The organism is Nocardiopsis sp. LDBS0036 (assembly GCF_041228755.1).
GTDB lineage: Bacteria > Actinomycetota > Actinomycetes > Streptosporangiales > Streptosporangiaceae > Nocardiopsis > Nocardiopsis dassonvillei.
On sequence record NZ_CP141103.1, the window covers coordinates 114,622 to 229,964 of the forward strand.

Annotated in this window: 99 protein-coding genes and 2 CRISPR repeat arrays (2 of these 101 only partly in view); of the genes, 55 read left to right on the plus strand and 44 right to left on the minus strand. The window is 73.9% G+C overall.

Translation table 11 applies throughout. The features are described 5' to 3' along the window. The 3 genes from UIS43_RS00345 to UIS43_RS00355 all read left to right on the plus strand — a co-directional run. Positions 1–361: the 3' end of an alpha/beta fold hydrolase gene (locus UIS43_RS00345; protein ID WP_370012146.1), read on the plus strand. The gene continues 476 nt to the left of window position 1, outside the view; only the last 361 of its 837 coding nucleotides appear in the window; the start codon falls outside the window, past its left edge; its stop codon occupies positions 359–361. Positions 362–642: 281 nt separating this feature from the next. After that, positions 643–855: a CRISPR direct-repeat array (repeat unit 30 nt; unit sequence GTGCTCCCCGCGCACGCGGGGATGGTCCCG). Positions 856–945: 90 nt separating this feature from the next. Next, entirely contained in the window at positions 946–1,254 is a 309-nt protein-coding gene (locus UIS43_RS00350; RefSeq protein WP_232832994.1) for a type II toxin-antitoxin system prevent-host-death family antitoxin, read from the plus strand. Beyond that, positions 1,251–1,520, plus strand: coding sequence for a type II toxin-antitoxin system RelE/ParE family toxin (locus tag UIS43_RS00355; RefSeq protein WP_117198345.1), 270 nt, complete (start codon positions 1,251–1,253; stop codon positions 1,518–1,520). Before UIS43_RS00350 ends, UIS43_RS00355 begins: the two co-directional genes overlap by 4 nt. A gap of 244 nt (positions 1,521–1,764) precedes the next feature. Here the strand turns inward: UIS43_RS00355 and uppS are convergent, their stop codons facing one another. Beyond that, positions 1,765–3,459, minus strand: coding sequence for a polyprenyl diphosphate synthase (uppS, locus tag UIS43_RS00360; RefSeq protein WP_370012148.1), 1,695 nt, complete (start codon positions 3,457–3,459; stop codon positions 1,765–1,767). Between the two features lie 1,104 nt (positions 3,460–4,563). On the opposite strand from uppS, the gene UIS43_RS00365 reads away from it, so the two are divergent. From UIS43_RS00365 to UIS43_RS00380, 4 genes are all read left to right on the plus strand, one after another. Next, entirely contained in the window at positions 4,564–5,769 is a 1,206-nt protein-coding gene (locus UIS43_RS00365) for an NAD(P)/FAD-dependent oxidoreductase (RefSeq protein WP_117198342.1), read from the plus strand. Then, on the plus strand, positions 5,766–6,686 hold the full coding sequence (locus UIS43_RS00370) for an RNA polymerase sigma-70 factor (RefSeq protein WP_358455676.1): 921 nt from the start codon (positions 5,766–5,768) through the stop codon (positions 6,684–6,686). Before UIS43_RS00365 ends, UIS43_RS00370 begins: the two co-directional genes overlap by 4 nt. Before the next feature lie 399 nt (positions 6,687–7,085). Beyond that, a complete protein-coding gene (locus UIS43_RS00375) occupies positions 7,086–7,976 on the plus strand; it encodes a glycoside hydrolase family 19 protein (RefSeq protein ID WP_019611558.1) in 891 nt (296 codons plus the stop codon). Between the two features lie 210 nt (positions 7,977–8,186). Beyond that, positions 8,187–8,954, plus strand: a complete 768-nt coding sequence (locus UIS43_RS00380) for a class I SAM-dependent methyltransferase (RefSeq protein ID WP_370012149.1) — start codon at positions 8,187–8,189, stop codon at positions 8,952–8,954. Between the two features lie 32 nt (positions 8,955–8,986). On the opposite strand, the gene UIS43_RS00385 is transcribed toward UIS43_RS00380, so the two are convergent. Beyond that, positions 8,987–9,748, minus strand: a complete 762-nt coding sequence (locus UIS43_RS00385) for a phytanoyl-CoA dioxygenase family protein (protein ID WP_071621778.1) — start codon at positions 9,746–9,748, stop codon at positions 8,987–8,989. A gap of 535 nt (positions 9,749–10,283) precedes the next feature. On the opposite strand from UIS43_RS00385, the gene UIS43_RS00390 reads away from it, so the two are divergent. The 3 genes from UIS43_RS00390 to UIS43_RS00400 all read left to right on the plus strand — a co-directional run bounded on the left by UIS43_RS00390 (position 10,284) and on the right by UIS43_RS00400 (position 14,000). After that, positions 10,284–11,231, plus strand: a complete 948-nt coding sequence (locus UIS43_RS00390; protein ID WP_071621779.1) for an SDR family oxidoreductase — start codon at positions 10,284–10,286, stop codon at positions 11,229–11,231. 56 nt (positions 11,232–11,287) lie between these two features. Beyond that, complete coding sequence (locus UIS43_RS00395; protein ID WP_232238649.1) at positions 11,288–12,649, plus strand: MFS transporter; 1,362 nt, start codon at positions 11,288–11,290, stop codon at positions 12,647–12,649. Between the two features lie 169 nt (positions 12,650–12,818). Next, positions 12,819–14,000 (plus strand): oxygenase MpaB family protein, encoded by a 1,182-nt coding sequence (locus UIS43_RS00400; protein ID WP_071621781.1) that lies wholly within the window; start codon positions 12,819–12,821, stop codon positions 13,998–14,000. Positions 14,001–14,124: 124 nt separating this feature from the next. Here UIS43_RS00400 and UIS43_RS00405 read toward each other — a convergent pair whose 3' ends face one another. Both UIS43_RS00405 and UIS43_RS00410 read right to left on the minus strand, forming a co-directional pair. After that, on the minus strand, positions 14,125–14,703 hold the full coding sequence (locus tag UIS43_RS00405; protein WP_370012151.1) for a hypothetical protein: 579 nt from the start codon (positions 14,701–14,703) through the stop codon (positions 14,125–14,127). Between the two features lie 439 nt (positions 14,704–15,142). After that, positions 15,143–16,774, minus strand: a complete 1,632-nt coding sequence (locus UIS43_RS00410; RefSeq protein ID WP_117199448.1) for a BCCT family transporter — start codon at positions 16,772–16,774, stop codon at positions 15,143–15,145. 236 nt (positions 16,775–17,010) lie between these two features. On the opposite strand from UIS43_RS00410, the gene UIS43_RS00415 reads away from it, so the two are divergent. The 4 genes from UIS43_RS00415 (at position 17,011) to UIS43_RS00430 (ending at position 20,481) form a co-directional block, all read left to right on the plus strand. Beyond that, a complete protein-coding gene (locus UIS43_RS00415) occupies positions 17,011–17,949 on the plus strand; it encodes a TetR/AcrR family transcriptional regulator (protein WP_041552485.1) in 939 nt (312 codons plus the stop codon). A 153-nt stretch (positions 17,950–18,102) separates the two neighbouring features. Continuing rightward, positions 18,103–19,002, plus strand: a complete 900-nt coding sequence (locus UIS43_RS00420; protein WP_071621784.1) for a 3-keto-5-aminohexanoate cleavage protein — start codon at positions 18,103–18,105, stop codon at positions 19,000–19,002. A 40-nt stretch (positions 19,003–19,042) separates the two neighbouring features. Then, complete coding sequence (locus UIS43_RS00425) at positions 19,043–20,032, plus strand: 3-hydroxyacyl-CoA dehydrogenase NAD-binding domain-containing protein (RefSeq protein WP_013152380.1); 990 nt, start codon at positions 19,043–19,045, stop codon at positions 20,030–20,032. Further along, positions 20,029–20,481 (plus strand): thioesterase family protein, encoded by a 453-nt coding sequence (locus UIS43_RS00430; RefSeq protein ID WP_013152381.1) that lies wholly within the window; start codon positions 20,029–20,031, stop codon positions 20,479–20,481. Before UIS43_RS00425 ends, UIS43_RS00430 begins: the two co-directional genes overlap by 4 nt. Positions 20,482–20,709: 228 nt before the next feature. Here the strand turns inward: UIS43_RS00430 and UIS43_RS00435 are convergent, their stop codons facing one another. Together UIS43_RS00435 and UIS43_RS00440 are read right to left on the minus strand one after the other, a co-directional pair. Next, entirely contained in the window at positions 20,710–21,327 is a 618-nt protein-coding gene (locus UIS43_RS00435) for a hypothetical protein (protein ID WP_013152382.1), read from the minus strand. A 110-nt stretch (positions 21,328–21,437) separates the two neighbouring features. Beyond that, entirely contained in the window at positions 21,438–22,094 is a 657-nt protein-coding gene (locus UIS43_RS00440) for a hypothetical protein (RefSeq protein ID WP_013152383.1), read from the minus strand. 312 nt (positions 22,095–22,406) lie between these two features. Between UIS43_RS00440 and UIS43_RS00445 the strand changes: the two genes are divergently transcribed. After that, positions 22,407–23,147: a MerR family transcriptional regulator gene (locus UIS43_RS00445; RefSeq protein ID WP_370012152.1), complete on the plus strand. Its 741-nt coding sequence runs from the start codon at positions 22,407–22,409 to the stop codon at positions 23,145–23,147. A gap of 30 nt (positions 23,148–23,177) precedes the next feature. Here UIS43_RS00445 and UIS43_RS00450 read toward each other — a convergent pair whose 3' ends face one another. The 8 genes from UIS43_RS00450 to UIS43_RS00485 all read right to left on the minus strand — a co-directional run bounded on the left by UIS43_RS00450 (position 23,178) and on the right by UIS43_RS00485 (position 31,609). Further along, entirely contained in the window at positions 23,178–24,182 is a 1,005-nt protein-coding gene (locus UIS43_RS00450; RefSeq protein ID WP_013152385.1) for an arsenic resistance protein, read from the minus strand. A gap of 246 nt (positions 24,183–24,428) precedes the next feature. Further along, positions 24,429–25,334 (minus strand): cytochrome c biogenesis CcdA family protein, encoded by a 906-nt coding sequence (locus UIS43_RS00455; protein WP_013152386.1) that lies wholly within the window; start codon positions 25,332–25,334, stop codon positions 24,429–24,431. Continuing rightward, on the minus strand, positions 25,327–26,172 hold the full coding sequence (locus UIS43_RS00460; protein ID WP_071621788.1) for a DsbA family protein: 846 nt from the start codon (positions 26,170–26,172) through the stop codon (positions 25,327–25,329). Before UIS43_RS00460 ends, UIS43_RS00455 begins: the two co-directional genes overlap by 8 nt. A gap of 232 nt (positions 26,173–26,404) precedes the next feature. Beyond that, a complete protein-coding gene (locus tag UIS43_RS00465) occupies positions 26,405–27,364 on the minus strand; it encodes a M56 family metallopeptidase (protein ID WP_370012153.1) in 960 nt (319 codons plus the stop codon). Continuing rightward, complete coding sequence (locus UIS43_RS00470; RefSeq protein ID WP_013152389.1) at positions 27,361–27,729, minus strand: BlaI/MecI/CopY family transcriptional regulator; 369 nt, start codon at positions 27,727–27,729, stop codon at positions 27,361–27,363. The genes UIS43_RS00465 and UIS43_RS00470 overlap by 4 nt, the downstream gene beginning before the upstream one ends. Positions 27,730–27,786: 57 nt before the next feature. After that, on the minus strand, positions 27,787–29,094 hold the full coding sequence (locus UIS43_RS00475) for a PQQ-binding-like beta-propeller repeat protein (RefSeq protein WP_013152390.1): 1,308 nt from the start codon (positions 29,092–29,094) through the stop codon (positions 27,787–27,789). Between the two features lie 2 nt (positions 29,095–29,096). Beyond that, positions 29,097–29,822: a thioredoxin domain-containing protein gene (locus tag UIS43_RS00480; protein ID WP_013152391.1), complete on the minus strand. Its 726-nt coding sequence runs from the start codon at positions 29,820–29,822 to the stop codon at positions 29,097–29,099. A 272-nt stretch (positions 29,823–30,094) separates the two neighbouring features. Next, a complete protein-coding gene (locus UIS43_RS00485) occupies positions 30,095–31,609 on the minus strand; it encodes an FAD-dependent oxidoreductase (RefSeq protein ID WP_013152392.1) in 1,515 nt (504 codons plus the stop codon). A 364-nt stretch (positions 31,610–31,973) separates the two neighbouring features. Continuing rightward, a CRISPR array of direct repeats spans positions 31,974–32,429; the repeat unit is 29 nt; unit sequence GTGCTCCCCGCGCACGCGGGGATGGTCCC. Between the two features lie 80 nt (positions 32,430–32,509). On the opposite strand from UIS43_RS00485, the gene UIS43_RS00490 reads away from it, so the two are divergent. The 4 genes from UIS43_RS00490 (at position 32,510) to UIS43_RS00505 (ending at position 35,040) form a co-directional block, all read left to right on the plus strand. Beyond that, positions 32,510–33,463, plus strand: a complete 954-nt coding sequence (locus tag UIS43_RS00490) for a GNAT family N-acetyltransferase (protein WP_117198354.1) — start codon at positions 32,510–32,512, stop codon at positions 33,461–33,463. A 95-nt stretch (positions 33,464–33,558) separates the two neighbouring features. Continuing rightward, positions 33,559–33,729, plus strand: coding sequence for a hypothetical protein (locus UIS43_RS00495; protein ID WP_013152394.1), 171 nt, complete (start codon positions 33,559–33,561; stop codon positions 33,727–33,729). 83 nt (positions 33,730–33,812) lie between these two features. Continuing rightward, positions 33,813–34,463 carry a hypothetical protein gene (locus UIS43_RS00500; protein WP_370012156.1) on the plus strand — a complete coding sequence of 217 codons (651 nt, stop codon included), beginning with the start codon at positions 33,813–33,815 and terminating at the stop codon, positions 34,461–34,463. 115 nt (positions 34,464–34,578) lie between these two features. Further along, a complete protein-coding gene (locus tag UIS43_RS00505; protein WP_370012158.1) occupies positions 34,579–35,040 on the plus strand; it encodes a PPOX class F420-dependent oxidoreductase in 462 nt (153 codons plus the stop codon). A gap of 82 nt (positions 35,041–35,122) precedes the next feature. Here the strand turns inward: UIS43_RS00505 and UIS43_RS00510 are convergent, their stop codons facing one another. The 7 genes from UIS43_RS00510 to mgrA form a co-directional block, all read right to left on the minus strand. Further along, positions 35,123–35,467, minus strand: a complete 345-nt coding sequence (locus UIS43_RS00510) for a hypothetical protein (RefSeq protein WP_013152397.1) — start codon at positions 35,465–35,467, stop codon at positions 35,123–35,125. 31 nt (positions 35,468–35,498) lie between these two features. Beyond that, a complete protein-coding gene (locus UIS43_RS00515; protein ID WP_013152398.1) occupies positions 35,499–35,903 on the minus strand; it encodes a four-helix bundle copper-binding protein in 405 nt (134 codons plus the stop codon). Positions 35,904–35,958: 55 nt separating this feature from the next. Continuing rightward, entirely contained in the window at positions 35,959–37,269 is a 1,311-nt protein-coding gene (locus UIS43_RS00520) for a cytochrome P450 (RefSeq protein ID WP_370012161.1), read from the minus strand. 749 nt (positions 37,270–38,018) lie between these two features. Next, positions 38,019–40,043, minus strand: a complete 2,025-nt coding sequence (locus UIS43_RS00525; protein WP_370012163.1) for a CocE/NonD family hydrolase — start codon at positions 40,041–40,043, stop codon at positions 38,019–38,021. Between the two features lie 15 nt (positions 40,044–40,058). Beyond that, on the minus strand, positions 40,059–41,375 hold the full coding sequence (locus tag UIS43_RS00530; RefSeq protein ID WP_232238651.1) for an ATP-grasp domain-containing protein: 1,317 nt from the start codon (positions 41,373–41,375) through the stop codon (positions 40,059–40,061). 264 nt (positions 41,376–41,639) lie between these two features. Further along, a complete protein-coding gene (locus UIS43_RS00535) occupies positions 41,640–41,774 on the minus strand; it encodes a hypothetical protein (RefSeq protein ID WP_257786641.1) in 135 nt (44 codons plus the stop codon). Positions 41,775–41,813: 39 nt separating this feature from the next. Beyond that, entirely contained in the window at positions 41,814–42,812 is a 999-nt protein-coding gene (mgrA, locus tag UIS43_RS00540) for an L-glyceraldehyde 3-phosphate reductase (protein ID WP_370012164.1), read from the minus strand. A 302-nt stretch (positions 42,813–43,114) separates the two neighbouring features. On the opposite strand from mgrA, the gene UIS43_RS00545 reads away from it, so the two are divergent. The 4 genes from UIS43_RS00545 to UIS43_RS00560 all read left to right on the plus strand — a co-directional run bounded on the left by UIS43_RS00545 (position 43,115) and on the right by UIS43_RS00560 (position 47,790). Beyond that, positions 43,115–43,471: a hypothetical protein gene (locus tag UIS43_RS00545; RefSeq protein WP_013152403.1), complete on the plus strand. Its 357-nt coding sequence runs from the start codon at positions 43,115–43,117 to the stop codon at positions 43,469–43,471. A gap of 264 nt (positions 43,472–43,735) precedes the next feature. Further along, the gene (locus UIS43_RS00550; protein ID WP_049800292.1) at positions 43,736–44,950 is read left to right on the plus strand and encodes an SDR family oxidoreductase; all 1,215 of its coding nucleotides are present in this window, start codon (positions 43,736–43,738) and stop codon (positions 44,948–44,950) included. 55 nt (positions 44,951–45,005) lie between these two features. Then, entirely contained in the window at positions 45,006–45,971 is a 966-nt protein-coding gene (locus UIS43_RS00555) for a TIGR03557 family F420-dependent LLM class oxidoreductase (RefSeq protein ID WP_013152405.1), read from the plus strand. A gap of 538 nt (positions 45,972–46,509) precedes the next feature. Further along, positions 46,510–47,790, plus strand: coding sequence for a cellulase family glycosylhydrolase (locus UIS43_RS00560; protein WP_013152407.1), 1,281 nt, complete (start codon positions 46,510–46,512; stop codon positions 47,788–47,790). A gap of 288 nt (positions 47,791–48,078) precedes the next feature. On the opposite strand, the gene UIS43_RS00565 is transcribed toward UIS43_RS00560, so the two are convergent. The 3 genes from UIS43_RS00565 to UIS43_RS00575 all read right to left on the minus strand — a co-directional run bounded on the left by UIS43_RS00565 (position 48,079) and on the right by UIS43_RS00575 (position 53,201). Beyond that, positions 48,079–50,571 carry an ATP-dependent Clp protease ATP-binding subunit gene (locus tag UIS43_RS00565; protein WP_013152408.1) on the minus strand — a complete coding sequence of 831 codons (2,493 nt, stop codon included), beginning with the start codon at positions 50,569–50,571 and terminating at the stop codon, positions 48,079–48,081. Positions 50,572–50,950: 379 nt separating this feature from the next. Then, the gene (locus tag UIS43_RS00570; RefSeq protein WP_117198447.1) at positions 50,951–52,471 is read right to left on the minus strand and encodes an MFS transporter; all 1,521 of its coding nucleotides are present in this window, start codon (positions 52,469–52,471) and stop codon (positions 50,951–50,953) included. A 112-nt stretch (positions 52,472–52,583) separates the two neighbouring features. Further along, positions 52,584–53,201, minus strand: a complete 618-nt coding sequence (locus tag UIS43_RS00575) for an NADPH-dependent FMN reductase (RefSeq protein ID WP_198662429.1) — start codon at positions 53,199–53,201, stop codon at positions 52,584–52,586. A 251-nt stretch (positions 53,202–53,452) separates the two neighbouring features. On the opposite strand from UIS43_RS00575, the gene UIS43_RS00580 reads away from it, so the two are divergent. The 12 genes from UIS43_RS00580 to UIS43_RS00635 all read left to right on the plus strand — a co-directional run bounded on the left by UIS43_RS00580 (position 53,453) and on the right by UIS43_RS00635 (position 68,691). Further along, entirely contained in the window at positions 53,453–57,136 is a 3,684-nt protein-coding gene (locus tag UIS43_RS00580) for a BTAD domain-containing putative transcriptional regulator (protein WP_370012166.1), read from the plus strand. 399 nt (positions 57,137–57,535) lie between these two features. Further along, a complete protein-coding gene (locus UIS43_RS00585; RefSeq protein WP_013152412.1) occupies positions 57,536–58,534 on the plus strand; it encodes a substrate-binding domain-containing protein in 999 nt (332 codons plus the stop codon). A 50-nt stretch (positions 58,535–58,584) separates the two neighbouring features. Beyond that, complete coding sequence (locus tag UIS43_RS00590; protein WP_013152413.1) at positions 58,585–60,102, plus strand: sugar ABC transporter ATP-binding protein; 1,518 nt, start codon at positions 58,585–58,587, stop codon at positions 60,100–60,102. A gap of 16 nt (positions 60,103–60,118) precedes the next feature. Continuing rightward, positions 60,119–61,129 (plus strand): ABC transporter permease, encoded by a 1,011-nt coding sequence (locus UIS43_RS00595; RefSeq protein WP_013152414.1) that lies wholly within the window; start codon positions 60,119–60,121, stop codon positions 61,127–61,129. A 26-nt stretch (positions 61,130–61,155) separates the two neighbouring features. Further along, positions 61,156–62,247, plus strand: coding sequence for a zinc-binding dehydrogenase (locus UIS43_RS00600; RefSeq protein ID WP_013152415.1), 1,092 nt, complete (start codon positions 61,156–61,158; stop codon positions 62,245–62,247). Then, positions 62,244–63,524 carry a hypothetical protein gene (locus UIS43_RS00605; RefSeq protein WP_013152416.1) on the plus strand — a complete coding sequence of 427 codons (1,281 nt, stop codon included), beginning with the start codon at positions 62,244–62,246 and terminating at the stop codon, positions 63,522–63,524. The genes UIS43_RS00600 and UIS43_RS00605 overlap by 4 nt, the downstream gene beginning before the upstream one ends. A gap of 68 nt (positions 63,525–63,592) precedes the next feature. Then, the gene (locus UIS43_RS00610; protein ID WP_013152417.1) at positions 63,593–64,348 is read left to right on the plus strand and encodes an SDR family NAD(P)-dependent oxidoreductase; all 756 of its coding nucleotides are present in this window, start codon (positions 63,593–63,595) and stop codon (positions 64,346–64,348) included. Positions 64,349–64,373: 25 nt separating this feature from the next. Beyond that, positions 64,374–65,105: a FadR/GntR family transcriptional regulator gene (locus tag UIS43_RS00615; RefSeq protein ID WP_370012167.1), complete on the plus strand. Its 732-nt coding sequence runs from the start codon at positions 64,374–64,376 to the stop codon at positions 65,103–65,105. Then, a complete protein-coding gene (gene dgoD, locus UIS43_RS00620) occupies positions 65,102–66,247 on the plus strand; it encodes a galactonate dehydratase (protein ID WP_013152419.1) in 1,146 nt (381 codons plus the stop codon). The genes UIS43_RS00615 and dgoD overlap by 4 nt, the downstream gene beginning before the upstream one ends. A gap of 17 nt (positions 66,248–66,264) precedes the next feature. Beyond that, positions 66,265–67,125 (plus strand): SMP-30/gluconolactonase/LRE family protein, encoded by an 861-nt coding sequence (locus UIS43_RS00625; protein WP_013152420.1) that lies wholly within the window; start codon positions 66,265–66,267, stop codon positions 67,123–67,125. Further along, positions 67,122–68,102, plus strand: a complete 981-nt coding sequence (locus UIS43_RS00630) for a sugar kinase (RefSeq protein ID WP_071621797.1) — start codon at positions 67,122–67,124, stop codon at positions 68,100–68,102. Before UIS43_RS00625 ends, UIS43_RS00630 begins: the two co-directional genes overlap by 4 nt. Then, a complete protein-coding gene (locus UIS43_RS00635; protein ID WP_013152422.1) occupies positions 68,095–68,691 on the plus strand; it encodes a bifunctional 4-hydroxy-2-oxoglutarate aldolase/2-dehydro-3-deoxy-phosphogluconate aldolase in 597 nt (198 codons plus the stop codon). The genes UIS43_RS00630 and UIS43_RS00635 overlap by 8 nt, the downstream gene beginning before the upstream one ends. Before the next feature lie 196 nt (positions 68,692–68,887). Here UIS43_RS00635 and UIS43_RS00640 read toward each other — a convergent pair whose 3' ends face one another. Continuing rightward, entirely contained in the window at positions 68,888–69,859 is a 972-nt protein-coding gene (locus tag UIS43_RS00640) for an aldo/keto reductase (RefSeq protein ID WP_071621799.1), read from the minus strand. 205 nt (positions 69,860–70,064) lie between these two features. Here UIS43_RS00640 and UIS43_RS00645 point away from each other — a divergent pair, with 205 nt between their 5' ends. Further along, positions 70,065–72,545 carry a hypothetical protein gene (locus UIS43_RS00645; protein WP_370012169.1) on the plus strand — a complete coding sequence of 827 codons (2,481 nt, stop codon included), beginning with the start codon at positions 70,065–70,067 and terminating at the stop codon, positions 72,543–72,545. 212 nt (positions 72,546–72,757) lie between these two features. Here UIS43_RS00645 and xylB read toward each other — a convergent pair whose 3' ends face one another. Then, positions 72,758–74,143 (minus strand): xylulokinase, encoded by a 1,386-nt coding sequence (gene xylB, locus UIS43_RS00650; RefSeq protein ID WP_071621801.1) that lies wholly within the window; start codon positions 74,141–74,143, stop codon positions 72,758–72,760. 292 nt (positions 74,144–74,435) lie between these two features. On the opposite strand from xylB, the gene UIS43_RS00655 reads away from it, so the two are divergent. Both UIS43_RS00655 and UIS43_RS00660 read left to right on the plus strand, forming a co-directional pair. Further along, positions 74,436–74,972 (plus strand): cysteine dioxygenase family protein, encoded by a 537-nt coding sequence (locus UIS43_RS00655; protein WP_013152426.1) that lies wholly within the window; start codon positions 74,436–74,438, stop codon positions 74,970–74,972. Then, positions 74,969–75,361, plus strand: coding sequence for a rhodanese-like domain-containing protein (locus UIS43_RS00660; protein WP_013152427.1), 393 nt, complete (start codon positions 74,969–74,971; stop codon positions 75,359–75,361). The genes UIS43_RS00655 and UIS43_RS00660 overlap by 4 nt, the downstream gene beginning before the upstream one ends. A gap of 64 nt (positions 75,362–75,425) precedes the next feature. Here the strand turns inward: UIS43_RS00660 and UIS43_RS00665 are convergent, their stop codons facing one another. Further along, a complete protein-coding gene (locus UIS43_RS00665; protein ID WP_041552496.1) occupies positions 75,426–75,932 on the minus strand; it encodes a winged helix-turn-helix domain-containing protein in 507 nt (168 codons plus the stop codon). Between the two features lie 246 nt (positions 75,933–76,178). Between UIS43_RS00665 and UIS43_RS00670 the strand changes: the two genes are divergently transcribed. Then, entirely contained in the window at positions 76,179–77,117 is a 939-nt protein-coding gene (locus UIS43_RS00670; protein WP_013152429.1) for a MetQ/NlpA family ABC transporter substrate-binding protein, read from the plus strand. Between the two features lie 222 nt (positions 77,118–77,339). Here the strand turns inward: UIS43_RS00670 and UIS43_RS00675 are convergent, their stop codons facing one another. Together UIS43_RS00675 and UIS43_RS00680 are read right to left on the minus strand one after the other, a co-directional pair. Continuing rightward, positions 77,340–78,383, minus strand: a complete 1,044-nt coding sequence (locus tag UIS43_RS00675) for a pectinesterase family protein (RefSeq protein WP_013152430.1) — start codon at positions 78,381–78,383, stop codon at positions 77,340–77,342. A 159-nt stretch (positions 78,384–78,542) separates the two neighbouring features. Then, complete coding sequence (locus UIS43_RS00680; protein WP_013152431.1) at positions 78,543–79,136, minus strand: Dps family protein; 594 nt, start codon at positions 79,134–79,136, stop codon at positions 78,543–78,545. Between the two features lie 254 nt (positions 79,137–79,390). Between UIS43_RS00680 and UIS43_RS00685 the strand changes: the two genes are divergently transcribed. After that, positions 79,391–79,825 carry a hypothetical protein gene (locus UIS43_RS00685; protein ID WP_013152432.1) on the plus strand — a complete coding sequence of 145 codons (435 nt, stop codon included), beginning with the start codon at positions 79,391–79,393 and terminating at the stop codon, positions 79,823–79,825. A 16-nt stretch (positions 79,826–79,841) separates the two neighbouring features. Here UIS43_RS00685 and UIS43_RS00690 read toward each other — a convergent pair whose 3' ends face one another. Next, on the minus strand, positions 79,842–81,023 hold the full coding sequence (locus UIS43_RS00690) for a CdaR family transcriptional regulator (protein ID WP_013152433.1): 1,182 nt from the start codon (positions 81,021–81,023) through the stop codon (positions 79,842–79,844). 394 nt (positions 81,024–81,417) lie between these two features. On the opposite strand from UIS43_RS00690, the gene UIS43_RS00695 reads away from it, so the two are divergent. After that, positions 81,418–82,254 carry an aldo/keto reductase gene (locus tag UIS43_RS00695; RefSeq protein ID WP_041552498.1) on the plus strand — a complete coding sequence of 279 codons (837 nt, stop codon included), beginning with the start codon at positions 81,418–81,420 and terminating at the stop codon, positions 82,252–82,254. 37 nt (positions 82,255–82,291) lie between these two features. Here UIS43_RS00695 and UIS43_RS00700 read toward each other — a convergent pair whose 3' ends face one another. Further along, positions 82,292–82,453 carry a hypothetical protein gene (locus UIS43_RS00700; RefSeq protein ID WP_167539491.1) on the minus strand — a complete coding sequence of 54 codons (162 nt, stop codon included), beginning with the start codon at positions 82,451–82,453 and terminating at the stop codon, positions 82,292–82,294. Positions 82,454–82,541: 88 nt separating this feature from the next. Here UIS43_RS00700 and UIS43_RS00705 point away from each other — a divergent pair, with 88 nt between their 5' ends. Continuing rightward, entirely contained in the window at positions 82,542–83,072 is a 531-nt protein-coding gene (locus UIS43_RS00705; RefSeq protein ID WP_071621804.1) for a RidA family protein, read from the plus strand. On the opposite strand, the gene UIS43_RS00710 is transcribed toward UIS43_RS00705, so the two are convergent. Next, positions 83,020–84,126 (minus strand): DMT family transporter, encoded by a 1,107-nt coding sequence (locus UIS43_RS00710; RefSeq protein ID WP_071621805.1) that lies wholly within the window; start codon positions 84,124–84,126, stop codon positions 83,020–83,022. The two genes, UIS43_RS00705 and UIS43_RS00710, sit on opposite strands and share 53 nt — an antisense overlap. Positions 84,127–84,207: 81 nt before the next feature. Here UIS43_RS00710 and UIS43_RS00715 point away from each other — a divergent pair, with 81 nt between their 5' ends. Next, a complete protein-coding gene (locus UIS43_RS00715; RefSeq protein ID WP_370012173.1) occupies positions 84,208–84,801 on the plus strand; it encodes a TetR/AcrR family transcriptional regulator in 594 nt (197 codons plus the stop codon). A gap of 139 nt (positions 84,802–84,940) precedes the next feature. Here the strand turns inward: UIS43_RS00715 and UIS43_RS00720 are convergent, their stop codons facing one another. Next, on the minus strand, positions 84,941–85,825 hold the full coding sequence (locus UIS43_RS00720; protein WP_019609068.1) for a sulfotransferase: 885 nt from the start codon (positions 85,823–85,825) through the stop codon (positions 84,941–84,943). A gap of 219 nt (positions 85,826–86,044) precedes the next feature. On the opposite strand from UIS43_RS00720, the gene UIS43_RS00725 reads away from it, so the two are divergent. Beyond that, positions 86,045–86,845 carry a Sir2 family NAD-dependent protein deacetylase gene (locus UIS43_RS00725; protein ID WP_013152440.1) on the plus strand — a complete coding sequence of 267 codons (801 nt, stop codon included), beginning with the start codon at positions 86,045–86,047 and terminating at the stop codon, positions 86,843–86,845. 63 nt (positions 86,846–86,908) lie between these two features. On the opposite strand, the gene UIS43_RS00730 is transcribed toward UIS43_RS00725, so the two are convergent. The 3 genes from UIS43_RS00730 to UIS43_RS00740 form a co-directional block, all read right to left on the minus strand. Beyond that, a complete protein-coding gene (locus UIS43_RS00730) occupies positions 86,909–90,151 on the minus strand; it encodes an NACHT domain-containing NTPase (RefSeq protein ID WP_370012174.1) in 3,243 nt (1,080 codons plus the stop codon). A gap of 135 nt (positions 90,152–90,286) precedes the next feature. Then, positions 90,287–90,958, minus strand: coding sequence for a uracil-DNA glycosylase (locus tag UIS43_RS00735; RefSeq protein ID WP_071621807.1), 672 nt, complete (start codon positions 90,956–90,958; stop codon positions 90,287–90,289). A gap of 174 nt (positions 90,959–91,132) precedes the next feature. Further along, positions 91,133–92,179 carry a medium chain dehydrogenase/reductase family protein gene (locus tag UIS43_RS00740; protein ID WP_071621808.1) on the minus strand — a complete coding sequence of 349 codons (1,047 nt, stop codon included), beginning with the start codon at positions 92,177–92,179 and terminating at the stop codon, positions 91,133–91,135. A 102-nt stretch (positions 92,180–92,281) separates the two neighbouring features. Between UIS43_RS00740 and UIS43_RS00745 the strand changes: the two genes are divergently transcribed. After that, positions 92,282–92,920: a TetR/AcrR family transcriptional regulator gene (locus UIS43_RS00745; RefSeq protein ID WP_013152444.1), complete on the plus strand. Its 639-nt coding sequence runs from the start codon at positions 92,282–92,284 to the stop codon at positions 92,918–92,920. Positions 92,921–93,183: 263 nt separating this feature from the next. On the opposite strand, the gene UIS43_RS00750 is transcribed toward UIS43_RS00745, so the two are convergent. Next, on the minus strand, positions 93,184–94,989 hold the full coding sequence (locus UIS43_RS00750) for a glycoside hydrolase family 15 protein (protein WP_013152445.1): 1,806 nt from the start codon (positions 94,987–94,989) through the stop codon (positions 93,184–93,186). A gap of 622 nt (positions 94,990–95,611) precedes the next feature. After that, the gene (locus UIS43_RS00755; protein WP_013152446.1) at positions 95,612–96,346 is read right to left on the minus strand and encodes a YitT family protein; all 735 of its coding nucleotides are present in this window, start codon (positions 96,344–96,346) and stop codon (positions 95,612–95,614) included. Between the two features lie 265 nt (positions 96,347–96,611). On the opposite strand from UIS43_RS00755, the gene UIS43_RS00760 reads away from it, so the two are divergent. After that, positions 96,612–98,078: a PLP-dependent aminotransferase family protein gene (locus tag UIS43_RS00760; RefSeq protein WP_013152447.1), complete on the plus strand. Its 1,467-nt coding sequence runs from the start codon at positions 96,612–96,614 to the stop codon at positions 98,076–98,078. A 134-nt stretch (positions 98,079–98,212) separates the two neighbouring features. Here UIS43_RS00760 and UIS43_RS00765 read toward each other — a convergent pair whose 3' ends face one another. Then, entirely contained in the window at positions 98,213–99,049 is an 837-nt protein-coding gene (locus tag UIS43_RS00765; protein WP_013152448.1) for an alpha/beta hydrolase, read from the minus strand. Positions 99,050–99,369: 320 nt separating this feature from the next. On the opposite strand from UIS43_RS00765, the gene moaA reads away from it, so the two are divergent. The 5 genes from moaA (at position 99,370) to UIS43_RS00790 (ending at position 106,571) form a co-directional block, all read left to right on the plus strand. After that, entirely contained in the window at positions 99,370–100,377 is a 1,008-nt protein-coding gene (gene moaA, locus UIS43_RS00770; RefSeq protein ID WP_370013213.1) for a GTP 3',8-cyclase MoaA, read from the plus strand. A gap of 169 nt (positions 100,378–100,546) precedes the next feature. Next, positions 100,547–101,734 (plus strand): RtcB family protein, encoded by a 1,188-nt coding sequence (locus UIS43_RS00775; RefSeq protein ID WP_071621809.1) that lies wholly within the window; start codon positions 100,547–100,549, stop codon positions 101,732–101,734. A gap of 91 nt (positions 101,735–101,825) precedes the next feature. Further along, positions 101,826–102,263: a hypothetical protein gene (locus UIS43_RS00780; protein ID WP_013152451.1), complete on the plus strand. Its 438-nt coding sequence runs from the start codon at positions 101,826–101,828 to the stop codon at positions 102,261–102,263. Positions 102,264–102,297: 34 nt separating this feature from the next. Continuing rightward, the gene (locus tag UIS43_RS00785) at positions 102,298–102,897 is read left to right on the plus strand and encodes an NTP transferase domain-containing protein (RefSeq protein WP_358455635.1); all 600 of its coding nucleotides are present in this window, start codon (positions 102,298–102,300) and stop codon (positions 102,895–102,897) included. A gap of 137 nt (positions 102,898–103,034) precedes the next feature. Further along, a complete protein-coding gene (locus tag UIS43_RS00790) occupies positions 103,035–106,571 on the plus strand; it encodes a hypothetical protein (protein WP_370012176.1) in 3,537 nt (1,178 codons plus the stop codon). A 123-nt stretch (positions 106,572–106,694) separates the two neighbouring features. Here the strand turns inward: UIS43_RS00790 and UIS43_RS00795 are convergent, their stop codons facing one another. Then, on the minus strand, positions 106,695–106,904 hold the full coding sequence (locus UIS43_RS00795) for a hypothetical protein (protein WP_013152454.1): 210 nt from the start codon (positions 106,902–106,904) through the stop codon (positions 106,695–106,697). Between the two features lie 545 nt (positions 106,905–107,449). Between UIS43_RS00795 and UIS43_RS00800 the strand changes: the two genes are divergently transcribed. After that, positions 107,450–107,659, plus strand: a complete 210-nt coding sequence (locus UIS43_RS00800) for a dodecin (protein WP_013152455.1) — start codon at positions 107,450–107,452, stop codon at positions 107,657–107,659. A 247-nt stretch (positions 107,660–107,906) separates the two neighbouring features. Here UIS43_RS00800 and UIS43_RS00805 read toward each other — a convergent pair whose 3' ends face one another. From UIS43_RS00805 to UIS43_RS00815, 3 genes are all read right to left on the minus strand, one after another. Then, positions 107,907–108,695 carry a hypothetical protein gene (locus tag UIS43_RS00805; RefSeq protein WP_370012177.1) on the minus strand — a complete coding sequence of 263 codons (789 nt, stop codon included), beginning with the start codon at positions 108,693–108,695 and terminating at the stop codon, positions 107,907–107,909. A gap of 153 nt (positions 108,696–108,848) precedes the next feature. Beyond that, positions 108,849–109,637, minus strand: coding sequence for a hypothetical protein (locus tag UIS43_RS00810; protein WP_013152457.1), 789 nt, complete (start codon positions 109,635–109,637; stop codon positions 108,849–108,851). 127 nt (positions 109,638–109,764) lie between these two features. Then, positions 109,765–111,300: an LCP family protein gene (locus UIS43_RS00815; RefSeq protein WP_071621814.1), complete on the minus strand. Its 1,536-nt coding sequence runs from the start codon at positions 111,298–111,300 to the stop codon at positions 109,765–109,767. A gap of 494 nt (positions 111,301–111,794) precedes the next feature. On the opposite strand from UIS43_RS00815, the gene UIS43_RS00820 reads away from it, so the two are divergent. Both UIS43_RS00820 and UIS43_RS00825 read left to right on the plus strand, forming a co-directional pair. Then, the gene (locus tag UIS43_RS00820; protein WP_370012178.1) at positions 111,795–112,703 is read left to right on the plus strand and encodes an Lrp/AsnC family transcriptional regulator; all 909 of its coding nucleotides are present in this window, start codon (positions 111,795–111,797) and stop codon (positions 112,701–112,703) included. A gap of 263 nt (positions 112,704–112,966) precedes the next feature. Next, positions 112,967–113,719 (plus strand): RraA family protein, encoded by a 753-nt coding sequence (locus UIS43_RS00825; protein WP_041552506.1) that lies wholly within the window; start codon positions 112,967–112,969, stop codon positions 113,717–113,719. 211 nt (positions 113,720–113,930) lie between these two features. On the opposite strand, the gene UIS43_RS00830 is transcribed toward UIS43_RS00825, so the two are convergent. Next, entirely contained in the window at positions 113,931–114,632 is a 702-nt protein-coding gene (locus UIS43_RS00830) for a FadR/GntR family transcriptional regulator (protein ID WP_013152461.1), read from the minus strand. 169 nt (positions 114,633–114,801) lie between these two features. Here UIS43_RS00830 and UIS43_RS00835 point away from each other — a divergent pair, with 169 nt between their 5' ends. Continuing rightward, positions 114,802–115,343, plus strand: the 5' end (the start) of a protein-coding gene (locus UIS43_RS00835; protein ID WP_370012179.1) for a CynX/NimT family MFS transporter. 745 nt of this gene lie beyond the right edge of the window; only the first 542 of its 1,287 coding nucleotides appear in the window; the start codon lies at positions 114,802–114,804; the stop codon falls past the right edge of the window.

A 115,343-nucleotide genomic window follows, 5' to 3' on the forward strand; every position in this document is an offset into this window, starting at 1 on the left:
CTACTTCACCGACTTCTACAAGGACTTCTACAACCTGGACGAGAACCTGGGCACCCGCATCAGCGAGGAGGCCGTCCGCAACAGTTGGAACGTCGCGGCGGGCTCGGGTGCGGTGGCCTCGGCGGCGGCCCCGTTGACCTGGTTCACCGACTTCCGCGCGGACATCCCCAAGATCGACGTTCCCACGCTGATCCTGCATGGCACCGCGGACAACATCCTGCCGATCGACGCCACCGGCCGCGCGTTCTCGGCGCTGCTGCCCTCGGCGGACTACGTCGAGATCGAGGGTGCGCCGCACGGCCTGCTGTGGACCCATGCGGAGGAGGTCACCGAGGTCCTGCTGGCCTTCCTGGCCAAGTAGGGCCGGAGGCTGTCAGGGGGCATGCCGTGCCCCACGGTCCCGGGAACGCGTCAACGGGGGCGCTCCTGGGACCGTGGTTGTCTCAGAACTGATAAACCGCGTTATGTTGCTGTGGGCGAGGTGGCTCTGGGGTGTCGCGGCGACGCGGGTCGTTTCAGGCTGCGTAACCTGTTGACGTTTAAGGGTTTTCGCGTCCTATGGGATTTTGGTGGCTGGTGTCTGTTTTTCGGGAAGTTGGAAATTCGGCTGCTTGTCGCTGGTAAGTTCCCAGGTCGTTGACTGTGCTCCCCGCGCACGCGGGGATGGTCCCGAGTGACAGGGCGTTGGCGCCCTTCCACCCAAGTGCTCCCCGCGCACGCGGGGATGGTCCCGTCGACACGGGTCATGAAGTCGATGCCCCACCGTGCTCCCCGCGCACGCGGGGATGGTCCCACCGGCCTGTACTACGTCACCCACCACACCGAGTGCTCCCCGCGCACGCGGGGATGGTTCTGGGATCCAAGCTTTTGTCGTCTCTCGTCAGGAAGGCAAGGAACCACGCCAACCACGCCAGGTTGGCGTCTTTTTAGGGCATGATGGAGAACATGAACGCTGACACCAGCCATATGCACGAACTGTCTGTGACCGAGGCTCGCGATCACTTCTCCGAACGCGTCAACCGCGCCGTCTACGGCGGCGAGGTCACCTTCGTTACTCGCGGACGTCGTCACCAACGGGCTGCCGCGATCGTTCCGGCCGACATGGTCGATCATTACGAGGAGCTGTTGGACGAGCGTGACGCCCGTATCGCCGCCGAGCGCTTGGCCGACATCGAAGCGGGACGATCGACGGTCGTTCCCTTCGATGAAGCGATGCGCCAGCTCGGGCTGACCGAAGACGAGCTGGGCCGGTGAACGAGCCCTACGCTGTTTCATTTGCTGACCCAGCGCTTAAGCAGCTCGGCAAGCTCGACAAACCGATCCGACTTCGAATCGCGCGCAAGGTCCGAGAACTGGCAGTGGACCCACGCCCGGCCGGGAGTATCCCGCTCAAGGGAGACACCGAATCCTGGCGCATCCGGGTAGGCGACTACCGGATCGTGTACACGATTTACGACGGTCGGTTGGTGGTCCTTGTGCTGAGTGTCGCTCATCGCCGTGAGGTCTACCGGGACCTGTGACACCTCTCCCCCCGCACGCGGGGATGGTCCCGCCAGCTCCTGCCCAAGAATCGTCGCGCCACCGTGCTCCCCGCGCACGCGGGGATGGTCCCGACCCGACGGGCCCGCACCTGCGTCTTCGCCTGTGCTCCCCGCGCACGCGGGGATGGTCCCATGTTCGGCCGGGTGGAGATCTCCAAGCCGACGTGCTCCCCGCGCACGCGGGGATGGTCCGGGGCGGCCCTCAGGCCCACCGAGTGCAGCGTCAGGCGCTCTCCTCGCTCAGGGTGCCGCCGAAGCTCCTGCGCCGTTCCGCGTAGGTGTTGACGGCGCGCACCAGGTGGGGGCGGTCGAAGTCGGGCCAGAGGGCGTCCTCGAAGACGAGTTCGGCGTAGGCGGTGTGCCAGGGCAGGAAGTTGCTGGTGCGCTGCTCGCCAGCGGTTCTGATCAGGAGGTCCACGTCGGGCAGGGTGGGATCGTAGAGGTACCCGGCGAGGTCGGACTCCGCCATGCGCGTCGGGTCCAGCCGCCCCGAGAGCGCCTCGGCCGCCGCGTGTTTGACCGCGTCCACCATCTCCTGGCGGCCTCCGTAGTCCAGGCAGAACGTGAGCGTCACCCCGCTGTTGCCCGCCGTCAGCTCCTCGGCCCACTCCAGCCGTTCGCGGAGCGCCGCCTCGATCCTGGTGCGGCGGCCGTACCAGCGCATCCGGACGCCCCGGGCGTGCAGGCGCCCGGTGACCCCCGTGACGCGCCGGGCGAACACCTTGAACAAGGAGGACACTTCTTCGGGAGAGCGCGACCAGTTCTCGGTGGAGAAGGCGAAGGTGGTCACGTACTTGATGCCCAGGTCCCCGGCGGCGTCCACCAGACGGTACATCGCCTCCTCCCCGGCCATGTGCCCTTCCACCGCGGCCAGCCCGAGTGCCCCGGCCCAGCGCCGGTTACCGTCCATGATCACGGCCACGTGCTCGGGGACCGCGGCGGGAGGGCCCCCGGGCTCGGAGGAGGGGGTGGGCGACCGCCGTTGCCGCGTCCCGGAGGCGACCGGCAGGACCTCGACGGGTGTCCTCCGGGTCTGTGACAACCGGGCGGGAACGGCTGTCCGCGGTGGAGCGTCCGGCCGGACCGCCGGGAGGTACTCGCACTCGTCCAGGCCCGTCCGCAGCCCGACCAGCATGGAGGCGAGGAAGGGGCGGCTGGAGGGGTGCGCGGCATCGACCACCTCCTGACCCCGATCCAGAAGCCCGCGCGCCCGTCGCACCTGCAGGGCGATCAGTTCCCGACAGGCGTCCGTGCCGAGCGCGCCGATCAGGCCGTCCGCGTCCAGGCCGAATCGCTCCAGGTCCTGGCGGGGCAGGTAGCAGCGGCCCTGTCCGAGGTCTTCGGGCAGGTCGTTGAGGATGTCGATGTACTGGAAGACCTCGCCCAGCAGCGACATGAGCTCCGGGGTGTCCTCTCGGACCGGCTCCAACACGGTGCCGAACAGCTCCGCGACGGTGCCGCTCATACCGCGCAGGTAGCGGCGCAGGTCGGCGAAGCCGGGGAAGTCGGGCGGTCGGCGGCTGTCCTGTTCGAGTGTGGTGAGAAGCTCCTCCAGCACCGGCACGGGCATGTCCCACGCCCGCACCGTGTGGACCACGGCGCGCTGGACCGGCGGCAGGCGAACGGGCGCGCCGGGTCCGTCGGCCAGCGCGGTCAGGATCTCGGCGCGGAACCGGGCCAGGGCCGGACCGCGCTCGGAGACCTCCCCCTCGTCGGCCAGCCGATCGGCCCATATCCCGAAGGCGGCCAGTGCGTGCGCGTAGGGGCGCTTGTGGGCGGGCAGCAGATCGACCACCCGGGGGGAGACGTGGTCCGCACCCGTGTGGATCCTGCGGCAGACCTCGAAGGCACGCGCCAGGCCGGTGTCGGCGCCCCGCTCCGCGATCAGCGGGGGACCCGTCCTCGTGTAACCGCTCATCGCCGTTCCTCCTCGGTGGCCTGGGGAGGGAGCCCTCGCCTCCGTGAACCGTGTGCGGCGAAGGGGTCCGCCTGAGCCCGCACCCCCGCGAACACCGAGGGGATCTGAATAATCACGAGGAGTAGCATAGTGGTTTCCGTGATGACGAGTACCTGCCCGCCTCGATCACCGACGCCACCGGAGCGGTGTGGAAGACCGCCTGCGACGACGACCAGCTCTTCGGTCCGACGGTGCCCGACGGCACCGGGGAGGGGGCGCGACCTCCTGCGACCACGGTGAGCCCGGCGGCAGGAGGGAAAGGGTGTTTCCCGGGTGCGGGGACGGCCCACCATCCGACGGGCCACTCTGCCCGGTGGGCGCCTGAGTCCGTCCGGGGCAAGGGAAAAGCCCCCGCGCGACGAGGTGTCGCGCGGGGGCTCCCGCGTCTCGCCGGACCGTCGCGGATCCCCCGAACCGCCGGTCCGGCGCGGGTCGTGCGCGCTCACCCCCGAGAGGCGCCGACCCGGCACCCGCGCCGCGTCGTCCCGGGCCGTACGGCCGTGGAGGCCGTCCCCGCGGCCCGAGGAGCGCGCGGGTGCACACCAACCTGTCTACCCGTCCGGCGGCGGGTAAACATCGTCCCTCCCGGCCTCCGTCGGGAGCGCGGTACGGCCAAACCTCCTCAGGCGGGGACGGCGCCGCTGGAGGACACCGCGTCGTCCCCCTCGGGTCCGATCGCGATCAGCACCTGCTCGTGGTCGGGGTCCACGCTGAACCCGTAGCTGAGCGTCGCCTCCTCGCCGTGGGGAAGCGGTTCGTCGAGCGATGAGGCGCATGACGGCCGTGAGCTGCTCGCGGGAGAGCTGGAAGCCCTTGGTCTGCTGCCACACCTTCAAGGCGCGGGGGCCTCGGCCCGGCCAGCTCCGGGAAGCGGGACGGAGCCGAAGACCGTGCGGTCACGGGCGCGGTCCCGGAGCACGTCGCAGCCGAGGGGGACTCGCTGGTCGCGCGGGTCACGAGCGCCGCCAAGCCGACTGTGTCGCGCATCACACCCGCCGCGTGTCACGGATAGGCGGGCAGCTTCCATCTGGTGGTCGTCGGCAGCAAGTGGAGGAAGGCGGAACGATGAGCGCACAAGACGAGGCAGGCATGGCGGCCGCACACCGTGTTCTGATCCTGGGGGCGGGTTACGCGGGCATGTCCGCGGCGATCCAGCTCGCGGCCCGGTTCAAGCAGCACGAGGACGTGCGGGTGACCCTGGTGAACGCGCAGGAGCGGTTCACCGAACGGCTGCGGCTGCACATGACGGCGACCGGGCAGCAGCTCGCCGAGCTGAGCATCCCGGAGCTGCTGGAGGGGACGGGTGCGCAGTTCGTACGCGGCTGGGTGACGGCGGTGAACACGGACACGAGGAGCGTGCGGATCGACGACGACCGCATCCTGCACTACGACACGCTCGTGTACGGGTTGGGCGGCGTGGCCGACACGGCGGCGGTGCCGGGTGTCGAGGAGCACGCGTACACCCTGAACAGCGCGCAGGACGCCGAGGCGCTGGCCGACCGGCTGGCGCGGCTCGGCAGCGGCACGGTGGTGGTCGCCGGCAGCGGGCTCACCGGGGTCGAGTCGGCCGCGGAGATCGCCGAGCAGCACCCGGAGCTGAACGTCGTGCTGCTGGGCCGACGCGAACCCGGTGCGACCATGAACCCCAAGGCCAGAACGTATCTGCGGTCCGCGCTTCAGCGCCTGGGCGTCCGGGTGCGCAGCGGGGTCGAGGTGGCGAAGGTGCTGCCCGGTGCGGTCGAGCTGGTGGGCGGGGAGAGCATCACCGCCGACGCGGTCTTGTGGACGAGCGGTACGCGGGTGTCGCCGCTGGCGGCCTCCGCCGGGCTGACCGTCGACGAGCGCGACCGCATCGTCACCGACGCCGCGCTGCGGTCGGTGTCGCATCCGGAGGTGTACGCCATCGGCGACGCGGCCGCGATCCTCCAGGGCTACGGCGTGATGCACGGCACCTGCCAGGGCGGCATGCCGACCGGTGTCCACGCCGCGGTGTCGATCGTCCGTACGCTGAAGGGCAAGCAGCCCAAGCCGTTCCGCTTCGGCTACTACCACACGCCGGTGAGCCTGGGCCGGCGCGACGCGGTCGTGCAGTTCACCCGCCCCGACGACAGCCCTCGACGGGTGTGTCTGACCGGCCGCATGGCGGTCCGCTATAAGGAGACGGTGACTGCTTCGCCCTGGCCCACGTGGGGCCGTATGAAGAAGATGCCCGCCTCGGGCGCGTTCTGGCCCCGCGGCGGCCGTTTCACCCGGATCCGGGAGGCGCGGTGACCCACCCTTCCCCGGACCTCGACCAGCAGGTGTTCCACCGGCATCGCAACCTGCTGTTCTCGGTGGCCTACCGCGTCCTCGGCACCGCGGCCGATGCCGAGGACGCGGTCCAGGACACCTGGGTCAAATGGTCGGCCGCCGACCGCTCGCAGGTGGCCGACCCCAAGGCGTACCTGACGCGAATCGTGTCGAATCTGGCGCTGGAACAGCTGCGCTCCACGCGGCGCAAGCGTGAGACCTATGTCGGGCCGTGGCTTCCGGAGCCCATCCTCACCAGCGGGGACGCCGCTGAGGCCGTCACGGACGCCGAGTCGGTGTCGATGGCGATGCTGGTGGTGCTGGAGACGCTGAGCCCGCTCGAGCGCGCGGTGTTCGTGTTGAAGGAGGTTTTCGGCTTCAGCCATGCCGAGATCGCGGAGGCGGTGGAGCGGTCCGAAGCCGCGGTGCGGCAGGCTGCGCACCGCGCTCGTGAGCACGTGCGGGCCCGTCGGCCGCGCTTCACCGCGGACCGTTCAAGGCGGCGCGAGGTCACCGAGCGGTTCTTCGCCGCCGCGACCGGCGGTGACATCAGCGCCCTGATGGAGTTGCTGTCCCCGGACGTCACCCTGTGGACCGACGGCGGCGGCAAGGTCCGCCAGGCCATGCGTCCGGTCGTGGGCGCGTCCACGGTGGCCTCCTGGTTCGCGGCTATCGGCACCGTCACCTACCAGGGCGTCGAGCCTGCCGACATGAGGGCCGAACTCGTCGAGGTCAACGGCGGGCCGGGCGTGGTGTTCAGCGGCTCGGACCGCGTGATCGCCACGGTCACCTTCGATTTCGACGCCGACGGCCGCATCACCGCCGTCCACAACGTGGCCAATCCGGACAAACTCCAGGCCATCGCCGACGGCATCACTCACGATGTCGGGACGCGGTGAGCCCTGTTCGGGGCGGGGCCTGAGGAACAAGGGCTCCGCCCCTGGCCACGGACTGGAGGGCCGACCTCGTGCGGTAGGCCGGATTGCATGAGACGCGAGGATCTTCCACCCGATGCAACCGGTCGGCGGATCACCCGTCGGTGGGCGGGTGGGTGACGGCCGCGTCCGAGTCGGCTGCAGGGGTGTCCGAGGCGCCTGCCGTGCGTTCGCCGTGTGAGGACGGACTTTCGGCGGCCCGGAGACGAGCCCGACGCCGGTGCGCCGTCCTGGTCCTCCTGTCACCTTGTCCTCACGATCCGTGTTACTGGTCTTGACAGGTCTAGACCACCCTTGCTTTGGTGACGGCACCCCCAGCGGCGCGCGGTCGGACGTCGCGCCGCACCCTAGGAGTGTGAACACGTGATCCGTCGTCTCCTGAGCAAGCTGGCCGCGCTCGGCGCGCTCGCGGCTGTGCTCGTCGTCCTCCCCGTGACCGTCGCGCAGGCCGCCGCCACCTGCGCGCCGGCCTGGAACTCCTCCGCCGTCTACACCGGCGGCGGGCAGGTCTCCTACGACGGCCGCAACTACACCGCCAGGTGGTGGACGCAGAACGAGCGTCCCGGCACCTCCGAGGTCTGGACCGACCAGGGCCCCTGCGGCACCGACGGCGGCGGTGAGGAGCCCGGCCCCAGCGGGTTCGTCGTCACCGAGGCCCAGTTCAACCAGATGTTCCCGAACCGGAACCCCTTCTACACCTACAGCGGCCTCACCGCCGCCCTCAGCTCCTACCCGGCCTTCGCCAACACCGGCAGCACCGAGGTGAGGAAGCGCGAGGCGGCCGCCTTCCTGGCCAACGTCAGCCACGAGACCGGCGGGCTGGTGCACATCAGGGAGACCAACGAGGCCAACTACCCGCACTACTGCGACTGGAACCAGCCCTTCGGCTGCCCGGCCGGTCAGGCCGCCTACTACGGGCGCGGCCCGATCCAGCTCAGCTGGAACTACAACTACAAGGCCGCCGGCGACGCCCTCGGCATCGACCTGCTGAACAACCCCTACCTGGTCGAGCAGAACGCCTCGGTCGCCTGGCGGACCGGCCTCTGGTACTGGAACACCCAGTCCGGACCCGGCACGATCACGCCGCACAACGCCATCGTCAACGGACACGGCTTCGGTGAGACGATCCGTGCGATCAACGGCTCGATCGAGTGCAACGGGGGCAACCCGGCGCAGGTCCAGAGCCGCATCAACAAGTTCACGCAGTTCACCCAGATCCTCGGCACCACCACCGGATCGAACCTGAGCTGCTGATCCCCGGACGCGGCCGAGCGCCCGCCGGCCACGTCCGGGCGGGGGCGCTCCCGGCCATCACGGCCGGGAGCGCCTCCGCTCCGGTCTTCCGGGAGCGCGGGTCCGGACCACGACGACCTTGTCCCATCTCCTCCGGGCGGCGGCCTCTTCCGTCCCACCCGGACCGTGACGGGGCCGCCCGACGGACCGTGCGCACACTAGGCTCCAGCGATGGACCGAGTCACCGATGTACCCCACACCCCCGCCCGGGCCGCGCATCCGGCCCGGACGAACGACTACGACGGTTTCGCCGAGGCGTACGCGGCGGACAACGAGGACAACATCCAGAACGCCTACTACGAACGGCCCGCGATGCTGGCCCTGGCCGGGGACGTGACCGGCCGCCGCATCCTGGACGCGGGCTGCGGCGCGGGCCCCCTGTCCGCCGCCCTGCGCGACCGGGGCGCCGACGTCACCGGTGTCGACGCCAGCGCCGGAATGCTGGCGCTGGCCAGGCGCAGGCTCGGGGAGGACGCGGACCTGCGCGTGGCCGACCTGAGCGATCCCCTCCCGTTCGCCGACGGCGCGTTCGACGACGTGGTCGCGTCGCTGGTGCTGCACTACCTGGAGGACTGGGGCCCGACGCTGGCCGAGTTCCGGCGCGTGCTCAGGCCCAGCGGTCGGCTGATCGCGTCGGTGCAGCACCCGTTCACGGACTACGCGATCCAGGACCCCCGGCCCGACTACTTCGCGACCACCAGCTACAGTGCCGAGTTCGCGTTCGGAGGGCGGACCGTTCCGCTGAGGTTCTGGCGCAGGCCGCTGCACGCGATGACCGACGCCTTCACCGCCGCCGGGTTCCGCCTGTGCGCCATCAGCGAGCCGCAGCCCGATCCGGCCGCCCGTGAGCTGTTCCCCGACGAGTTCCACGCCCTGTCGACCAGGATCGGCTTCCTCTTCTTCGTCCTGGAGGCGCCGCCGTCGCCCGCCGGTGCGTGACGGCCGGGACCACCGCGCGGCCCCGGCGCGGGTCAGCACGCGCGTAGCGCCTCGATGACCGGACGTTCGACCGGGGTGGGCCGCCGCGCGTCGAGGTCGAGTTCCCCCAGGGGCAGCAGCGGCGGCTGGGCCATGAAGCGCGGGGCGGCGCCCCGGTGCGGCTGGGCGGCGTGCACGAGGAACGGGTGGCACAGGAAGACGTCCCCGGCCGCGCCGGTGGCCAGTGCCTCGGGGCGGCCCTCGCTGGCCGGGACGGCGGCGCCGCACAGGTCCATGAACTCGCGGCCTTCGTCACCGGCGTCGGCCAGCAGCGGCGGCACGTCGCGGTGCGAGCCCACCCGGATGCGGGTGGGGGCGTCGTCGGGGCCGACGTCGGAGAACAGGAAGAGCATCAGCAGGGCGCGGCCACGCGAGCGGAGGTTGACGCGGGGCTCCCCCCGGGCACCGGCGAACGACGCGTCGAGGTGCCAGCCGGCGTCCCCGGGGTCCTCGTCGCTGGGGAAGCGCACGGGGAAGGTGCCGAGCCCGCCCGGGCGCTGCCAACGGCCCTCGCCCACCAACCGGTCGAACGCCTCGTGCAGCGCGGGGGTGGTGGCGGCCTCCCGGAACGGCGGGTCGTGGTAGCCGCCGAGGCGGACGACCGGCCGGGTCCAGGTGGCGGGGTCGTCGGGCTCGCAGCCGAGGTCGGCCCACAGCCGCTCCCGGCCCCGGTCGGCGAGTTCGCGCGGAAACGCCCCGCGCAGGGCGACGAACCCGTCCTCGACGAAGGCCCTGATGTCGTGATCGGTCAGCATGAACCGGTTCCCCTCTCGTTCACCGGCCACGTTAGGGAGCACTCCGGGGGAGCGACCCGACAATCGCGGTTCGCCTCCGGTCGGGAACTCCGGCCCACGGCCGCTCGCGACACACGGAGTCCGCCCTTCCCCTTGGCCGACCCCCTCGCCGGTCAGGGCGGCGGAGACCCCGTGGCGTACGTCCGGGGCAGGAACGGGTGCTCCTCCGGCGCGTCGATCCTCCGGGAGGCGGCCCGGTGAGCCTGTGATCGGCAGGTCCTGGATAGGACCGCGCCGTCCGTCCAGGATCGGTACCAGGGCCCGAGCGGGACCCGGGAGGGCGTGCGGACGCGTGCTCGCCCACCGCCCCGACGTGCCTTCGCCCACCGCCCCGGAGCGGTCGCGGGCGAACGCCACCGACGCCTTCGCCGGTGGCGCGGCCGTCCGCTCCGGGAGCACCCGCACCGGGACCACCCGCGCGGACCGGGGCCGCCGGACCGACCCGGCGACGGGGACCCGGCGGCGAACCCCAGCCACGACATGAGGGAGAACGACCATGCCACGTCGAACCATCGACATCACCGTGCCCGACCTGACCGGGAGGCGCGCGCTCGTCACCGGCGCCAGCGACGGGATGGGCCTGGCCATGGCCAGGCGCCTGGCCGCCGCGGGCGCCGAGGTGATCATGCCCGTCCGCAACACACGCAAGGGAGAGGACGCGATCACCGCGATCCGGCGGACGGTGCCCCGCGCGAACGTCTCGCTGCGCAGCCTCGACCTGTCCTCCCTCGCCTCGGTCGCCGCCCTCGGCGACACCCTGCGCGGGGAGGGCCTGCCGATCCACATCCTCATCAACAACGCCGGCGTGATGAGACCCCCGAACCAGCAGACCACCACCGACGGCCACGAGCTCCAGTTCGGCACCAACCACCTCGGCCACTTCGCCCTCGTGGGCCACATCCTCCCGCTGCTGCGCGCGGGCCGGGCGCGGGTGACCTCGCAGATCAGCGTCGCCGCGCGCCGCGGCTCCATCAACTGGGACGACCTGAACTGGGAGCGCTCCTACAACGGGATGCGCGCCTACAGCCAGTCCAAGATCGCGTTCGGGCTCTTCGGCCTCGAACTGGACCGCCGCAGCACGGCCCACGGGTGGGGCATCACCAGCAACCTCTCCCACCCCGGGGTGGCCCCGACCAGCCTCCTGGCCGCCCGCCCCGAGATCGGCCGCGGCGAGGACACCCCCCACATCCGCCGGATCCGGGCCCTGTCTGCCCGCGGAATCCTGCTGGGCACCCTCGAAACGTCGAAGCTGCCCGCGCTCATGGCCGCGACCGACCCGGCCGCCAAGCCCGGCGCGCTCTACAGCCCCAGCGGCCTCGGGAGGCTGGGCGGCCCGCCGTCCGAGCAGCGGCTGTACCCGCCGCTGCGCAGCGCCCGGGAGGCCGCGCGCGTCTGGCAGGTCTCCGAGGAGCTGACCAGGGTCTCCTTCCCCGCCGCCGTCTGACCGCCCTGTCCGACCGCCACCGCCTGCCCGACCGCCCCACAACCCACGGAGACCGCATGAGTACCGCCGCCCCCCGCACGCCGAGACCCAGGAGCCCCTGGTGGGTGCTCGTCGGCAGCGGCACCGCCAACGCCGTCGGCCCCCAGATGTACCTGGCCACCATCGGCCTGTTCGTCCTGCCGATCGTGGAGGACACCGGCTTCAGCCGCACGACCGTCACCGGGGCCTTCTCGGTCGCGGCGGTCGGGATGGCGATCGGCCTGGTCATCGTCGCCCAGCTCGTGGACCGCTTCGCCGCGCGGTACATCCTCGTGCCGGGGTTCGTGCTGTTCGCGGCCTCGATGGCGCTGATCGGGCTGGTGCCGCCGGTCGAGTGGGTCTACCTCGTCCCGTGCTTCTTCGTGGGCTTCTTCGGGGCCGGGACGGCCGTGCCCGCCACCAGGGCGGTGGTGAGCTGGTTCGACAACAACCGCGCCCTCGCCGTCGGAGTGGTGACGGGCATCATCGGGCTGGGCTCGGCCCTGGCCCCGCTGCTGGCCGGAGCACTCATCGAAGGCGTCGGATGGCGGACGGCCTACGGCCTCATGGCGCTGATCTCGGTCCTGGTGTCGGTCACGATGGTCACCCTGTTCGTGCGCGCCCGCGCCGAACGGCACGTGCGCGGACGACTCGTCCGGGAGGCCCGGGTGGAGGGCCGCGAGGTCAGCCTCGAACTCCCCGGCCTGACGGTCGGCGAGGCGGTCCGCACCCGGCAGTTCTGGGGCATCGCGCTCGGGCTGGGCCTGGTCGGGGTCGTCGTCTACGGCCTCCAGGTCCACCTCGTGCCGATGATGACCGACCGCGGGCTGAGCGCCGACCAGGCCGCCACCCTGCTGGTCGTCTTCGGACTCGCCTCGCTGGTGGGCCGGGTGGCGGGCGGCCTCATCCTCGACCGGGTGCACGCGTGCGTCATCGGTCCGATCGTGATGATCGCCCCCATCGCCGGGATGTTCTTCCTGGAGCCGCCGTTCGGTGCCGCGGCCGTCGCGGTCGCCTTCATCGGCGTCGCCTTCGGCATCGAGGGCGACCTGCTCGCCCTGCTCATCACCCGCTACCTGGGCACGCGCTACTTCGGCCGCATCCTGGGCCTGGTCCAGGCCGCGTTCCTCCTGGGCAGCGCGCTGGGGCCGCTGCTCCTCGGGCTGGGGTACGACCTGCTGGGCTCCTACGACCCCGTCATCCCCGTCCTGATGGGCGTCCTCGTCGTCGGCGCGGTCCTCATCGCGACCCTGGGCCGCTACGTCTACCCCGCCGTCAACGGCTTCGACCGCCTCGCCGCCCGTGACGAACTCGCCGCCTCCGAGGTGCTGAGCGACATCGCCGGGAGCGGCGACGCCCACGGCTCCCCGGACAGGCCGCGGGCCCGGGCACACGGCTGAGCGGCCCGAGAACGGCACACCAACCGGGCCGCCGCGGGTCCGGGGACCGTGATCCCGTCCCGTCCCGTCCGCCCGGGCCGGAACCCGTGGGCACACCACCCGGCCCGGGCGGACGGCCGACACCCGACTGCCAACCCGACTGCCAACACCAGACCGCCAAGGAGAGAGCATGACCGAGCAGAGCCCGTGGCCGACGCGGAGGGCGGGGCGGCAGACCGTCCTGGCCCAGTTCGGCCAGGCCCGAGCCGACCTGATGCAGTGGGCGCTGACCACCGGTGACGTGCTCGCCGACGCGGTCGTCGCCGAGATGCACGAGATCGGGATGCCACAGGCCAGGCCCGTGGTGAACAAGGGCATCCGGGAGGGCCTGACCTCCCTCACCGACCCGCCCCCGGCACTGGAGGCGCTGCTGCGGCAGACCGAGAGCCCGCCCGGCTACGTGGACGACGCCCTGCTCGACCAGGGCCCCATGCCGTTCTACACCTCGCCGCCGCCGGTGCACATCATCGCGCTCAACGCGGGCTCCCTGATCCGGGTCTACGAGTCGCCGTCGATCTCCGAGGTGCTGACGACGACGGGTCGGCTGGTCGAGTCCGCGCAGCGGCGCATCCAGGAGACCGGGGCTTGGCTCACCCGGACCATGCTGCCCGGCAGCCTCCGCGTCGGACAGCCGGGTTACGTGGCGACCCTGGAGGTGCGGATACTGCACGCGCACATGCGAAGGCTCGCGCTGAACCGCGGCTACGACAGCTCGGCGGACGGCTGCCCGATCAACCAGGTCGACCTGGGGCGGACCTGGATGGACTTCACCCTGACCGCCTACACCGCCGAAGAACTTCTCGGGTTCGGGCTGAGCAGCCGCGAGCAGGCCGACCTGTACCGCTACTGGTGGTACGTCGCCCACCTGCTGGGGATCGACGCGCGCCTGGTCGAGGGGATCACGGGCAACGAGGCCGCCGCACGCCTGGACGCCGTGTTCCAGGCCGTGACCGGACCGGCAACGGAGGAGTCGGCCGTGCTGGCGGACGCGACGCTGGCCTCGGCGACCTCCGCCCTGCACGCGATGCTCAAGGTTCCCGGCGAGCTGGCCCGACCGGCGCTGAACGCGATCGCCCGCCGCATCCACGGCGACGGAGCGTGCCAGGACCTGCGGATACCTCCGGCCCCGATCGCCGACGCGTGGCTGGGCCCGGTGCTGTCCGGGTTCGCGCTGGCGCGCGAACACCGCCGCAGGGACCCGAGGCGATGGCAGGCCGCGATCGACCAGAACCTGGCGGCCGCCCGCGAGCTGGTGGCCAGGCCCGGCCAGCCGACCGCCTACCAGCGCGGCGCCACCGGCGCCGAGGACTGAGGGGTCGGCCGCGAGTACGGGCGTTAGGGGCCGGAGGGGTTCCAGCAGACCAAGGGGCCGGTGTTCGGCACCGACACTGTCGGCCCCGGTGGGTACCGCTGACGGAAGCGGGGCGGTCCGCGAACTACTGCTGGCGGGGGTCCTGGTTCCAGGAGCCGTGCTGCGGTGGCTGCTGCCCGTAGGGCTGCTGCGGGTACTGCTGGGGCGGGTAGTAGCCCTGGTTCACCTGATGGTGCGGATGGTGGGTGTACTGCTGGGCATGCCCCTGACCGGCGGCCTGGGCGTGGAACGCGAAGAACCACCGGGACACGGGCCGGTGCAGCAGGACCGCTCCGGTGATGGCCAGGGGGAACAGGAGCAGCGCCCAGAGGACGCTGTTTCCGCCGAGCAGCATCATGGACTGCAGCACGATCTGGATGATGAGGACGACCTTGGCCATGGTCCGGGCCCAGGAACGGCCGCGGGTGACGGGGAACGCCGCCACCGCCATGAGCACGCCGATGACGGTGTGGGGCAGCGAGGCGCCGAACGCGTACCCGGGATCGACGCCGAACATGGGCGCGGTGGTCATGTTGATGACGAGCACGGCCAACGAGATGGCGGCGGAGCTCCAGAGCACCGCGGCCAGGCCGCGTACCGGCCCGGGGACGGGGATCCGCTCCGGGAACGCGGTCGGGCCTTGCTGTGGGGGCTGGGGTCGCATGGGGGCCTTTGCTGGCGGGGGAGAGGCGGGCCGGAGAACGGCGGGGCAGGAGTCCGCCACGGTCGGCTCATACCGTGCCCCGTATGGCGGGTCTCCACGGCGGCGGAGCCGTCGAAGCGGAACCAGAACGTAGTTTAGTGTCCGTTCCGACACGCATCGTGGCGGATCTCCTGGCCACATGTGGCCGTGTGCGCTTCCGTCGCGCCCGGGGTGGCCCCGCCTGGTGTACGACGGCCCCGCCCGGCGCCCGTGGTCCCGAGCGGGGACGCGGGCGTCCGAGTGGGCCGGGCCCCGCTCCGGAACCGGGAGCGCTGCGCCGCCGGGGGCGGGAACCAGGAGGGGGCCGCCGAGGGCCGCCCGCGCGAGGTCCCCGGCGGTCCGGCGGGCGCGGGCCCGCCACCGGAGCCGGACCGCCCCGGGTGCCACCGCCTGGGAGGGGTCACCTCGCAGCCGGGGTCGGCGGTGACGGAGGCGTGTCCAGTCCCGGTTCCTTCCCCCGGTCCGGATCGAGACCGGGCTCGGCTCCAGTACCGGCCCCGGGGGCCGCAGCGCCGGAACGGTAGCGCTCGTCCTCGCGGAGCCAGCGCACCAGGGAGGCGGCGACCAGGCTCAGGATGAAGATCAGCGGGAAGGCGGTCACGACCGACAGGGTCTGCAACGCGTCGGTGCCTCCGGCCGACATCACCGAGACCGACACCGCGGCCAGGACGATCGCCCAGAGCACGCGGTTGGCCCGGGAGGGCTCGACCTCGTTGGGCAGGTCACGGGAGGTGGCAGAGCCCATGATGTAGGACGCGGAGTCCAGCGTGGTGGCCAGGAAGACCAGCAACAGCAGCAGGAACAGCGGGGTGATGATCCAGCTGAGCGGGAACGCCTCCAGCGTGGCGAAGATGGCCGGGACCGCGCCCTCGGCCTCCAGGGTGTCGACGATGGGCGCCTGTCCGCTCAGCTCGAAGGCCATGCTGGAGTTGCCGAGCAGCGCGAACGAGAGCCAGCAGCCCAGGCTGCCGAAGCCGCACATGCCGACGATGATCTGCCGGACGGTGCGCCCCTTGGAGATCTTGGCGCAGAACATGCCGACGAAGGGTCCGTAGGAGATCCACCAGCCCCAGTAGAAGACCGTCCAGATCTCCTCGAAGCCGGACCCGCCGACCGGATCGGTGTAGGTGCTCATCCGCACGATGTTCTGGGCGAGCATGCCGACGCTGTTGGTGAAGGTGTCGATGACGAAGACCGCCGGGCCCAGCACCAGGACCAGGACGCCCAGGGCGGCGGCCAGGTAGAGGTTGAGGTTGGCCAGGCGCTTGAGGCCGCGGTGCAGGCCCAGGGCGACGCTGCCCCCGAACAGCACGGTCCACAGGCCGATGACGATGGTGTTGAGGGTGGGGCCCGGCTCGAAGCCCAGCATGCGGGAGGCGCCCTCGGCGACGGTGGGCACGGCCAGGGCCAGCGAGGTCCCCGCCGCCCCGATCATCCCGAGGATGAAGAAGACGTCGATCAGGCGCCCCGGCCAGCGGTCGACGCGGTCGCCGAGCACCCCGCGGCAGGCCTCGCTCAGGCGCAGGCGGCGGATTCTACGCACGTGGTAGGCGTAGGCCAGGGCCAGGGTCGGTACGCAGAAGACCGCCCAGGCGGTGGGACCCCAGTGGAAGAGGGGGTAGGTGGCCGACCACTCGGCGGCCTCTGCGCTGTGCGGTTCGAGTTGGAACGGGGGATCCACGTGGTAGTGCGCCCACTCGATGATCCCCCAGTACATGAGGCCGCCGCCGATCGCGGCGGTGAAGATCATCGCGAGCCAGGTGGGGGTGGAGAACTCGGGGCGGTCGTCGGGGCCGCCCATCCTGATGCGGCCGTACCTGCTGAAGAGCAGCCAGACGAGCAGTACCGCGAGTGCGGCGACGAACCACATGTACACCCAGCCCAGGTCGGACTGGAGCCGGGACAGGACCTCGCCGAGCAGGCGTTCACCCGTCTGCGGCGCGATCACGAACGGCGCGCTGAAGCCGATCACCATGATCAGCGCGGGCCAGAAGACTGTTTTGTCGATGTTCCAGCGGATAGCTCGGGTCACCTCCGGGGTCGAGGGCGTGGGCTATCCAGTTACTACTGTGTTGCGCTTGACTAATCAACCAGTCAGAATCGCCTCACCGCTGTTCTCGGTCCACCGCTGTGCGCTGCCGTTATGAGGAAAAGCGTTTGGTGGCAAGGGTTTCCTGGGTAGTGGGGCGCTCGGGCCGATGCCTCTGTAACGAAGTGACAACCACATCCGCGTTGCGAAAATCGCCATCGTGCTGTTACGTTCCCACCGTGAGCGACAACGTGGCCGACGACGTGCGCGGCAGGGCCCGCGAGGCGATCCGCCGATCCGGCCTCTCCCAGCGCCAGTTCGCGACCAGACTCGGCATCGACCCCAGCAAACTCTCCAAGTCCCTGACCGGCACCCGGCGCTTCACCGCCCTGGAACTGGCCGGTATCGCCGACGAGACCGGGGTGACGGTCAACTGGCTGCTCAACGGCAAGGACGACGCGGAGACGGTCTCGGCGGTACCGCGCGACTCGTCGGCGGTACGGCCGACCTCCGCGAGCCTGGCGGGCCACCCCGCGGCCGCCCGGGAGCACAGCCGCAGGCTCCAGATCATCGAGGCCGCGTGGACCCTCATCGCCGAACGCGGCCTCCACTCGGTCCGCGTCGCCCAGATCGCCCAGGCCTGCGGGACGTCCAGCGCCACCGTCCACTACTACTTCCCGACCCTCAACGACCTGCTGGTGGAGGCGCTGCGCCACTCGGTGAAGCAGGCCTTCGACCGCCAGGTCGCGGGGCTGCACACCATCGAGGACCCCTACGAACGCCTCCTGCGGCTCATCGAACTCCAGCTCCCCGACTCCGAGCGCCTGCGGCTGGAGTGGTCGATCTGGCTCCAGGTGTGGACGGCGGCGGCGCTGGACCCGCGGATGCGCGGGCTGCACACCGACTCCTACCTGCGCTGGCACGAGACCATCGCCCGCACCCTGCGCGAGGGCAGGGAGAGCGGGGTCTTCGCCGACTTCGACGTCGAGGAGATGACCAGACGCCTCACCGCCCTCATCGACGGCATGGGCATCCAGGTCATGACCGGGATGCCCGGGCGGTCGGTCGCCCACATGCGTGACACCCTGCGCTCGGTCATCGACAGCGACGTCCTGGGCCGTCGCGGCGCCCCGGGGGACGGCGATATCCCGGGCGGCAGTGGCGCCCCGGGGGACTGAGCCAGCCCGCATTCGACCCGGCCCGTACCCGCCCCGGCCCCCTCCGGAGCCCTCACCTCGGTTCCGCGCGCCCGAAAACGCCCCCTCCGGCCCCGGGGGCCGCCCGTCCACAGCATCCGCAACACCGCACACACACGGAGACGGAGCACCGCCATGAGCGACACCATGAACCCCAAACCCATCCTGACCTGCGCCCTCACCGGCGCCGGGGACACCGTCGGCCGCAGCGAGCACGTGCCGGTGACGCCCGAGCAGATCGCCGCCGCCGCGGTCGAGGCCGCCGAGGCCGGTGCCAGCGTGGTGCACATCCACGTCCGCGACCCCGAGACGGGCGCCCCCTCCCGCGACAACGCCCTCTACCGGGAGGTCGTCGACCGCATCCGCCAGACCGGCGTGGACATCGTCATCAACCTCACCGCGGGCATGGGCGGCGACCTGGTGATCGGCCAGGAGGACCCGCTCGAGTTCGAGGAGGGCACCGACCTCGTCAACGGCCTGGACCGCCTGCCGCACGTGGAGGAACTGCTGCCCGACATCTGCACCCTGGACTGCGGCAGCCTGAACTTCGGTGACGGGAGCCAGGTGTACATCTCCACCCCGGACATGCTGCGCGCGGGCGCCAGGCGCATCCAGGAACTCGGGGTCCGCCCGGAGCTGGAGATCTTCGACACCGGCCAGCTGTGGTTCGCCAAGACCATGCACGCCGAGGGCCTCATCGACGACCCGTCGCTGTTCCAGCTGTGCACCGGCATCCCCTACGGGGCGCCCTCCGACCCGGGCGTCCTCCAGTCGATGGTGAACCTGCTCCCCGAGGGCGCGCAGTGGGCGAGCTTCTCCATCGGCCGCAAGCAGATGCCGTGGGTGGCGCAGTCGGTGCTGCTCGGCGGGCACGCCCGGGTGGGGCTGGAGGACAACCTCTACCTCAGCCGCGGGGTGAAGGCCACCAACGGCCAGCTCACCGAGAAGGCCGTCAACATCATCGAGCAGCTCGGCGCCCGGGTGGCCACACCGGACGAGACCCGCGCCATGCTCGGGCTCCGCCGCGCCGCCTGACCACCGCCCCACACGAACCGCCGACCACACGAGGAGCACGATGACGGAGAACGCGAGAACCACCCCCGAGGCCGTGCGCACGGTCGCCTGCGTCGGAGCGGGTGTCATCGGGGGCGGCTGGGTGGCCCACTTCCTGGGCCGCGGCTACCGGGTGGTCGCCTGGGACCCCGCCCCGGACGCCGAGAGCAGGCTGCGCGGGCTGGTCTCCTCGGCCTGGCCCGCCCTGGAGGAGCTGGGCCCGGCCGAGGGGGCCTCCATGGCGAACCTGCGGGTCGTGGACACGCTCGCTGAGGCCGTGGCCGACGCGGACTTCGTCCAGGAGAGCGCCCCGGAGCGCCTGGACCTGAAGATCGACCTGCTGGCCGAGATCGACGCCGCCACCCCCGAGGGCGTGGTCATCGCCTCGTCCACCTCCGGCTACAGCATGAGCGAGATGCAGGTGGGGGCCCGCACACCGGGGCGGCTCGTGGTCGGACACCCGTTCAACCCGCCCTACCTGGTGCCCCTGGTCGAGGTGGTCGGCGGCGAGCGCAGCGAGCGGTGGGCCGTCGACTGGGCCTCGGACTTCTACCGCGCCGCGGGCAAGTCGGTGATCACCATGGAGCGGGAGCTGCCGGGGTTCATCGGCAACCGGATCCAGGAGGCCGCCTGGCGCGAGGCCCTGCACATGGTCGCCGAGGGGGAGGCCACCGTCGAGCAGATCGACCTGGCGATGACCAGCGGCCCCGGGCTGCGCTGGGCCTTCTTCGGCCCCTGCCTGACCTTCCACCTGGCCGGGGGAGAGGGCGGCATGGCGCACATGCTCGACCACTTCGGCCCGTCCCTGAAGTCCCCGTGGACCCGCCTGGAGGCGCCCGAACTCACCGCCGGACTGCGCGACCGCATGGTCGCGGGCACGGACGAGGTCGTGGCCGGGCGCTCCACCGCCGAACTGATCGCCCAGCGCGACCGCCGCCTGATCGCGGTGGCCCGCGCGCTGGAGGAGGTCGAACGCGCCGAGGCCGCCGAGCGGGCGGGGGCGGACGCGTGAGCGCGACGCTCACCCAGCGGCTGCGGCCCGAGTGGATCGACTACAACGGCCACCTCAGCGAGGCCTACTACGTCCTGGTCTTCGGGTTCGCGACGGACGCGCTGATGGACCGGGTCGGCTTGGACGCCGCCTACCGCGAGCGGTCCGGCCGCTCGCTGTACACGGTGGAGGCGCACGTGCGCTACCTGCGCGAGGTCGCCGCGGACGACGAGGTCGAGGTCCGCACCCGGGTGGTCGGTCCGGGCCCGGACCGACCCGGCGCCAGGAAGGTGCGGATCTGCCACGAGATGCGGGTCGGCGACGCCTTGGTGGCGACCGAGGAGCTGATGGCGCTCCACGTCGACCAGGCGCTGGGCCGGGCGGTCCCCTTCCCGGAGGAGGCCGCCGCACGCCTGGCCGCCCTCGCCGAACCCGCGCCCGACTACGCGGGCCGCGCCGTCGGGGGGTAGCCCGCCGTCGGCCCGCGGGCGTCGAGTCCGACGACCATGCCGCGTCCGGCGAAGAACCCCCCGAAGGTCTGCGGCGCCAGGGCCGCGGACCGGGAGGCGGGGGTGTGGCCCGGGCGTCCCCCGCGTCGGCGGGGACCGGCTCGGCGTCAGCGCCGACGCGCGGGCACCCGGTCGTCGTGGGCGGCCGGGTGCTCCGCTGGCGGTCCCCCGTCCGCTGACGCTTCGGGATCAGCCCGTGAGCATGCGGGGGACGATGTAGACGAGTTCGAAGGCCTCGTAGGCCGCGCCGACGACGAACAGCGCCAGCGCGGGCAGACCCAACCAGCCGGCCTGCCGGAGGCCGTGGAGGTAGCCGCGGCGGCGGTCGGGGGCGCCGACCGCCGCGGGGCGCAGCCAGGCCCTCCCGAGGAGGTAGGCGCCGAGCATGAGCAGGGCGTAGGCCTGGAACTCGATGACGAGCGTGAGCGAGTGCGGGATCATCAGCGTGGCCGTGGTCGCGTCGAGGGGTGCGAGGATCACGCCGGTCTCGTACGCCTTGTAGGCGAAGAGGGGGATTCCGGCGAAGGGCACGATCATCGAGGGCAGCATGATCCTCAGCAGGGCGACGGTCAGCACGTTGACCCCGAAGATGGTCAGACCGAACAGCCAGGGGTTCGCGAACAGCTCCCCCACCAGGTCGGCCGTCCCGTCCTCCTGCTGGGAGCCGACCTGGGCGGCGTTCAGTTCGGGGAAGGCCAGGGCCGCCCCCACGCCGACGAGGAAGACGCCGTAGGCGATCGCGTTCATCACGAGGTAGGCGCCGAGGTTCGCGCGGATGATCCGGAAGGGCTCGCGAAGGCTTCGCATGTGTCTGGCTCCGTGTTCGATGGGGCTGTTTCGATGGGGTCGGGTGAGCCGCCGGGGCTCGCGGTACTCGGTGCCGCGCCGCGCGAACGCGCGCCCCGCGGCGTCGGCGTTCAGCCGCTGCCGTCCAGCAGCGCGTTCCAGCGCAGCCGGGTGGCCCGCTCCACGCTGGAGGCCGAGGCGCACAGCCCGAGCGCGACGTTGAGCCACAGCGGCAGGTCGACGGGTGAGGTGAAGGCGCCGAAGCGCTCGGCCACCGGCGGCACCCGCGAGACCGCCTCGACGACTTGGGGGACGACGAGAAGGATCGGCACGACCAGCAGGACCAGAGACACCGCCCTGACCAGGCGGCCCAACGCCGGGCGCTCGCGGTCGAGGCGGGCGCGGCGGCCCTCCGCCGAGCGTTCGTCCGGAACGAGCTGGCGCTCGTCGCCCCCGGCGGTCACGTGGTGGCAGCGTTTGAGCCCGAAGGCCGTCGACTCCACCTCGACCACCCCTCCCGGCACCGGGAAGACCGCCGGGAGCGTGGACTCCAGGTGGTGCCTGCCGTCCAGGTAGAGGTGGGCCCTGCCCTTGCCGTCCTCGGTCATGACCCGCTGCCAGTAGGGCACGTCGACGGAGTAGACCGCGCGCTGTCCGCCTCCGTCGGTCAGGGGCAGGTGGAACAGGGCGCGCGAGAGCGGCTGCCACCAGCGGAAGCGTTTGAGCGGACGGCCGTCGCCGTCCCTGATCCGCTTGGCCGCCTCGCGCCGTCTGCGTTCCTTGATCACTTCGGGCTCCCTGTCCGCTCGTGAGGGCCGGTGGCCGACCCGACGCGGTATCGCGACCGCCGCGTGCCCGTCGCCGCTGGGGCGCACCTGGCATGCCCGGTCGCGAACCGGTCACGATCGGCACTCGTGCCCATTCCAGAGGCTGCCCTCGGGGCAGGGTCAAGCCCGGGAGCCGTCCCGCGTCGAAGACGCGGGGCGAACGGGGGCGAACGAGGGGGCGCCGCTTGACCCTGCCCCCGGGGCAGGGTGTGGACTGTGTGTCCGCGTGGGGCGTGACGCCGCCCGCGGTCGCGGCGGAGGAGGAGGCATCGCGTGGCCTGGAGTACTCAGCAGCTTGCCGAGCTCGCCAACACGACGGTCAAGGCCGTCCGGTACTACCACGAGGTCGGCCTGCTGGACGTGCCGGAGCGGACGGCGAACGGATACAAGCAGTACCAGGTCTCCCACCTGGTCCGTCTGCTCCAGATCAAGCGGTTGAGCGATCTGGGCGTCCCGTTGTCGGAGGTGGCGTCGATGGGACGGGCGGACGAGGACCCGGACGAGGCGATCCGCGTGCTGGACAAGGAGCTGGAGGCGACGGTCGACCGGCTCAACCGCGTGCGGGCGGAGCTGGCCGTCATCCTGCGCCACCGCGCACCGGCCTACGTTCCCCCCGCGTTCGCGCCGGTCTCCCACGAGCTCTCCGACCGGCAGCGATCACTGCTGATGGTCTACTCGACCGTTCTCAGCGAGAGGTCCGTCGAGAAGTTCCGCGAGCTGATCAGCGACCCCGACGAGACGGACGAGGAGTTCGAGGCCCTGCCCGAGGACGCGGACGACGCCGCGATCGACCGCCTCGCCGCGCGCATGCTGCCGGTCGTGCGCAGACGGAGTGAGGAGAACCCGTGGTCGGCCGACCCCGCCGCCGACGCGCCGGGCGGCGCGGAGCGCGCCGAACGCACGATGGCCGAGGCCATGGCGCAGTTGTACAACCCCGCGCAGCTGCGGGTGCTCAAGCATCTGAGCGCCCTCCTTCGGGAGGGGGTTCCGGACGGGGGCGGCGACGCGCCCTGACGCGGCGCCGAGGAGCCGGAGTCCGAGGGGTCAGCGCTCGCGCCCGTGCCCCTGGCGGGTCCGGGCCGGAGCGGACCCGCTCGCGGCGGGAGGCCGTACCCTCACCAGCTGCGCGAGCAGGGCCAGCACGGGCAGTTCCACCAGCGGTCCCACGACCAGCGCCACCGCGATCAGGGGCCGGTCGGGGAAGGCCGCGACCGCGACGGCCAGCGCGATGGGCGAGTTGCGGGCCGTGGTGGTCATGACCAGGGTGACCCCCTGGTCCGCCGGGAGGCGCAGCATCCGGGACAGGCCGGTGGCGATCAGGGGCAGCGCCACGAAGAAGACCGCCAGCGGCGGCAGCAGGGCGAGCAGGTCGGCGCCGTGCTCCAGGACGGTGCGGGCCTGCCAGGCGAACATCGCCAGCACGGCCGCGTACAGCAGCGGCAGGACCAGGCGCGAGGCCGGACCGGTGACGTACCGCTCGCGCCAGGCGGCCCCCTTGAACCGGTATGAGGCCCACCGCAGCACCGAGGCCAGGGCCAGCGGGACGACGAGGACGAGCAGCACCGACTCGGCCAGGGTGGCGGCGTCGACCATCGCGGCCCGGCCGCCCAGCAGCAGCACGTACACCGGCAGCAGCGCGAGCTGGAGGACGAGGTTGACCGGCAGCAGGGCGGCGGCGATGCCGGTGTGCCCGCGCGCCACGGCGGTGAAGACCAGGTACCAGTCCGTGCACGGGGTCACCAGCAGCAACAGCAGACCGATGCGCAGGTCCGGTTCGCCCCCGAGCAGCCCCGCTCCCAGGGCCCAGGCCAGGGCCGGGGTGAACACGAAGTTGAGCGCCAGGCTGACGGCGACCAGGGTCCTGGCGCGCCCGACCTCGCCCACGTGGGCGGCGTCCATCTGCGCGAACACGGCGGTGAGCATCGCCAGCAGGGCGGGCAGCACCACGTGCTCGGCCGCCGGACCGACGGGCAGCAGCAGGCCCGCGGCCAGCCCCGCCACGGCGGCCAGGGCCACGAACAGGCTCTGGAGGCGTTCGGCCAGCGACATCTGTTCAGTGCTCCTCGGCGGTTTCGAAGACCCGTATCAACACCATGCGCCCACGGTAGGCCTTCGCGCCGACCCGAGGACCGGGCCCGGCACGCGCCGCGGCCGGGGCCCTCGCGCGCACGCCCATGTGCGCGGCCCCGCGGAGCCCGCCGATCCGAGCGCCCACGGTCGGGACCGGCGTCGGGGTACGGCGGCGCGCTGGTGCGCACGGTGCGCCGCGCCGGTGCCGCCCGCCGGTCAGCGCGCTCACGCTCCTCCGCCGGTGGTCTCGGAGCGCGTGCCTCGGGCAGACCCCTCCTGAGCGGGGTCCCTCCCCTCGGAGCCCTTCGGCCCGCGCGCCCGGCTCCACTGCCAGACGCCCGCCGCGAGCAGGGCGATCCCGGCCGCGGCGAGGACGAACACGTCGATCCCCGCCCCGCCGACGGCGAAGAGCCACTCCTGGACCCGGTAGCTCTGGTCGTCGAACGCCCCGACGCCGCCGAAGAGGGACGCCGTTCCGTCATAGCGCAGGAACACCACGCCGATGGCGACGAACAACAGGCCCGACAGCGTGCTCGTGGTGTGGACGCGCACGGGGCCGAGGGAGACGGTGCGTCCGCGCAGCCAGCGCTTCTCTCCCAGGTCGTAGCGGTCCCACAGCAGCGCCAGCACGAACAGAGGGCCAGCCATCCCCAGAGCGTAGACCGCCAGGAGCAGGGCACCGCGCAGGGGACCGCCGGTGGCCGCGACGGTCAGGACCGCGCCGAGGATCGGCCCGGAGCAGAAACCGGCGAATCCGTACACCGCGCCCAGCCCGAAGACCGAGACGGTGTTCGTGCGTCCGGAGAAGCGCCCCTGGAGACGCCGGGCCAGCCGCGAGGAGAACCCGAAGCCCACGATCTGCGCCACGCCGAAGGCGATGACGAGCGAGCCCGCGACGGTGATGAGGAGTTCGCGCTCTCCGTAGAACAGGCGGCTGACCGCGGCCGATCCCGCGCCGAGTGGAACCAGCGTGGTGCACAGGCCCAGGTAGAACACGCCGGTGCGGCCCAGGAGGCGGCGCGGGTCGCGGAACGCGTACCCGAAGAACGAGGGGAGCAGCAGGGCGCTGCACGGGCTGAACAGGGCGAGCACGCCGCCCGCCAGGGCCGCGACGAGACCGACGTCAGCCATCGCCGTCCCTCCCGGCGTCCGCCAGCGCGTCCTCGATCGCCGACACGAACACGGAGAGCGGTTGGGCACCCATGAGGGGCTGGCCGTTGACGAGGAAGGCGGGGGTGGAGGTGACCCCGATCCCCTGCGCCTCCGCGAAGTCGCGGCTCACCATCGAGGCGACCTCGTCGCCGTGCCGGTCCTCCTCGAAGCGCTCGGGGTCCATGCCCAGCTCCGCGACGATCCCGTCCAGCACCTCTTCGAGGGCCTCGCCCTCGAACTTCTCCCCGTGGGCGAAGTAGGCCTCGTGGAACTCCCAGAACCCGCCCTGCATCCCGGCGGCCCGGGCGGCGTGGGAGACCGTCTCCGAGGAACCGGTGATGATGGGGAAGTCGCGCCACTCGATGCGCAGGTCCCCCCGTTCGACGTAGTGCATCAGCTCGGGTTGGGTCTCCCGGGCCCAGCGGCCGCAGTAGGGGCAGTTGTAGTCGGAGTAGGCCACCATGACCACTGGGGCGTCGACCTCGCCCATCGCGGCGGGGTCCTCGGGGTCCCGGCGGGCCAGCAGGGCCCCGAACTCACGCTGGTCGGGGGTCTGGTCGTCGGCTCCGGCGGAGTGGGGAGCGGAGTCGGCCGCCGGCTCCCGCGCCGCGGGTTCCTGCGCCCGGTCGTCCACGGCGCGGTTGGCCACGAGCAGACCCGCGACGACCAGCAGGGCGAGGCCGGCGAACAGGAGGCCCCGCCACGAACCGCCGCCCCCGTCCGGGGTACGCCCCCGCCCGCGCTCCGCGCCCGGCGAGGGCCGGGCGTTCACCTGCTTCTTCCCGCGGCCGGGTCCGGACCCGGATGAGCTGGACATGTGGGTGCCCCTCGGTCGACTCACGCTGTTTCTATCCAGCTTAGTACAGTTTCTATGTCAGATAGAAGAAGCGTGCGGAGGACGGTGAGCGGTGTCTCCTCCGGGACGGGACCGCGGGCGAGCCGCCCCCGGCGAGCCGCGCGCGGGGACGGGCACGGCGCACCGGGCGCGCCCCGGCCGGGGCGGTCGGGGTGGCCGGGGCGCCTTCCGGCGCGGACCGCGGACGGAGGAGTCAGTAGGCCGCGCAGTCGCAGTACGGGAGGAGGACCCCGGCCAGCGCCGAGGCGACCGTGATCAGCAGGGGAGCCGAGACCAGGGCGGCGACCAGCGCGGTGCGCGCACGCGCCCTCCACCGTCGGCATCCGGCGAGCGGTGCGACCTGGCGCCGGACCCGGTCGACCGGGCGGGCGCCGTCGATGGACAGGACCTGCGGGGAACGGCTCCGACCGGCCTCCGCCAGGGCTCCCAGGGCGTGCACCAGCGGGCGCACGCCGACCTCGCGCACGGCCCGGTCGTCGGCGGCCCACTCCACGAGGACGGGCACCTCGGACGCCGCCGCGCGGAAGAGGGGGACCCGGGGGAAGGCGGAGTCGAGCAGGCGCACCCACCCGACCACGAGGTGGTGGCGTTGGCTCAGGTGGGCCTTCTCGTGGGCCAGGACGGCGCGTACCTGGGGCCCGCTCAGCACCTCCAGAGCACCCCGGGTGATGACCACGCCCCCCTGCGCGCCGGGCACGCAGTAGGCCCCGCTCTCGGCGGAGTCGACCAGCCACACCCGCTGACCGTGCAGGAGGCGGCGCCGCGCGCGGGAGAGCAGGTCACGGTGGTGGGAACGCCTCCAGGAACTGCCCGCCCTCCCGCGCCGCACCCCCGTCCACAGCAGGCGCAGCGCCGCCGCCAGGACCAGCGCGGCGCTGACGCCCACGCCCCACCCGGCGTTGTCGCGCTCCAGGGCCTGCAACACGCTCAGGCACGCGGCCAGGACCGCCTTGACCGAGGGCCCCAGGAGTTCGGCGGCGAACACGGCTGCCAGAGCCGCACAGGAGGCCGACCAGACCGCGGTCGCCAGGGTCCACAGCGCCAGCATCGTCCTCGGCCCGGGGCCGCAGGAGCGCGAGGCGCGGCGCAGGAGGTCCGGCCCCCTGACGCCGAGCGCGACGACCGCGCAGACGGCGGCCAACGGCCAGATCACGCCTCCTCCTCGGGAGGGAGGCCGTCGAGCAGGGTGCGCAGGGCGCGCACGTCCTGGGGGCTCATGCCGTCCACGAACCGCAGCAGTGTGGCCTCGGAGTCACGGCTGCCGGTCAGCGCCTCGTGCATCACGTCGGCGGCGTGCGCCGAACGGTCCCGCACGGGGCGGTAGAACCACACGCGGCCGAGCTGTTCGCGGTCGACCCACCCCTTGCGCCTGAGGTTCTCCAGAACGGTGGAGATGGTGGTGTAGGCGGTCGCGTGGTCGGTGAGGCGCTCGCGCACCTGCCGCACCGCCAGGGGTTCGGACGCCTCCCACAGGACCTCCATGACCGCCGCCTCCAACGGTCCGAGTCCAGGAATCATGACGCCCGTGTCCCACCTTTCGCCGCGCGGATCGGGTTCAGCATAGTGGTGCCCCTCTCAGTCCCGTTCGGGCCCGGAGCGGGCCACGGCGACGTAGGAGCCGTCGCCGTCGCCCGCCTCCACCAGTACCGGGCCGCGCTCCGGCCCCGCCACGGGGATCTCCCACGTCCCCTCCTCCAGGGTCCGCCCGTCGGCCGTGGACAGGACGCGGTTCCCGTCGTCGGCGGCGGTGTACAGCAGGCCGCCGACGACGCGCACGGGGCGTTCGCCGGGACGGGCCTCCACCGACCAGAGCCCGTCCCGGGATGGTCCCCCGCGGCCCAGGAGCACGGGCGCGCCCGTCGCCGCGGAGACGCCCGCGACCGCCGCGCGCCCGGATCCGTCCGCGACCGTGACGGGTTCGGCGCGCGAGGACAGTTCAGCCAGGGGACGGCCGTCGCGTACGTCGTGCACGGTGTACACCGCCGCCCCGCCGCGTTCCCAGCGCAGGGTCACGAGCCCGGCGGAGTCGCTCGCGGGACGGTGGCCGTAGGTCAGGGTGGTCTCCCCCGTCCCGCGGGCCAGGGAGTCGGGGACGGGGAGTTCGGAACCCCGCCACAGCTGTTCGCCCGAGGAGGTGTCGATCGCGCGGAGTCCGCCGTCTCGATGGACCAGGAGGGTTCCCTGGTACTCGTGGAGCACCGCGTCACCGTCCTCCTCGTCGGCCGCCACCGCCCCGGTGTCCGCTGCCAGGGCGACCCTGGGGCCGGTCTCCTCGCTCATGACCGTGTGCGAGACCCGTGCGAAGACCAGGCCGGGGCCCACCCACGTGCCCGGTACCTCGGTCGGCCCCCAGACCCTGCGCCCGGTGGAGGGGTCGTAGGCCGCCGCGGTGACCGTGGCGGCCAGCAGGCCGCGTTCGGGCGCGGCGTCGCTGTCCAGGAGCACGACCAGCTCCCCGCCCCGGCCGCCGCGGGTCGTGGTGAACCCCGTGCAGCTCGGGTTGCGCGGCGTCGACCAGCGGGTGCGCCCTCGGGCGTCCACCCCGAGGAAGCGCAGGTCCCCGCCCCCGTCGTCGGCGACCAGACCGACGAAACCGTCGTCGGTGGCCTTGGGCTCGGAGGAGTAGGGGGAGGTCCACAGCCCACGGTCGCCGAGCACGCCGGGGACGCGCGCGGCGTCCACGGCCACCGGGGGAACGGGCGGTTCGTCCAGGGGCCGTGCGTCCCGGGGAGCGGCGAGTCCGGGCCTGCCGCAGGCGGTGAGCACCAGCAGCAGGCACGCCGCGGCGGCCGTGCGCACCGGGTTGCGTGCCCGTCGCGTACGGCCCGGCCCGGGGGCGTTCCGGCGGGGCAGGGGCCGTCCGGGGGACTGAAGGGGAGTCATGGTCACCGCCCGGCCGCGCGCAGCGCCGCGTCGATGCTGTCGGTGAAGGCCTCCAGGGGCTGGGCGCCCAGCACGGGGTCGCCGTTGACGAGGAAGGCCGGTGCGCCGCTCATCCCCATGTCCTGTCCCTCGGTGAAGTCCCGTTCCACGGCCGCCCCGGCCTCGGCGGCGTCCAGGTCGCGGGCGAAGGCGTCGGTGTCCAGGCCGATCTCCTCGGCGGCGTCGCGCATGCTCGCGCGCACCTCGTCCGCGTCGCCGGTGAAGTCCTCAGGGGCGGCGTAGACGCGGGCGTGGTACTCCCAGAAGCGGTCCTGGTTCCCGGCGGCGACCGCCCCCCGGGCGAGCAGGCGGGAGCCCTCTCCGAGGTAGGGGAACTCGCGCCATTCGATCCGGACCAGCCCCGGGGCGACGTAGGCCTCGACCAGTTCGGGCTGGGTCCGGTGGACCCAGTCGGCGCAGAACGGGCAGAGGTAGTCGGAGTAGACGATGAGCACCACCGGGGCGTCGGCGGTCCCCATCGCGTGGGGGTCGGCCGGGTCCCGGCGGGCCAGTTCCTCTCCCGCGGCCCGTGTCTCCTCGCTGACCGTGTCGGCGGCGGTCCCGCCGGGGGAGCCCGCGGCCCCGGAGTCCTCGGCGTTCACGAAGAGGGCCGTGAGCAGCAACAGCGCACAGGCGCTTCCGGCCAGCAGGAGGGCCGGGGCTCTGTTGCGTCGGGATGGCTCGGACATGGTCGGGGGCCTCGCACGCGGTAGCTTCTATGGACGATAGTTTTTATTCTATCCAGGATAGAACAACGTCCGTCGGCAGGCCGGGCTCCGGTACACGCCGAGCCGCGGGCGGGGCGGGGACCGGTCGCCGGGGACGCCGACGCCCGGGGCGCTTCGGCCCGCGCCCGTTCCGGTCCGGGGTGGGCCCGCCCGGGCGGGGCTTCCCCGTCGTCGTGACCGTCGTGGACGGGGAAGCCCTCCAGTCGTGCGCGTTCGGAACGCCCCTATGGACGTCAGGCGTCGTCGAGGTCGACGGTGGGCAGGGGCTTGACCGCCGGACCGTTGAGCACGCTGCCGTCGGTGTCGTACCGGGAGCCGTGGCAGGGGCAGTCCCAGCTGGTCTCCGCCGCGTTCCAGGCCAGTCGGCAGCCCAGGTGGGTGCAGTTCAGGCTGACGGCGTGGAGCCCGCCCCGCTCGTCGCGGTACGCGCCGACGGAGTCGCCGTCGACCTCGACGACGCCGCCCTGGCCCCGGTCCAGGTGGCGGGCGTGGTGGGGGTACAGCCGGCCCAGGTGTCCGCCGACCATGTCCGCGCCGACCTTGAGGTTGTCCTTGATCAGCCGCCCCACGGCCTTGGCGTCACCGACGCGGGTCGCGTCGAACATCGCCAGCCAGGGGTTGTCGCGGCCCTGGAGGAGGTCGCTCAGGATGACGGCGGCGGCGGTGCCGTTGCTCAGGCCCCACTTGTTGAACCCCGTCGCCACCAGGATCCGGTCGTTCATCGACGAACGACCGATGTAGGGCACCTGGTCGGCCGTGGTGTAGTCCTGACCCGACCAGCGGTACTCCACCGCGTCCACGTCGAAGGTGGACCTGGTCCACTGTTCCAGGTCGTCCCACAACGCCTGGGTGTCCTGCCCGGTGCCGGTCTCGTGACCGCCGCCCACCACGATCAGCCCGTTGGGGCCGCGGTCCGGCCACGGCCGCGTGGACCTGCTGGGCGAGTCGATGGAGATCGCCATCTCCTGGGGTGCCGGACCGTGGAGCCGGGCCGCCAGCCCGAAGGACCGGAAGGGGCGCGTCCTGGCGAAGTACCCCCCGATCATGTTGATCGGCAGCAGCGTCGCCACCACCACGGAGCTGGCGCGGACCGTCGCGTCGTCGGTGCGCACCCGCACGGTGCCGTCCCGCTCCTCCTCCACCTCCAGCACGCGGGTGTGCTCGAACACCTGCCCGCCGGCCGCCGACAGCGCCTCGGCCAGACCGGCGACGTAGCGGCCCGAGTGGAAGTGCAGCTGCTGGTCGAACCGTACCGCCGCCTCGATCCCGAAGGGCAGGTCGGTCGTCTCCACCAGCGACGCCGGAAGGCGCAGGCGCTGGGCCGCGGCCGCCTCCTCCTCCAGGGTCCGGCGCTGCGCGGGGTCGCGGGTGTAGGCCACGGCGGGTGCGCGGGTGAGGTCGCAGTCGATGCCGTACTCACCGGCGAGTTCGGCGACCAGTTCCACCCCGGCCTGGTTGGCGTCGGCGTACACGCGGGCCAGGTCCTGGCCGTACCGGTCGATCAGCCCCGCGTAGACCAGCCCGTGCTGGGAGGTGACCTTGCCGGTGGTGTGCCCCGTCGTGCCCTGGCCCAGGCGCCCCGCCTCCAGCACCGCGACGCTGCCCGCACCGGCCCGCCGCGCCAGCAGCGCGGTGGTCAGCCCGACGATGCCGCCTCCCACCACCGCGACGTCGACCTCCACGTCCTGGCTCAGACGGGGAAACTCCGGTCGGTTCTCCACGACCGTCCACACGCTCCTGTGCTGCATCCTCTGCCCCTCCCGATCAGGTCCAGACGCCGTCGGCCCCCGTGCGACGGACAGCGCCTACACCAGCTACCCAGCGTTCCCGGTCGCTACCGCCGGAGCCTCGGGTCGGGGCATGGACCCGCGCCGCTTCCAGAGCCGGGGGAGGGGTGCGTGGCGAACACGGGCTGGGCGAAAGGAGAGTGGTGGTGTGCGGTGGTTCCCCGGCAGAGGGGGATAGCGGTCTGTAGGTTGGGTCTTCTGGAGCTACAGCGTTTTGGTGGTTGGTGAGTTTTTGGTTCTCTTGGGGCCTGTGGTGCGTGTGTCTGTTTCTGAAGAAGTTGGAAATTCGGCTGCTTGCCGCTGGTAAGTTCGCAGGTCATTGACTGTGCTCCCCGCGCACGCGGGGATGGTCCCCGCAACGGCTACCGCCGCGACCGCGTCCAGGAGTGCTCCCCGCGCACGCGGGGATGGTCCCTCACCGGTGGCCGACCCTTCCTGCACGCCATCGTGCTCCCCGCGCACGCGGGGATGGTCCCCAGGCGGGCATGCGCAACAGGGCGGGCCGGGTGTGCTCCCCGCGCACGCGGGGATGGTCCCCGACTGCCCTCTACCGACTGTTCGACGCTGACGTGCTCCCCGCGCACGCGGGGATGGTCCCCCCACCGCGAGCCCCCGTATGCGAAGGCTCGCGTGCTCCCCGCGCACGCGGGGATGGTCCCGAGCCGACCGCCACAGTCAGTCCGACCAGCCAGTGCTCCCCGCGCACGCGGGGATGGTCCCGTGGGTGGGGCCGGGCGGGGGAAGTGGAAGCGGTGCTCCCCGCGCACGCGGGGATGGGGCCCGATCCCCACTGACTTCCGCGTTCGTCGTCCCCGGAAAACCGCTCGACGGCTTCGGGGCGACCTGACACAGTGGCGCACCATGACGGGTTCCGAACTTGTGACCGCCGCGGACGTGCGGCTCATGCAGGGGCTGGCGCAGCGCGTCACCGCGATCCGCCCCGACCTGGTGAACAGCGACGCCTCGTTCGGCGAGCTGGCCTGGAACTGGGGCCGGGGGCACGCCAGCGACGGCGCGACCTGGCCGCGTCGGCTGTGGTTCTCCGGCGGGGAACTGGTCGCGTGGGGCTGGCTCCGCCTTCCGCGCCGGGTGAGGCTGAGCGACGGCTCGGTCAGGGACGTCACCGGCGCCTACCTGATGCACCAGGTCCACCCCGACCACGCCGGGCTGGTCGACGAGGTGATCGCCTGGTACGACGCCACGGCGGCGGGCCTCGAACGCACGGTGCTGCCCAGCGCCGCCGACGGGTTCGCCCTGGAACGGTGGGCGGCGCACGGCTACGGGACCGACCCCGAATCGCTCGGCGACGACGGGACCTGGACCCAGCTCAACGAGCGCGACCTCACCGACGTGGAACAGCCGGTGCTGCCGACCGGGTTCCGGTTCCGCACCGCCGACGAGGCCGGGCCGGAGGCCGCGGTCCGGGCACATCTGGACGCCTGGGCACCCTCGGCGTACACGGCCGAGGCCTACCGGGGCGTCCGGCGGACGGCGGGTTACCGCGGCGACCTGCACGTCCTGGTGGAGGCGCCGGACGGGACGATGGCGTCCTCGACGATCATGTGGCTCGACGAGGCCAACGGAACCGTCGAGTTCGAGCCGGTCGGCACCCATCCGGACTACCGGCGCCGGGGGCTGGGCAGGGCGATGCTGCTGCACGGAATGCGCCTGGCGAGGGCGGCCGGGGCCACGCACGCGACGGTCGCCTGCCTGGGCGCGCCGGGACACCCCGAGGCGCGCGGGCTGTACTACGGCGTCGGGTTCCGGATGCTCGTGCGGGACGCGCCGCTCGTCAAGCCGGCGACCGCGGAGTGAGATCCATGTGACTCCTGATGCGTGAGGTGCGCGTGTGGTCTCCGGCGACCTCGGGTAGGGGCGGGCCAGTCACCCGACAGGGAGGAGAACCGGACATGAGCGTTCCGGAGGAGTCCAGGCCCAAGACCACGGACACCGACCAGGTCGTCGACGCCGACCACAGCGACGACGCCCGCGAGCCGGACACCCGAGGAGAACTGGAGGCCGAGCTCCAGGACAGGATGGAGGAGCAGGACCTCAGCCGCGAGGACTTCGGCACGGAGTGAACCGGCCGCGGTCCCGGGGCCGCACCGACCGACGGCGGCTCCGGGACCGGCCTGTCCGCGCGGCAGACGGATAGGCTCCCCGCATGAGCGACCCCTCCGCGCACGCCGCTCCCGGGCCTCGGGACCCCCTCACCCGTCTCCGCCTCCGTGCCAACCGGAGCGAACGCAGCAGGAAGGTCTTCTACGGTCTCCACCAGGGCCTTTCCCTCGGCTGCGTCATGGGCTTCGCCCAGTTCCTGCTGCTCGGGTCCGACCCGTGGACCTCGCTCCTGTACGGCATCGTCGCCGGAGTGGTCTTCAGCTCGTTCATGGCCCTGTTCACCACTCCGCCGCGTCCGCGTGTGTCCCAGGACCCGGCGGTGCAGGCCGCCGTCTCCCCGGAAACCCTGCGTGCCGCCACGGACCGGCTGATCCTCGGCCGACCCGGCGCCGACCCCGAAACCAACCGTGTGGCCGCCCTCCAGGCCGAGCAGGTGCTCGACGCCCCCTCCGTGAGGATCCCGGTGGCGGTGGCGGCCCTCGTCGCGGCCGCCTGCGCCCTGGGCGCCCTCGCACTGCCCTCCGATGAGGCACTGGACTTTCCGCGCGCCCTGCTGGGGACGGTCACCCTCGCCTGTGTCCTGACCCCGTGCCTCATGCTCCCGGTGTGGCTCCTGCGCAGGCGGCGCAGCAGGGAGCTCCTGGCACTTCACACCCCGTCCGACCGGGACCGCTCCGACTCCGGCCGTGACTGAACCGAGGCCCCGCCCGGGACCGCGCGTCGGCCCCGCCCGGCCCCGCCCACAGGCGGATACGCTGTCCCGGTCCGCGCGAGGCGCGCGCGGACCCGCGAACAGCGAAAGCGAGAAGATGAGCCCTTCGATCGCCACCAACACCCGTGTCGACCTCGACGGCCTGCTGGAGTTCGTGCGCCCCCGCCACCACGCGCTCCTCATCACCCGCCGCGCGGACGGCGGGCCCCAGGCCTCCCCGGTGACCTGCGGCGTCGACACCCAGGGCCGGATCGTGGTCTCCACCTACCCCGAGCGCGCCAAGACCCGCAACGCCCGGCGCGACCCCCGGGTCAGCGTCGTGGTCCTGTCCGACGACTTCGACGGCGCCTGGGTCCAGGTCGACGGGGAGGCCGAGGTCATCGACGGGGAGGACGCGGTCGAGCCCCTGGTCGAGTACTTCCGGGTGATCTCCGGCGAGCACCCGCACTGGGACGAGTACCGCGAGGCCATGCGCCGTCAGGGCAAGTCCCTCGTCCGCGTCACCCCGAAGCGGTGGGGTCCGGTCGCCACCGGCGGCTTCCCGGCCGACCGGGTCTGAGCCCGGCCGCCGGTCGCGGCCTCGGCCCAGGGCTTCGCCGACCGGATCCGGGACCACACGCCCAGCCGCCGCGGAGCCCGGGTCACCGCCCCGCGGGCGGCGGTCGCCAGTCGTCGTCCGGAGGCGCGGCCCCCCGGTCGGGCGGGTCCCCGCCCTCGGGCGGCGGCTTCCAGTCCTCGCCGGACGAGGTCCCCGCGGTCCCCTCCCCGGGCCGGGCGGTCCCGAGCCCCGGCATGCTGTCCCTGTCCCAGCCGGTCGGGTACCGCCTGCCCTCGGGCCGCTCCTTCCAGTAGTCCGGCGAGCGCACGGCCTCCTGCTTGCGGATCGTGTCCCGGCGGATGATCCACAGCACCAGGAAGATCACCCCGATCGGGATGACGAGGGCCATCAGGATCCCGAACAGCGCGCCGGGTGTCGCCCACTCCATCGCCTTCCTCCTTCGGGTGGGGGCGCGGTCCTCACAGGGCCGCGAGAAGCTCACGGCACGCGCACTCGCAGCGGCGGCACGCCTCGGCGCACACCCAGCAGTGCTCGTGCCGGGCGGCGTGGCGGTCGCACTCCTCGCCGCACAGGCGGCAGGCCTCCGCGCACGCCTTGACCAGTGTCCGGACGAGGGTGTCGTCCTCCCCGGTCCGTCGCGAGAGCACCCGCTGGGTGGACTCGCACACGTCGGCGCAGTCCAGGTCCAGGCGCACGCACGCGACCAGTTCGGCCACCGCCCGTTCGCCCAGGCAGGAGTCCGCGCACAGCACGCACGCCTGTGCGCACGCGCCGCAGGCCTCGATGCAGGCCCGCACCCTCTCCTCGATCCCGTCGCCCCGGCGGTCGGAGCGGGTGTCCAGCATCTGTTCGACGACGCTCATGACTCCTCCTCGAACGTTTCCGGTCCGGACCCGGGGCGGGCCCGGACCGGGGCTTTCACAGCGAGAACCGCAGCGCGAAGTGGTTCAGCGAGGCGGGGAGCCCCGACGCGGGCAGCGGCCCGCCCGCGTCCACGCGGGTCAGGTTCCGGCCCCGGAGCAGGGCGCGCAGGAACAGCGACACCGTCAGCGGAACCAGGTCGCGCGCCGCGCACCCGGCGGGGCCGTAGCTGAAGGGCACGATCCCCGGCTCCGCCTCGGCGCGCCCGTCGAGCCAGACCTCCGGCTCGAACGCGTCCGCGTACGGAAGCCGGGAGGAGTCCCGGTGGAAGTAGGAACTCACGACCAGGAAGGCCGTTCCCGCCTCGAACACCTCCTCCCGCCAGGCCGTCTCCCGCGTGCTCTCCCGGATCACCATGAGCGTGGTCGGCCACAGCCGCACCGACTCGCGCACCGTCGCCCGCAGCAGCGGCAGGTCGAGCCCCTCGCGGCCGTCCGCCTCCTCGCGGGCCGCGTGGGCGCCGGGGCTGAGCGAGGTCAGCAGCGCCAGGGAGCGGAACGCGGCGACGGCGGCCGCGTCGAAGGCGAACAGCCAGTGCGCCACCTGGTCCTCCGGGTGTACGTCCGCGCCCTGGCCGTCCCCGCCGTGGGGGCACCCGGCGGCCGACTTCGCGGCGGCCGACCCCGCGACCAGGCGGGCGGCGAGGCTGCCCGGTGCGGCGCGTTCGATGTTGGCGCGCACCCGCCCGAGGAACTCCTCCCTCGCCGCGTGGTCGGCCGGGGCCGCGTAGGCCCAGTTCGCGCGCGAGCGCAGAGTGTGCAGGAGTTCGGTCGTGCGGCGGTCCTGCGCGGCGAACGAGCCGAAGACCACGCGCCGGGCCATGGCGTGGAAGGAGTCGGCGAACCTGCGCCAGTCCAGGACCTCCCCGCTCCGCAGTGCCAGCCTGAGCGCCAGCGCCTCGTCGTCCGCCTGTCCGGCGACGACGTCCCCGTCGGGGTGGATCGTCTGGCCCGGCACCAGGGCGGCGACGTTGGCCGCGCGGCGCCCGGGCCGTGCGTCGTGGTCGGAGATCAGCACTCCGTGCGGCTGGAAGTGGGAGAGCGCACCGCGCTTCTCCATGCCGCCGGGGGAGAAGGGTTCGGGCGTCTCCCGCAAGAGCCGGCCCACGTCCTGCGGGGACAGGACCAGGGCGAGCCGCCGTCCCGCCAGGCGCAGCGGCAGGGGGTCGTCGCCGTGGCGTTCGCGCAGGCCGCGCAGGAGGGAGACCGCCCTGCGGTCGGCGTCCAGGCCGGCGACCAGGCCCGTCATCAGCGGGCGGCGTACGATCACGCCCCGCGCCAGGTTGGGCAGCAGAACCGAGGACAGCACGCGCGCCTCCTCCGCGGCGGTGGGGCGGCGCGCCCCCCGCCGGAGTTCCGTCTCCGGCCGGGAGCCCGCGTCCTGTGGCGGATGCGCTCCCCGGCGCCGGTGTGCCTCCTGGTGTTCTGTGGGCATCGAGACCGTCCCCTCGATCGGTTCGCTGCGGTGGATTGCTGTTGTCGGCCTTGGGTCCCTACGGCTGCCGGTCCTGGCCCCGCACCGGGTTCTCGCAGCTCTCACGGCTCCCGTAGATCCCACGGCCCTCATGAGTGCCGGTGAGCTGGTTACCTTGTTCCCAGGCCGGGTGAGGTGCGGGCCTGCCGGACCCGGTTCTCCCCGCCTTGACCGCTCACGTGCCGGTTCCAGGTTTCTACTCCGTCCCCTGCCCCGGTCCGGGCGTGTCCGAACAGGGACGCACGGGACTTCTGCGACTTGCGGGGTCACCGTGCGCCGCCCGGCCTCCGCGCACACGGCCTTCGCACACCCGGCCGCTTCGGATCCGGGGCCTCGCGGTCGCCCGCCGGGGGTTTCGTGCCCCTGCCCGCCCCGACGGGCCGGGGCACGCGAGGTGCCCGAACCCCTCGAAGCCGCGGTCCGGCGCTCCCCGCCTCGATGGGGCCGGGATGTCTTTCGCGCACGTGCGCCCCGCCTCCGCGGGACCGGAGCGTCCCCGCGCACACGCGGGCGCCCCGGTCCGGTGAGGACCGGGGCGCCCGCCGTTCCCCGGCCGCGAACGGCCGCGGGTCACCGGCAGCGGATCACAGGTAGTCCCGGGGCAGCGTCTCGGTCCACTGCCGGGAGAAGACCCGCTCGTCGTTCTCGAACGCGTCCAGAGTCGCGTACACCCGGAACTCGGTCTCGGTGCACTCCAGCGACGTGTGGGTCTCGGTCCGGGTCCGCCACCCGTCCCGCGCGAAGCGCATCGTCCACGTCGACTCACCGCGCGCGGACGTGAAGTCGCCCGCCACGGACTCGTAGTACTCGTAGGCGCGCCGACCGACGTCCAGGTCGATGTCGTCGAAGTGCAGGATGCCGCCGTCCTTGACGATCTCCAGGGCCGACCGGGTGTCCACCAGGTCCCTGTAGACGGTCCAGCTGTGCTCCGGCTTCTCCCGGCGCGTGGTGGAGATCTCCGGCGCCGCCTCCGGCTCCCCGAAGGGCTCCGGGTGCGGCTCGTCCGCCTCGGAGTGAGGACGCACCGGCAGCAGCAGCCTGCTGTTCTCCGGGTGCACGGTCAGCAGGGCGGGCTTGGGCGGCGGCCAGGCCAGCGGCCAGTAGGAGGTGGACAGCGACAGCCGGATGCGGTGCCCCGCCGGGAACGCCTGCGCGACACCGTTCATCGTGACCTTCACCCGGTAGATCTCACCGGGTTCGAGCTTCTCGGGGTGCTCGTGGCCGTCGCGGTGGGTGAGGTTGAGCAGCCCGTAGGTCACCCGCGTGGCGCTGCCGTCCGGCGCGACGTCCACCAGCCGCGCGGCGACCATGGCCACCGGTTCGGTGACCGACACGTCCAGCTCCACCTCGGCGGCGCCCAGGATCTCCACGTCCTCCGACAGCACGTCGCTGTCGAAGACCAGGGAACCGCCGTCCTCCTCGCGCTGGTCGTAGGGCAGGTCCGGCGGGGCGTTGTAGGAGGCCCACTTGCCCGCGAACTGGCCCACGGTCAGCGGCGACCGCACGGTCAGCGACTCCGAGTGCACCTCCTCTCCGGGGCGGCCGATCCGGTACCTGGCCAGCGGGTAGCCGCGGTACTCCACGCTCGGCGAGGGCCACACGTCCTCGCGCACCCACCGGCCGGGGCGCTCGGTGTAGGCGGTGGAGGGGAGCACGCTGTCCTGCATCCACGCCCACAGGGACGGGCCCTCGTCGACACCGTTCTCCCTGCCCTTGAGCCAGCGGTCCAGCCAGCGCACGACCTCCTGGAGGTAGCCGATCGCCGGGCCGGGGCTGCCCATGTGCGGGTAGCGGTGCGACCACGGGCCGATCAGCCCCCGCCTGGGCGCCTCCAGGTTCTCCAGCAGCCGGAAGACGGCGTTGGAGTAGCCGTCCGCCCACCCGCTGGAGGCCAGCACCGGGCAGCGCACCTTCGAGTAGTCCTCGCTCACCGACGCGTGCCGCCAGTAGTCGTCGCGCCGCTGGTGGCGCAGCCACTCCAGGACCCACGGTTCGGTGGCCTCCAGCCGCTCGTGCCACATCCGCCGCCAGTCGTCGCCGACGGTCACCGGGTCCGGCGGGCAGGTGCCCGCGGAGAACATCGTCCCCGCCTCGGCGAGGTTGTCCGACAGCAGACAACCGCCCATGTAGTGGAAGTCGTCGCCGTACCGGTCGTCGGTGAAGGAGCTGATGACGATCGCGCCCAGGCTCGGGGGCTGGCGGGCCGCCACCTGGAGCGCGGCGAACCCTCCCCAGGACAGCCCCATCATGCTGGTCTTCCCGTTGCACCAGGGCTGCTCGGCCAGCCAGGCCAGCACCTCCTCGGCGTCCAGCTGCTCGCGCTCCAGGTACTCGTCGGTGAGCACGCCCTCCGAGTCACCGGTACCCCGCAGGTCCACGCGGACGCAGGCGTAGCCGTGCCCGGCGATGTAGGGGTGGTGCATGGAGTCGCGCACCGACGTCAGGTCGCGCCTGCGGTAGGGGAGGTACTCCAGGACCGCCGGGACGGGGGACACGTCGGAGGAGGTCGCCCGCCACACCCTGGCGGCCAGGTGCACACCGTCCGACATCGGTATCCACAGGTGCTCGTCCTCCTGGACGGCGTTGGGCAGGTTGTTGACCACGTGCATGGACCGGGGACCCTCCTAGTGTTCGGCCAGCTTGTCCTTCGTCCCGTGCTCGTCCTCGAACTCGAAGACCAGCTCGTCGACGCAACGCTCGTACTTGGCGCGCATCGCGGTCTCGTCCTCGGCGCCGATGGTGATCTTGGCGAGTTCGAAGCTGTAGCTGTCCTGGGCGGTCATGTCCGAGAGCCGCTGCCCCTGCTTGGGCACGATCTCGATCGTCACGCCGGGCAGGGACTCCTCCAGCGCGGACACCTCCTCGGGGGTGGGCACGCGGGCGGCGACGCCGTCCTCGAAGCGGCGGTGGTACCACTCCGCGGCCACCCGGTACTCGCCCCGGGCGTCCTCGTCCAGGGCGGGGTCCTGCCCGAAGCCCAGCCGCAGCATGCGCTCGTGGTTGGCGACCCCGTCCACCAGCTCGAAGAGTTCGGCGTGGGACTGGGAGTGGCGCGTGTTCACCTCCAGCAGGCCCAGCTTCTCCTCCACGGGGTCGTAGAAGAACTCGACGCTGAACGTGGAGTTGTCCATCCCCACCCGCTCGATGACCTTGGTGGCGACCTCGGACATCCAGCGGCACACGTTCTCGGGGAGGCCGGAGGGGTACTGGTGGCGCAGGAACACCGAGCTGCCCGGGTAGTCGACCGAGTCCAGGGCGCCGTAGACCACGACCTCGCCCTTGTACACGTAGCCCTCGACGGCCGCCTGCACGCCCTGCATCGCGGCCTCGGCGAGGGCCGTGCGCCCGCCAACGGAGGAGATCTCGGGAGGCAGGTCCACCATCTCCAGGATCTGCTCGAAGGGGCGGCCGATGCGGTCGACCCCGTCGCGGAGGAGGGACACCGCCTGCTGGAAGGCCTCGTCGTCGCCGACCTTGTAGGCCAGCTCGGAGGAGGCCGACTTCACCGGCTTGAGCCACATCGGGTAGGACGGGCTCTCGGGGGGCGCGGGGTTCTCCTCGGACAGCTCGACCAGGCCGAAGGCCGGGTACTCGTCGATGACCTTCTGCTGCTCCAGTCTGCTCCAGTACTTGTGCTCACACTTGACGAAGGACTCCAGGGAGGACGAGGGGAGGCCGCGGCGGGAGCAGAGGATGGGCACGAACAGGGTCACCGGGAAGTCCCAGTAGCCCACGATCGCGTCGACGCTCCCGTCGAAGTCGTCCAGGATCCTCTCCGCCTTGGCCAGGAGTTCCTGGATGTCGATCTCGCCGACCTGGAGCTCGTCCAGGTTCAGCAGCTGGTGGAACTCGCAGTGCTGACCTGTGGGGGTCCTGCGCAGGATCTCCAGGTTGTGCTCGTCCAGGCCGACCACGAACACGTTCTTCACGGTTACCTGCACCGCCTTCCTCTTCTGGGCTCCTCGGAGCGGGGATGCATACGCATGCGCCTAACCCGTGCCGGGTGCTCCAAACGCGGGCGTGTCGCGCCTCACGCCGCGGAAGCGCTGGTCGTCGCGCCGCGACGCGCGCGCCGCGACGCGCGCGCCGCGACGCGCGCGGCGCGCACGCGCGGGCCCCGCCGCGGACGGTCGCGGGTCCGCGGCGGGGCCGGTGGGGTGGCAGAGGACGTTGGTGCGGAAGGGGACAGCCGGGCGGTAGGGACGTCAGCGCGCGGAGGCGTACCCCCGCGCGCCCTCGTGGAGTGCGAGGTCCTGACCCACCCGCTCAGCGCGGGGGTACACCTCGCGGCGGGTGCCGATGTCGGCCAGGTCCGCCACCCGCTCAGCGCGCGGGGGCACCTGTCCACCGCCCTGGCCAGGAACGGGCGGACCACCCGCTCAGCGCGCGCGGGGAGCGTACCGGTCGATCTCGGCCAGCTCCCCGGCGTCGAACTCCAGGTCGGCCACCGCGGCCACGTTGTCCTCCAGCTGCTCGACGCTGCTCGCGCCGATCACCGCCGAGGTCACCCGGCCGCCGCGCAGCACCCAGGCCAGCGCCATCTGCGCCAGTGACTGCCCGCGCCGCCGGGCGATCCCGTCGAGCCCGCGCACCCGCTCCAGCACCTCCTCGGTGATGCCCTTGGCGTTCAGGAAGGGGCTGCTCCCGGCCGCCCGCGAACCCTCCGGCACACCGTGGAGGTAGCGGTCGGTCAGCAGCCCCTGTGCCAGCGGGGAGTAGGCGATGGAGCCCGCGCCGACCTCGTCGAGCACGTCGAGCAGCCCGTCCTCCACCCACCGGTTGAACATCGAGTAGGAGGGCTGGTGGATGAGCATCGGCGTGCCCAGGTCGCGCAGGATCGCCGCGGCCTCGCGCGTCTGCTCGGGGGAGTAGTTGGACACGCCCGCGTACAGGGCCTTGCCCTGGCGCACGGCCGTGTCCAGCGCGCCCATGGACTCCTCCAGCGGGGTGTCGGGGTCGGGCCGGTGGTGGTAGAACACGTCCACGTACTCCAGGCCCATGCGCTCCAGGCTCTGGTCCAGGCTGGACAGCAGGTACTTGCGCGAGCCCCACTCGCCGTAGGGGCCGGGCCACATCAGGTACCCGGCCTTTGTCGAGACCACGATCTCGTCGCGGTAGCGGCGCAGGTCCCGGGTCATGACCCGCCCGAAGTTCTCCTCCGCGGAGCCGGGCGGGGGGCCGTAGTTGTTGGCCAGGTCGAAGTGGGTCACGCCCAGGTCGAACGCGCGCAGCAGGACGGCTCTCTGGTCCTCGATACCGCGCTCGTGGCCGAAGTTGTGCCACAGCCCCAGGGACAGGGCGGGCAGCCGCAGGCCGCTGCGGCCGCACCGCCGGTAGGGCATCGTCTCGTACCGCTCGGGGGCGGCGACGTAGGTCATGGCATCTCTCCCTCGTGTGGCTGTGCGCCGGGTCCCCGCGCGCGGGCGGGCGGACCGGCGTGCGGAGAGTACAGCGCGCGGGACAGGCGCACCAACAGCGCCCCCGCGTCGGCGGTTCGGGGCATCCGGAACCGTGCCGGCCACGGCCGCCCCGTCGCTCCCGCCCGTGCCGAGGAGTCCCGCCGCCGGGGGGCCGGAACCCGTCCCCGCCACGGCCACCTGCGGTTTCGTGCGGGGGCTCACGGGTAGCCCGTACGCCTGTCACCCCGGTTCCGTACAGACAGAAGAGGGAGTGAACGTCGATGCATCACGAGACCCAGCCCCCGATCGAGGGCTACGAGGGCCTTCCGCTGGGGACGCTCCAGCACCGTGTCCGCTCGCTCGACGCCGACCAGATGCGCCAGCTCATCCACTACGAGTCCGAACACGCCAACCGGATCAACGTCCTGGAGATCCTGGAGCACCGCCTGACGGAGCTGGAGCAGGGCGCCGAACCCTCCGGGGGCTCGCAGGACTTCCAGCCCGAGCGCCCGGGGCCGCCCGCCGGCGGCTCACCGGTGAGCGAGGACACCGCAGCTCCCGCGTTCAGCCCGCCGCCGCAGGGCGTCCCCAACCAGCCCGCCAAGCCCAAGGGCGACTACCGGCCCGGCGGCCAGTGAGGCGGTCCCCGGCCCCGCCGGGACACGGGGGCGCGGAACACCGCTCCCGTGTTCGCGGCGGTGTCCGCGGTCCCCGCCGCCGCTGACGGGAACCCGGCCCGGGGACGCGGACCGGAGCGCGGCCACCGGTCGTTTTCGCTCCGCCGCCTCGGGTAGCCGTACACCCACATCCCCCTGGAACGCTCTTCTCCGACGCACAGGGAGTGACATGGCGCTGGCATCCACCGCGGGCCCGGCCCGCGGCCACGGCGGACGGGGCGGCCGGTGATCCGCGGCAGGGCGCCCCTGGTCCTGGCCGGTGCGGGCTGGGCGGCGTCCCGAATCCGGGACAGGCGTGACCGGTGGGACGAACCCGAACCGCGGCGGCGCCGCCGACGCGGCGGGACGGTCCCCTGGATGGTGGCGGGTGCCGCCCTGGGCCTGGGAGCCGCGGCGCTGGCCGGTCCGCGACGGCCCGCCCTGCTGGACGGCAGGGTCGCGCTCATCACCGGCGGCTCCCGCGGGCTCGGACTCCAGCTGGCCCGCGAGTTCGGCCGGCGCGGCGCGTCCGTCGTGATCTGCGCCCGCGACCAGGACGAACTCGACCGTGCGGTGGCCGACCTGGAGCAGCGGGGCGTGCGGGCGCGCGGCGTCCGGTGCGACGTCCGCGACCCCGAGTGCGCCCAGGAGCTGGTCGAGGAGGCCACCGCGGCCTTCGGCCACCTGGACTTCGTCGTCAACAACGCGGGCATCATCCAGGTGGGGCCGCAGGAGACGCTCTCGGAGAGCCACTTCCGCGACGCCATGGAGACCATGTTCTGGGCGCCGCTGCGCATCTCCCGGGCCGCCATCGGCCCGCTGGAGCGCACCCGCGGCTCCCTGGTCACCATCACCTCCATCGGCGGCCACCTGAGCGTGCCGCACCTGCTGCCCTACTCCTGCGCCAAGTTCGCCGAGGTCGGCCTCTCCGAGGGACTGGGAGCCGAGGTCGCCCGCCGTGGCGTGCGGACCACCACGGTGGTCCCGGGGCTGATGCGCACCGGTTCCCACAAGGCCGCCGTCTTCTCCGGAGACCCCGAACACGAGTACACCTGGTTCTCCCTGGGCGCCGGGCTGCCCCTGGTCTCGGTGAGCGGGGAGCGCGCGGCGCGCCGGATCGTGGAGGCGGCCGCGCGGGGGCGCAGCTACCTGGTGCTCACGCCACTGGCCCGGGCGGCCATCGTCGCGCGGGGGCTGTGCCCCTCCTTCGTCCAGGGCGCCATGCGCGTCATGGACCGGGTCCTGCCGGATCCGGGCGGATCCGTGGAGCGCAGGCCCGGGCGCGAGGCGGACGACACCGTGGTCAACCGGGTGCTGAAGCTGCCCACGGCGCTCAACGAGCGCGCGAGCAGGCGCCTCAACCAGAGGGACGACGAGGGCGGCGGCACCTCCGGGGACCGGGGGCCGGACGCCGACGGACCGGAAGGGTCCGGGCCGGGACCGGGCGGGCCCGGCCGCTGACCGGAGGCCGCCGCGGTGAACGGCGACCGGCGACCGCGAATCGGGGGAGCACGACGTGACGCGTTTCGGATACTTTCTCGCCAGCGAGGAGCACGGGCCCCGGGAACTGGTCCGCCAGGCGCGGGCCGCAGAGGAGGCCGGGTTCGACTCCCTGTGGATCTCCGACCACTACCACCCCTGGCTGGACGCGCAGGGGCAGAGCCCCTTCGTGTGGTCGGTGGTCGGCGCCATCGGGCAGGTGACGTCCCTGCCGGTCACCACGGCGGTGACCTGCCCCACCACGCGTGTGCACCCGGCGGTGGTCGCGCAGGCCGCGGCGACCGCCGCGTCGATGGTCCGGGGCGGGTTCACCCTGGGCGTGGGCACCGGCGAGGCGCTCAACGAGCACATCCTCGGCCAGCCCTGGCCGCCCGCGGCCCGGCGCCTGGAGATGCTGGAGGAGGCCATGGAGGTGATGCGCAAGCTGTGGACCGGCAAGCTCGTCACCCACCGGGGCCGCCACTACGAGGTGGACACCGCGCGCCTGTACACGCTGCCGGAGGAGCCGCCGGGGATCTACATGTCGGCGTTCGGCCCCAAGGCCACGGGGCTGGCGGCCAGGGAGGCCGACGGCCTGATCCAGGTGGCACCCAGCGACGAGACGGTCGAGAACTTCCGCGCCTGGGGCGGCGACGGCAAACCCGTCCAGGGCGGGCTCAAGGTCTGCTGGGCGCCGAGCGAGGCCGAGGCCCGGCGGGTGGCGCACGAGCGCTGGCCCAACGAGGCGCTGGCGGGGGAGGCGCCCCAACTGCTGCCGCTGCCCCGACACTTCGAACAGCTCACCCAGGGGCTGGTCACGGAGGACATGGTGGCGGAGGAGATCGCCTGCGGACCCGACCCGGAGGTGCACGTGGCGGCGATCCGCCCGTACCTGGAGGCCGGTGTGGACGAGGTCTACGTCTGCCAGGTGGGCGACGACCAGGACGGCTTCTTCGCGTTCTACGCGGAGGAGGTTCTGCCCCGGCTGCGGGCCGGGGCCTGACGAGCGGTGCGGCGCGCGGGCGGCAGAGTCCGCGGGCCGCGCCCGTGAGGAGGACAGATGCACACCCGTACCCGTGACGGCACCCTGCGCGAACCGGGGCCGATGCCGCCGGATCCGTTCCCTCCGACCCCGATGCCGCCTCCCTCCCCGCCCGAGCCCGTGCCCGAGCCGGAACCGCCCGGCCCGGGACCGCTCCCCGAACCGCCGGGACCGGAGCCCCAGCCCGAACCCGCCTGAGACACCCGCCGGACCTTCGCGCGGGTGGGACCGCGGGGCGCGCACCGCTGGTGACCCGCGCGCCCCGCGGTCCGCCGTGCGCGGGGAGGCTCCGTCCGGCCCGCGTGTCGCCGGACGGGGCCGCTGAGCGGGGGGGAGCGCCGACCGGACGCCCGGCGCGGGCGTGCACGAAAGTGAATCCGTCGCGTCAGGGGGATTGTCCCGTGCGTGACGATCGGCCTAGGTTGCACGGGAAAGACTCCTTCCGGTTCGGACCGCCCGCCCGGGCGGCACCGGGCCGCCACCTGCTGGAGGAACCACAGTGGCGCAACCCCCCGCCCCCGCCCGACGGCGTCCCGCCCCCGTCCGCGCCGCCCTCGCCGGCGCGCTCCTGCTCGCACCCCTCGCGCTCGTCGCCGCGCAGGGCACGGCCGCGGCCGCCCCCGCCTCCTCGGCGGCCGAGGCGCCGGTCCGGGCCGCCGCCAGCCCCGTCGAGACCCACGGCCAGCTGCGGGTCTGCGGCCTCAAACTCTGCGACGAGAGCGGAGAGACCGTCCAGCTCACCGGGATGAGCTCCCACGGCCTGCAGTGGTACAGCGACTGCCTCACCGACGGCTCCCTGGACGCGCTCGCCCACGACTGGAACGCCGACGTCCTGCGCGTGTCCATGTACATCCAGGAGGGCGGCTACGAGACCGACCCGCGCGGCTTCACCGACCGGGTCCACGAACTGATCGAGGAGGGCACCGCACGCGGCATGTACGTCATCGTCGACTGGCACATGCTCACGCCCGGCGACCCGAACCACAACACCGACATGGCGCGCACCTTCTTCTCCGAGATCGCCTCCGTCCACGCCGGCAAGGACAACGTCCTGTACGAGATCGCCAACGAGCCCCACGGGGTCTCCTGGGACGCGATCCGCGGCTACGCGGAGGAGATCATCCCGGTCGTGCGCGCCGAGGACCCCGAGGCCGTCGTGCTCGTCGGCACCCGCGGCTGGTCCTCCCTCGGCCTGTCCGAGGGCTCCGACCACACCGAGATCACCGCCGACCCGGTGGACGCCGACAACATCATGTACGTCTTCCACTTCTACGCCGCCACGCACGGCGACTTCCACCGGGAGGGCCTGCGGGCCGCGGCGCGGGACCTGCCGCTGTTCGTCACCGAGTTCGGCACCCAGGAGGCCACCGGCGACGGGCCCAACGACTTCGCCTCGGCCCAGGCCTACCTCGACCTCCTGGCCGAGGAGCAGATCAGCTGGGTGAACTGGAACTTCTCCGACGACTTCCGCTCCGGCGCGGTGTTCGAGACGGGCACCTGCGCCGCCGACGGCCCCTGGACCGGAACCGAGTCGCTCAAGCCCGCGGGGGAGTGGATCCGCGACCGCATCCGCGAGAGCGGGGTCGTCCCGACCGACCCCACCGATCCCACCGACCCGGACGCGTGCGAGACCCCGGCCTGGTCCTCGGGAGAGGTGTACACCGGCGGCGACCAGGTCAGCCACGGCGGGCGCCTGTACCGGGCCCAGTGGTGGACACGGGGGGAGGAGCCCGGGACCACGGGTGAGTGGGGCGTCTGGCGGGACCTCGGCGCCTGCTGACCGACCCGGGCCAGGCGGTCGGGCCCGGGCCCTGAAGCGGAGGCCCTACCAGCCCGGCCGGGGCCGCGGCCACCCGCCCACGGCCGGGGCCGCGGTCCCGGCACCGGGGGCCCGGCCCATTCACGGAGGACACGGGGTGCCGCCCACGCCGAGCGCGGGCGGCACCCCGTCGTCTCCGGGGGAAGCCCTCACCGGAACCCGGTCGCGGGCGGATCCGCTCCCCGGGGTCGTCGTCCGGTTTCGCGGAGCCCGCTCCGTCCTGCCCCGCCGGGCGCGGCGGTCCGTCCCTCAGTACGACTGCACGGTGGAGATGCGCAGCTCACCCTGCTCGTCCACGTCCACCAGGACGTGGTCGCCCGCCACGAGCTGCTGGTCCAGCACCATGCGCGAGAGCCTGTTGCCGACGTTGCGCTGGATGGTGCGCGCCAGCGGCCGGGCGCCGTAGGCGGGCTGGTAGCCGCGCTCGGACAGCCACCCCACCGCCTCGTCGGTGAACCGCACGGTGATGTCCTGCGCCTTGAGCCGCTCCTCGGTGCGCTCCAGCAGCAGCCGGGTGATCCGGCCCAGCTGCTCCTCGCCGAGCTGCTTGAAGACGATGACCTCGTCGATGCGGTTGATGAACTCGGGGCGGAACTCCTCGCGCAGCCGCCGCATCACCCGCTGCTCGGTGTCGGGGTCCATCTGGCCGTCGGCGGTGAAGCCCATCGGCGCGCCGCCGGTGATCGCCTCCGACCCCAGGTTGCTGGTCATGATGACCACCGTGTTGCGAAAGTCCACGGTCCGCCCCTGCCCGTCGGTCAGGCGGCCGTCGTCCAGCAGCTGGAGCAGCAGGTTGAACACGTCCGGGTGGGCCTTCTCCACCTCGTCCAGCAGCAGCACCGAGTACGGGTGGCGGCGCACCGCCTCGGTGAGCTGGCCCGCCTCCTCGTAGCCCACGAACCCCGGGGGCGCCCCGGTCAGGCGGCTGGCGGTGTGCCTTTCCTGGAACTCGCTCATGTCGATGCGGACCATGGAGTCCTCCGACCCGAACAGGGCCTCGGCCAGCGCCCGCGCCAGCTCGGTCTTGCCCACACCGGTCGGGCCCAGGAACAGGAAGCTGCCCACCGGCCGGTCGGGGTCGCCCAGACCGGCCCGCGAGCGGCGGATCGCCTCCGAGACGGCCGTGACCGCCTCGTCCTGGCCGATCACCCGCTCGTGCAGCACCTCCTCCAGGTTGACCAGCCGGTCCCGCTCCTCCTGGGTCAGCTGGGAGACCGGGATGCCGGTGCTGCGGGAGACCACCTCGGCGATGTCGGCGCTGGTCACCTCGGGGACCGACGAACCGGTTCCGCGCGCCTGGTGGATCGAGCTCCTGGCGGCGGCGATCTCGTCGCGCAGCGCCGAGGCGCGCTCGTAGTCCTCCTGCTGGACCGCCTTCTCCTTCGCCTCCTCCAGGTTCTTGAGCCTGCCCTCCAGCTCGCGCAGCCCGGAGCTGGAGGACTTCAGGCGCAGGCGCACCCGCGCGCCCGCCTGGTCGATGAGGTCGATGGCCTTGTCGGGCAGGAAGCGGTCGGTGACGTAGCGGTCCGACAGCTCGGCCGCCGCCACCAGGCTCTCGTCGGCGAACCGCACCTGGTGGTGGGCCTCGTAGCGGTCGCGCAGCCCGCGCAGGATCTCGACGGTGTCCTCCACCGACGGCTCGGGCACCTGGATCGGCTGGAAGCGGCGCTCCAGGGCCGCGTCCTTCTCGATGTTCTTGCGGTACTCGTCCACGGTCGTCGCGCCGATGATGTGCAGTTCGCCGCGGGCCAGCGCGGGCTTGAGCATGTTCCCGGCGTTCATGGACCCCTCGGCGGCACCGGCGCCGACGATGGTGTGGATCTCGTCGATGAAGACGAGCAGCTGGTCGGACTGGGCGCGGATCTCGTCCACGATGGCGTTCAGGCGCTCCTCGAAGTCGCCCCGGTAGCGCGTGCCCGCCACCACCCCGGCCAGGTCGAGCTGGACCAGGCGGCGTCCGAGCAGGGTCTCGGGGACGTCCTCGTCGAAGATGCGCTGGGCGATGCCCTCCACGATCGCGGTCTTGCCCACGCCCGGGTCGCCGATGAGCACCGGGTTGTTCTTGCGCCGCCGGGCGAGCACCTCGATGCACTGCTCGACCTCGTCGTCGCGGCCGACCACCGGGTCCAGGCGGCCCTCGCGGGCCAGCCCGGTCATGTCGGTGCCGTACTCGTCCAGGGTCGGGGTGGCGGAGGGCTCGCCCTCGCCGTGGTCGGCGGCGGGCGGCGCCCCGGCGGCCTTCTGGAGCGACTGCGGGGTGATCCCCGAGCTGCGCAGGAGCTGGCCGACGGCGCTGTCGGTGTTGACCGCCAGCGCGAAGAGCAGGTGCTCGGGGGTGATGCTGGAGCTGCCCGTGGCGCGGGCGATCTGGAGGGCGTCGAGGAGGGCGCGCTTGGCGACGGGGGTGAGCCGGGCGGACCCGCGCACCGACCTCGGGGTCTGCGACACCGCCTGGTCGATCACGTCGATGACCGGCTGGGCGTCGGAGCCGCTGTTCTGCACCATCTCCCGTGTGGGCGGGTAGCGCAGCAGGGCCCACAGCAGGTGGACCGCGTCGACGTCGGCGCTGCCGGCCTCCAGGGCGCGGCGCACCGCGGCGTCGGCCACCTGCTGGGCCTCGGGGCTCATCAGCTTGGACAGGTCCACGCGGCGGACCGGTCCCCGGGCCCCCAGGAAGCGCGCCAGGAACTCGTCGAAGGAACCCGGGTCGCTGCCGCGGTCGTCGGGAAGGTCGTGTGTCATGGCGTCTTCGTCCCCCGTGCGTGCGGTAGTGGCTTGATCACTCTAAGTGAGTATCCGGAGTTTGTTCGGTAGCGGTCGTCGGCGTGGGGACCGAACGCGCGGGGGCGGCCGGTCCGTCCTCCCGCCGCGCCGGACGTTCCCGCCGAGGGCCGCGCCGGGCCGGGTCGTCCTCCGTCCCGGCCCGCTACCCGACCCGGCGCGGGGATAACACCCGGCGAGGGGACGCGGGAGGCCCGTCACATCCGGTGAGCGGTCCGCCCCGGCCGACCGCACGTCGGTCCCGGCACGGGGCCGTTCGGTGCGCCTGGACGCGGGCCCCGGCACGTGTGCGCGCCGGGGCCGCGCACGGGCTCCGGCGCGCACACCTGCTGTCCTGCGGTCAGTCGGGGCGGTGCCGCCACAGCCGTACCGACACCAGGACGACCGTGCAGGCCAGCGCCACCGCGCCGACCACGGAGACGGTCTGGAGCGCGGTGCCCAGCGCCGTCTCGGCGGCCCCGCGCAGCGCGGCCCCCACCGCGCCGCCCAGGTCACCGGCGACGGCCGCGGCGGCGCCGACGCCCTCACCGGCGGTCTCGGCCGCGTCCGAGGGGACACCGGCGGGCACGGAACCCTCCAGGACGCCCCGGTACACCGCGAGCCCCAGCCCGCCCAGCAGCGCCAGGCTCAGCGTCTGCCCCATGCCCGAGGCCACGTCCACCACCGCCGAGGCCGTCCCCGTCCGCTCCCGCGGCGCGGCGGACAGCGCCAGCTGGCTGCCCAGCGTCATCGCCGGGCCGCCGCCGAGGGAGAGCAGGACGGTACCGGTGACCAGCCCCCACAGGGACCCGGGACCGGCGGACGCCGCCATGGACACCAGCCCGACGAGGGCGACGGGCATCGACAGCGCCAGCACCTGCCCCGCGGTCGCCCACCGCAGCAGCAGCGGGGTGAGCATGGTGCCCGCCAGGCCCGCCACGGCGGGAAGGACCAGCAGCAGGCCCACCAGGCCCGGCGGCACCTCCAGGGCGGACTGGAGGAACTGCACGAGGAACAGGTTCGGGCCGCCCGCGACCAGCAGCATCAGCAGGGTCAGGGACACCGCCGCCCCGAAGCCCCGAGCGGAGAACAGCCCCGGGGGCAGCAGCGGGTCGTCCAGCCGCCGCTGGCGGCGCCAGAACAGCCAGCCCAGCGCCAGGCCCCCGGCCACGGCGGCCAGCAGCGGCGGCTCCGGCCCCCGCGACACGGCCTCCTGGAGGCCGAACACGACCAGGACCAGGGCGGCCGTGGACAGCAGGACGCTCGCGGGGTCCAGCCGCCCCGCACCGGGGTCGCGGAACTCCGGCAGCAGGAACGGCAGGGTCACCAGCGCGAACAGGGCCACGGGCACGTTCACCAGGAACACCGACCCCCACCAGAGGAACTCCAGCAACAGGCCGCCCAGCGGCGGACCCAGCGCCATCCCCACCGAGAACGCGCTCAGGTACAGCGCCACGGCGGTGGCGAACTGCCGGGAGTCGGGGAACATCTGCCGCAGCAGCGCCAGCGCGGACGGCGAGATCACCGCCACGGACGCGCCCAGCACGGCGCGGGCCGCGATGAGCGTCACGGGGTCGGGGGCGAAGGCTGCCGCCGCCGAGGCGGCCGCGTACACGGCCAGGCCGGTCAGGAGCAGCAGGCGCCGCCCCACCCGGTCGCCCAGGCGGCCCATGGTCAGCACCAGCCCGGCGCCCAGCAGCTCGCCCACGTGCAGGATCCACAGCGACTGGGCGGCCGAGGGCAGCAGGTCGGCGCCGATCCGGGGCAGCGCCAGGTAGAGCACCGACACGTCGTTGGCCATCATGAACACGGGCAGGGTCAGGATCGTCAGTCCGAGCCACTCGCGCCACGTCGCGCGGCGGTGCGGGGCCTGGATGGTCATCGGTTCTCCGTGGGTCGTCGGGCGGCTCGGAGGGGTCGGCCGCGGGTCATGGGGTTGTCCGCCCCCGGCGGCGGGGGAGCGGCCGCTCGGGCCGGGGGCTGCGGGACGGGTGTCAGGCCGGGTAGGGGACGGCCGCGCGGTGGGAGCGCAGCGCCCGCGCCCACCAGGTGAGCTCGTCGAGCATGCGCGCGGCGGCCTCCTCGGCGGCCTCGGGCTCGGAGGGCCAGCCGCCTTCGGCGTCGAACCGGTCCCAGAAGTCGGCGAAGGACACCGAGTCGCGCACCGTGACGGCGCGCAGCTCGGCGAAGACCTGGCGCAGCTGCTCCACCGCGCGCAGGCCGCCGGAGACGCCGCCGTAGGACACGAAGCCGACCGGCTTGGCCCGCCACTCGTCGACGAACCAGTCGATGGCGGTCTTGAGCGGGGCCGGGAAGCTGTGGTTGTACTCGGGGGTGACGACGACGAACGCGTCGGCGGCGGCCAGGCGCGGCGCCAGCGCCGCCACGGCGGCCGGGGGCTCGCCCTCCGTCAGGCGTTCGGGCAGGCGGGTCCCGGCCAGGTCGACCGGGTCCACCGCGACACCGCCGTGCCCGCGGGCCCGCTCCCGGAACCACGCGGCGGCGGTCGGACCGAAGCGGCCCTCCCGGGTGCTGGCGACGATGACGCACACGCGGGCGGGCGCGTCACCGGACGCGGCGGCGGGGGCCCTGGCGGTGGTGTCGGCGGACACGGGGATCACTCTCCCTCGGGGGCGGTGTGTCGTCGGCGCCCACGCTCGCCGCCCCCGCACTCGGTCCGGCCCCGGTCCGCACTCGGTCCGGCCCCGGGCGGCCCCGGTCAAGGCGCTCGCGCATGCGGCGCGTGTCCGACCGGGGGCCTCGCGTTCGGTCCGCACCGGGCCGGGGGTCTCCGCACCGGGCCGGGATTCGCGCGCCCGGCCCGCACCGGGTCGGCGTCCCCGCCCTCGGCTACGGTGAGGCCATGCGCTTCGGTGTCCTGGGTCCCGTCCGCGCGTTCACGGACGGCGGCCGGGCCGTGCCGATCCCCGAACGCAAGGCCCGCGTCCTGCTGGCGGCCCTGCTCGCCCACCGGGGCTGGCCGGTGTCGGCGGACCGGCTCGTGGAGTGGCTGTGGGCGGACGGGCCCCGGCCCGGCAGCCCCGAACGCGCCCTGCAACGCAAGGTGTGGGCCCTGCGCCGGGCGCTGGAGGAGGCCGAACCCGGCGCCCGCGACCTGGTCCGCCACCGCCCGCCCGGCTACCTTCTCGACGTGCCTCCCGCCTCCGTGGACGCCGAGCGCTTCCACCTGCTGGCGGACGCGGCCCAGGACGCCGCCGGTCCCCGCGAACGGGCCCGGCTGCTCACCGAGGCCCTGGAACTGTGGCGGGGCCCCGCCTACGCCGACGTGGCCGACGAGGAGTTCGCCCGGCCGACGGCCGCCCGGCTGGAGGAGCGCCGCCTGGGCGCGCTGGAGGAACACGCCCTCACCCGGCTCGACCTGGGCGAGCACCGCGGGGTGACCGGTCCGCTGGGCGCCCTCGTGGCCGAGCACCCCCTGCGCGAGCGGCTGGTGGCCGCGTACATGCGCGCCCTGTACGAGGGCGGACGCCAGGCCGAGGCACTGGCCGCGCACACGGCCCTGGCCGGGCGCCTGCGGGAGGAGCTGGGGGTGGACCCCGGCCCCGAGGTGGCCGAGCTGCACGGCCGCATCCTGCGGCATCAGCCGACCTCACCGGTTTCCGGGGGCGTCTCCGAGTCCGGAACACCGGCGGAAACCGTGCCCGCGACGGCACGCGCCTCCCGAGTTCCGACGGAACCCGCGCCGCGCGCGGGGGCCGTCCGCGCGACGCCGGGAGCGCCTGTGCCGGGGCCGGGAGGCGCCGCCGCGGCACCGGGGGAACCGTTTCCGCAGGCAGGGAGCTTCCACGGGACGCCGGAGGAGCCCTTTTCCGCGCCGGGGACCGCGTCCGGACCGCCGGGGGAGCCGTTGCCGCAGGTGGAGGGCGTCCACGGGGCGCCGGAGGCACCTGCCTCCGGTACGGGGAACACGCCCGGAACGGACTCGAACGTTCCTCCCCGGGCGGGGGACGCCCGTGGAACACCGGAGGCGCCCGCTCCCGGACCGGGGACCCCGCCCGGAACCCGGGCCGCGCCCTCCGCCGGCGCCGCCCCGGCGCACGCGCTCACCGGCCGCGCCTTCCCGACCCTGCCGCTCACCGCGCTCGTGGGCCGCGAGGAGGAGCAGCGGCGGGTGGCACGGCTGCTGGCGGAGGTCCGCCTGGTCACCCTCACCGGGATCGGCGGGGTCGGCAAGACCCGCCTGGCCCTCGCGATCGCGCACGAGCTCGCCCCCGGCTTCGGCGGCGGGGCGCACATGGTCGAGTTCGCGGCCCAGCGGGCCGCGCCGGGCTCCCCCGCGTCCGAACCGGACCCGGTCACGGCCCTGGCCCGGGCACTCGGGGTCCGCGACGGCGGCGGGACGGACCCCCTGCGCCACGTGCTGGGCGCGCTGGAGGGCAGGCACGCCCTGCTCGTCCTGGACAACTGCGAGCACCTCGCGGGCGAGGTCGCCGACCTGGTCTCGGCCCTGCTCGGCCGCCTGCCGGACCTGCGCGTCCTGACCACCAGCCGCGAACCCCTCGGCGTGCCCGGAGAGGTCCTGTTCGGCGTCGAACCCCTGCCCGTGCCCTCCGCCGACACACCGGCCGACCGCGTCGGCGACTCCGGCGCGGTGCGCCTGTTCGCCGAACGCGCCGCCGCCTCCGCCCCCGGGTTCGCCCTGACCCCGGACAACGCCGCCGACGTCGCCCTGCTGTGCCGCCGCCTCGACGGCATCCCCCTGGCCCTGGAGCTGGCCGCCACCCGCGTGCGCGCCCTCGGCGTCACCGGTGTGCTCTCGCGCCTGGACGACCGCTTCCGGCTGCTGGCCACCGCCCGCCGCCACCTGCCCCCGCGCCAGCGCACCCTGCGCGCCATGGTCGACTGGAGCTGGGAACTGCTCGACGAGCGCGAGCGCGTCCTGCTGCGCCGCCTCGCCGTGTTCACCGGCGGGTGCGCCCCCGAGGACGCCGAGGCCGTCTGCTCGGGCGGGGGCATCGACGCCGCCGACGTCGTGGACCTGCTCACGAGCCTGGTCGACCGCTCCCTCGTCGCGACCGTGGACGACCCCCTCACCGGCCGCCGCCACCGGCTCCTGGAGTCCGTCGCCGACTACGCCTGCCAGCGCCTGTCCGAGGCCGGTGAGGCGCACGTCCTGCGCGGGCGCCACCTGGACCACTACACCGCCCTCGCCCGCCGGTACGCGGGACGGATACTGGGCCCCTCCCAGGGGGAGGCGCTCCGGCGCCTGGACGCGGAGGCGTCCAACCTGCGCGCGGCCCTGGACGAGGCGGTGGTGCGCGGAGCCGGAGGGCACGCCGCACGCCTCGTCAACTCCCTGGGCTGGTACTGGTACATGCGCGGCCGCTACCGGGAGGGCCGCAGCCTGACCCGGCGCGTCCGCGACGCGGTGCGCGGGTCCGCCTCCACGGAGGCGGCCATGGCCGGGGCGACCGCCGCGGTGTTCGAGATCCTGGCCGGGGACGGGGGTGACCACACCGCCCCGGCCCGCACCGCGCTCGGGGCCTTCGACGGCCTGCCCGGGGCGTCCGGCGACGCCGTGCTCGAACGCGCCCGCGCCGCCTGGATGCTCGGGTTCGTGCTGTACAGCCGGGGGGACCGGGCCGTCAGCGAGGACCTGGTCACCCGGGCGCTGGCCGTCTTCCGCGAGCGCGACGACCGCTGGGGGCTGGCCGCCGCCCTGACCGCACGGGCCTCGCACGCCCTGGGACGCGGGGACCTGGACGCGGCGGGCGTCCGCGGGCGTGAGGCGCTGGAACTCTTCCGCGGGCTCGGGGACCGCTGGGGCCAGCTGAACGCCCTGACCGTCCTGGCGACGCCGGCCGAGGTCACCGGCCGCCTCGCCGACGCGGCCCGCTTCCGCCGGGAGGCCCTGGGCATGGCCGAGGAGCTGGAGCTGTGGTCCGAGGCCGCCGGGGCCACGGCCGGGCTGGGCCGGATCGCCCTGCTGGAGGGGGACCTCGACCGCGCCGACGAACTCCACCGCAGGGCGCTGGACCTGGTGCGGGGGCAGGGGGACGTGCCGGGGGAGCGGTACGCCCGGCTCGGTCTGGGGCTCAGCGCGCGGCGCCGGGGAAGACTGGAGGAGGCCGAGCGGTACGTGCGCCCGATCGCGGAGTGGTCGGCCCGGGTGGGCTGGCTGCCGGGCGCCGCCCTGGCCCTGGCCGAACTGGGCTTCTCGGCGGAACTGCGGGGCGACGCGGCCGAGGCGCTGCGCCTGCACCGGGAGGGGCTGGCCGCGGCCCGCCTCAGCGGCGACCCGCGCGCGCTGGCGCTGGCGCTGGAGGGCGTGGCCGCCGCGCACACGCTCACCGGCCGCCACGGCGAGGCCGCCGGGCTCCTGGGCGCCGCCGAGGCCCTGCGCGAGGGCGCGGGCGCGCCGGCGCCCGCCGCTGAACGGGGCGACGTGGACCGCGCGACGGCGCGCGCACGGGCGGCCCTGGGCGAGGCGGAGTTCGCGCGGGCGTTCGCCCGGGGGCGGACGCGCCCGCCCGCGGACCTCGCGGACCTCCTCGACGGCGGGGAGCAGCGCCCCGACCCGGCCTGAGGGCACGAACACGCGTGCGGCGGGGAGGACCCGAGGGCCGGTTCCCGTGCCCCGGGGCGGTGCGCGGGTCCCCTGACCAGCCCGCTCCCGCGCGGCCGCGCCCGTCTGCGCGCCGACCTCCTCCGCGCCCGCTTCCGCGACCTCCTCCGCGCTCCCTCCGCCCCGCCGCGCCACCGCCTGCGCGGTCCGACCCGGGCCTCCCTCCGCGTGCCGCCGTGCCCGCCTCCAGGCAGCCGCGACGCCGTGTCCGCAAGGGTTGCGGTATGCCCTGCGCCACCCGAAAAATAATTAATTACTATTTATTCTTGACGTTACCTGAGTCACTCTGGCATGCTCTCCTGCAGTTGAGGAAGGCGTCCGCGCAGGTGAGCGCGTACGCCCTACGCCAAGGAGGACCCCATGGGCAGACGACCGCCGCGCCCCCCGGGCCGCGCGCTCGCCGCTCTCACCGCCGCCCTGTGCGTGCTGCTGCTCGCCGGATGCGGCGCCAGGCTCGGCGAGGACGGCCGCATCGGCGTCGTCTACATGGACGCGCAGGGCTTCTACGCGGGAGTCCGCGAGGGCATGCAGAACTACGCCGACGACTCCGGACGCGAGCTCCAGCTCCTGGAGCTCAACGCCCGCGGAGACGCCTCGGAGGAGAGCACCTTCGTGGACGTCGTCTCCTCGGCCGACGTCGACGCCCTGGTGCTGTCCCCCGTCTCGGCCACCGCCTCGGTGCCCGCCGTGCGCCTGGCGCACGAGAGCGGGATCCCGGTGATCTGCTACAACACCTGCATCGAGGACGAGGCCGCCAAGGAGTACGTGACCTCCTACATCCTGGGCGACCCCCACGAGTTCGGGCGCCTGCTGGGTGACGCCGCCGCGGACCACTTCGAGGACGAGGGAGTGGAGGACCCCCAGATCGGCGTCCTCAACTGCGAGTTCGTCGAGGTCTGCGTGCAGCGCCGCGAGGGCTTCGAGGAGGCGCTCTTCGCCCGCCTGCCCGACGCCCGGATCGTCGCCAACCAGGAGGGCGCCACCATCGACGAGGCCGTCAACGTGGGCGAGCGCCTGCTCACCGCCCACCCCGACCTCGACGCCTTCTACGGGGAGGCGGGCGGCGCCACCATGGGCGCGGTCCGCGCCGTCACCAATCGCGGCCTGGCCGGGGAGGTCGTGGTCTTCGGCAGCGACATGTCCACCGACGCGGCCCGCGCGCTGTCCGACCACCGCATCCTCAAGGCCAACGTCGACATCTCCGGAATCGCGGTCGGCCTGCTGGCCGGGGAGACGGTCGAGCGCATCATCGCGGGCGAGGCGCCCGAGGAGTTCGTCACCGAGGCGCCCATCGACCTCTACACCACGCCCGAGGACGGCGAGGAGTGGCTGGAGGAGCACCCGGACGGCGTCCCCTAGACCGGCCGTCCGAGCACGTCCGCCCCCTTCGTCCCACCTGTGGAGTACCCATGAGCGACACCTCCGCCGCGCCCCCGGCCGACACCGACGTCGTGGCCCGCGTCCGCGGCGCGACCAAGAGCTACCCCGGCGTCCGGGCGCTGGACCGCGCCGACTTCGAGATCAGCGCCGGAGAGGTCCGCGCGCTGCTCGGACGCAACGGCGCCGGAAAGTCCACCCTGATCCGCCTGCTGTCCGGCGTGGAGACACCCGACGAGGGCGAGATCGAGATCGGCGGCCAGCCGCTCGGCCAGGGCGGCATCCGCCGGGCGGCCAAGCTCGGCGTGGGCACCGTCTACCAGGAGCTCAGCCTGGTCCCGGAGCTGTCGGCGGCCGAGAACCTCTACCTCGGCACGTGGCCCAAGGCCGCCGGGCGCATCGACTACGGCCGCATCAGGGCCGGGGCCGAGGAGGTCTTCGCCGAACTCGGCGTCGACATCGCCCCCGACACCCGGGTCGGCGAACTGCCCCTGGCCCAGCAGCAGCTCGTGGAGATCGCGCGGGCCTTCCGCGCCCGGCCGCGCCTGCTCATCCTCGACGAGCCCACCAGCGCGCTCGCCGCCGGTGAGGCCGAGACCGTCCTCAAGGCCGTCGAGCGCGTCGCCTCCCGCGGCGTCGGCGTCATCTACGTCAGCCACCGCCTGGACGAGATCCGCCGGGTCGCCGACACGGTCACCGTCATGCGCGACGGCGCCGTCGTGGAGACCACGCCGGTCCGCGGCGCCACCACCCGGCACATCGTCTCCCTCATGCTCGGAGGCGAGACCAAGGAGGAGAACAGGCCGGTGCGCCGCGCCGCCGCCTCCGGAACACCGCTCCTGTCGGTCCGCGACCTGGCGGTACCGCCCAAGGTCGACGGCGTCTCCTTCGACCTGCACCCCGGCGAGGTCCTGGGCCTGGGCGGCCTCATGGGCTCGGGGCGGACCGAGATCCTGCGCGCGCTCGCGGGCTTCACCCCCTCACGGGGGACCGTGGAGGTGGACGGCTCGCCGGTGGCCCGCCCCACCCCCCGCGCGATGAAGCGCCTGGGCGTGGGCATCACCCCCGAGGACCGCAAGGGAGAGGGCGTCGTCCCCCTCCTGGGCGTCTCCGAGAACATGGTCATGACCTGGTTCGGCGGAGCCTCCAAGGCGGGGACCGTGCTCCCCTCCCGCGTCTCGGGGATCGGCCGGGGCCTCATCGACCGGCTCTCGATCAAGGCCGCCGCGACCGACACCCCCATCGTCAACCTCAGCGGCGGCAACCAGCAGAAGGCCGTCATCGGCCGCTGGCTGCACGCCGGGAGCCGCATCCTGCTGCTGGACGAGCCCACCCGCGGCGTGGACGTCGAGGCCAAGGCCCAGATCTACGCCATCGTGCGCGAGCTGGCCGGACAGGGGGCCGCGGTCCTCTTCGTCTCCAGCGAACTGGAGGAGCTCCCGCTCGTGTGCGACCGCGTGCTCGCCCTGCGCGGAGGACGGCTGCAAGGCGAGTTCACCGGCGACGACATCACCCTGGACAACATCATGGCCGCCGCGATGGCGGCGTGAACGGCGAGGTAGACCAATGACCACCACCACCAAGGTCACCGGCGAGGCGGTCTCCGCCCGCGGCGACCTCATCGGCCGCTACGGCCACCGCCTCAACGAGATCGGCCTCCTGGCCGCCATCCTGATCCTCTACGTCGTCCTCGGGCTCTCCGCCTCCGGGTTCCTGAGCCTGGACAACCAGCTCGGCCTGCTGCGCAACGCCGCCACGATCGGCATCGCGGCCTGGGGCGTCACCCTGGTGATCATCGCCGGGGAGATCGACATCAGCATCGGCCCGGCCGTCGCCTTCGCCTCGGTCATCGTGGCCAAGGGCGCCACCGAGTGGAACCTGGGCGTGATCGGCGCCATCGTGCTCACCCTGGCCATGGGCGTGCTGTGGGGCGCCCTCGCCGGGTGGCTCCGGGCCCGGTTCAACGTGCCCTCCTTCATCACCACGCTGGGGCTGTGGAGCGTCCTGGGCGGTATGGCGCTGTACATGACCGACGCGCTCCCCGTGCCGCTGCCCGAGAGCGGCCTGCTCGACGTGCTCGGCGGCTCCGTCCTGGGCGTCCCGACCGCCGCGCTGGTCATGCTCGTGCTCTTCGCGGTCTTCGCCTACGTCGCCAAGTACACCGCCTACGGCCGCTCCGTCTACGCCACCGGCGGCAACGCCGCCGCCGCGCAGCTGGCCGGGCTCAACGTGGCCCGGGTGCGCGTCCTGCTGTTCGCCACCACCGGCCTGCTCTCGGCCATCACCGGCGTGCTGCTCGCCGCCCGCCTGGGCTCGGGCAACGGCGGCGCCGCCGCGGGGCTGGAGTTCGACGTGATCGCCGCCGTGGTCATCGGCGGTACCGCCCTGGCCGGCGGACGCGGCTCGCTCGGCGGTACCTTCCTCGGGGTCGTCTTCATCACGGTCATCGCCAACGGCCTGGTGCTGCTCGGCGTCAACTCCTTCTTCCAGGACGTGGTGCGCGGCCTCATCATCGTGGGCGCCGTCCTGATCAACGTCGTCATCAGCAGGCGCAGCGCGGCCAACCGCCTCGCCTAGCCGCTCCGAACGGGGGAAACACAGTCATGAACACCACGGCCGCCGCCACCGCACTCCCCGAGACCATGCGCGGGGTGCGCCTGCCCGGGGACTCGACCGCGGTCCTGGACACCCTGCCCGTGCCCGAGCCGGGCCCCGGACAGGTGCTGATCCGGGTCGGCGCGTCGGGCATCTGCGGCAGCGACATCGGCTTCATCTACCACGAGCACAAGACGCACCGGGGGGTCGAGGGCCCCGCCTACCAGGGCGTCGTCGCGGGCCACGAGCCCTCGGGCACGGTCGTGCAGGCCGGGCCGGGGTGCCGCAGGTTCGGCCCGGGCGACCGCGTCATCGTGTACCACATCGCCGGGTGCGGGCTGTGCGACAACTGCCGCCGCGGCTTCATGATCAGCTGCACGGACCCCTCCCGGGCGGCCTACGGCTGGCAGCGCGACGGGGGCCACGCCGAGTACCTGCTGGCGGAGGAGTCCACCTGCGTCCCCCTGCCCGACGAGCTGTCCTTCGTGGACGGCGCGCTCATCGCCTGCGGGTTCGGCACCGCCTACGAGGGGCTGCGGCGCATCGGGGTCAACGGCGACGGCGACCTGCTCGTCGTGGGCCTGGGCCCGGTGGGGCTGGCGGCCGGGATGATCGGCCGGGGCATGGGCGCGGCCCGCGTGATCGGGGTGGAGCCCAACCAGCGCCGCCGCGAGTGGGCCGCCGGCCTGGACGTCTTCGACGCCCTGGCCTCGCCCGAGGAGGCGGCCGACGAGATCGCCCGCGTCACCTCCGGCCGGGGCGCGGCCACGGCCATCGACTGCTCCGGGTCGCGCCCGGGCCGCTCCCTGGCCCTGGAGAACGCCGCCGAGTGGGGCCGCGTCTCCCTCGTCGGCGAGGGCGGCGCCCTGGAGACCGAGGTGTCGGACACCCTCCTGCACAAGCAGCTCACCCTGTACGCCTCCTGGGTGACCTCGCTGCCCGCCATGGCGGAGCTGTCGGTGAACCTGGTGCGCTGGGGCCTGTCCCCGGAGCGGGTGGTCTCCGACCGCTTCGACCTCGCCGACGCCGACGCCGCCTACCGCCTGGCCGCGGGCGAGAGCCGCGGCAAGGTGTGCCTGGTCAACGGAGCCGAGAGGTGAGCCGCCCCGTCGAGGTGCGGCGCGACGCCTCCGGGGCGCACGAACTCGTGGTCCTGGACAACGGCGTGCTGCGGTTGACCGCCGCCCCCGCGCTGGGCGGGCGGCTCCTGTCGGTGCGCCACCGCGGCCGCGAGCACCTGTACCGCAACCCCCGCCTGCTGGGCGAGGACCTCCAGCCGGTGGAGGGCGTGGTGCTCGGGCCGGTGGACGGGCCCATGAGCGCGTGGAACAACGTCGGCGGCGACAAGACCTGGCCCGCTCCCCAGGGGTGGGACGGGCCCGACGAGTGGGCGGGGCCGCCCGACTCCGTGCTGGACTCGGGCCCCTACACCGCCGAGACCTCGACCGCCCCCGACGGCTCCGCCGTGCTCACCCTCACCAGCGGGGACGACCCGCGCTCGGGGCTGCGGCTCGTCCGCCGCCTGACCCTGGCGCCCGACAGCGCCGCCTACCGGCTGGACCTGGAGGCGGTCAACGTCTCCGGCACCACGCGCAGGTGGGCGCTGTGGAACGTCACCCAGCTCGACGGCGGTCCCGGCGGCTCCGGTGGCTCTCGTGGGACCGACGGGCCGAGCGGGTCCGACGGGCAGCAGGACGGGCCCGGCGGACCGGACGGCGCACGCGGGGTCTACGTGGGCGTGAGCGGCCCGGGCCCGCACACGGTTCCGCTCGTCGCGGGCAACGGCCGCCCCCGGGTGGTGGAGCACACGCCCTCCGTGGTGCGGGTCCCCCTCCAGGACGTGGTCGGCAAGGTCGGCTTCCCCACGGCCTCCGGATGGCTGGCCGACGTGGGCGCCGAGGGCACCCTCACCCAGCGCTTCGCCGTGCGGGAGGGGGCCGAGTACCCGGACGGCGGCTCCAGGGCCGAGGTGTGGCTCGAATGCCCCGTGGACCGGCCCCTGGAGCACCTGGGCGGGCTGTGCCCGGTGGACCGCGTCACCGAGGTCGAGGCGCTGGGTCCGCTCACCGAGCTCGAACCGGGGCAGTCCACCTCCCTCGCCGTCGAGTTCGGCTTCGGCACCGGCACGGGGCCGGTGACCGAGGTGACCCCCGACGGCTTCTGGAGCGAGGAGCCCCGCTGGGGCGCCCCCGAGCCGGGAGGGCGGCGCCTGGGCGGGGTCTTCACGTCCTCGCGCGCGGGCGCGCTGGTCCACCGGGCGTCCGGCCGCACGGTCGCGCACACCCGGCCGGGCGAGCCGGCGCGCTTCGACGCCGTGGTCCCCGAACCCGACACCGACACCGCGCCCGCCGTCGTGTTCGCGCCCGACCGGGCCTGAGCACCGCGGCGCAGCAGAGCAACGACCGCTCCCGGCCCGGCCGGGGACGCAGCAGAGGACGGAGCGACATGACACACACCAGGCACCGCGGAGTCACCGCCGTGGTCACCGGCGCGGCCCGCGGCATCGGGGAGGCCACCGCCCGCCGCCTGGCCGCCGAGGGCGCCTCGGTGGTGCTGACCGACCTGTCCCCGAGCCTGGAGGAGACCGCCGAACGCATCCGCGCCGAGGGCGGGCGCGCCCTGGCGGTGCGTGCCGACGTGAGCGACGAGGCCTCCTGGGACGGGGTCGTGGCGGCGGCCCGGGACGCCTTCGGGCCGGTGGGCGTCCTGGTCTCCAACGCCTACACCTTCGAGCAGGCGCCCGCCCACGAGACCACACTCGTGTCCTGGGAGCGCCAGCTCGCCGTCAACCTCACGGGCGCGTTCCTGGGGGTGCGCGCCTGCCTGGACGACCTCTCCGCCAGCGGCGGCAGCGTCGTCATCACCTCCTCGGTCCACGCCTGGTTCGGGCTCCCCGGCCGACCGGCCTACGCCACCACCAAGGGCGGGCTCACCGCCCTGACCCGCCAGCTCGCCGTCGAGTACGGGCCGCGGGTGCGCGTCAACTGCGTGCTGCCCGGCCCCATCCTCACCGCCGCCTGGGAGGGCGTGGGCGAGGAGGACCGCCGCGACAGCGTCGCGCAGACCGCCGCGGGCCGCTTCGGCGACCCCGACGAGGTGGCCTCCGTCATCTCCTTCCTCGCCTCCGCGGAGGCCTCCTACGTCACCGGGACGAGCCTGCCGGTCGACGGAGGGTGGAGTATCTACAAGGCGTCGTCGTGACGGGACGCCCGGAACGGAGGAAGTGATGGCGGCCTACTCGGGGCGCGGTGTGCACGGCCAGACGGTGCGGTTGCTGGGGGAGCGCGTGCTCTCCGGACGGATCGGCGAGGGGGAGACGATCGACCTGGCCGCGCTCAGCGGCGAGCTCGACCTGAGCCTGACCGCGATCCGCGAGGCGATCAAGGTCCTGGCGGCCAAGGGCCTGGTCGGCTCCCGGCAGAAGAAGGGGACGTTCGTGCGCCCCCGCGGCGACTGGAACCTGCTCGACCCGGACGTGGTCCGGTGGCGGATCGCCGCGGGCGCGGGGGACGTCTTCTTCGGCGAGCTGGCCGAACTGCGCGACGCCCTCGAACCCGCCGCGGCGCGCCTGGCCGCGCTGCGCCGCACCGACGCCGACGTCGCCGAATTGCGCGCGGCGCTCACCGACATCGCCGACACCGGCCGCGGCCCGGCGGAGGAGGCCGCGCGGGCCGACCTGCGCTGGCACCGCGCGCTGCTGGCGGCCACGCACAACGAGCTGTTCACCCGCACCGACGTCTTCTTCGCCGCGGGGCTCTCCGAACGCGACCGCCTGGTCCACGGGGGCGCCCACGACGACCCGGTGCCCACCCACGGCGCGGTCACCGATGCCGTCGCCGCGGGCGACCCGCGCGCCGCCGAGTCCGCCATGCGCTCCCTGCTGGAGCAGGCCAGGGAAGACCTCCTCCGCGTCACCGAGGACGACGCGGCCGTAGACGATCTGGAGACACCTCAGTGAGAATCACCCGTATCGAGACCTTCCTGGTCCCGCCCCGGTGGCTGATGTGCCGGGTGGAGACCGACGACGGCGTCGTGGGCTGGGGCGAGCCCGTGGTGGAGGGGCGCGCGGAGACCGTGCGCGCCGCGGTCGAGGAGCTGTCCGAACTCCTCCTGGGCCAGGACCCCGCGCCCATCGAGTACCACTGGCAGCGCCTCACCAAGGCCGCTTTCTACCGGGGCGGGCCCATCCTGTCCAGCGCCGTCGCGGGGCTCGACCAGGCGCTGTGGGACATCGCGGGCAAGCGGCTGGGCGTCCCCGTCCACCGGCTCCTCGGCGGCCCCGTCCGCGACCGGGTGCGCGTGTACGGCTGGGTCGGCGGCGACGACCCGGCCGAGCTGGCGGAGGCGGTCGCGGCCCGCGTGGAGTCCGGTCTCACCGCCGTGAAGATGAACGCGTCCGGGGTGATGGGGCGCTCGGCCACCGTGCGCGAGATCGACGGCGTCGTGGAGCGACTGGCCGGGGTGCGCGACGTGCTCGGCCCGGACCGGGACGTGGCGGTGGACTTCCACGGCCGCTTCAACGCGGCCACCGCCCGCCGGGTCCTGCCCCTGCTGGAGCCCCTGCGCCCCATGTTCGCGGAGGAGCCGGTCCTGCCCGAGTACGGGCACCTGCTCGGCGACGTCGTGCGGTCCAGCCCGGTGCCCATCGCCACCGGCGAGCGCCTGTTCGGCCGGACCGAGTTCCTGCCCGCGCTCCAGGCGGGGGTCGCGGTCGTCCAGCCCGACCTCTCCCACGCGGGCGGGGTTTCCGAGGTGCGCCGGATCGCCTCCCTGGCCGAGACCTACGACGCCCTGCTGGCCCCGCACTGCCCGCTCGGCCCCGTGGCCCTGGCCGCGAGCCTGCAGGTCGCCTTCGCCACGCCCAACTTCCTCATCCAGGAACAGAGCATGGGCATCCACTACAACCGCGACGCCGAACTGCTCGACTACGTCCTGGACACCGAGGTCTTCGCCTTCCCCGACGGGCACATCCACCGCTCCGAGGCCCCGGGGCTGGGCGTGAGCGTGGACGAGGACGCCGTGCGCGCGGCGGACCGGATCGGCCACCGCTGGAGGCCGCCGGTGTGGAGCCACCAGGACGGGTCCTTCGCGGAGTGGTGAGGAAGGGAGTGACGCGCATGCTGTGCGAACCGTGGAGCACCGACCGCTTCGAACTGGGGGAGGGGCTGCGCCTGCGGGGCCGGGACCTGTTCATGGTGGACATCCTCACCGGCCGCCTCCTGCGGCTCGACCCCCGCACGCCGGGCCCGGCCGAGGTGGTCGCCGCCCTCGACGTCCCCCTGGGGGCGGTCGCCCCCGTCCGGGGCGAACCGGGGAGGTTCGTCGCGGCGGCGGGCACGGGCGTGGCGCTGCTGTCCGAGGGCGGCGCACCGGAGTGGCTGGCCAGGCCCGAGGACGGCGCGGCCACGCCGATGCGGATGAACGACGGCTGCTGCGACCCGAGCGGGAGGTTCTGGGCCGGGTCGATGGCCTACGACGGCACCCCCGGGGCCGGTTCGCTCTACCGCGCCGACCCCGACGGCCGGGTCACCCGGGTCCTGGAGGGCTACACCGTCCCCAACGGTCCCGCCTTCACCGCCGACGGCGCCCGCATGTACCTCGCCGACAGCGCCGAGGGCCGCATCGACGCCTACGAGATCTCCCCGGACGGCGCCCCCGGTGCGCGGACCGTCTTCGCCCGGGTCGGGGACGGCAGCCCCGACGGGATGCAGGTCGACGCCGAGGGGCACCTGTGGGTCGCGGTCTGGGGCGCGGGGAGGGCGCACCGCTACGACCCCGACGGAACCCTGGAGCGCGTGGTGGACCTGCCCGCCGCCCAGCCCACCAGCGTGTGCGTCGTCGACGCCCCCGACCCCCGGCTGTTCGTCACCTCAGCCGCGACCGGCCTCGACCGCCCCGGGCCCGGCGACGGCGCCCTCTTCTCGGTTCCCGTGGACGTGTCCGCCCCCGCGGCCCAGCCCTTCGGAGGAAACCCGTGACGCCCCAGGTCACCTGTGTCGGCGAGACCATGCTGCTGCTCACCGCGGCCGAACCGGTCCCCCTGGACGGCGCCCCTCTCCTGTCCATGGGCACCGCGGGCGCGGAGTCCAACGTCGCGTGCGCCCTGGCCGCCCTCGGGCACCGGGCCGCCTGGCTCAGCGGCGTGGGGGACGACCCCTTCGGGCGGGTGGTCACCCGGAGCCTGCGCGAACGCGGCGTGGACGTGTCCGGCGTGCGGACCGACCCCGACCGGCCCACCGGCCTGCTGGTCAAGGACCCCTCACCCTCGGGCAGCGCGGTCCACTACTACCGCGCGGGGTCGGCCGCCTCAGCCATGGGCCCCGAACTGGCCGAGCACCCCCTCGTCCGGACGGCGGGGGCGGTGCACCTGTCGGGCGTCACCCCGGCGCTCTCGCCCGGCTGCGACGCCCTGGCCGAGCGCCTGCTGGCCGACCCCGGCCTGACGGTGAGCTTCGACGTCAACCACCGGCCCCGCCTGTGGAAGGAGGGGCAGGCGGCCCCCCGCCTGCTGGAGCTGGCCCGGCTCGCCGACGTCGTCCTCGTCGGCAGGGACGAGGCCGAGGAATTGTGGGGCACCCCCACCGCCCGCGACGTCCGCGCGCTCCTGCCCGACGTGGACCGCCTCGTGGTCAAGGACGCCGAGCACGGCGCCACCGAGTTCCACAGCGAGGACGAGGAGTACGTGCCCGCTCCGGCGGTGGAGGTGGTCGATCCGGTGGGAGCCGGTGACGCCTTCGCCGCCGGGTACCTGGCGGGAGGGCTGCGCGGCCTCGACGCGCGGGGCCGCCTGCGGCTGGGGCACCTGTGCGCCGGGCGCGTCCTGCGCGTGGTGGGCGACCTGGCCGACCCGCCCCCGGCGGGGTCGGTGGACGAACTGCTCGCGGTCCCCGACGACCGGTGGACCGACCAGGCTTCGGCGGCCGTGGCCGCGGTGAGAGGAGAAGGACATGAGTGACCAGGGACTGGACGGGCTGTTCGGGGGACACCGCGTACTGGCGATCCTGCGGGGCATGCCGGTGGACACCACGGTCGAACTGGCCGAGCGCGCGTGGGACCTGGGCGTCACCGCGGTCGAGGTGCCCGCCCGCGACGCCCAGGGCCTGGAGGCGCTGCGCGCGACCGTCAGGGCTGGGGCCGAGCGCGGCCACCCCGTGGGCGCGGGCACGGTGATCACCCCCGAGCAGGTGCGCGACGTGGCCGACGCCGGTGCCGCCTTCACCGTCGCGCCGGGCTTCGACGCGGAGGTCATGGCCGCCTCGGAGGCGGCGGGGATGCCCCACCTGCCCGGTGTGGCCACCCCCAGCGACATCCAGGGCGTGATCAGGGCGGGCGGCCGCTGGGTGAAGGCCTTCCCCGCCACGTCGCTCGGCACGGCGTGGTTCCGCGCCATGCACGGGCCCTTCCCCGAGCTGCGGATCGTGGCCACCGGCGGCATGGACGCCCGCAACGCGCGCGAGTACCTCGACGCGGGGGCGCGGATGGTGGCGGTCGGCTCGGCCCTGGCCGACCCCGAGCAGATCCCCCTGCTGGCCGAACTCGTCTGAACGCGCCCGGCGCCCCGGGGCCCGGGGGCTTCCCGAGACCGGGGCGCCTCCTGGGCTCGGGGAGTCCTGGGCCTCTGGGACCTCTCCGCGACCCCGGGGCCCGGGCGCCCAGTCCTCGGGACTCACGCGGGGCCTGCGCGGCCCGGGGAGCCTGCAACCCCGGCCCGCCGGGCCGGGGCTTGCGGAGTCCGGGGCCTCAGGCGTCCTCGGGCGGTTCCGGGTCGGTGGCCCTGGTCAACAGGGCCGCGGACTCCTCGTCCAACCGCAGGTGGTTGGCGGGCAGGAGGTCGGCCAGCTGGCCGGTGTCGCGGGCGCTGGCCAGCACCGAAGCCACGGACGGCCGGTCCGCCAGCCACGCCAGCGCCACGGCCGCCTGGGGGGCCCCGCACCGCTCGGCGACCGTGTCCAGGGCCTCCAGCACCCGCCGACCGCGCGGTTCGTCCAGGTAGGCGCGGGCCTTCCCGGCGCGCGGGCTGTCCACGTCGGCCGAACCCGGCCGGTACTTGCCGGTGAGGAACCCCCGGGCCAGGCCGAAGTAGGGCAGCAGCGCCAGACCGCGTTCGCGCGCCAGCGGCACCAGGTCGGCCTCGATCCCGCGTTCCACCAGGTTGTACAGGGGCTGCACGCACACCGGGGCGTGCAGGCCCCGCTCCTCGCACACCTCCAGCCACGCCCGGATGCGGCCGGGCTTGTGGTTGGACAGCCCCACGTGGCGCACCACGCCCTCGTCCACCAGCTCGGAGAAGGCCTCGGCGCTCTCGGCCAGCGGGGTCTCGGCGTCGTCGAAGTGCGCGTAGTACAGGTCGATGGTCTCCACGCCCAGCCGTTCGAGCGAGGCCTTCGCGGCGGCCTTGACGTTGGACGCGGACAGGCCGCGGAAGTCGGGGTGCTCGCTGACCTTCGTGGCGATCACCATGTCGGCGGGGCGTCCGCGCGAGGCGAGCCAGCGGCCGATGACCGTCTCGGACTCGCCGCCCCGGTGGCCCCCGACCCACGCGGAGTAGGAGTCGGCGGTGTCGAGGAAGTTCCCGCCCGCCGCGGTGTAGGCGTCCAGGATCTGGAAGGAGGCGTGCTCGTCCGCGGTCCAGCCGAAGACGTTCCCGCCCAGGCACAGGGGGGACACGCGCAGGGATGACCCTCCCAGTTGGCGAAGCCGTACGTGGTTCATGTTCGCCCCGCTTTCGTCGAATGGTGGATGCGCCGACAGGCTAGGCCAGCATGTGCCGGGAAACCGGTGTTTCCTCCCTTCTCGGGGTGTCACACCGGGTGGCCGTGGCCGGAAGCGGTCACCTTCCGGCCGCGCGGCCGGGTCGTCCGCGGGCCGCTGGGTAGGCTTCCCGTGCCCCAGCAGTGACGCGGCCGTGAGGTGACCCTTGAGCGACGACAGGCGTGACGACGAACGGTCCGCGGGCACCCGCAGCACCGCGGGGGGCGTCTCCGGCCACGGGGCGCTGCTCCAGGGCAGGGACTTCTCGTTCACCGTCCTCCAGGGCGGGGCCCGGGAGGGGAGCGGGACCGAAGCTCCGCCGCGCTACGCGGTCCCCGCCCCGCCGCTCTTCGTCAACCGCGTCCGCCAGCTGGCCCGGGCCCGCGCCTTCGTCGCCGACGGCGGCGCCCACGCCCGGGTGCTGGTCGTCCAGGCGTCGCACCGGGGCGGCGGGGCCAGCGCGTTCGGGCTCAAGGCCCTGCACGACTCCTACTCCGAGGACCCCCACCGCTTTCCCGGCGGCTACTTCTTCGCCGACGTCGAGCGCGACGGGGTCATGGAGTCCGTCAGCGAGATCCTGCGCCGGGCCGAGGTCCCCGAGGAGGAGATCCCGGCCGCCCAGGACCGGCGGCGCCAGCGGCTGCGCGGCGAGTTCGACCGGCGCGGCGCGGTCGCCGTCATGGTCGACGGCCCCGGTTCGGTGAACGACGTCCTGCCCTTCGTCGCCACCAGCCCGGGGAGCCTGACCCTGGTCGCCACCGCGCACGACCTCGACCTCGGCGAAGCCCTGCCCCACGTCCACGAGGAACTGGTCGAACTCGACGCGCTGGACGAGGAGCACTCCGCCGAACTGCTGTGCGCCAAGGCGCGTCTGACCCCCGGCCGCGAGGACGAGCGGGCGGCGGTGGCCGCACTGGTCCGGCTCGCCGGAGGACGGCCCGAACTGCTGCTGCGCTACGCTCGCAGGCTCTCCCGGGCCCGCCGCCGGATGGGCGTACCGGAGGCGCTGGAGGCCGTGTACCGGGAGGCGGTCGGGGAGGCGTGTCCCTCCGGGGCCTCGCCCGGGCTGTGGCCTGGTGGGAGGAGCGCCCACGAGAGGCCGTCCACCGGCGCGACCCCCGACGGGGAGCCGGGAAGCGTCCCCGGCCGCAGGACGCGCGACTCAGGGGAGGAGCCGGACCGGCCCCGGCCGGTCGGTCAGAAGCACGCGTCCGCTCCAGGACCGCGGAGCGATGGGGGGACCGCTGACCGAAGGCCCTCGGACGGCGCGACCTCCGACGGGGGATCGCGAACCGTGCACGGGGACGCCGAGGAGCCCCGGGAGCGTGCGGAGTCCGTGGCCGAGGTGGCTCCCGGGGCTCTGGCCGTCGCGCTGGCCTGCCACCCCGACACCGACTTCGGGGAGGCGCTCGCCCTGCGGCTGGCCCGCCTCGGACCTCCGGCGGAATGGGGGCGGGGGCCCGAGGCGGCGGGCGGGAACGGCGCCGACGCCGACGCGGTGCGGGAGGCGCTGGCCGTGCTGGTCGAGGAGGAGGTCCTGACCGTGTCCGGGGAGGGCTCCGGGCGCCGCCACCGGTTCCTGTCCGCGCGCGTCCGGCAGACCTGCGCAGCGCGGGCGCTCGACCGGGACCGGATCCTCCGGGAGGTGCTCACCCACTACTTCGAGCGGGCCGCGGCGGCCCACCGGCTGCTGCTGTCCGGCCGCTGGCTCCAGGCCGACCTCGACGGCCGCTCGGCCTTCCCAGCAGGCGCGGCCACCGCGCACGCCTTCGCTGACCGTGAGGCCGCCCGCGCCTTCCTGGACACCGACCGCGCGGCCCTGCGCGCCACCGTCATCGAGGCGTCCGGGCGCGGCGAGTACGAGCGCGCCGCCGAACTGTGCGAGCACCTGTGGGCCCTGTGGTTCACCTCCGGCCGCTTCGCCGACGTGGTCGACACCCACACCGAACTCCTCAACCAGACCCTGGGCACCCACCGGCTGTCCCCGGCCCGGCTCTCGCGGCTGTGCGTGCAGCGCTCCATCGCCTACCGGCGCGACGACAGCCTCGCGCGGGCCCGCGAGGACGCCGAACGGGCCCTGGAACTGGCCCGCGCCGTCGCACCGCCGCAGCCGCTGGTGCTGCTCACCGCGCTGGAGGCGGTCGGCGACGCCGCGCTGCGCGGCGGCGGGACCGAGGAGGCGGCCGACCGCTTCGCGGAGGCGCTGGAGGCCGCCGGGGTCGCGGGCGACCCGCGTGCGGTCCGCAACGCGCTGCGCAAGCTCGGCGGGGTGCGGCTGGAGCAGGGCAGGGACGCGGAGGCCGAGGAGCTGCTGGTCCGGGCCTTGGACCCGGCCGCCGGGGACCCGGCGGACGACCTCCAGAACCGGGCGCGGCTCGGCGCGACCCTGGGCGACCTGCTGCTGCGGCGCGGCCGCCGGGACGAGGCCCTCGACCGGTGGGCGCGGGCCGCCGAACTGCACGGGCGCCTCGGTGACCACCGCCGGGTCGGCGACATGCACCTCAGGCGGGCCGAGGCCCTGGAACCGGTGGACGCCGCCGCCGCGCGCGCCGCGCTGGAGGAGGCCCTGGCCGGGTACGAGGCGGCCGAGGACCTGCGGCAGGCCGAGCGGGTGCGCGCCCGGCTGGAGGCGGGGCCGGGGAGGTGAGGGCCGCCGGTCCCCTTTACCGAACCGATCTCCGCTGCCGCCGGGGAACCGGCCTACACACCACGACCTCCGCGGCGTCGTACCGCCGGGTCCGGGGTTCGTCGGCGTGCGTGACCGTGTGCGGTCGGCGCAGGGACAGCCGAGCCGTGACCGCTGGTTCGGTCGGGTGACGGGCCCTCGCCCGGACGCCCGGGCGGGGGAGTGCCCGACCCCTAGAGGCCGTGGGCGGAACGGCGCGCCTCGGCGTAGCGCTCGCGCACGTGCGGCGCGTCCACGGGCTCCGCGGCGGCCTCCGGCTCGCCCGGGTCCCAGGTCGGCGCCTCGGCGGTCCCCGCCAGCGTCCAGGCCGCCTGCCGGGCGGCGCCCACGGCCACGTACTCGGCGGGCCTCGGCACGACCACCCGCGCGCCCAGGACGGTCGGCGCGACCGCGCGCACGGCGGCCGACCGGGCCGCCCCGCCCACGAGCAGCACCCGGCTGACCGGGATCCCGGTGTCGGTCATCGCGGACAGCCCGTCGGCCAGCCCGCACAGCATGCCCTCCACCGCGGCGCGGGCGATGTTCTCCGGGCGCATGTTGGACCGGCGCAGCCCGTGCAGCGAACCCGCGGCGTCGGGCAGTACCGGCGTGCGCTCGCCGTCCAGGTAGGGCAGCAGCACGACGCCCTCGGCGCCCGGCTCGGCGGCCAGTGCCAGCTCGTCCAGGCCCGCCAGGTCCACGCCCAGCATCGCGGCGGTGGCGCCGAGCACCCGGGCCGCGTTGAGGGTGCACACCAGCGGCAGGTACCGGCCCGTCGCGTCGGCGTACCCGCAGATGATGCCGCTGGGGTCCTGGGTGGGGCCCTCGCTCACGGCGAACACGGTGCCGCTGGTGCCCAGGGAGACCACCGCGTCCCCCGGGCGCAGTCCCAGGCCCAGGGCGCTGCCCATGTTGTCCCCGGTGCCCGGGGCCACCAGCGCGCCCGAGGGGGTGCGCCCCACGGCCTCGGCCGGTCCGGCCACGCGCGGCACCCGGATCTCGCGTCCGAAGGCCCGCGCCAGCAGGTCGGGGCGGTAGGCGTCGTCGGTCGCCGACCAGTAACCGGTGCCGGAGGCGTCGCCGCGGTCGGTGGTGGGCTCGGATCCGGCTCCGGTCAGCCGCCAGGTGAGCCAGTCGTGGGGGAGCATCACCGCGGTCGTGCGGTCGGCGTGCTCCGGCTCGTGCCGGGCCAGCCAGCGCAGCTTGCTCACGGTCAGGCTGGCGTTGGGCACGTTGTCCACGGCCTTGGCCCACTCGGCGGGGCCGCCCAGCTCCTCGATCAGGTCCAGGGCCGTCCCGGACGAACGGGTGTCGTTCCACAGCAGCGCCGGGCGGACCACCGCGCCGACCTCGTCCACGGCGACCATGCCGTGCTGCTGTCCGGCGACGGAGACGGCGGCCACGTCGTCGAGCAGGCCGGAGGAGGCCTGTTCCAGGGCCGACCACCAGGCGTCGGGGTGGACCTCGGTCCCGTCGGGGTGCGGGGCGCGGGCCTCGCGCACCACCGCGCCGCTGTCGGCGTCGCAGACCACGACCTTGCAGGACTGGGTCGAGCTGTCGATTCCGGCGACCAGGGGCATGGTTCTCGCTCCGTGAGGGCAGGGTGGGGGTGGCAACCCCCACAACCTAGAGGATCGGGGCGGGTGCTGGAAAGCGTTGTCACTGTCCGTTGTCCCGTTGTGACCGTTTTCCATCACGGTGCTCCCCGGCTCGGCGGCCTTTAGGCAACTAAACCGATAGGGAATGTGGTTAACTGCGCTCATGGCAGTCAGCGCACCACCACCGCACCCGCGGGCGACCGTCTTCGACGAGCGGTGTCAGCGGCCCGTGTGACCGACAAGGACCGCTCACGACCTTCCGAAGGACCACGCCATGACCGACACCGCAGCAGCGCCCGCCGCGGCGCCCACCCCGCTCACCCTGGACCGCCTGTCCGAGCTGACCGCCGAGGTCGCCCGGGAGGTCCGGGAGGGGCTCCACGAGGTCCGCTTCGACGCACGGAACCGCTGGTCGGTCCGGCTGCGCGCCGACGACCACACCGACGTCTGGCTGATCTCCTGGACCCCCGACCAGTCCACCCGCCTGCACGACCACGCCGGTTCGCTCGGCGCGCTCACGGTCGTCGCCGGGGACCTGGTCGAGCGGTACTGGGACGCCGGGCTGCGCGAGCGCGCCCTGCCCGACGGCGGGGGAGGCCGCTTCCCGCTCGGCCACGTGCACGACGTCGTCAACGCCTCCGACTCGCCCGCCGTGAGCGTGCACGCCTACTCGCCGCCGCTGACCGCCATGCACTACTACGAGGTCGGCGGCGACGGGGCGCTGCGCCGCACCCGGAGCGTCCTGACCACCGACCCCGAACCGGACGCCCCCGTCCTGGAGGACGTGCCCGCCAGGGGAGGCCGCCGGTGAGCGCCGTCGAACGGCTCCTGGAGAGCGGGCGCGCACGTCTGGACCGGCTCTCGCCCGCCGAGGCGCTGGCGGCCCAGCGGGCGGGCGCCCTGCTGGTCGACACCCGCCCCGCCGTCAACCGCGAGGCCGAGGGGGAGATCCCCGGTGCGCTGGTGATCGACCGCAACGTGCTGGAGTGGCGGCTCGACCCCACCAGCCCGGACCGGATCCCCGAGGCCGACTCCGCGGACCGGCTCGTCGTGCTGTTCTGCAACGAGGGCTACGCCTCCAGCCTGGCCGCCGTCCAGCTCCAGGAGCTGGGCCTGACCCGGGCCACCGACATGGTCGGCGGCTACCGCTCCTGGCGGGCCCGGGGGCTGCCCGTCACCGGGCCCGCGCTCGGCGGCTGACACCCCCGGACCCCGACCCGGTGCCCTCCGCGCGGCCCCGCTCCCGGGGCCGCGCGCGGGCTTCTCAGGCCCCGACGGCGGACACCGACGCCGGAGGCCCCTCGTAGACGTAGCCGACCCTGCGCACGGTGGTGATGAGGCCCCCGGCGGGGCCGAGCTTGCGGCGCAGCCGGTGGACGTGCACGTCGATCGTGCGCGAGCTCTGTCCCCTCCGCGCGCTCCACACCCGCTCCAACAGCTCCTCGCGGGGGATGGCGCGTCCGGGCGAGGCGGTCAGGCAGTCCAGCAGCTCGTACTCCTGGTAGGTCAGCTCGACCTCCCTGCCGCCCGACCAGACCCGGCGGGCGCCGCGGTCCACGAGCAGCCCGGCGCGAACGCGGGGCGGCGGCCGGTCGGGTGTGCGCGGCTCGTCCACGACGACGCCGTAGACCAGCATGTACCTGTCGCCGCCGGGCAGCGGCAGCACGCCGAGGAGCGAGTGCTCGGAGCCGGGTCCACCGGCCGTGGGCGGCGGGTTCCGGGGCGGTGCGGGGGCGGGTGGTGCGCCGAGAGGGCTGTGTGCGCTGGGCATGCTCCCCATGATGCGCGCATAACCCTATAATTTCTACCGCTTTAGTGGGGAATATGATCCGTGTGGCCGATGCCACGTGCTCGGAGTCCGAGAAGTGATAATTCCTACCAATTCGGTGGATTAGGCTCTGATCAGCCCCGCGGTACCCCACACGGTCCGCGGAGCCGCACCCTCGCCGGCACCCGTACCGGCCGCCGCGGGGCCCGTCCCCGCGATCCTCCATCCACGATCACGAAGGAGCGCACCATGCGCACGACTCCAGCCGCACTCGGAGCAGCCGCCCTCACCCTGGCGCTCGCCGCCTGCGGCGCGCCCAGCGAGCAGGCCGCCGAGTCCGGCGGCGAGGGGGACGTGCTGCGGGTGGGCGTCAGCCCGGTGCCGCACGGCGACATCCTCGCCTTCATCGAGGAGAACCTCGCCGAGGAGGCCGGGCTGAACCTGGAGATCGAGGAGATCTCCGACTACAACGTCCCCAACACCGCCCTGGTCGAGGGAGAGCTGGACGCCAACTACTTCCAGCACCGCGCCTTCCTCAACGAGTGGACGGCCAACGGGCCCGACGCCGAGCTCACCTACCTGACCGACGTCCACATCGAGCGGCTCGGCCTGTACTCCGAGAGCGTCGAGAGCATCGACGACCTGCCCGACGGCGCCGAGATCGCGGTCCCCAACGACCCGGCCAACCTCGCCCGCGCCCTGGGCATCCTGGAGGCCGAGGGCCTGGTGACCGTCGACCCCGAGGCCGGGGAGTCCGCCACCGAGAAGGACATCGTCGACAACCCGCGCGACATCACGGTGACCCCGCTGGAGGCCGCGCAGCTGCCCCGCTCGATCTCCGACGTGGACGCCGCGGTGGTCAACGGCAACTACGCCATCGAGACCGATCTGCCCGAGCAGTCCAACGTCCTGGCCTGGGAGCCCGAGGGCGACGACTACGTCGAGTCCTACGCCAACGGCCTGGTGACCCTGGCCGAGAACGCCGAGGACGAGCGCATCCAGCTGCTCGCCGAGCTGCTGCACGACGAGCGGGTCCTGGAGTTCATCCAGGAGTCCTGGCAGGGCGTGGTCCTGGCCGTGGACGCCGAGGGCGACATCGTCGAGACCGCTGCCGGCGACGACGCCTCCGAGAGCCCCGAGGCCAGCGCCGACGACGCCACCGAGAGCCCCGAGGCCGACCAGGAGTAGCCGGGGGTTCACAGGTACGGGTCGGCGCCCCAGCAGGGACCGCCGCCCGCACACCCCGTCCGTTCGCGAGGGCGGTGGAGCGGTCGGCTCCACCGCCCTTCGCCGTGTCCGGAGGTCGGGGCCGGACGGGTCGCGCGGCGGGAACGAGTCCGGAGCCCCCTGGCGCGCGACGCGCCCATCAGGCGGAGCCCGACCCCGGACGCGCCCGCACGGCGGACCGGATCAGCGTGCCCGGGTGGCGGACTCCGGGCGCCCCGTGCGCTCCCGCGCCGGGTTCCACCCGTCGTCCCCGGCCAGGTAGGCCTCGATGGTGTGCCGGGCGGCCTCGGTCGGGTCCATCTGCGGTCGGTCCGCGGTGACCAGCGCGCCGGGACCGGAGTTGCGGTACTCCAGCATCCGGAACCGGCGCCAGTCGTGGCCGGAGGCCATCGCGATCCAGCCCTCCCCGCGGAAGTGGCGGCCCATCCAGGAGTCGCGCACCAGCACCCGCGGCTCGGCGTCCGGATGCGAGCTGGGCACCCACGGGCGGCCCAGGTAGACGGTCCCGGCGGGGGCGTCACCGGTGAAGCGGCCGCGGGTGACCAGGAAGCCGAACTCCCGGCCGGGCCGGGTGCTCGGCGCGGTCACGTAGCCGTTGTCGGTGTCGCTGCCCCGGCCCAGGGAGTGGAACACGCACCCGTCGAACACGGCCGTGGCCCGGCCGAAGACGAAGTCCACGTCGCCCTCGACGTAGCAGCCGCGGTAGTACTGCCGCGCGGGGGTGTCCGCGTCCGGCGAGTCCGCGTACAGCGTGTCCTGGTGGCCCAGGAAGCGCACGTTGTCGAAGACCAGCCGGTCCCCGGTGGCGCGCAGCGCGACCGCCTGGGTTCCGGTGACGCCGGGGTGCTCCTCGCGCAGCCAGGAGTTCGCGAAGGTCAGGTCGCGGGCGTGCGTGCCGTCCCCGGAGATGAGGACGCTGGCGCTGCCGGACGTGCCGTGGACGCCCCCGCCGGGCCCGGGGGTGCCCGCCGCACGGTCGTAGGTGAGGACCACGTCCCGGGGGTCGCCGGTCGCGCCGAGCAGGGTGATCCCGGGTTTGTCCGCGGGAACCACCACCGGCTCGCGGTAGACGCCCGCCCCGACGCGGATGGTGACGCGTTCGTCGCCGCCCGCGGGCACGGCGTCGATCGCGGCCTGGACCCCGGTGTGGTCGCCGGAACCGTCGGCGGCCACGGTGATCACCCGGCCCTCCGCTCCGGGGGCGGCGGGGGAACTGCGGCGGACCATGGGCAGGCCCCTCTCCTGGGGTGAGCGCTTTCGCCAAGGGCGGTGCCGGTACTGCAACCGATTGCAGAACTGTCCCCGACGCGGCCGCGCCCCGTCAACCCCTGAGCGCGTCGAGGGGCCCGGCGCGACCGCCGGGCCCCTCGTCACGTGTGTCCGGGTCTAGGTGCGCACCAGCGGGGTGTCCACCAGGTGCTCGGCCACGAACCAGGCCTGGAGCTCGTTGGTGCGGATCACGTCCGACACCAGCAGGTCGTTGGTGCCGTCGTCCCCCAGCTCCTGTGTGCGCGCGGCGGCGTCGTGGCAGTCCTCCAGGATCGTCTCGTGCGCCTCCAGCAGGCGGGAGAGCATCGCGGGCACCTCCTCGGCGCCGTTGGGCGGGCGCGGGATGTTGGTGATCTCCGCGACGTGCCGGGGGTCGCCGACCGCCACCCCGCCGAGGGTCTGCACGCGCTCGGCCAGGTCGTCGATCAGCGCGGTCTGCTCGCCGGCGTGCTTGTCCATCAGCAGGTGCAGCTGGTAGAAGGTGTGCCCGCGCATGAGCCAGTGGTGCTTCTTGTACAGGTCGTGCAGGATGCGCGTGTCGCACAGCACCTGGTTGAGCCGCTGGCACGAGTACATCCGGGTGTCGTAGGACAGCCCGACCGGGAACTGGCGGACCGTCCCGAACTCCTGGATCTCCTCGCCGCTCTGGTGCAGCCACGGCTGGCTGCTCCTGGGCTTGGGTGCTCCGGTCTTGCGCTCTGCGGTCGTCACTCTGGTCCCCCTCCAGTCGGTGTGACTCGTGTCGCGGGGAGCGCGCACGGTGGCCGCGCTCCGCCTGCCAGTCTCGGCTACCCACCGCTTCCGGGGGTCTAACCCCGCGCCAACCGAGGGTAAGTTTCGTGTGCTTTCACTGGTCGGAGCGGTCCGCCGGGGCCGGGGCGGCGTGTGCCGGGCCGCGGCGCACCGGGACCGTCGCAGGCGGACGCTAGTGTCCGGCCGGAGCATCCCCGTGAGAGAGGAGTCCCATGAGCTGGGACGTACTGCTGACGTCGGCGCCCGCGGAAGCGAGGTCCGTCGACGACCTCCCCGAGGACCTCGGGACCGAGTCCATCGCGCCGCTGCCGCGGCTCCTGGCGACGCTGCGCGAGGCCTTCCCCGAGGCGGACCTGTCCGATCCGGCCTGGGGCCACCTCCGGGACGAGGAGCAGGGGTGGAGCGTGGAGCTCAACATCGGCGCGGAGGATCCGGTCAGGACCGTGATGCTCCACGTCCGCGGCGGCGACGCCGTGCCCGCCATCCTCCGCATGGCCCAGGTGCTCGGCTGCCGCGCCCTCGACTGCTCGAGCGGCGACTTCCTGTGCGAGGACGGCGACGGCGGATGGGAGTCCTTCCGGGAGTACCGCGACCAGGTCCTCCAGCAGACGCCACCGGAGGGGACCGGGCCGTCCACGGCGCCCTGATCCGCGCCGGAACCGGTCAGGGCGCGATCGCGCAGGCGGTCTCCAGCACGAACCGCTGCCAGGGCCGGTGCGGGTCGTGCCCGGTCAGCTCCCGCACCCGGCGCAGCCGGTAGCGCAGCGTCTGGGCGTGCACGTGCAGCGCCTGCGCGGCCGTGGTCGCCGCGCCCTCGCGCAGGTAGGCCCGCAGCGTCTCCAGCAGGTGGGCGTTGCCCTCGGCCAGCAGCGGCCCCAGCACCGTGCGGCGGACCGCGGCCGGGGCGACCGGGCCGCCGTTGAGCAGTGCCAGCACGCACGCGTCGGAGGTCCCGAGCAGCCCCCGGGAGTCGAAGGCGTGCGCGGGCGCGGTCTCCAGGGCGCCGTCGGCCAGCCGGTAGGCGGCCGACATGTCCGTCAGCGCGCGCGGCTCCAGCACGCACCCGCGCCAGGGGCGTCCGCCGAGCACGGCGGCCACCCGGTCGGCGTCGTCGGGGCGGACCAGCAGCACCACGCGTCCCGAGCGCGTGGTCACCAGCGGGTCGGCGCCCGCCGGTTCCACCAGGCCCAGCAGTTCCATCCCGGCGGCGAGCGCGGCCGACCGCGGCGCCCCGTCGCAGGGGCCGCCGTCGGCCTCGGCCACCACCAGCACCGCCGGGTCGGGCGGGGCGATGCCCAGGGTCCGCGCCCGGTCGCGGATGGCCCCGCGCGAGGCCTGCCGTCCGATCAGCAGGTCGTCCAGGAAGGCCCGGCGGGCCCGCTCCAGGTCCGCGTCCAGGCGGCGCGCGGCCTCGGCGTGGCCCGCGGACAGGCTCTCGGAGATCTGGTCGATCGAGGTCAGCCACAGTTCGCCCAGGGCGAACACGTCGGCGGCGTCGAGCCGGTCGGAGGCGAGTTCGGCGACCAGGCGCACCGCCGCCGCCGAGCCCACCCGGTGCGCGCGCACCACCGCGCCGATCGAACGCCCGTCGGCCGCCCGGGACCGGCCGATGCCGCGCAGCCGCTCCACGTCCTCCGGCGGCAGCCGCGTCGCCCCGGCCGCCCACAGCTCCAGTGAGCGGCCCATCAGCCACCCGGTGATCGCCCGGACCTCGGTGAGCTGGGACCCGTGCAGCGCGCGGTAGGCCGGGACCTCGGCGTGCACCTCGGCGACGATGCGCTCGACCAGCCCGGCCCGCTCCCGCGCCAGCTCGGCGCCGACCCGGGCACGCTGTTCGTGTCCCATCGCCCCACCTCCAGAACGGCCAGGGAAGCCTATCGGCAAGCCCTCGTGCGCAGGGGAGGGAAGAGCGTGCGGGCAGGACCGGCCCCACCGGGGTAGGGGGAGAGAGGAGAGAACACAGTGACGAGTGGGAGGCGCCGCCGGGGCGGAGGACGGCACCGGGGGAACCCCGTGCCGCTCCCACCGGCGGCTCCCTCCGCCCGCGCGGAGAACTCGGTGTCCGGGATGTCCCCACACGTCGGCTGTCACCGGGCGTGAACGGTAAAAAGCCCGCACAGCCACGGCGCATCTGGGACCGCGACCCGCCCGGACGTGGCAGTATGCGACTGCGGTAGGGGGAAGACCGCATGTTGGAAGAGCAAGGCAGACCGTTCGGAGCCGACGGGGGATGAGACAGATGCAGCAGACGACCGTTCCAGAACTCACTCTGGGTAATGGCCTGCGCATTCCGCAGCTGGGCTTCGGCGTGTGGCAGGTGTCCCAGGAGGAGGTCGTGGCGGCCGTCTCCACCGCGCTGGAGGCGGGCTACCGCAGCATCGACACCGCGGCCGCCTACGGCAACGAGGAGGGGGTGGGCGAGGCGCTGCGCCGCTCGGGCCTGGAGCGCGGCGAGCTGTTCGTGACGACCAAGCTGGCCAACCCCGACCAGGGCTACGACGCCACCCTGCGCGCCTTCGAGGCCAGCCTGGGACGCCTGAACCTGGACACCGTCGACCTGTACCTCGTGCACTGGCCCATGCCCCGCCGGAACCTGTACGTGCCGACCTGGAAGGCGCTGGAGCGCCTCTACGCCGAGGGCCGCGTCCGGGCCATCGGCGTGTCCAACTTCCAGCGCCCGCACCTGGAGCGGGTCATGGAGGAGGGCGGCATCACGCCCATGGTCAACCAGATCGAGCTGCACCCGCTGCTCACCCAGGCGGACATGCGCTCCTTCGACGCCAAGCACGGCATCGTCACCGAGGCGTGGAGCCCCCTGGGGCAGGGCAAGCTGCTCGGCCACCCGACCGTCGTCGCGGTCGCCGAGGCGCACGGGCGCACGCCCGCGCAGGTGCTGCTGCGCTGGCACATCCAGCTCGGCAACGTGGTGATCCCCAAGTCGGTGACCCCCGAGCGCATCCGCTCCAACTTCCAGGTCTTCGACTTCGAGCTCTCCCGCGCGGAGATGGACCGCATCAGCGGGCTCAACACCGACAGCAGGTTCGGCCCCGACCCCGACGACTTCGACGGCGCCTGAACCTCCCCGCCGCCCGCCGGGGCCAGGAGGGGCCCTCCTAGCCGCGCAGCTCCCGGTGCCTGCGGGCCCCGGCCAGGACGGCCTCGGTGCCGTTGCGGCGCATGCGGCCGACGTAGACGGCGCCGCCGACGAAGATGGCGGCGAAGACCCCCAGCACGGCGACGAGGGCGAGGGCGGACAGCAGCACAGTGATCGACATGCGCTCATCGTAGCCGCACGTGCGGCGGGTTCCCAAAGGGCCCGTCCGTGACGGTCGGCGGGCGCGACACGGGCAGGAGGGGCCGCCGATGGGCCGGACACCGCACGAGATCGTCAACCCGCTCACCCTCGCCGAGCCGACGGGGTCCTCCCACGCGCTCGTGGTCAGCCCCGGGCGGGTGGTCCACGTCGGCGGGCAGCGCGCGCACCGCCCCGACGGCAGGATCGTCGGGGAGGGCCTGGCGGAGCAGTTCGACCGCGCGCTCGCCAACGCGGTGGAGGCGCTGCGCGCTGCGGGAGCCGAGCCCGCCCACGTGGTGGACATGCGCGTCTTCACCACGTCCATGGCGGCCTACCGTGCCCACGGCCAGAGCATGGGCGCGGTCTACCGGCGGCACATGGGCCGCTTCCACCCGCCGACGACGGTCCTGGGGGTGGTGGACCTCCTGGACCCCGACGCCGTGGTGGAGGTGGCGTGCACCGCCGTGGTCCCCGACGCGGCCGGGAGCGGACCCCTGCGCGCGGAGCAGGTGTGGAGACCGGTCGAGGAGGCCGGACGGCCCGGGGTCACCGTCTCCTCGGACGGGGTCGGTCCGCTTCCGGCCCGGGAGCGTCCGTAGCGCCCCCGGTGCCGCGTTCCGGGGCCCGGGCGGGAGCAGCGGCGGCGGCCTCGGCCCGTCGCCCCGGTAGCCGGTCGGGGGTGCTCGTGGTGGAACCGGCCGTGCGTTTCGGTTCCCGGTCGGGAGCGCCGGTAGCCTTCGCGTCCGTCCGGGCGGCCCGGCTCCCGGTCCCCCCGGTGCTCACCAGCACCACGGCCACCGCGCACACCGCCATCCCCGCCAGGGCGGCTGGCCCCACGGGATCGCCGAACATCAGCCACGACCACACCAGCGTGGTGGGCGGGGTCAGGTACAGCAGGGCCGACACCCGGGCCACGCCCGAGCGGGCCAGGACGGCCCAGTACAGGCCGTAGCCGCCCAGGGTGGACAGCACCACCACCCACGCCACCGCCGCCCAGAACCCGGGGTCGGCGGGCGGCGCCAGCGTCCCGGTGACCGCGGCCAGCCCCGTGAACAGCACCGCGCTCACCGCGCACTGCACCGCCAGGGCCTGCACCACCGAGCCCCCGGGCCGCGCGCGGCGCTCCAGCAGGGTCGCGGCCACCAGGGACAGCATCGCCCCGAACGGCAGCAGGTAGCCCCACCACGGCGCCGCGCCCGGCCGGAACAGGTCCGCGCCCACCACCAGGCCGACCCCGCCCAGCCCCAGCGCGAGGCCCGCCAGCTGGCGCGGCCGCACCCGTTCGCCCAGCAGCGGGACGGCCAGGGCGGTCGCCACCAGGGGCTGGAGGGCGGCCACCAGCGCGCTCGTCCCGGCGGCCACGCCCGCCTGCGCGGCGGCGAACACCCCGTACAGGTACCCGGACTGGGCCAGCAGGCCCAGCACGGCGTGCGCCGCCAGGTCCCGCCGGGACATCCGCGGGCCCCGCCACAGCCACCACCCCGCCAGCAGGGCGGCCACGACCAGGAAACGCCAGGCCAGCAACGTGGTCGCGGGCGCGTACCGGGTGCCCAGATCCGCGCCGACGAAGCCGGAGCTCCACATCACCACCAGTCCGGCGGCGAGCAGGAGGGGCGGTACGGAGCGGCGGGGACGTGTCTCGGTGTGTTCCATGCGGGCAGGTAAACACACCGGTCGGTATACTCACAATGTAGTCCGAACGAGGCGCCCCGGCGGCGGGGCGCGAGGGAGGGAGTGAACACCGTGCCCGGTACCGCGACGACACCGCTGACCCCGGCCGCGCGCCGCGTCCTGGACGTGGCGACCGAGCTGTTCTACACCCGCGGGATCAACACCGTGGGCATGGAGCTGGTCGCCGAGCGGGCGGGGGTCACCAAGAAGACCATCTACGACCGCTTCGGCTCCAAGCAGCAGCTCGTCGTCCACTACCTGCGCGCACGCGACGCCCGCTGGCGCGCGTACCTGGACGGCTACCTGGAGCGGGCCCGGACCCCGAGGGAGCTGGTGGCCGCCACGTTCGACGCCCTGGACGACTGGACGGGCGAGGAGAACCCGCGCGGCTGCGCCATGGTCAACGCCTACGCCGAGCTCTCCGACCCCGAACACCCCGGCCGCGCCGTCGCCGAGGAACAGAAACGGTGGCTGCGCGGCCTCTACACCGACCTCGCCGAGCGGTCGGGCGCCAGGGACCCCGGGGCGCTCGGCGACGCGCTGGCCATGCTGCACGAGGGCGCCGTGGTGGCCCGCAACGTCACCGGGGTCGCCGACGCCGCGCGCACCGCCCGCGCCGCGGCGGACGCCCTGATGACCGTGCACGGCGCGGACTGAGGGCGCCGGAGCCGGGGCGTGTCCGGCCGTTCCGGGCGGGGGAGCGGGGATCGGGGCCCGAGGGGTGGGGCCGGAGCCCGTCCGGGCCCGCGAACAGGGGACCGGGGCCGCGACGGGCGCGCTCCGGTCCCGCCGGGGCTCAGGTGTAGCCGAGCCGGGACAGCTCCGTGCCCGCCACCTGGCGCACGTCGCCGTACTGGTCGCGCGTCAGGCGCTCGCGCCACGACCCCACGCCCCAGGACTCCGCGGTCAGCAGCTCCGAGGCCGACACCCGCGCCCCGGTGAACTCCCGCAGCCGCTCGGCCGCCTCCACCTCGCCGCCGTGCACATCCTCGTAACGCAGGGTCATCAGCTGCTCGGCGCCGATGGAGCGGCGCAGCAGGGCCGACATGCGGATCGCCCCGCGCCAGCGCATCGCGCACTTGGCGGCGGTGGAGCCCTCCGTGAACGCGGACAGGTCCGACTCCTCCTCCAGGCCGAAGAAGTGGTTGGGGAACTCGTGGTCGAGCTTCATGAAGCTCGGCTTGAGCCAGGCCAGCGAGCGCTCGTCCTCCATCATGTCCGCGATGACGTCGCGGCCGTCCCGGATGACCTGGACGAACAGGGCGTCGGGGAAGGCCGCGTGCAGGGCGGTGGCGCAGAACAGCAGGTCGGGGCTGGCGTCGCCGTAGCGGCGCACCTCCGCGCTGTGCTCGCACGGCTCGGCGGCGGCGTTGGCGGGCACGCGCGCCCACGGTCCCGGACAGCGCGGGCAGGTCAGGGGCGTGAGCTGCCAGGCCTCGGCGTAGGCCTCGCGCAGCAGGCTCGCCGTCCCGGCGACCTTCTCCAACGCGAGGGAGGGGCGTCTGGCCACGGCGTAGACGGCGTTGAGCACGCCCGACGAGCCCGCGCCCAGGTGCAGGCCGGGCACGCGCGACAGGGCCCGGGCGACCTCGGCGACTCCCGAGTGGGGAGCGCCCAGGACGAACACCGGGCGCTCGACCTTGGTCCCGTTGACCACGAGGATGTAGGACGGCTGCTTCATGACGGTGTCGATTTTCGCACCCTTTGCCCACCTCGTGTGCATCGGCAGGGGATGTGGCCTCCGTGCCCTTCCTGTGCCCCCGAGATTACGCTCCGGTTCGGACCGGCGCCGCGCACCGCCGCGGCCCGGGGCGGTGCGCCGGAGCGTCGCGGGGCGCGCCGTGCGCGGCGGCGGGCGCGGTGGGGCGAACGGTGCCCCGCCCGCGTAAGAATGGGGGGTATGGCCTCGACGACCACCGAATCAGCGCCCTTCTCCGACCCAGGGGAGTTCGAACGGGCCGCTGAACTCCTGGAGTCCGCCGAACGCGTCACGGTCCTCACCGGGGCGGGCGTGTCCACCGACTCCGGCATCCCCGACTTCCGCGGACCGCACGGGGTGTGGACCACCGACCCGGACGCGCAGGCCCTCTCCGACATCGACATCTACATGGGCGACGCGGACGTGCGCCGCAGGGTGTGGGCCCAGCGCCGCACCCACCCGGTGTGGCGGGCCCGCCCCAACGCCGCGCACCGCGCCCTGGCCGACCTGGAGGCCACCGGGCGGCTGCGGGCCCTGATCACCCAGAACATCGACGGCCTGCACCAGCGGGGCGGGACGTCCGAGGACGCGGTCATCGAGGTGCACGGCACCATGCTGCGGGTGGTGTGCATGGCGTGCGGCCTGCGCACGCCGAGCGAGACGGTGCTGGCGCGACTGGACGAGGAGTCCGACCCCCGCTGCCCGGAGTGCGGCGGCATCCAGAAATCCGACACCATCTCCTTCGGGCAGCGGCTCGACGCGGACGTCGTCGACGCGGCCAGCCGGGCCGCCCGCGAGTGCGACGTGTTCCTGGCCGTGGGCACGTCGCTGACGGTCCACCCGGTGGCGGGGCTGTGCGACGTGGCCATGATGGCGCGGGCCAGCCTGGTGGTCGTCAACGCCGAGCCCACGCCCTACGACGACTTCGCCGGCGCCGTGGTCCGCGACCCCATCGGCACGGCGCTCCCCGCCCTGGTGGAGCGGGTGCGCGCGGCAGGGTAGGGGCGGCGAAGACCGTCTCGGCCGTGCCGGGTTCCGGCACGGCCGGTTGCCGGGGCGGCGCGCTCAGCCCCCGCTGCTGCTGTACCGGCCCGTCGGGGAAGGCGTTCGGCGCAGCCCGGGGACGGTGTCGGCGGCCTGTTCTCCGATCCGCCCGACACCGCCGACGGCACGGGGGCCGTGTTCCGACGCCCACGAGGCCCGGGCGAGTCCGAGGACCCGCTCGAAGACGTCCTCGTGCGTGTACGGGGCCAGGACCCGCAGGACCGGGACGACCGTCTCCTCCCGGAGCTGGGGCCCGACCACGACCGTCCGCACACCGTTGAGGTAGAGGTTGACGACATCCATGAGTTCGGTAGCGAACGCGGACGCCTCGGACACCAGGGCCAGGTCCTCCGCCGCCTGCCTGAGCACCACCAGTTCGAGGCGTCCGAGGGCCCGCTGCGCGAGCAGGCGCCGGTAGGTGCGCAGGCGCTCCCCGGGGTTTTCGGCGGCGGGCTCCAGCCGCAGCCGCATGACCTCGTGGGCCTCCGTCCACGTCGCCTCGGAGTGGACGTCCGAGTACCAGGTGCCCAGGTCCTCCGACACGTGGCCCAGGTAGGGCAGAAGCCCGAACATGAAGCGCGCGGCCGTGCCGTTGACGCGCATAGCCATCGACCGGAGCAGACGGGAGGCGACCGTGTCGTAGGACACGGAGATGCCGTAGGGGTCGGTCACGGAGGGCGCGGCGTCGTTGTTCTTGCGCAGTTCGAACCCCATGCACTCCCCGACGTTGACCGGTGCGCCGTCCTCCCTGCCGATGACCGTCACGGGGCCGTCGGCCTCCCAGCCATCCAGGTGGCGGACGCGGAGCACGGACACGATGCTGAACCACTCGGCGCCGGGCAGGGTGCGCCACATCGTGGTGGTGCCCTGGAGGGTCTGGTCGGGCTCGTGCGCCTCCGGGAAGAGCTCGCGCGCGTCCACCGGCTCCTCCCGCACCAGGCACAGCAGGATCATGAGGTTGCTGGTGTAGTTGGCCTCGCGCTGGGTCACCGGCAGCCGCGTGGGCTCGTAGGCACCGTACGAGCGGTTGGGGGCGGGGAAGGGCGCCTCCTGGAACAGCTCCACGAGCAGCCGCGCGTAGTCCTCGCGGGCCTCCGGCTCCTCGGTGAACCGCCGTTCCAGGAGTTCGGAGAGGAAGTCCACGACCTTCTCCCTGCCCGCGTAGCTGGCGAAGGAGGACAGGGCGTACAGCTCGCCGTCGTCGGGACGCGTACTCCGCGCCCGGCGCCGTGAGGAGCGCGCGCGTGAGGCGTCCAGCTCGTCCAGGGCGACGATCACCGCCCTGGCCACCAGGTACTCGCCGAAGGTGGCGTGCAGGAACTCGAACACGCTCGCGGTGCCCTCGCCGCGCCTGGCCCGGGACTCGTGGACGAAGAAGAACCTGCCCAGCACCTGGTGGGCGGGGTCGATCCGCCCGTGCAGGTCGGTCTCGGCCGCGCGCACCGCGGCGTCGGGCATGAGGACCGCGAGGTCCCGGTCCAGCTCGTCGGCGCTCACACTCTGCTTGCGCCGGGTGAACATCGCCAGCGCGGCGATCTCCAGACGGCGCAGCTCCTCCTCGACCGCGTCGTCGAAGTCGTTCCTGCCCAGACCGGAGTGGTGCTTGTCCACCTCGCGCCTGGCGAACATCGTCAGTAGCCGTTCGTACAGCTCCCCGTGGGACAGGGCGTGCGAGGCGCGCCGCAGACCGTTGTCCCCGGCGTCGTAGATGAGCAGCATGAGCAGCAGCAGGGGCTGCTCGGCCAGTTCGCGGTAGGGCAGGAGGGAGTCGACGGACAGCGGTTCGAGGCCCCGGGAGGCCAGGGCCCGCGCGTTCGCCTCGTTCCACACCCGGACCATCTGTCCGATCTGGGCCTCGGTGAAGGGTTCCAGCCGGACCACGGTGGTGCCCAGGGGGAAGCGCGTCCGGTCCGCCACGACCGTGCGGCTGGTGACGATGACGGCCACGGGCTGCCCCAGGGCCTCCTGCTTGTGCTGGAACTCCTCCACCCGCTCCAGGTAGTCGGAGCGGTCCACACCGGTCGCCTGGAGGAGTTCGTCGAAGCCGTCCAGGATGATGACGGGCAGCGCGCCGTCCGCCGACTCGGCGAGTTCGCGCCAGGACACGCGGGTGTGGAGCGTCTCGGCGAGTCCTTCCTCGATCTGCGCGTGGATGGGCGCGTTCGGCTGGACCGAGCGAAGCTCCACCCGGATGGGGAGGAAGTCGGCGGCGGGCAGGTGGGCCGCGAGCATCTCGGTGAACTTGGACTTGCCCGCGCCCGGGTGGCCCAGGACGACCGTGGGGGTCTCGACGGAGTCCGCATGGATCAGGTGCAGCGCGAAGAAGCGCCGGAGGTCGTCCACGAGTGCGGCCTCCTGCCACGCCTCCTCCGTGGAGGGGGAGCCGTTGGTGTCGGCCCTCAGCACACGGCCGCACGGCGGCACGTAGGCGTCCTCCAGGGCGGGCAGGACCAGCCCCGACGACGCCTCGTCCGAGCGCAGCACGGGCTGGCGCAGCACCGCCCGGTAGGAGGCGGCGAGTTCCCGCCTGCGCTGGTCCACCGGTCGGCCGGAGCCCGCCAGCTCCAGCAGTCTGCCCAGCTCCCCGAACCCGTGGGCGAGGACCTGGCGGGTGTGGTCGTGCTCGTAGAGGTGCACCCACATGCCGAACTCGGGGACCTCGGCGGCGAGCTGGCGCAGGTACTCGGTGAGCCGCCGGGCGGCGTCCTCGGGGACCTCGTCGATCAGCCGTGCCATGAGGGGGTGGTCGTGGTCCACAGCGTGTGCGACGGCCTCGGGGTGGCCCACCAGGATGTCGCTGAAGCTGCCCGTGAGGAGGTGGAAGACCTGGAGGATCTCGTAGGGTTCCACGTCCTCGGTGTGCACGTCGGCGGGGGCGGGGAGCGCCCCCAGGTCCTGGAGGGCCGAGTCGAAGGACGTGAACGGTGCGGCGTCGCCGAGCCTGAGCGCGTCCAGGGAGAAGGGAGCTTCGGCCCTGTCGAGGCACTCCTCCACCGCCTCGAAGAACGAGATGACGACCAGTACCTTGTGGGCCGCCTCGATCTTCTCCGTCCGGGACAGGCGGCTCTCACCGCTGATCTTGTCCCGGATGCCCTCGATGGCCTGGCGGCCCTTGCTCACCAGGAAACCGCGCAGGCCGAAGAGGTCGGGCACCCCCACCAGCCCCAGCCCGCCGTCCGCGAGTTTCTCGGCGAGGTTCATCACCTCCGAGTCGTTCTGGCCGAGGACCTTGAGCGCGTCCGCGTAGGTGAGCCGTTTCGCCATCAGGGTGCCTCTTCCGGCTTCGAGGGAGGTGGGGGAAACACGGTCGGACCCGGCACCGGGGGTGGTGCCGAGTCCGCAGGTCAGCATGGGTTTCGGGGGTGAGGGGGCACGAGAGCGGTCCCGTGGTGGGATCCGCTAGGGCAGCTCCCAGTTCACCAGGTCGGAGTTCTGCTCCTTGAGCATCTCGTTGGCGCGGCTGAACGGCTTCGAGCCGAAGAACCCGTTCCGTGCCGACAGCGGGCTCGGGTGCGCGGACTCCACGCACGGCACGCCCGGCATCAGCGGGCGCAGGTTGCGGGCGTCGCGCCCCCACAGGATCGCCACCAGCGGCTTGTCGCGCTCGGCGAGCGCCCGGATGGCCTGCTCGGTGACGGCCTCCCAGCCCTTGCCGCGGTGCGAACCGGCCTTGCCCGGCTCCACCGACAGCACCCTGTTGAGCAGCAGCACGCCCTGCCGGGTCCACGGGGTCAGGTCGCCGTTGGAGGGCATGGGCACGCCCAGGTCGTCGACCATCTCCTTGTAGATGTTGCGCAGGCTCGCGGGCAGGCGCACGTCCGGGGCGACCGAGAAGCTCAGACCCACCGCGTTGCCCGGGGTCGGGTAGGGGTCCTGGCCCACGATGAGCACGCGCACGTCCTCGAAGGGCTGCTTGAAGGCGCGCAGGACGTTCTCACCGGCGGGGAGGTAGGTGCGGCCCTCCGCGACCTCCTGGCGCAGGAAGTCGCCCATCGCGGCGATCTGCGGCGCGACCGGCTCCAGGGCCTCGGCCCAACCGCTGTCCATGATTTCTTTCAGGTCCTTCGGCATGGCCAGAACACTAGCGGCAGCGGGCGACATCCACGTCCGCTTCGGGCCCGCCCCGTTCCCGGGAGCGCGCTTTCTCACCCGAGGACGCGGAGCCGGGAGCCGGTCTCGTCCACCCGGCCGGTCGTTCGCCCACACGGTGGCGCGGGTGGCGGGGAGGTCCGGAGCGCGCTGGCCTCACGCGTCGGGGACGAGCACGACCTTCCCGACGACCGTGCGGGACTCGGCGAGGGCCAGCGCGCGGGAGGCCTCCGAGAGCGGGACGCGGGCGGCCACCTGCGGTGTCAGGACCCCGTCGGCGAGCAGCCGCAGCACCTCGGTCAGGTCCTCGCGCAGCCGGGCGCGGAAGGCGTCGGCGCGGCGGGCGCGTCCGGCCCAGAAGTTGTAGAAGTGGGCGCTCCGGCCGTTGGGCAGGGCGTTCCACACCAGGAGCCGGCCGAAGAGCGCGAGCACGGGCAGCCGGGAGTCGCCCTCGACGTCCTTCGTCGACGCCGTGCCGTAGGAGACGAGTGTGCCGCCGCGCCGCAGCAGGCGCCACGACCGGACCAGGTTCCCGCCGCCGACGTGGTCGAACACCGCGTCCACGCCCTCGGGCGCCAGGTCCCGGATCCTGTCGTACACGTGCGGGTCGCGGTAGTCGACGGGGGTCGCGCCGAGCGCGCGCACGGCCTCGTGGTGGCGCGGCGCGGCCGTGCCGATCACGGTGATCCCGGCGTGCAGGGCGAGCTGGACCAGGACCGTGCCCACGCCGCCGTTGGCGCCCAGTACGACGACGGTGCCGCCCCGTCGCACGCGGGCCGTGCGGTGCAGCATCTGCCAGGCGGTGATGCCGTTGACGAGCAGCGTCTCGACCTGCGCCGGGTCCGTCCCCTCCGGCACCGCCACGAGATCGCGTGCGTCCAGGACCAGGTGGCTGGCCCAGGCGCCGGTCTTGGTGACGGCGGCGAAGCGGCGCCCGACGAGGGAGGCGTCCACGCCCGGACCGGCGGCCTCGACGGTGCCGACGACGTCGTAGCCCGGGACGAACGGGAACGGGGGCTGGTCGAAGTACTTGCCCCGGCGCATCTGCTGCTCGGCGAACGATACCCCGGTCGCCTCCATGCGCAGCAGGACGTGTCCGGCTCCGGGAGCGGACAGTGCTCGGGGCCGAACCTGGAGGCCGGAGGGTTCGACTCGGCCGGGCAGCAGGACCTGGGTGGCGGTGGTGGCGGCGACGGCGTTCATGGGGCCTCCTGTCGGAACAGTCTTGCTAACGCTCGTAAACTTACATGCGTAAACTCAAGGGTGCAAGACGGGCCCGACGACTTCCAGCCGTAAGGTGACACCATGGACACGAAGGAAGCCTCCGCGCCGCGCACCCGTAACCGCCGGGGCCAGGGCGGTCGCCTGCGCGAGGAGATCGTCGACGCCGCGGTGGAGATGCTCGACGAGACGGGGGACGAGCGCGCCATCACCCTGCGGTCCCTCGCGCGCCGCGTCGGGATCGCGGCGCCGTCGATCTACCCGCACTTCGCGGACCAGCCCGCCATCATGCTGGCCGTGGTCCGCCGTGCCTTCGACGAGCTGGAGGAGGCGCTGAACGCGGCGGTGGCCCGGGCGGGCGGCGACCCCCGCGCACGCCTGTACGCCGCGTGCCACGCCTACCTCGGCTTCGCCCGCTCACGCCCCGAGCGGTACCGCACCATGTTCGGCGGCCTGTGGATGCCCACGCTCGGGGACTCGTCGGTGACCGAGCAGGACCTCGTCAGCCTCGGGGACGCGAGCCTGCGCGTCCTCGGCGAGGCGCTCGCCGCCTGCGTCGAGGCCGGGATCTCCACCAGCACCGACCCCGGGGCCGACGCGGTCGGGCTGTGGCTGGGCCTGCACGGGCTCGCCCACCAGCGCGCCGTGACCCGGGTCTTCCCCGGCCCGGAGGACATCGGCGAGCGGATGATCCCGGCGCTGGCCCGCCTCCGCCGGGACTGAGCCCCCGCGCCGCTTCGGAGCCCTGACCTGGCGGAGCCGCTCCCACGTCCGGTGCGCCCTGCGGTCGCCCAGCATGGGCGTCAGGCGACCACGGCCGTGTCCCGGACACGGCGACGCCCCGCGCCCCGGTCCCGGGGACTCGGGGCCGGGGCGCGGGGGCGCGCGTCCGCTCTGGTGCACGCCCGCTCCGGTGGGGGACGGAAAGCGGGCGGGGGAGGGGGCGGGGGAGACGGATCGGTGCGGGGGCGGCCGGGCGGCGCGGCCTACTCGGCGCGCCATCCCCCCTGGCGGGTGGACAGGTTGAGCGCGGTGGTCACCAGCGGCACGTGGCTGAACGCCTGGGGGAAGTTGCCGACCTGGCGGTTCTCGCGCGGGTCCCACTCCTCGGCCAGCAGGCCCACGTCGTTGCGCAGGGACAGCAGCCGCTCGAACAGCTCGCGGGCCTCGTCCTGGCGGCCGATCGACAGCAGCGCGTTGGCCATCCAGAAGCTGCACGCCAGGAACGCGCCCTCGTTGCCGGGCAGCTGGTCGGCGGAGTCGTCCAGGTCGGTGCGGTAGCGCAGCACGAACCCGTCCACCATCAGGTCCTTGCGCACCGCCTCGATGGTGCCGACCACGCGCGGGTCGTCGTAGGGCAGGAAACCCACCTCGGGGATCAGCAGGAGCGCCGCGTCCAGCTCCTTGCTGCCGTAGTACTGGGTGAACGTGTTGCGCTGGGGGTCGTAGCCGTACTCGCACACCTCGGCGTGGATGGTGTCGCGCAGGGCCCTCCAGCGTTCGATGGGCCCCTCCTTGCCGAACTCCTCGATGCTGCGCACCGCGCGGTCGGCCGCCACCCAGGCCATCACCTTGGAGTGCACGAAGTGCTGGCGGGGCCCGCGCACCTCCCACAGGCCCTCGTCCGGCTCGTCCCAGCACCACTCCAGGTAGTTGACCAGCGAGCGCTGGAGGCCCCACAGGTAGTCGCCGCCGCGGATGTTGTGGCGGCGGGCCAGGTGCAGCACGTCCATGACCTCGCCGTAGACGTCGAGCTGGTACTGGCCCACGGCGGCGTTGCCGATCCGGACCGGACGGGAGGCCTCGTAGCCCGGCAGCCACTCGGCCTCCCACTCGGTGAGTCTGCGCTCGCCCCGGATGCCGTACATGATCTGCATGAGCTGGGGTTCGCCCGCGATCGCCCGCACCAGCCACTCGCGCCAGGCCAGCGCCTCGTCCTTGTAGCCGGAGCGGATCATCGCCTCCAGCGTGATGGTGGCGTCGCGCAGCCAGCAGTAGCGGTAGTCCCAGTTGCGCACCCCGCCGATCTCCTCGGGCAGGGAGGTGGTGGGGGCGGCGACGATCCCGCCGGTGGGGCGGTAGGTCAGGGCCTTGAGCACGATGAGGGAGCGGATCACCGCCTCGCGGTAGGGGCCCTCGTAGGTGCACTGGTTGACCCACTTCTCCCAGAAGCGCTCGGTGCGCGAGAGCGCCTTCTCCGCGTCCAGGTGGTCGGACTCCTCCACCTGGGAGGGGTGCCAGGTCATCACGAAGGGCACCCGCTGGCCCGCGGTGACGGTGAAGGTGGCGTCGTGGGTGAAGTTGTGGCCCTGGAGGGAGATGGGGGTGCTGAGCCAGATGGCGTCGGGTCCGGCGATGGCCACCAGTTCGGCCCCGGTCCGGTGCACCCACGGCACGACGTGGCCGTAGTCGAAGCGGATGCGCATGGTCGTCTCCATGCGCACGGAGCCGCTCAGCCCCTCGACGATGCGCACGATGTGCGGGGCGCCGCCGCGCGGCGGCATGAAGTCGATGACCCGGACCGACCCGGAGGGGGTGTCCCACTCCGACTCCAGGATGAGCGTGTCGCCCCGGTAGCGGCGGCGGGTGGCGCGCGGTTCGCCCTCGGCGGGGCGCAGGGTCCAGCAGCCGTTCTGCTCGTCGCCCAGCAGCGCGGCGAAACAGGCCGAGGAGTCGAAGTCGGGAAGGCACGCCCAGTCGATGGACCCGTCGCGCCCGACCAGCGCGGCGGTCTGCATGTCGCCGATCATTGCGTAGTCCTCGATCCAGCCTGGCACGCGGCTCACCCCCATCAGGTCGTCATGGTCTCTGCGGTCGGCGCCTCGTGGGGTGCGCGGTGCCCTGCGACGGCCGCCCGCGCGCGCACCCGTGTGCGCGTCCCGCCGGGGTCCCGTCTCCTGCCCGCCATGGGGGGCGGCACCGCCGCCAGGCGCCGTTCGGGCCACGTTCCGCCTCCGCACCAGCCGCCGCTCGCCTTCCACCCGGTAATGTGCCCAGGTGGAGGCAGCCGAAAAGGCCGGTGCCCAGGAACCGTCCCGAACACGGTCCTTTCCGTTCACCGCGGTCCCCATCTTCCCCCCTCCTCCGGAGGGGCGCCACCCGCAGTTGCACGTGCACCGGCAGGTGCAGCGAAGTATGTGGCGGAATGGGGGAGTTTGTTGGACCAGAAGTTATGACGCGGTGATCAAGATCCGGTGACGGGAAGGCCAAGGCCAGCCGGAATGGGCGTACTCGGCGCGTCCGCAACCCCGCCGGGCCTCCGGAGCCGAGCACCCGCGGCGATACGGGGCGCCCGCCGCGCACAGGGCGCCCCGTGCGCCGGGAGTCCGCCACGAGCGGCCGCGTCCGCGGCCGTACGCGTGGCGGTACCGCTCGGTGCCGACGCCCCTCCGCACGGGTTCGCTCCGGGACGGCTCACTCCGGGTGCACGGGCCCCGGCGCACTCCCGCGCTCGGCTCCCCGGGACCGGCGGGGACCGGACCGCCCGGCGACCGGATCGGGCACGCGCATCAGGGGCAGGAAGACCTGGGCCAGCGGCCCGATCGCCACCGCGAACACCAGAGTGCCCACCCCCACGGTCCCGCCCAGGAGGAAGCCGGTGACCACGACGGTCACCTCGATCACGGTCCTGGCCAGGCGCACCGACCACCCCCGGCCCGCCAGGCCGGTCATCAGCCCGTCCCGGGGACCCGGCCCCAGCTGGGCGCCGATGTAGCACCCGGTCGCGACCGCGCACACCACCACCCCGAGCCCCAGCAGCAGCACCCGCACCACCAGCGAATCCGCCTCGGGCAGCAGCCACAGGAACAGGTCCACCGTCATCCCCACGACGACCACGTTGCTCAGCGTGCCCAGACCCGGCTTCTGGCGCAGCGGAATCCACAGCAGCATCAGCATCGCGCCCACCAGCACGCTCCACGTGCCGATGGACAGCCCCGTCTGTCGGGACAACCCCTGGTGCAGCACGTCCCAGGGCATCGCGCCCAGCCCCGCGTGCACCAGCAGCGCGCCGCTCAGCCCGTAGAGGACCAGGCCCGCGTACAGCTGCGCCAGGCGGCGCAGCCGGGGCCGGGGCAGGGCGGGGGTGACCAGCACCCGGCCCAGCAGAGCGGCGGCCGCGTCACGGGCGGGGCGGGGCTGCGCGGTCACGGAAACACCTGTCTTTCCTGGGATCATCGGATGAGAACCCGCGCGGGAACACGGGCACGCGGGGCCGGTGGCGGCGGCCCGGGGCGGCGATCGGACGGGGTTCGGGGCACACGCGGCGACCGGCCGCCGTTCGCCGTCCCCGTTGGCTCCCCCGCCGGGCCCGGGTCCAGTAAGGGGGCCACCTGGGTATCGTGGCGGATGCGGCGCCTGGAATGAAGAGCCAATCCAGGTAACTGGCCCTTTCAACGCGGCGGCAGGGGACGGCATGGCGAGACAGGGCGCTCACCGCGCGGCGGAGCGTTCCGGGGGCGGCACCCGGCGGATCAACGGGCGCCTGCTGGCGCGCCTCATCGGCGAGGCGCCCGTGGAGCGCCCCTTCTACCTGGCCATCGCCCGCGCCGTCAGCGGACTGGTCCTGGACGGCCGCGTGCCCACCAACACCCGCCTCCCGGCCGAACGCGACCTCGCCGCCGCCCTCGGGGTCAGCCGCAACACCGTCACCGCCGCCTACGCCTGGCTGCGCGACAACCGCTTCCTGGAGAGCAGGCAGGGCGCGGGCAGCTGGACCGTCCTGCCCGACTCCGCGACCAGCGAGCCCTCGCCCTTCGTCCCCACCGCCGAGCACATCGACCTGGGGGTGGCCGCGCCCCCGGCGGTGGAGGGGCTGCGCGCCGCCGCGTTCCGGGCCGCCGAACAGCTCGCCGCGCACGTGGGAGGGCTCGGCTACTACCCCTACGGGCTGCCCGAGCTGCGGCACGCCATCGCCCGGCGCTACGTCGAGCGCGGGCTGCCCACCACCCCGGAGCAGATCTTCGTCACCAACGGCGCCCAGCAGGGCGTCGCGCTGGCCGTGGACATGCTCGTGCAGTCCGGCGACGAGGTCCTGGTGGAGTCGCCCACCTACCCGCACGCGCTGGACGCCATCCGGCGGGCCGGGGCGCGGGTGCGCACGGTCGGGGTGACCCCGCAGGGCTGGGACATGGAGTACCTGGTCGACGCGTTCCGCCAGTGGAAACCCCGACTGGCCTACCTGATCCCCGACTTCCACAACCCCACCGGCGCCCTGATGGACGACGAGGAGCGCCGGGTCCTGGTGCGCGAGGCGCGCCGGGCGGGGACCCACCTGATCGTCGACGAGACCGTCGCCGAACTGGCCATCGACTCCGGCGACCTGCCCGCGCCGGTGGCCGCCCACGACACCGACGGCCGGGTGCTGACGGTGGGGTCGGTGGCCAAGCTGCTGTGGGGCGGACTGCGGGTGGGGTGGGTGCGCACCACACCGCCGATGGTGGCCCGGCTCATGGCCACCCGCCAGCGCTTCGACCTGGCCGGGGCGGTGCTGGACCAGCTCACCGCCACCCATCTGCTCTCCGACGTGCTGCGCATCCGGGCCGAGCGCAGCCGCCAGCTGCGCCGCAACCGCGACGCGCTGCTGCACGCGCTGCGCGAGCGCCTCCCCGACTGGCGGCCCAGCGTGCCCGGGGGCGGGCTGGTGCTGTGGGCGACCCTGCCCCACCCGGTGGCCAGCGCGCTGGCCACGGCCGCGATCCGGCACGGGGTGCACCCGGCCGCCGGGCCGGTGTTCGGCGCCGACGGAACCCTGGAGCGCTATCTGCGCCTGGCCTACACCCAGCCGCCGGACGTGCTCGTGGACGCCGTGGAGCGCCTGGCCGCCGCCTACACCGAGACCCTGGTCCACCCGGCGCAGCCCCGGGGACAGCTCTACGTGTGAGGGCACGCCGAAGGGAGGGGAAGGACCGAGGTCCCCTTGCCAACAGCTCACCACGCCCGGCCGCCCCGGCACCACCCCGGATCCGCGCCTGTGGACACGTCGGCGCCGGGCCGGCGGCCGCTCCGGCACGCCCCTCAGACGCCGCCCGCGGGCACGGCGAAGCGCTGGGCGAAGCGGACCACCTCACCCAGCACCTCGTCGCGGTTGGTCTCGTTGAACACCTCATGCCGGGCGCCGGGGAAGACCCGCGCGGTGAAGTCCTCGCCCATGATCGCCATCACGCCCACCCGCGTGCCCTCCAGCGGTACCAGCCGGTCGTCGGAGCCGTGCACCCACAGCAGCGGCAGCGGTCCCACGCTCCCGGCGGCCAGACCCCGCTCGATCTCGGTGAGCATGGCGTTCACCGTGGCGCGTTTGAAGGGTCCGTGCCAGACCAGCTCGTCGGCCACGTACGCCTCGCCCACGGCCGGGTCCCGCGAGAGCGTGGACGGGTCGATGGGGGCGTCGGGGATCTCCTCGGCGGCGGCGATCCGCTCCAGGGCCTCCCACCGGCCCAGCACCGGCCCGGACAGCACCAGCGCGCTCAGCCGCTCGGGGTGGGTCTGGGCGTAGCGGGAGGCGATGAGCCCGCCCATGGAGTGGCCGATGAGCACGAGCGGCAGCGTCCGGTAGGCGGTGCGCGCCTGGGTGACGAGCCGGTGCACGTCCTCGACCACGCCCGCGTAGTCGTCGATCAGCACCCGCTCACCGGAGGAGCCCCCGTGCCCGCGGTGGTCGGCGCCGTAGACCACCGCGCCCGCTCTGACCAGGTCCTCGGCCACCGCGTGGTATCTGCCCAGGTGTTCGCCGTAGCCGTGCACCAGCACCGCGAGCCAGGTCGGCTCGCCCTCGGCCGGGGCCCACGCCCGCGCCGCCAGCTTCCCGGAACCGTCCGGTCCGCCCGCCAGGGCCCACTCGCGTGTGGTGATCACCGTGTCCCGCCTCCTCGCCCGAGCCTTCGTCTGCGACGATCGAAGCCGTGTACGACCGTCGGATGGTCACCCTACGGCGCGGCGGGGCCGGTGCGCAGCAGGGCGGGGCGGGACCGCGCGGCCCGTGGCTCCGGGGGGTGTGGGATCACCCGATACGCCGACCGGTGTCTCGTGTTGGCCCACGAAAAACGGCATATGGCACGATCAGGACTGCCCGCCGTTTAAAGGGATCTTCTACGCTTATCTATGGGTACCCCTCGGGCCGGGTACACCTTCGTACACGGACCGCCCGACAACCCGGACTGGAGAGGGTGACGCCCGTGCTGGCCGACTCCTACGGACGAGTGGCGACCGACCTGCGGGTCTCGCTCACCGATCGCTGCAACCTCAGGTGCACCTACTGCATGCCACCGGAGGGCTTGGAGTGGTTGCCCAAGCCGGAACTGCTCACCGACGACGAACTCCTGCGCCTCATCCGCATCGGTGTCACCCGCCTCGGCATCACCGAGGTGCGCTTCACCGGCGGAGAACCCCTGCTCCGCCGAGGCCTGCCCGGCCTCGTCGCCGGAACCACCGCGCTGGAGCCCCGCCCCCACACCGCCCTGACCACCAACGGCATCGGACTGGCCCGCATGGCCCCCGCCCTCGCCGAGGCCGGGCTCGACCGCGTCAACGTCTCCCTCGACACCCTGCGCCCCGACGTGTTCGAGACCCTCGCCCGCCGCCGCAGGCTCGGCGACGTCCTCGAGGGCCTGGCGGGCGCCGCCCGGGCCGGGCTCACCCCCGTCAAGGTCAACGCGGTGCTCATGCGCGGAGTCAACGACGACGACGCCCCCGACCTGCTGCGCTTCTGCATTGAGCACGGCTACGAGCTGCGGTTCATCGAGCAGATGCCGCTGGACGCCCAGCACGGCTGGCGGCGCGACACCATGATCACCGCCGAGGAGATCCTCGCCACCCTCGAAACCGAGTTCACGCTCGACGCGGCCGACGCCGACACGCGAGGCAGCGCCCCCGCCGAGCTCTTCCACGTGCGCGGAGCCCGCTTCCCCAACGGGGAGCAGGCCACCGTCGGCGTCATCGGATCGGTCACCCGGCCCTTCTGCGGCGCCTGCGACCGCGTCCGCCTCACCGCCGACGGACAGGTGCGCAACTGCCTGTTCGCCCGCGAGGAGTCCGACCTGCGCTCCCTGCTGCGGGGCGGCGCCACCGACGAGGAGATCGCCCGGAGCTGGACCGCCGCGGTGTCCGCCAAGCTGCCCGGACACGGCATCAACGACCCCAGCTTCCTCCAGCCGTCCCGGCCGATGTCGGCCATCGGCGGCTGAGCCCCGCCCGCGGCACGCCACCGGTGCGCCCGGACCCCGCGCCCGCCCCGCCCTAAAATCCGTTGCCTCCTCAGACCGGCTCTGGCTTGATGTCCCAGGGGCGCGACCGCGTACGCGCCCCGTACGAACGACCGCGCAGGCCGTGCCGGGAAGGGGAGGTGGCCTGAACATGCCCTACACCGAGGTTTCCGGGGAACGCGTCCCCATCCGCATGTGGGCCGCGCCCGACGAGGTCGAGGCCGCGGCCATGGAGCAGCTGCGCAACGTCACCCGCGTGCCGTGGGTGCACGGACTGGCCGTCATGCCCGACGTGCACTACGGCAAGGGCGCCACCGTCGGATCGGTCATCGCCATGCGCGACGCGGTCAGCCCCGCCGCCGTCGGCGTGGACATCGGCTGCGGCATGACCGCCGTGCGCACCGACCTGACCGCCGAGCGCCTGCCCGACGACCTCCGGCGGCTGCGCTCCGCCCTGGAGGCCGTGATCCCGGTCGGCTACCACGCCCACGACGAACCGGTCGACCCCGCCGCCGTCCCCACCCTGCGCGAGGCCGACTGGTCCGGCTTCTGGGCGGGGTTCGACGCCCTGGCCGACGCCGTGCGCCCCCGCCGCGAGCGCGCCCTGCGCCAGATGGGCACCCTCGGCGGCGGCAACCACTTCCTGGAGGTGTGCCTGGACGACGGCGGCGCCGTGTGGCTGGTGCTGCACTCCGGGTCGCGCAACATCGGCAAGGAGCTGGCCTCCCACCACATCGAGCGGGCCCAGGCGCTGCCGCACAACCAGGACCTGCCCGACCGCGACCTGGCGGTGTTCGTCACCGGCACGCCCGAGATGGACGCCTACCGCCGGGACCTGTTCTGGGCCCAGGAGTACGCGCGGCGCAACCGCGACGTCATGATGGGCCTGGCCTGCCGCACCCTGGCCGAGCAGGTCCCGGGCACCCGCTTCGAGCAGTGGATCTCATGCCACCACAACTACGTGGCCGAGGAGACCTACGACGGGGTGGACGTGCTCGTCACCCGCAAGGGCGCCATCCGCGCCGGTAAGGGCGACCTCGGGATCATCCCGGGGTCCATGGCGACGGGCACCTACATCGTGCGCGGACTGGGCAACCCGGCCTCGTTCAACTCCGCCTCGCACGGGGCGGGACGGCGGATGAGCCGGAACAAGGCCCGTAGGACCTTCACCGAAGCCGACCTGGTCGAGCAGACCAGGGGAGTGGAGTGCCGCAAGGACCGGGGCGTCGTGGACGAGATCCCCGCCGCCTACAAGGACCTGGAGTCGGTGATCGAGGCCCAGGCCGACCTGGTCGAGGTGGTCGCCCACCTGCGCCAGGTGGTGTGCGTCAAGGGCTGAGGCGGTGCGCGGGTCCGGCCCCCGAGGCGTCCGCTTCCGGAGCGCTCCGTCCGCGCGGACGGCGTCCCGGGAGCGGCGTACCCTTCCCTGCATGGGACACCGACACCCGAGCAAACTCAAGAACTCCGAGGTGAGCCACGCCCGCGCCCGCTGGCTGCTGCGGGCGGAACTGGACGGCTGCGACGAGTGCCGCCGGGAGGGGGACCGCGAGGCCCTGGCCGACCTGGCCACCGGCGGCGTGTTCGACTCGCTCCTCACCGGGTTCGTGCTGTCCCGCACCCAGCACTGGTACTCCCCGAGCAGGCCGGTCACGTACCCGGCCACGGTGTACCGCATCGCCCCCGTCGAGGAGCGCGACTTCTGGCGCCAGCCCACCCAGCACTGCATGCGGGTGTGCACGGTGCGGGGCTCGGAGGGCACCAGCGTGGACACCGTGCCCGCGCTCAAGGAGCTGCGGCTGATGTCGATGGACCACCGCCGGACCGTCCTGGACGACGTGATGGACGGGCTCGCCGAGACGGAGGGGTGAGCGCGCCGCCGACGCCGTGGGCCATGCTGGAACCATGAACGAGACCCTGGACGCCGTCGTCCTCGCCGGGGGCGCGGCCCGCCGCATGGGCGGCGCCGACAAGCCCGGGCTGTCCGTGGCCGGACGCACCCTGCTGGAGCGGGTCGCCGACGCCGTCCGCGCCCACAACGCCGGGACGCGGGACGGGGGACGGGTGATCGTGGTCGGTCCGCCCCGCGAGAGCCCGCGCGCGCTCTACGTCCGCGAGGACCCGCCCGGCTCCGGCCCCGTGCCCGCGCTGCGCGCCGGACTGCCGCACGTGCGCACGCCCCGGTTCGCGCTGCTGGCCGCCGACCTGCCCCACCTGGAGCCCGGACACCTGGCCGCCCTGCGCGCCGCCGCCGACCAGGACGCCGACGGCGCGGGCGCGGTGTTCGCGGACTCGGCCGGACGCGAGCAGTGGCTCACCGGGGTGTGGCGCACCGGGACCGTGCGCGCCGCCCTCGCCGACTACCGGGGGCGCTCCCTGTACGGGCTGCTCGGCCCCCTCGCCCCCCGCGCGGTGGCCCTGGCCGACGACCTGGCCGTGGCCGACTGCGACACCCCCGACGACCTCGACCGGGCCCGCCGGATCCTGGAGCCGCCGACCGGCTGAGCGCCGCCCCGGGGTTGCGCGGGCTCGTCACGGTGGTCCATGATGTGCGCCATGACGATCAGGAAGGGCGGATCCCGCCCGGGCCGTTGAGCCCCACCGCGCCGACGTACGGGTCGGCCACCTCACTCCTCCGCTCCGTGGAGGACCGCGCCGTCTCCGTGCGCATGCGCGCCCTGGCGCTCCACGCCCGCGACCACGCGGGCACACCCCACCTCACCGGGATCCTCCGGCAGCTCGAAACCGCTGGTCACGGACGCCTCGCCGTGCACATGGCCGCAGCCGCGCGCGACACCGACACCCTGGCCCTGCATCTGGCCGGACCCGACCCCGAACTCCGCCGGGCCGCACTGCGCGCCCTTCGCGAGTCCTCCCTGCCCGACGAGGCCGTGCCGCCCGTTCTGGACGACGCGCCCACCGGTCTGCGCCGGGCCCTCTACCGCGCCCTGTACCACGCACGGCGCACCAGCCTCGCCGACTCCCTCCTGTCCCGCGTGCGCGCGGAGTACGGCGACGCCGAAGCCGCAGCCCTCCTGCCCGCGTGCTCACCCGAACGGGTCGCCGAAGACCTGCCCGGCCTCCGCCACGCCGTGCGTTCCTGGCGGCGGCTTGCCCGGCGCCACCCCGACGCCCTCCTGGACCTGCTCCGGGAGACGCACTCCCGGGGCGGCTGGACGTTCGAGCGCTTCACCGACCTGAGGCGCGTCCTCCAGGCGCTCGACCCCGTCCGACCGGCCGAACTCGCCACCCTGCTCGGGGAACTCGGCGAGAAACGCCGCAACCTCACGCTCCTCGCACCCCGCACCCACCGGCTGCTCCACCGCGACGGCGACCAACGCCACTACTCCACCCGCTATCCCGCCGGTCCCGGCGGCACCCGTGACATCCGCGGTCTGCTCAGGTACGCCAGGCACACCCCCGCGCAGGTCCTGCCCGTCCTGCGGGCCATGCCCCTGCCCGTGCGCACCGCCCACCTGGACCGGATCGCCCGGCGCGGGGACGGCCGCGGGGCGCTGCTCCTGCTGCCCTACCTCGACCTGCTTCCCCGAGACCGCGCCGAGGCCGAGGCCCGCCGCGCACTGGCGGAGACCACCGCCTTCCAGAGCCGCAGCACCCGCTACGGCGACCCCGACCAGGACTTGGACGCGATCGCCCACCTGCCCTACGGGGAGGCGGCAGGACCGCTGGAGGAGGCCGCCTCGGCCGGAGACCCCGCCCGCCGTGCGCGCGGCCTGGCCCGGCTGGTGGAGGCCACCGCCCGCACCGGCGACCCGGACCTGCTGGCCCGCGTGCTCGCCGAGCGGGCCGAGCGCTCCCGGGCCGAACGCGACCCGGTCCGCCGCTCCCTGCTGGGCGCCCTCTCGCGGGTCGCCCCCGCGCTGCTCGCACGGGCGTCCCTGCCCGCCCTGCACCGCGTGCTCGCCGACACCCTGGGCTCGCGCGACACCTCGGCCGACACCCGCCGGGCCCTGCGCGACCTGGCCGCAGCCCTGCTGCGCCACCCTCTGACCAGGCAGGACGCGGAGGCGGTGGACTGGGCGCTGGAGGCCTACGCCGGCCTGGTCGCGCGCTTCGGCGCGCGGGGGCTGGGCGAGCGGGGCCGTCCGCGCTCGCGCCCCCCGTGGTGGAGCGCGCCGGGCCGCCGGGCCGCCCGGATCGACCTGGACCCCGCCCTGGACCAAGTGCTGCCCCGGGGGCTGGAGCGGGAACTGTACCGGCGTCTGGCCCCGGCGCTCGACGACGCCCGCGCCCGGGGCGACCTCGGTCCCGCCGTCGCCCTGGCCCGCGAACTCGGCCGCCGCGTGCACGGGGTTCCGGAACTGCGCGAGCACCTGGCGGCCGCCCTCGGCCACGACGCGTCCGCTACGGGTTCCACAGACACCACGGACCCTTCTGGTATCGGGGGTGCCGTGGTTCCCACCGGAACCGGGAGTACCACCGGTCCCTCCAGCCTCCGGTACACCGGCGTCCCCACCACCGCGGAGGCCGCGGCCACCGCGCGCGAGGCGGCGCGGCTGTACCTGACCGGCCCCGGCGCCCGCGCCGACGCACGGGCGCTGTTCGACGCCGACCCCTCAACGGCCCGAGTTCCCCGGGTGTGGAGCCTCCTCGTCCGCCACGCCGAGCCGTCCGCGCTCCGCACCGCCTTCGACGCTGGCGGGCAGGGCCCCGCTCCCGACGCGGGCGCCTGGGTGCCCGACCTCGACCGGCGGACGGTCCGGGACTGGCCGGAGACACTGCGGGCCCGGGCCGCCGACCACCTGGCGGGGATCGCCGCCGACCCCTCCCAGGCGATCGACGACCGCGAGCGCGCCCTGCGGGGTCTGGGCGCGCTGCCCGGCGCGGCCGACCGGCTGGCCCCCTACCTCGACGGTCCCGACACGGTCCTGCGCGAGGCCGCCCTGAGCGCCCTCGGCCGCTGCGACGAGCTCGAACGCGCTCTGGGCCTGGTCCTGGCGCACGCCCACGGCCCCCGGTCCCGGGCCGCCGGTCCGGCGATGTCGCGCTGCGCGACGGGTGTCGCCCCCTCCCGCCTCGGTCCGGCGCTGTGCCGTGTCCTGGACGGTCCGGCCAAGGTCACCGTCCGCAAGACGGCCGCCCGGCTGCTGGAGCACCACCGCCCGCCCGGCGGGATCGAGCACCTCGCCCGTGTCCTGGACACCGGCGACGGACCGCACCGGGACGTGCGCGCGGCCGTGGCGGGCGCGCTCATGCGCGCCCTGGACCACCCCGCCGCGCTGCCCGCCCTGACCCGAGGCGCGCCCGGGTTCACGCCGATGGAGATCCAGTTCGCCGTGTTGCGGGTCTCTCCGCTGACCTGTCCGCCGTCGCGGAGGAAGGGTGCCGCCCTGGTGGTGGCCTCGCTGCCGGAGCCCTCCCGCGACCACTGGCGGTTCCCCGGCTGGACCAGCCGCTGGGCGCCCTGGACCGACCACGACCCGGACGCGCTGGCCGAGGCCGTGTGCGACATGGACCGGGACGGCGAGCGGGCGGTCCGCGCCTTCGAACAGCTGCTCCTGGACGGACGCGGGACCGACCGGATCAGCGGGATGCTGGCCCGGCTCCTGAGGGCCGTTCCCGGACCCGGGCACGGGGTGCCCGCACGCGGGCCCCGCCGGGAGGCGGAGGACTCCGCCCACCGGAGGGTGAAGAGGCTGGTCGGGCTCCTCCAGAGCCGGATGTCGAAGGACGGGGAGCGGGATCCCGTGCTGGAGGAGCAGGCGGACGCTGTGCTCGGCATGCTCGGGATCCGGAGGGAGTACGCCCCCGAGGCGCTCCTCCTCGTCCAGCGCAGGCTCGCGACCGAGTGCGACGCCCCGGACGGCGCTCCCCGGGCGCGGCGGCTCGTGGACCTGCTCCTGGCCGGTGCCCACCTGCTGGCCCGGGGGCCCGTCGGCCGGTGGGAGCTGGACCGGCTCCTGACGCCGCTCCAGCCCTCCTACGGCGCGTCGGAGGTCGAACCGCGGACGCGGGAGGAGGTGGTGCGCCGCCTGTTCGCCGCGGCCTCGGCGACACGGGGCGCGCCGGGGGAGACGGCGGCCCTCCTGGGACTGCGCCTGGTGGAGCGGGCGGGCGCCGAGACCGGCTGGGCCGGGCCCTGGCCGCAGCTGCTCTCCCGCGCGGGCGACCTCGGCCATGAGAGGGTGCGCGACGCGGCCTGGCGGATGGTGGTGTAGCGGAGTCCTCCCGGGCGGGGCGGGCGCGGACCGCGCCCGCCCCGCCCGGAAGGGGCGGACCGTCGCGGAGTCCCACGCCGATCCCGTTACCCGGAGGGCGCGACGGCGGGTCCCGCCAGCCGATCAGCCCTCGAACTCGTCCATGGGGACGGTCTCGCGCAGGAACCCCCGCATGTCCAGGAAGGAGGACAGGTACTCGCGGTGCTCGTCGCAGGCCGTCCACACCTTGCGCCGGTCGGGGGTGTGCAGCTTGGGGTTGTTCCACACCAGCGCCCACGTCGCCTCGGCGCGGCACCCGCGCCGCGAGCACTGCGTCTCCGCCGGTTTACCCAATGCTGACCCCCAAGCCGGGAAACTGCCTCCATGGTCAAGCCACGGGCACGTTCGGGTCTTCGCCTCCGGCCGCCCGCGCGGGCGGCCCGGGGCCGGACGCAAGGCGACGCCGGGTGGTTACGGGGGCAAACCACCCGGCGTCGCAGGCGGTGCTCCAACGGGGGCTCGGAACACCGCTCCCGCGCTCCGACGGGGGACCGAAGCGCTAGGACCCAATGTACACCGATGCCCCCCGGTGTACGTCAAGAGTCAGTTACGACGTTGTCTCGGGAGAGTCCCGCCGATACAGGGTCTTAAGTCCCATGCCGTCAACTACCTGGCATTTCGCTTATATCGCCTGGTATGCGGGGTGCGATCACGGGTCAAGCCAGCCCCAACAGCGTTCCCCGGAAGCCCCCGCCAACGGCAAAGCGCCCGGCCCCTCCGCGTCGGCGCGAGGCGGGTGCGCCGGGAGGGCTCCGTGTGGTTCCGGGGGATTGGGGGGAGGCAGGAGGCGGGGGGTCGCGCTCCGCGCGGCCGAGAATCGACCACGCAGGGGGTCCCACATGTCCCACAACACCTACCGCGTCACGGAGATCGTCGGAACCTCGCCGCAGGGGATCGACCAGGCCATCCGCAACGGCATCGACCGCGCCTCGGCCACGCTGCGCGGCCTCGACTGGTTCGAGGTCACCGAGATACGCGGCCACATCGAGGAGGGCGACGTCGCCCACTTCCAGGTCGGCCTCAAGGTGGGCTTCCGCCTGGAGGAATGAGGACGGGCGGTCGCGGTCACGGCCCGTGTCCGCCGTGACCGCGACCGCCTCACCCCTCGTGCCCGCGGCGGTCCCCCGGTCTTCTGTCCCCGCGGCCGCTCCCGTGCCCGCACCCGCGCGCTCCGTCGTGGCCCCGGCTGCCTTCCCCGGCGCCCGCCGCGGCTTTCCGGCCGTCGTCGCTCCGTGCGCGGCCTCCCGCCCGCGCCGTCGCGTGCGACCCGTGGACGGGGGGCCGGGCCCGGCCCCCTCACCCGCCCTCGGGGGCCTCCTGCCCGCGCTGCACGTCCACGTGCACGTGGTCCAGGTGGCGCAGGATCTCGTTGTCGGGGTCGGCCTTGTAGTCGCGCCACCCCAGCGACGGGAAGCTCGTGCTCCAGATCCGGTCGTCGAAGATGATCACGTCGATCTCGTAGTCCGGGGCGTGCGCGATCAGCCAGTGCGCCATCACCCAGCCCGCGCGGCGGTTGTCCTCGTTGACCGGCCGGTAGAAGACGTCGATCGCGCGGCCGTCGTAGTGCGCCGAGTCGTCGCCGTGGCCGGTGTCGAAGCCGCCCGGCTCGTAGCCGCCCAGGCTCAGGCCGGAGAAGTGCGCCTCCATGCCCTCCAGCAGGTGCTGGGCGCGCGGCTTCAGGCCCGAGGGCTCCAGCCCCTCCTGTACCTCCAGGTCCGGGTTCTTGGTGGAACGACAGGTCAGCGAGGGTCCGGCGTCCTCCTCCGGGCCCTCCTCCAGCAGCGTCATCACCGTCTCGGGGATGTCGCTGGTGTCGGGCGCCCCGATCGGGGCGCTGTCGCCCTGCACGGCGACGGCGGCCGCGGTGGTCGCCCGCCGGGCCTGGTCCCGGTCCAGGCGGACGTGCACCTCGCCCGTCCACACCGAGCACTCCGGTCCCCAGGGCGTCGAGGCGGGGAACAGGTCGATGTTGCGCGCCACCCAGCGCGCGCTCACGACGGCGACGACGGCCAGCACCAACAGAACGGCCACGGCCATGAGCACGCCGGTCCACCGGCGTTCGGGCCGCGAGCTGCTGTGTGTCATGCCCCGCTCCTCCGTGTTCGTGCCGGGCGGTGCCCTCACCGCCGGCGCGTTTTCAGAGAGACAACTCCCGGGAGGACCCTCGGGTTTCCGGCACCGCGGACATTTTTCCCCCGTCGGGGCGGCTCTACCGTCCCCGGAGGCGGCCGTCGCGGGTCACCGGATCGACCACAGGACGAACAGCCCGCCCAGGACCAGGGTCAGCGCCCAGATCCGGTCCATGGTCACACCGCGCCAGCGCAGCGCGTGCACCCCCAGGAAGTCGTGCGCGAGCAGCGCCGCGACCCCCGCCGCGCCCAGCATCGCCAGTGTGTGCACGCCGGTCGCGGCCAGGCCGACCAGGGTCGCGTCCCAGAGGGTCCAGGCCCCCTCGGCCACCGCCCCGCCCGCCGTCTCCGCGCCAGTGCCTCCGGCCGTCTCCGCCGCCGGGCCCTCTCCTCCGCCGTCTCCGCCCGCCAGGGCCGGTTCCCGCGCCCCGCCGCCCGGGGCCGCGTCCTCCTCCGCGGGGGCGCCGTGCCCGCCGTGTCCGCCGGAGTGCGTGTGCGCGAGTCGGCCCGCCAGCACCGGCATCACCATCAGCCCCGCGCCGTGCGCCGACGACATCAGGAACGACCACGCCGACAGCTGCCACAGCGGCAGCCGCACCTCGCGCCAGTGGAAGTGCCGACGCGACAGCAGCATCACCAGCCCCACCAGAACGATCAGTGTGCCGCCCGCCACCGGAAAGAGCACCGACGCGGTGACCGAGCCGGTGGCGGTGATGGCCACGGCCGCCACCGCCACGCTCGCGGCGTGCCCGGCGGCGATGGCGGGCAGCGACCGCAGCACCTCCGCGCGACCGCCCTCCTGGAGGCCGCGGCTCACGGCCAGCAGCCAGCCCATGCCCGGGTGCAGGCCGTGGAAGGCGCCCAAAGCGACGAGGGTCCAGATCTGCGCGGGGGTCACCGCGTCAGGGTCACACGGCGGTGAGCGGCCCGCAACGGTCCGCGTTCCTCTGACCGACACCGGTCACGCGGGGTTGCGCGCGGCCCCCGCTGGGGAGCGGGGGCCGCGCACCGGGTTCAGCGCCCGGTCAGGGGCACAGGGCCTCCAGGTTGCTGGGCTCCTCGCCCACCTGGCGGCCCGGATCGGCGGGCTCCTCCTCGTCGAGGCCCGTGTACTCCTGCCACTCGGTCAGCCCGTCGTCCTCCGTGGGCTCGGCCGGCTCGGAGGGCGCGGCGGACTCCTCCTCGGAGGGGGCGCCGGAGGGCTCGGCGGCCACGTCGTCGCCCTCGGGCCCGCCACCGGTGATGGCCTCGGCGACCAGTGCCTTGACCTGCTCCCAGTCCGGGTTGGCCGTGTTGACCTGGGGAGGCGACAGCTGGAACGTGCTCATGCTCCCGGTGTCGGTGACCCTGTCGGCGAGTTCGACGAACGCGGGCACCTTGGCCTGGGGGATGTCCGTGCTCAGGGTGCGCTCGGTGGCGCCCGCGAGCCTGCGGTAGCTCGTCAGGACGGTCATCGGGTCCACCTGCTCGGCCACGTACTTGATCAGGCAGCCCTGGCGGCCCATCCGGCCGTAGTCGTCGCTGTTGGTCCGCGAGCGGCCGTACCAGAGCGCGTCGTGGCCGTCGAGGCGGCGCAGGCCCGGCTCCAGCACCCCGCCGTGCACGCCGTAGGGGATCGGCTCCTCGATGAGCACCTCCACGCCGCCGATCGCGTCGATCAGGTCGCGGAAGCCCATCATGTCGACCATCGCGTAGTAGCCGATCTCCAGGTCGAGGTTGTACCCGATGACCTTCTTGAGGGTGTCGGCGGAGGGGTTGGCCGCGTCCGGGTTGAGCGCCAGCTCCTCGGGCTCCTCGGCCACCGTCTGGTACACGTCGTTGAGCAGCAGGTCGAAGCCGTAGGGCTCGGGGTAGCGCTCGGCCAGGGCGCTGTCCTCCGGGAAGTGCACGTTCTCCAGGTTGCGCGGCAGTCCCACCAGCACGGTGTCGCCGGTCGCGGTGTCCATGCTGGCCACCATCATGCTGTCGGTGCGCACCCCGTAGCGGTTGTCCGCGGAGTCCGCGCCGATCAGCAGCACGTTGACCCGCTCCTGGCCGTTCCAGGGGTCGGCCTCGTCGTGCGGGGGCATGAGGGGGTCCTCCTCGGCGTGGAAGACGCTGTTCAGCGTCTGGTAGGCCGTGTAGCCGCCGTGCAGCGCCAGCGCCGAGGGCGCCGCGACGGTCAGGCACAGCAGCAGCACCACGGCCGCGCCGAGCACCCGCGAGTTCCGGGGCGCCCCGGCGGGCCGGGTGATCACCCACGAGTGCACGATGACCGTCAGCCACAGCACCGCCACGACGAACACCACGCCCATGGCTCCCAGCAGCCACTGATCCTGGAGCGCCATGGTGGCCAGCCGCGCCATGGTGTTCGCCTCGTCGGCGCCCAGCCGCCACGCCCACACGACCAGCCCCAGGATCCCGGCCAGGTAGACCCCCAGGATCACCGCGCCCGCGACCCTGCGGCGCATCCGCAGGTGGGCCAGCCCGGGGAGGGGAACCGACGCCGCGGTCCACAGCAGCGCCCGGCCCGTACCCGGGCGCGCGGGCGCCTCGTCCCGCTGATCGTCCTCCGCTGTCACCGGTGGTTCCTCTCCAGCCGCGGGGCGGACCGCCCCGTTGTCTTCACCGTGCCCGCCGCGGTCGCCGTGCGGTGCCACGCCGCGGGCACGGACTCGTGTCCGAAACCTTTGTTATGTACACGCCGGAGAAGGGTCGTCCGATTCCCCTACGGGCCTACCCGTGCTTTTCGGACGTACCGTGCGGGCCGTCCTCCTCCGGGCGTGGAGAGCCCGCGGGGTGCGTGTGCGGGCCCGACAGTTCTCAGTGTGGCGCTTTGCGCGGGTTTGTGTGCACCGCTACTCAGTCATGAGGGATGTTCTATACAAGTCTGTTATGTGTCTCGCACGCGGTGGATGGGGCGTTGGCCGACCCCTCCGGCACCGCCAAAGGGGGAGATCAACCGATTTCTTTGGCGATCAGTAGTGCGCGCTCGCCGCAGCTGCGATGATCTGGCCGCAGGAGGGGGCGCCGTCCGGGGGAAGGGCGGCGTCATGGGAACGAAAGGCAAGCCATCGTGCTCGATGCGGTTGACACCGCGCTCATGCGCGCGCTGCAAGGGGACGGCCGAGCGACGTTCCAGGCACTGGCCGACGGGGTCGGCCTGTCGAGGACCGCGGTACGCGCCAGAGTGCGCCAGCTCGTGCAGTCCGGGGCGATCAGGATCGTCGGGGTGCTGCACGCCGGGGTCGTGGGAATGGAGGTCCTCAGCCACGTGTCGTTCCGCGTCAGCGGCCCCGTGGGGCCGATGCTGGACGCGCTGGGGGAGAGGGAGGCGGTGACCTTCGCCGCGCACTCGGCCGGGCGGTTCCCGGTCGTGGCGCAGGTACGCGTCGCCGACGACGCCGCCCTGACCAAGGAGCTCTCGGAGCTGCGCGCGCTGCCGGGGGTGGACGGCGCGGAGGTCTTCCGCGCCAACTCGGTGTTCAAGGACGCCCACAGCAGTGTGCGGGAGCTGCGCGACATCGAACTGGACGCCCTGGACTGGCGCCTGGTGCGGCAGCTGCTCAGGGACGGCAGGTCCTCCTACGCGGACCTCGCCCGCCAGGTGGGGCTGTCGCAGGCCGCGGCCCGCTCGCGGGTGGTGCGGCTGCTCGACTCGGGCGTGGTGCACGTGACCGCGCTGGTGGAGCCCACGGCGGTGGGGGCCAACGAGCGGCTCGGTTTCGGCCTGCGCTGCCGGGGCGACGCCGAACTGCTGGGGGCCGCGCTGGCGAACATGCCCAGGATCTCCTTCCTGGCCAGCGGTTTCGGGCGCTACGACGTCATCGGCACCCTCACCGCGCCCGACCGCTGCCAGCTGGTGGAGGCCCTGGAGGGGGTGCGCGCCACCCCGGGGGTCGGCTACGTGGAGTCCTGGGACCACCTGTCGGTGCGCAAGGAGCGCAAGGGGGGCGACCGTCCCCTGGAGTGGGTCGCGCCCTAGGGGTCGACGATCCGCGGCGCGACGCGCGGAGAGGGGCGCGCCGCGGGCCGGTGACCCCGGCGGCGGGCACGCTGGGTAGGCGCGGGCGGCCTCTTCCGTCCGTATCTGTAACCAGCGGTAGCATTTTTACGTGTTTCCGGCGTGCATGGCTTGCGTCACGCTTAAGTTACCGGTGAGTATGGGAAGGGGTCGGTCCGTACCGGCCGCACCGGGCGCGGGTGTAGTGGGAGGCTGACGTGGCATTGGCGGAAACGTTGACGGCTGTGGGCACGGTGGCGCTCGCGCGGTGCGGCGGCCGACCGTTCGGGACGCACCTGTTCTCCGTCTGGCCGGGGGCCGCCTTCGCGGCGACCGCCTTCCCGGTCCGCTGCACCCCGGGGGACAACCTCGCCATCCACGTCGCGGTGGCCCAGGCCCCGCCCGGCTCCGCCCTCGTGGTGGACGTCGCGGGGGAGGCCGAGTACGGCTACGTGGACGAGATCCTGGCCGTGGCCGCGAGCACCCGCGGGGTCGCGGGCATCGTCCTGGACGGCTGCGTCCGCGACATCGCGGCCATCGCCCGGTGCGCCCTGCCGGTCTTCGGGGCCGGGGTCGCGGTCCGTGAGGCCGCGCACGAGGCGGGCGGCTCGGTGGGCCGCCAGATCAGCATGACGCCGGGCGGCCCCGCGCCCCTGCCGGTGCGCCGGGGCGACTGGATCGTCGCCGACGACGACGGCGTGGTGTGCCTGCCCCGGGGGCAGGTCGGCTCCATCATCGCCGCGACCGTGGACAGCGTCTCGCGCGAACGCGAGATCATCGACGCCGTCTACGCGGGGGAGAGCACCCTGGACCTGCTCGGCCTGGACCCCTCGCGGGTCGCGGGCTGGGAGGACCGCTCCGAGCACCGCTCGCGGCGCCCGGGGCGTCCGCGGACCCTGGGCGCCCTGCGCGACACCGCCGCGCGCGGCGCCGAGGGGCATCCTGCGGCCCGTTCGCGGTTCTCGCCGCGCTCCGCCGTGGGCGACCCCCGGGAGTGAGCCGCAAGGCCCCTCAGCGGCGGCCGGGGGCCGAGCCGGAAGGCGTTCCCCGGCCCCGGGACGCCCACGGCCGCGCGGCGCGCCCGCCGGGCCCGCACGGGCCTTCTGGGGCGGACGGAACCCGGTGCGGACGCACCGGCCCGGAAGCGCGTGGGAACGCTCCCAGGCCTTGGGGGCGCCGCCCGGCCGGACGGGGGCCGACGCGGGCCGCTCAGTCCTCGGTGAACGAGAGCAGCTCGTCGATGTAGCAGGTGGCCTCCCGCGCGGCCCCGGCCGCGTCGGCGTCGCGGATCGCCTCGGTCAGCTTGGAGTGGTCCACGCCGTCGGTGGCCGAGGAGGGCCGGTCGGTCGCCTCGGCGCCCTGCTCGTAGGCCGTGTGCGCGATGCTCGCGTACACCACCTGCGCGATGTCGTCGTACAGGTCGATGAGCAGGGTGTTGTGGGTGGCGTTGACCACCGCGCGGTGGAACGTGAAGTCCGCCTCCACGAACGCGCCCATGTCGCGCTCGCGCCAGGCGGCCTCCCGCAGCGCCATGGCGCGGTCGATGTCGGCCATGTCCTCCTCGCTGTGGCGCAGCGCGGCCAGCCGGGCCGCCTCCACCTCCAGCGCGCGGCGCACCTCCAGGTTCTCCCGCAGGCGGGAGCGCTCCAGACGGCGCCGCAGGGCGCCGCCGAGTTCGCTGGAGGCCCGCACGAAGGTGCCCGCCCCCTGGCGGATCTCCAGCAGCCCGGCGTGGGCCAGGGCGCGCACCGCCTCGCGGACGGTGTTGCGGCCCACCTCCAGCTGGTCGGAGAGCTCCGACTCGGTGGGGATGCGGTCGCCCACACCCCACTCGCCCGAGTCGATCTGTGCTCGTAACTGACTGATGACCTGGTCGACGAGACCGGTCCGGCGTGTCGAGGCGAGGGGCACGCGTATACCTCCTAGGGGCGGGTCGCCGGATGACTGGGCCAGCGCACAGGTACGGAACGGTTAAGGCCGGAGCTTAGACCAGTTGCGGTCGGGAATTGGCTTCGAACGATAATGCGTTATCCTCATGAAGTACATCGGGTCATCCTATGAATTTCTGCGAGTCGCCTCCATGAGCGCCGGACCAGCCCCCCGCACCCCCGTGACGAGCGGCCCCGCCGCAGGCCGGACCGCCCCGAGCCGTCCACCGCGCGCGGCACTGCTGCTGCTCGCCGCCGGAATCGCCCTGGCGGCCCTGAACCTGCGCACCGCCATCACCAGCGTCGGCCCCGTGCTCGGCGAGGTCACCGCCGGGCTGGGCATGACCGCCGTCGGCGCGGGGATCCTCACCACCCTGCCCGTGCTGTGCTTCGCGCTCTTCGGCGGCCTGACCCCCGTCCTGGGCCGCCGCCTGGGCGAGCACCACCTGCTGGTCTACGCGCTCATCGCCCTCACCGTCGGCCTCGCCGCCCGGGCCGCGGCCCCCGAGCCGTGGATGTTCCTGGCCCTGAGCGTGGTGGCCCTGTCCGGCGGCGCGGTCGGCAACGTCATCCTGCCCGCCCTGGTCAAGGAGCACTTCCCCGACCGCGTGGGCCTCATGACCACCGTGTACACCACCGGCCTGGCGCTGGGCACCACCATCGCCGCCGCGGCCACCGTGCCCCTGGAGCAGTC

Coding starts and splice junctions, on each gene's coding strand:
- UIS43_RS00350 (WP_232832994.1), top strand. CDS start 946: ATGAACGCTGACACCAGCCATATGCACGAACTGTCTGTGACCGAGGCT.
- uppS (WP_370012148.1), bottom strand. CDS start 3,459: ATGAGCGGTTACACGAGGACGGGTCCCCCGCTGATCGCGGAGCGGGGC.
- UIS43_RS00365 (WP_117198342.1), top strand. CDS start 4,564: ATGAGCGCACAAGACGAGGCAGGCATGGCGGCCGCACACCGTGTTCTG.
- UIS43_RS00380 (WP_370012149.1), top strand. CDS start 8,187: ATGGACCGAGTCACCGATGTACCCCACACCCCCGCCCGGGCCGCGCAT.
- UIS43_RS00385 (WP_071621778.1), bottom strand. CDS start 9,748: ATGCTGACCGATCACGACATCAGGGCCTTCGTCGAGGACGGGTTCGTC.
- UIS43_RS00390 (WP_071621779.1), top strand. CDS start 10,284: ATGCCACGTCGAACCATCGACATCACCGTGCCCGACCTGACCGGGAGG.
- UIS43_RS00395 (WP_232238649.1), top strand. CDS start 11,288: ATGAGTACCGCCGCCCCCCGCACGCCGAGACCCAGGAGCCCCTGGTGG.
- UIS43_RS00400 (WP_071621781.1), top strand. CDS start 12,819: ATGACCGAGCAGAGCCCGTGGCCGACGCGGAGGGCGGGGCGGCAGACC.
- UIS43_RS00405 (WP_370012151.1), bottom strand. CDS start 14,703: ATGCGACCCCAGCCCCCACAGCAAGGCCCGACCGCGTTCCCGGAGCGG.
- UIS43_RS00420 (WP_071621784.1), top strand. CDS start 18,103: ATGAGCGACACCATGAACCCCAAACCCATCCTGACCTGCGCCCTCACC.
- UIS43_RS00425 (WP_013152380.1), top strand. CDS start 19,043: ATGACGGAGAACGCGAGAACCACCCCCGAGGCCGTGCGCACGGTCGCC.
- UIS43_RS00435 (WP_013152382.1), bottom strand. CDS start 21,327: ATGCGAAGCCTTCGCGAGCCCTTCCGGATCATCCGCGCGAACCTCGGC.
- UIS43_RS00450 (WP_013152385.1), bottom strand. CDS start 24,182: ATGTCGCTGGCCGAACGCCTCCAGAGCCTGTTCGTGGCCCTGGCCGCC.
- UIS43_RS00455 (WP_013152386.1), bottom strand. CDS start 25,334: ATGGCTGACGTCGGTCTCGTCGCGGCCCTGGCGGGCGGCGTGCTCGCC.
- UIS43_RS00460 (WP_071621788.1), bottom strand. CDS start 26,172: ATGTCCAGCTCATCCGGGTCCGGACCCGGCCGCGGGAAGAAGCAGGTG.
- UIS43_RS00470 (WP_013152389.1), bottom strand. CDS start 27,729: ATGATTCCTGGACTCGGACCGTTGGAGGCGGCGGTCATGGAGGTCCTG.
- UIS43_RS00475 (WP_013152390.1), bottom strand. CDS start 29,094: ATGACTCCCCTTCAGTCCCCCGGACGGCCCCTGCCCCGCCGGAACGCC.
- UIS43_RS00480 (WP_013152391.1), bottom strand. CDS start 29,822: ATGTCCGAGCCATCCCGACGCAACAGAGCCCCGGCCCTCCTGCTGGCC.
- UIS43_RS00485 (WP_013152392.1), bottom strand. CDS start 31,609: ATGCAGCACAGGAGCGTGTGGACGGTCGTGGAGAACCGACCGGAGTTT.
- UIS43_RS00490 (WP_117198354.1), top strand. CDS start 32,510: ATGACGGGTTCCGAACTTGTGACCGCCGCGGACGTGCGGCTCATGCAG.
- UIS43_RS00495 (WP_013152394.1), top strand. CDS start 33,559: ATGAGCGTTCCGGAGGAGTCCAGGCCCAAGACCACGGACACCGACCAG.
- UIS43_RS00500 (WP_370012156.1), top strand. CDS start 33,813: ATGAGCGACCCCTCCGCGCACGCCGCTCCCGGGCCTCGGGACCCCCTC.
- UIS43_RS00505 (WP_370012158.1), top strand. CDS start 34,579: ATGAGCCCTTCGATCGCCACCAACACCCGTGTCGACCTCGACGGCCTG.
- UIS43_RS00510 (WP_013152397.1), bottom strand. CDS start 35,467: ATGGAGTGGGCGACACCCGGCGCGCTGTTCGGGATCCTGATGGCCCTC.
- UIS43_RS00515 (WP_013152398.1), bottom strand. CDS start 35,903: ATGAGCGTCGTCGAACAGATGCTGGACACCCGCTCCGACCGCCGGGGC.
- UIS43_RS00525 (WP_370012163.1), bottom strand. CDS start 40,043: ATGCACGTGGTCAACAACCTGCCCAACGCCGTCCAGGAGGACGAGCAC.
- mgrA (WP_370012164.1), bottom strand. CDS start 42,812: ATGACCTACGTCGCCGCCCCCGAGCGGTACGAGACGATGCCCTACCGG.
- UIS43_RS00545 (WP_013152403.1), top strand. CDS start 43,115: ATGCATCACGAGACCCAGCCCCCGATCGAGGGCTACGAGGGCCTTCCG.
- UIS43_RS00565 (WP_013152408.1), bottom strand. CDS start 50,571: ATGACACACGACCTTCCCGACGACCGCGGCAGCGACCCGGGTTCCTTC.
- UIS43_RS00570 (WP_117198447.1), bottom strand. CDS start 52,471: ATGACCATCCAGGCCCCGCACCGCCGCGCGACGTGGCGCGAGTGGCTC.
- UIS43_RS00580 (WP_370012166.1), top strand. CDS start 53,453: ATGCGCTTCGGTGTCCTGGGTCCCGTCCGCGCGTTCACGGACGGCGGC.
- UIS43_RS00585 (WP_013152412.1), top strand. CDS start 57,536: ATGGGCAGACGACCGCCGCGCCCCCCGGGCCGCGCGCTCGCCGCTCTC.
- UIS43_RS00590 (WP_013152413.1), top strand. CDS start 58,585: ATGAGCGACACCTCCGCCGCGCCCCCGGCCGACACCGACGTCGTGGCC.
- UIS43_RS00595 (WP_013152414.1), top strand. CDS start 60,119: ATGACCACCACCACCAAGGTCACCGGCGAGGCGGTCTCCGCCCGCGGC.
- UIS43_RS00600 (WP_013152415.1), top strand. CDS start 61,156: ATGAACACCACGGCCGCCGCCACCGCACTCCCCGAGACCATGCGCGGG.
- UIS43_RS00610 (WP_013152417.1), top strand. CDS start 63,593: ATGACACACACCAGGCACCGCGGAGTCACCGCCGTGGTCACCGGCGCG.
- UIS43_RS00615 (WP_370012167.1), top strand. CDS start 64,374: ATGGCGGCCTACTCGGGGCGCGGTGTGCACGGCCAGACGGTGCGGTTG.
- UIS43_RS00625 (WP_013152420.1), top strand. CDS start 66,265: ATGCTGTGCGAACCGTGGAGCACCGACCGCTTCGAACTGGGGGAGGGG.
- UIS43_RS00635 (WP_013152422.1), top strand. CDS start 68,095: ATGAGTGACCAGGGACTGGACGGGCTGTTCGGGGGACACCGCGTACTG.
- UIS43_RS00640 (WP_071621799.1), bottom strand. CDS start 69,859: ATGAACCACGTACGGCTTCGCCAACTGGGAGGGTCATCCCTGCGCGTG.
- xylB (WP_071621801.1), bottom strand. CDS start 74,143: ATGCCCCTGGTCGCCGGAATCGACAGCTCGACCCAGTCCTGCAAGGTC.
- UIS43_RS00655 (WP_013152426.1), top strand. CDS start 74,436: ATGACCGACACCGCAGCAGCGCCCGCCGCGGCGCCCACCCCGCTCACC.
- UIS43_RS00665 (WP_041552496.1), bottom strand. CDS start 75,932: ATGCCCAGCGCACACAGCCCTCTCGGCGCACCACCCGCCCCCGCACCG.
- UIS43_RS00670 (WP_013152429.1), top strand. CDS start 76,179: ATGCGCACGACTCCAGCCGCACTCGGAGCAGCCGCCCTCACCCTGGCG.
- UIS43_RS00675 (WP_013152430.1), bottom strand. CDS start 78,383: ATGGTCCGCCGCAGTTCCCCCGCCGCCCCCGGAGCGGAGGGCCGGGTG.
- UIS43_RS00685 (WP_013152432.1), top strand. CDS start 79,391: ATGAGCTGGGACGTACTGCTGACGTCGGCGCCCGCGGAAGCGAGGTCC.
- UIS43_RS00690 (WP_013152433.1), bottom strand. CDS start 81,023: ATGGGACACGAACAGCGTGCCCGGGTCGGCGCCGAGCTGGCGCGGGAG.
- UIS43_RS00695 (WP_041552498.1), top strand. CDS start 81,418: ATGCAGCAGACGACCGTTCCAGAACTCACTCTGGGTAATGGCCTGCGC.
- UIS43_RS00700 (WP_167539491.1), bottom strand. CDS start 82,453: ATGTCGATCACTGTGCTGCTGTCCGCCCTCGCCCTCGTCGCCGTGCTG.
- UIS43_RS00705 (WP_071621804.1), top strand. CDS start 82,542: ATGGGCCGGACACCGCACGAGATCGTCAACCCGCTCACCCTCGCCGAG.
- UIS43_RS00710 (WP_071621805.1), bottom strand. CDS start 84,126: ATGGAACACACCGAGACACGTCCCCGCCGCTCCGTACCGCCCCTCCTG.
- UIS43_RS00720 (WP_019609068.1), bottom strand. CDS start 85,825: ATGAAGCAGCCGTCCTACATCCTCGTGGTCAACGGGACCAAGGTCGAG.
- UIS43_RS00725 (WP_013152440.1), top strand. CDS start 86,045: ATGGCCTCGACGACCACCGAATCAGCGCCCTTCTCCGACCCAGGGGAG.
- UIS43_RS00730 (WP_370012174.1), bottom strand. CDS start 90,151: ATGGCGAAACGGCTCACCTACGCGGACGCGCTCAAGGTCCTCGGCCAG.
- UIS43_RS00735 (WP_071621807.1), bottom strand. CDS start 90,958: ATGCCGAAGGACCTGAAAGAAATCATGGACAGCGGTTGGGCCGAGGCC.
- UIS43_RS00740 (WP_071621808.1), bottom strand. CDS start 92,179: ATGAACGCCGTCGCCGCCACCACCGCCACCCAGGTCCTGCTGCCCGGC.
- UIS43_RS00745 (WP_013152444.1), top strand. CDS start 92,282: ATGGACACGAAGGAAGCCTCCGCGCCGCGCACCCGTAACCGCCGGGGC.
- UIS43_RS00750 (WP_013152445.1), bottom strand. CDS start 94,989: ATGGGGGTGAGCCGCGTGCCAGGCTGGATCGAGGACTACGCAATGATC.
- UIS43_RS00760 (WP_013152447.1), top strand. CDS start 96,612: ATGGCGAGACAGGGCGCTCACCGCGCGGCGGAGCGTTCCGGGGGCGGC.
- UIS43_RS00775 (WP_071621809.1), top strand. CDS start 100,547: ATGCCCTACACCGAGGTTTCCGGGGAACGCGTCCCCATCCGCATGTGG.
- UIS43_RS00780 (WP_013152451.1), top strand. CDS start 101,826: ATGGGACACCGACACCCGAGCAAACTCAAGAACTCCGAGGTGAGCCAC.
- UIS43_RS00785 (WP_358455635.1), top strand. CDS start 102,298: ATGAACGAGACCCTGGACGCCGTCGTCCTCGCCGGGGGCGCGGCCCGC.
- UIS43_RS00800 (WP_013152455.1), top strand. CDS start 107,450: ATGTCCCACAACACCTACCGCGTCACGGAGATCGTCGGAACCTCGCCG.
- UIS43_RS00805 (WP_370012177.1), bottom strand. CDS start 108,695: ATGACACACAGCAGCTCGCGGCCCGAACGCCGGTGGACCGGCGTGCTC.